The 112,740-nt window shown below is 64.5% G+C and carries 104 protein-coding genes, 2 tRNA genes and 1 other RNA gene (2 of these 107 cut by a window edge); 51 read left to right on the top strand and 56 right to left on the bottom strand.

The window, feature by feature from the left end; translation table 11 throughout:
• Positions 1-457, top strand: partial view of a DNA-3-methyladenine glycosylase family protein gene (locus ACFSQR_RS08195; RefSeq protein WP_377729210.1) — the 3' portion only. It extends 413 nt beyond the left edge of the window; only the last 457 of its 870 coding nucleotides appear in the window; its start codon lies off the left edge, out of view; its stop codon occupies positions 455-457.
• A 174-nt stretch (positions 458-631) separates the two neighbouring features.
• Here ACFSQR_RS08195 and ACFSQR_RS08200 read toward each other — a convergent pair.
• Positions 632-708 (bottom strand) — tRNA-Met (locus ACFSQR_RS08200).
• Positions 709-870: 162 nt separating this feature from the next.
• On the opposite strand from ACFSQR_RS08200, the gene ACFSQR_RS08205 reads away from it, so the two are divergent.
• The 5 genes from ACFSQR_RS08205 to ACFSQR_RS08225 all read left to right on the top strand — a co-directional run bounded on the left by ACFSQR_RS08205 (position 871) and on the right by ACFSQR_RS08225 (position 5,219).
• Complete coding sequence (locus ACFSQR_RS08205) at positions 871-1,446, top strand: NUDIX hydrolase (protein WP_377729212.1); 576 nt, start codon at positions 871-873, stop codon at positions 1,444-1,446.
• Between the two features lie 9 nt (positions 1,447-1,455).
• The gene (gene aat / locus ACFSQR_RS08210; RefSeq protein ID WP_377729213.1) at positions 1,456-2,265 is read left to right on the top strand and encodes a leucyl/phenylalanyl-tRNA--protein transferase; all 810 of its coding nucleotides are present in this window, start codon (positions 1,456-1,458) and stop codon (positions 2,263-2,265) included.
• A 90-nt stretch (positions 2,266-2,355) separates the two neighbouring features.
• Positions 2,356-3,090, top strand: a complete 735-nt coding sequence (locus ACFSQR_RS08215; protein ID WP_377729214.1) for an arginyltransferase — start codon at positions 2,356-2,358, stop codon at positions 3,088-3,090.
• 30 nt (positions 3,091-3,120) lie between these two features.
• On the top strand, positions 3,121-4,155 hold the full coding sequence (locus ACFSQR_RS08220; RefSeq protein ID WP_377729215.1) for a quinone-dependent dihydroorotate dehydrogenase: 1,035 nt from the start codon (positions 3,121-3,123) through the stop codon (positions 4,153-4,155).
• A gap of 17 nt (positions 4,156-4,172) precedes the next feature.
• Positions 4,173-5,219, top strand: a complete 1,047-nt coding sequence (locus ACFSQR_RS08225) for an aldo/keto reductase (RefSeq protein ID WP_377729216.1) — start codon at positions 4,173-4,175, stop codon at positions 5,217-5,219.
• Positions 5,220-5,238: 19 nt separating this feature from the next.
• On the opposite strand, the gene ACFSQR_RS08230 is transcribed toward ACFSQR_RS08225, so the two are convergent.
• The 3 genes from ACFSQR_RS08230 to nhaA are packed head-to-tail and all read right to left on the bottom strand — an operon-like array spanning position 5,239 to position 8,484.
• The gene (locus tag ACFSQR_RS08230; RefSeq protein ID WP_377729218.1) at positions 5,239-5,940 is read right to left on the bottom strand and encodes a potassium channel family protein; all 702 of its coding nucleotides are present in this window, start codon (positions 5,938-5,940) and stop codon (positions 5,239-5,241) included.
• A complete protein-coding gene (locus tag ACFSQR_RS08235) occupies positions 5,930-7,261 on the bottom strand; it encodes a TrkH family potassium uptake protein (protein WP_377729219.1) in 1,332 nt (443 codons plus the stop codon). Before ACFSQR_RS08235 ends, ACFSQR_RS08230 begins: the two co-directional genes overlap by 11 nt.
• Positions 7,258-8,484, bottom strand: coding sequence for a Na+/H+ antiporter NhaA (gene nhaA / locus ACFSQR_RS08240; protein WP_377729220.1), 1,227 nt, complete (start codon positions 8,482-8,484; stop codon positions 7,258-7,260). The genes ACFSQR_RS08235 and nhaA overlap by 4 nt, the downstream gene beginning before the upstream one ends.
• 341 nt (positions 8,485-8,825) lie before the next feature.
• Here nhaA and ACFSQR_RS08245 point away from each other — a divergent pair, with 341 nt between their 5' ends.
• Both ACFSQR_RS08245 and ACFSQR_RS08250 read left to right on the top strand, forming a co-directional pair.
• Positions 8,826-10,028 carry a family 1 glycosylhydrolase gene (locus ACFSQR_RS08245; RefSeq protein WP_377729221.1) on the top strand — a complete coding sequence of 401 codons (1,203 nt, stop codon included), beginning with the start codon at positions 8,826-8,828 and terminating at the stop codon, positions 10,026-10,028.
• Positions 10,029-10,038: 10 nt separating this feature from the next.
• Positions 10,039-10,791, top strand: a complete 753-nt coding sequence (locus ACFSQR_RS08250; protein WP_377729222.1) for an SDR family NAD(P)-dependent oxidoreductase — start codon at positions 10,039-10,041, stop codon at positions 10,789-10,791.
• A 32-nt stretch (positions 10,792-10,823) separates the two neighbouring features.
• Here the strand turns inward: ACFSQR_RS08250 and ACFSQR_RS08255 are convergent, their stop codons facing one another.
• From ACFSQR_RS08255 to ACFSQR_RS08265, 3 genes are all read right to left on the bottom strand, one after another.
• Positions 10,824-11,597 (bottom strand): sulfite exporter TauE/SafE family protein, encoded by a 774-nt coding sequence (locus ACFSQR_RS08255; protein ID WP_377729223.1) that lies wholly within the window; start codon positions 11,595-11,597, stop codon positions 10,824-10,826.
• 155 nt (positions 11,598-11,752) lie between these two features.
• Complete coding sequence (locus ACFSQR_RS08260) at positions 11,753-12,391, bottom strand: peroxiredoxin (protein WP_377729224.1); 639 nt, start codon at positions 12,389-12,391, stop codon at positions 11,753-11,755.
• Between the two features lie 151 nt (positions 12,392-12,542).
• Positions 12,543-12,929 (bottom strand): diacylglycerol kinase, encoded by a 387-nt coding sequence (locus tag ACFSQR_RS08265; protein ID WP_377729225.1) that lies wholly within the window; start codon positions 12,927-12,929, stop codon positions 12,543-12,545.
• A gap of 153 nt (positions 12,930-13,082) precedes the next feature.
• Here ACFSQR_RS08265 and ACFSQR_RS08270 point away from each other — a divergent pair, with 153 nt between their 5' ends.
• A complete protein-coding gene (locus ACFSQR_RS08270) occupies positions 13,083-13,859 on the top strand; it encodes an IclR family transcriptional regulator (RefSeq protein ID WP_377729226.1) in 777 nt (258 codons plus the stop codon).
• A 20-nt stretch (positions 13,860-13,879) separates the two neighbouring features.
• Positions 13,880-14,284, top strand: coding sequence for a hypothetical protein (locus tag ACFSQR_RS08275; RefSeq protein WP_377729227.1), 405 nt, complete (start codon positions 13,880-13,882; stop codon positions 14,282-14,284).
• A 107-nt stretch (positions 14,285-14,391) separates the two neighbouring features.
• Here the strand turns inward: ACFSQR_RS08275 and pbpG are convergent, their stop codons facing one another.
• A complete protein-coding gene (gene pbpG / locus ACFSQR_RS08280; RefSeq protein ID WP_377729228.1) occupies positions 14,392-15,516 on the bottom strand; it encodes a D-alanyl-D-alanine endopeptidase in 1,125 nt (374 codons plus the stop codon).
• A gap of 128 nt (positions 15,517-15,644) precedes the next feature.
• On the bottom strand, positions 15,645-16,340 hold the full coding sequence (locus ACFSQR_RS08285; protein ID WP_377729229.1) for a nitroreductase: 696 nt from the start codon (positions 16,338-16,340) through the stop codon (positions 15,645-15,647).
• 305 nt (positions 16,341-16,645) lie between these two features.
• Between ACFSQR_RS08285 and ACFSQR_RS08290 the strand changes: the two genes are divergently transcribed.
• On the top strand, positions 16,646-17,215 hold the full coding sequence (locus ACFSQR_RS08290) for a phasin family protein (RefSeq protein WP_377729230.1): 570 nt from the start codon (positions 16,646-16,648) through the stop codon (positions 17,213-17,215).
• Positions 17,216-17,323: 108 nt separating this feature from the next.
• A complete protein-coding gene (gene chrA, locus ACFSQR_RS08295) occupies positions 17,324-18,511 on the top strand; it encodes a chromate efflux transporter (RefSeq protein ID WP_377729231.1) in 1,188 nt (395 codons plus the stop codon).
• A gap of 15 nt (positions 18,512-18,526) precedes the next feature.
• Here the strand turns inward: chrA and ACFSQR_RS08300 are convergent, their stop codons facing one another.
• From ACFSQR_RS08300 to ACFSQR_RS08325, 6 genes are all read right to left on the bottom strand, one after another.
• Positions 18,527-19,249: an ABC transporter ATP-binding protein gene (locus tag ACFSQR_RS08300; protein WP_377729232.1), complete on the bottom strand. Its 723-nt coding sequence runs from the start codon at positions 19,247-19,249 to the stop codon at positions 18,527-18,529.
• Complete coding sequence (locus ACFSQR_RS08305; protein WP_377729233.1) at positions 19,246-20,019, bottom strand: ABC transporter ATP-binding protein; 774 nt, start codon at positions 20,017-20,019, stop codon at positions 19,246-19,248. The genes ACFSQR_RS08300 and ACFSQR_RS08305 overlap by 4 nt, the downstream gene beginning before the upstream one ends.
• A 9-nt stretch (positions 20,020-20,028) precedes the next feature.
• Positions 20,029-21,246 carry an ABC transporter ATP-binding protein gene (locus ACFSQR_RS08310; RefSeq protein ID WP_377729234.1) on the bottom strand — a complete coding sequence of 406 codons (1,218 nt, stop codon included), beginning with the start codon at positions 21,244-21,246 and terminating at the stop codon, positions 20,029-20,031.
• 12 nt (positions 21,247-21,258) lie between these two features.
• Positions 21,259-22,188, bottom strand: a complete 930-nt coding sequence (locus ACFSQR_RS08315; RefSeq protein WP_377729235.1) for a branched-chain amino acid ABC transporter permease — start codon at positions 22,186-22,188, stop codon at positions 21,259-21,261.
• A gap of 200 nt (positions 22,189-22,388) precedes the next feature.
• Positions 22,389-23,330, bottom strand: coding sequence for a 4-hydroxy-3-methylbut-2-enyl diphosphate reductase (gene ispH / locus ACFSQR_RS08320; RefSeq protein ID WP_377729236.1), 942 nt, complete (start codon positions 23,328-23,330; stop codon positions 22,389-22,391).
• A 17-nt stretch (positions 23,331-23,347) separates the two neighbouring features.
• On the bottom strand, positions 23,348-23,803 hold the full coding sequence (locus ACFSQR_RS08325; protein WP_377729237.1) for a peptidylprolyl isomerase: 456 nt from the start codon (positions 23,801-23,803) through the stop codon (positions 23,348-23,350).
• Between ACFSQR_RS08325 and ACFSQR_RS08330 the strand changes: the two genes are divergently transcribed.
• The 6 genes from ACFSQR_RS08330 (at position 23,795) to ACFSQR_RS08355 (ending at position 29,355) form a co-directional block, all read left to right on the top strand.
• On the top strand, positions 23,795-24,325 hold the full coding sequence (locus tag ACFSQR_RS08330; RefSeq protein WP_377729238.1) for a hypothetical protein: 531 nt from the start codon (positions 23,795-23,797) through the stop codon (positions 24,323-24,325). The genes ACFSQR_RS08325 and ACFSQR_RS08330 overlap by 9 nt on opposite strands.
• Positions 24,326-24,440: 115 nt before the next feature.
• On the top strand, positions 24,441-25,115 hold the full coding sequence (gene radC, locus ACFSQR_RS08335) for a DNA repair protein RadC (protein ID WP_377729239.1): 675 nt from the start codon (positions 24,441-24,443) through the stop codon (positions 25,113-25,115).
• A gap of 184 nt (positions 25,116-25,299) precedes the next feature.
• The gene (gene rpmB, locus ACFSQR_RS08340) at positions 25,300-25,536 is read left to right on the top strand and encodes a 50S ribosomal protein L28 (protein WP_312548065.1); all 237 of its coding nucleotides are present in this window, start codon (positions 25,300-25,302) and stop codon (positions 25,534-25,536) included.
• A 16-nt stretch (positions 25,537-25,552) separates the two neighbouring features.
• Complete coding sequence (gene rpmG, locus ACFSQR_RS08345) at positions 25,553-25,720, top strand: 50S ribosomal protein L33 (protein ID WP_005665735.1); 168 nt, start codon at positions 25,553-25,555, stop codon at positions 25,718-25,720.
• A gap of 162 nt (positions 25,721-25,882) precedes the next feature.
• Positions 25,883-27,514, top strand: a complete 1,632-nt coding sequence (locus ACFSQR_RS08350) for a DUF418 domain-containing protein (protein WP_377729240.1) — start codon at positions 25,883-25,885, stop codon at positions 27,512-27,514.
• 173 nt (positions 27,515-27,687) lie between these two features.
• Positions 27,688-29,355, top strand: coding sequence for a DUF418 domain-containing protein (locus tag ACFSQR_RS08355; protein ID WP_377729241.1), 1,668 nt, complete (start codon positions 27,688-27,690; stop codon positions 29,353-29,355).
• Positions 29,356-29,479: 124 nt separating this feature from the next.
• On the opposite strand, the gene ACFSQR_RS08360 is transcribed toward ACFSQR_RS08355, so the two are convergent.
• The 5 genes from ACFSQR_RS08360 to ACFSQR_RS08380 all read right to left on the bottom strand — a co-directional run bounded on the left by ACFSQR_RS08360 (position 29,480) and on the right by ACFSQR_RS08380 (position 34,701).
• Positions 29,480-30,730: a fatty acid desaturase gene (locus ACFSQR_RS08360; RefSeq protein ID WP_377729950.1), complete on the bottom strand. Its 1,251-nt coding sequence runs from the start codon at positions 30,728-30,730 to the stop codon at positions 29,480-29,482.
• Between the two features lie 77 nt (positions 30,731-30,807).
• Complete coding sequence (locus tag ACFSQR_RS08365; protein WP_377729243.1) at positions 30,808-32,133, bottom strand: mechanosensitive ion channel family protein; 1,326 nt, start codon at positions 32,131-32,133, stop codon at positions 30,808-30,810.
• 141 nt (positions 32,134-32,274) lie between these two features.
• Entirely contained in the window at positions 32,275-33,564 is a 1,290-nt protein-coding gene (locus ACFSQR_RS08370; RefSeq protein ID WP_377729244.1) for an RsmB/NOP family class I SAM-dependent RNA methyltransferase, read from the bottom strand.
• Between the two features lie 8 nt (positions 33,565-33,572).
• Positions 33,573-34,181 carry a phosphoribosylglycinamide formyltransferase gene (gene purN, locus ACFSQR_RS08375; protein ID WP_377729245.1) on the bottom strand — a complete coding sequence of 203 codons (609 nt, stop codon included), beginning with the start codon at positions 34,179-34,181 and terminating at the stop codon, positions 33,573-33,575.
• 121 nt (positions 34,182-34,302) lie between these two features.
• Positions 34,303-34,701, bottom strand: coding sequence for a barstar family protein (locus tag ACFSQR_RS08380; RefSeq protein ID WP_377729246.1), 399 nt, complete (start codon positions 34,699-34,701; stop codon positions 34,303-34,305).
• A gap of 326 nt (positions 34,702-35,027) precedes the next feature.
• Between ACFSQR_RS08380 and ACFSQR_RS08385 the strand changes: the two genes are divergently transcribed.
• The 7 genes from ACFSQR_RS08385 to ACFSQR_RS08415 all read left to right on the top strand — a co-directional run bounded on the left by ACFSQR_RS08385 (position 35,028) and on the right by ACFSQR_RS08415 (position 40,318).
• On the top strand, positions 35,028-35,537 hold the full coding sequence (locus ACFSQR_RS08385; protein WP_377729248.1) for a glycine zipper 2TM domain-containing protein: 510 nt from the start codon (positions 35,028-35,030) through the stop codon (positions 35,535-35,537).
• A 126-nt stretch (positions 35,538-35,663) separates the two neighbouring features.
• Positions 35,664-36,443 (top strand): spermidine synthase, encoded by a 780-nt coding sequence (locus tag ACFSQR_RS08390; protein WP_377729250.1) that lies wholly within the window; start codon positions 35,664-35,666, stop codon positions 36,441-36,443.
• A gap of 15 nt (positions 36,444-36,458) precedes the next feature.
• A complete protein-coding gene (locus tag ACFSQR_RS08395) occupies positions 36,459-38,273 on the top strand; it encodes a GspE/PulE family protein (RefSeq protein ID WP_377729251.1) in 1,815 nt (604 codons plus the stop codon).
• A 74-nt stretch (positions 38,274-38,347) separates the two neighbouring features.
• On the top strand, positions 38,348-38,794 hold the full coding sequence (locus ACFSQR_RS08400) for a hypothetical protein (protein WP_377729252.1): 447 nt from the start codon (positions 38,348-38,350) through the stop codon (positions 38,792-38,794).
• A 127-nt stretch (positions 38,795-38,921) separates the two neighbouring features.
• Positions 38,922-38,997, top strand: a tRNA-Lys gene (locus tag ACFSQR_RS08405).
• Between the two features lie 410 nt (positions 38,998-39,407).
• On the top strand, positions 39,408-39,908 hold the full coding sequence (locus ACFSQR_RS08410) for a type VI secretion system amidase effector protein Tae4 (protein ID WP_377729253.1): 501 nt from the start codon (positions 39,408-39,410) through the stop codon (positions 39,906-39,908).
• Complete coding sequence (locus ACFSQR_RS08415; protein WP_377729254.1) at positions 39,905-40,318, top strand: T6SS amidase immunity protein Tai4 family protein; 414 nt, start codon at positions 39,905-39,907, stop codon at positions 40,316-40,318. Before ACFSQR_RS08410 ends, ACFSQR_RS08415 begins: the two co-directional genes overlap by 4 nt.
• Before the next feature lie 221 nt (positions 40,319-40,539).
• On the opposite strand, the gene ACFSQR_RS08420 is transcribed toward ACFSQR_RS08415, so the two are convergent.
• From ACFSQR_RS08420 to ACFSQR_RS08430, 3 genes are all read right to left on the bottom strand, one after another.
• Positions 40,540-41,403 (bottom strand): neutral zinc metallopeptidase, encoded by an 864-nt coding sequence (locus ACFSQR_RS08420; protein WP_377729256.1) that lies wholly within the window; start codon positions 41,401-41,403, stop codon positions 40,540-40,542.
• A 159-nt stretch (positions 41,404-41,562) separates the two neighbouring features.
• The gene (locus ACFSQR_RS08425) at positions 41,563-42,687 is read right to left on the bottom strand and encodes a permease (protein ID WP_377729257.1); all 1,125 of its coding nucleotides are present in this window, start codon (positions 42,685-42,687) and stop codon (positions 41,563-41,565) included.
• A 70-nt stretch (positions 42,688-42,757) separates the two neighbouring features.
• Positions 42,758-43,072 carry an ArsR/SmtB family transcription factor gene (locus tag ACFSQR_RS08430; protein WP_377729258.1) on the bottom strand — a complete coding sequence of 105 codons (315 nt, stop codon included), beginning with the start codon at positions 43,070-43,072 and terminating at the stop codon, positions 42,758-42,760.
• Positions 43,073-43,543: 471 nt separating this feature from the next.
• Here ACFSQR_RS08430 and ACFSQR_RS08435 point away from each other — a divergent pair, with 471 nt between their 5' ends.
• Entirely contained in the window at positions 43,544-45,307 is a 1,764-nt protein-coding gene (locus tag ACFSQR_RS08435) for an FKBP-type peptidyl-prolyl cis-trans isomerase (protein WP_377729259.1), read from the top strand.
• A gap of 146 nt (positions 45,308-45,453) precedes the next feature.
• Here ACFSQR_RS08435 and ACFSQR_RS08440 read toward each other — a convergent pair whose 3' ends face one another.
• The 4 genes from ACFSQR_RS08440 to ACFSQR_RS08455 all read right to left on the bottom strand — a co-directional run bounded on the left by ACFSQR_RS08440 (position 45,454) and on the right by ACFSQR_RS08455 (position 50,308).
• Positions 45,454-46,290, bottom strand: coding sequence for an HDOD domain-containing protein (locus ACFSQR_RS08440; RefSeq protein ID WP_377729260.1), 837 nt, complete (start codon positions 46,288-46,290; stop codon positions 45,454-45,456).
• Positions 46,291-46,496: 206 nt separating this feature from the next.
• Positions 46,497-47,543, bottom strand: a complete 1,047-nt coding sequence (locus ACFSQR_RS08445) for a BON domain-containing protein (protein WP_377729261.1) — start codon at positions 47,541-47,543, stop codon at positions 46,497-46,499.
• A gap of 157 nt (positions 47,544-47,700) precedes the next feature.
• Complete coding sequence (locus ACFSQR_RS08450) at positions 47,701-48,384, bottom strand: hypothetical protein (protein ID WP_377729262.1); 684 nt, start codon at positions 48,382-48,384, stop codon at positions 47,701-47,703.
• 214 nt (positions 48,385-48,598) lie between these two features.
• Complete coding sequence (locus ACFSQR_RS08455; protein WP_377729263.1) at positions 48,599-50,308, bottom strand: hypothetical protein; 1,710 nt, start codon at positions 50,306-50,308, stop codon at positions 48,599-48,601.
• Positions 50,309-50,552: 244 nt separating this feature from the next.
• Between ACFSQR_RS08455 and ACFSQR_RS08460 the strand changes: the two genes are divergently transcribed.
• The gene (locus tag ACFSQR_RS08460) at positions 50,553-50,738 is read left to right on the top strand and encodes a hypothetical protein (RefSeq protein WP_377729265.1); all 186 of its coding nucleotides are present in this window, start codon (positions 50,553-50,555) and stop codon (positions 50,736-50,738) included.
• Positions 50,739-50,817: 79 nt separating this feature from the next.
• On the opposite strand, the gene ACFSQR_RS08465 is transcribed toward ACFSQR_RS08460, so the two are convergent.
• The 6 genes from ACFSQR_RS08465 to aceE form a co-directional block, all read right to left on the bottom strand.
• Positions 50,818-52,419, bottom strand: a complete 1,602-nt coding sequence (locus ACFSQR_RS08465; RefSeq protein WP_377729266.1) for a hypothetical protein — start codon at positions 52,417-52,419, stop codon at positions 50,818-50,820.
• A 66-nt stretch (positions 52,420-52,485) separates the two neighbouring features.
• Positions 52,486-53,055 (bottom strand): hypothetical protein, encoded by a 570-nt coding sequence (locus tag ACFSQR_RS08470; RefSeq protein ID WP_377729267.1) that lies wholly within the window; start codon positions 53,053-53,055, stop codon positions 52,486-52,488.
• Between the two features lie 2 nt (positions 53,056-53,057).
• On the bottom strand, positions 53,058-53,840 hold the full coding sequence (gene xth / locus ACFSQR_RS08475; protein WP_377729269.1) for an exodeoxyribonuclease III: 783 nt from the start codon (positions 53,838-53,840) through the stop codon (positions 53,058-53,060).
• A 114-nt stretch (positions 53,841-53,954) separates the two neighbouring features.
• Positions 53,955-55,739 (bottom strand): dihydrolipoyl dehydrogenase, encoded by a 1,785-nt coding sequence (lpdA, locus tag ACFSQR_RS08480; protein WP_377729270.1) that lies wholly within the window; start codon positions 55,737-55,739, stop codon positions 53,955-53,957.
• Positions 55,740-55,754: 15 nt separating this feature from the next.
• Entirely contained in the window at positions 55,755-57,104 is a 1,350-nt protein-coding gene (gene aceF / locus ACFSQR_RS08485) for a dihydrolipoyllysine-residue acetyltransferase (protein ID WP_377729271.1), read from the bottom strand.
• Positions 57,105-57,193: 89 nt separating this feature from the next.
• On the bottom strand, positions 57,194-59,887 hold the full coding sequence (gene aceE / locus ACFSQR_RS08490) for a pyruvate dehydrogenase (acetyl-transferring), homodimeric type (protein WP_377729272.1): 2,694 nt from the start codon (positions 59,885-59,887) through the stop codon (positions 57,194-57,196).
• Between the two features lie 265 nt (positions 59,888-60,152).
• Between aceE and folD the strand changes: the two genes are divergently transcribed.
• The 6 genes from folD (at position 60,153) to ACFSQR_RS08520 (ending at position 65,060) form a co-directional block, all read left to right on the top strand.
• Positions 60,153-60,998, top strand: coding sequence for a bifunctional methylenetetrahydrofolate dehydrogenase/methenyltetrahydrofolate cyclohydrolase FolD (folD, locus tag ACFSQR_RS08495; RefSeq protein ID WP_377729273.1), 846 nt, complete (start codon positions 60,153-60,155; stop codon positions 60,996-60,998).
• A 115-nt stretch (positions 60,999-61,113) separates the two neighbouring features.
• Entirely contained in the window at positions 61,114-63,195 is a 2,082-nt protein-coding gene (locus ACFSQR_RS08500) for a M3 family metallopeptidase (RefSeq protein WP_377729274.1), read from the top strand.
• A 67-nt stretch (positions 63,196-63,262) separates the two neighbouring features.
• The gene (locus tag ACFSQR_RS08505; RefSeq protein WP_377729275.1) at positions 63,263-63,871 is read left to right on the top strand and encodes a DUF4124 domain-containing protein; all 609 of its coding nucleotides are present in this window, start codon (positions 63,263-63,265) and stop codon (positions 63,869-63,871) included.
• A gap of 1 nt (position 63,872) precedes the next feature.
• Positions 63,873-64,298 carry a DNA polymerase III subunit chi gene (locus tag ACFSQR_RS08510; RefSeq protein WP_377729276.1) on the top strand — a complete coding sequence of 142 codons (426 nt, stop codon included), beginning with the start codon at positions 63,873-63,875 and terminating at the stop codon, positions 64,296-64,298.
• Complete coding sequence (locus ACFSQR_RS08515) at positions 64,295-64,678, top strand: hypothetical protein (RefSeq protein WP_377729277.1); 384 nt, start codon at positions 64,295-64,297, stop codon at positions 64,676-64,678. Before ACFSQR_RS08510 ends, ACFSQR_RS08515 begins: the two co-directional genes overlap by 4 nt.
• Before the next feature lie 13 nt (positions 64,679-64,691).
• A complete protein-coding gene (locus tag ACFSQR_RS08520) occupies positions 64,692-65,060 on the top strand; it encodes a hypothetical protein (protein ID WP_377729278.1) in 369 nt (122 codons plus the stop codon).
• A gap of 112 nt (positions 65,061-65,172) precedes the next feature.
• Here ACFSQR_RS08520 and ACFSQR_RS08525 read toward each other — a convergent pair whose 3' ends face one another.
• Complete coding sequence (locus ACFSQR_RS08525; protein WP_377729279.1) at positions 65,173-66,387, bottom strand: DUF4382 domain-containing protein; 1,215 nt, start codon at positions 66,385-66,387, stop codon at positions 65,173-65,175.
• A 361-nt stretch (positions 66,388-66,748) separates the two neighbouring features.
• A complete protein-coding gene (locus ACFSQR_RS08530; RefSeq protein WP_377729280.1) occupies positions 66,749-67,057 on the bottom strand; it encodes a c-type cytochrome in 309 nt (102 codons plus the stop codon).
• 122 nt (positions 67,058-67,179) lie between these two features.
• On the opposite strand from ACFSQR_RS08530, the gene ACFSQR_RS08535 reads away from it, so the two are divergent.
• Both ACFSQR_RS08535 and ACFSQR_RS08540 read left to right on the top strand, forming a co-directional pair.
• Positions 67,180-67,404 (top strand): TIGR04438 family Trp-rich protein, encoded by a 225-nt coding sequence (locus tag ACFSQR_RS08535; RefSeq protein ID WP_377729281.1) that lies wholly within the window; start codon positions 67,180-67,182, stop codon positions 67,402-67,404.
• 8 nt (positions 67,405-67,412) lie between these two features.
• Positions 67,413-68,213, top strand: coding sequence for a YdiY family protein (locus ACFSQR_RS08540; protein WP_377729282.1), 801 nt, complete (start codon positions 67,413-67,415; stop codon positions 68,211-68,213).
• 15 nt (positions 68,214-68,228) lie between these two features.
• Here ACFSQR_RS08540 and ACFSQR_RS08545 read toward each other — a convergent pair whose 3' ends face one another.
• The 3 genes from ACFSQR_RS08545 to ilvD form a co-directional block, all read right to left on the bottom strand.
• Positions 68,229-68,627 (bottom strand): GFA family protein, encoded by a 399-nt coding sequence (locus ACFSQR_RS08545; protein ID WP_377729284.1) that lies wholly within the window; start codon positions 68,625-68,627, stop codon positions 68,229-68,231.
• A 71-nt stretch (positions 68,628-68,698) separates the two neighbouring features.
• A complete protein-coding gene (locus tag ACFSQR_RS08550; RefSeq protein WP_377729285.1) occupies positions 68,699-69,187 on the bottom strand; it encodes a GNAT family N-acetyltransferase in 489 nt (162 codons plus the stop codon).
• A gap of 92 nt (positions 69,188-69,279) precedes the next feature.
• On the bottom strand, positions 69,280-70,965 hold the full coding sequence (gene ilvD, locus ACFSQR_RS08555) for a dihydroxy-acid dehydratase (RefSeq protein WP_377729286.1): 1,686 nt from the start codon (positions 70,963-70,965) through the stop codon (positions 69,280-69,282).
• A gap of 163 nt (positions 70,966-71,128) precedes the next feature.
• Here ilvD and ACFSQR_RS08560 point away from each other — a divergent pair, with 163 nt between their 5' ends.
• On the top strand, positions 71,129-72,019 hold the full coding sequence (locus ACFSQR_RS08560; RefSeq protein WP_377729287.1) for a LysR family transcriptional regulator: 891 nt from the start codon (positions 71,129-71,131) through the stop codon (positions 72,017-72,019).
• A complete protein-coding gene (gene lgt / locus ACFSQR_RS08565; RefSeq protein WP_377729289.1) occupies positions 72,020-72,877 on the top strand; it encodes a prolipoprotein diacylglyceryl transferase in 858 nt (285 codons plus the stop codon). It abuts the gene before it with no gap.
• A gap of 26 nt (positions 72,878-72,903) precedes the next feature.
• Here the strand turns inward: lgt and ACFSQR_RS08570 are convergent, their stop codons facing one another.
• The 8 genes from ACFSQR_RS08570 to ACFSQR_RS08605 form a co-directional block, all read right to left on the bottom strand.
• Entirely contained in the window at positions 72,904-73,716 is an 813-nt protein-coding gene (locus tag ACFSQR_RS08570) for a sulfite exporter TauE/SafE family protein (protein WP_377729951.1), read from the bottom strand.
• Positions 73,716-74,183 carry an EVE domain-containing protein gene (locus ACFSQR_RS08575; RefSeq protein WP_377729291.1) on the bottom strand — a complete coding sequence of 156 codons (468 nt, stop codon included), beginning with the start codon at positions 74,181-74,183 and terminating at the stop codon, positions 73,716-73,718. Before ACFSQR_RS08575 ends, ACFSQR_RS08570 begins: the two co-directional genes overlap by 1 nt.
• A 192-nt stretch (positions 74,184-74,375) precedes the next feature.
• A non-coding RNA gene (ssrS, locus tag ACFSQR_RS08580) (6S RNA) lies at positions 74,376-74,557 on the bottom strand.
• A 46-nt stretch (positions 74,558-74,603) separates the two neighbouring features.
• Positions 74,604-74,915: a cell division protein ZapA gene (locus ACFSQR_RS08585; protein ID WP_377729293.1), complete on the bottom strand. Its 312-nt coding sequence runs from the start codon at positions 74,913-74,915 to the stop codon at positions 74,604-74,606.
• Complete coding sequence (locus ACFSQR_RS08590) at positions 74,912-75,166, bottom strand: hypothetical protein (protein ID WP_377729295.1); 255 nt, start codon at positions 75,164-75,166, stop codon at positions 74,912-74,914. Before ACFSQR_RS08590 ends, ACFSQR_RS08585 begins: the two co-directional genes overlap by 4 nt.
• A gap of 57 nt (positions 75,167-75,223) precedes the next feature.
• Positions 75,224-75,487, bottom strand: a complete 264-nt coding sequence (locus ACFSQR_RS08595) for a DUF5985 family protein (protein WP_377729296.1) — start codon at positions 75,485-75,487, stop codon at positions 75,224-75,226.
• Between the two features lie 4 nt (positions 75,488-75,491).
• A complete protein-coding gene (locus tag ACFSQR_RS08600; protein WP_377729298.1) occupies positions 75,492-75,749 on the bottom strand; it encodes a DUF5985 family protein in 258 nt (85 codons plus the stop codon).
• A 1-nt stretch (position 75,750) separates the two neighbouring features.
• A complete protein-coding gene (locus ACFSQR_RS08605; RefSeq protein ID WP_377729299.1) occupies positions 75,751-76,128 on the bottom strand; it encodes a hypothetical protein in 378 nt (125 codons plus the stop codon).
• A 345-nt stretch (positions 76,129-76,473) separates the two neighbouring features.
• On the opposite strand from ACFSQR_RS08605, the gene groES reads away from it, so the two are divergent.
• The 4 genes from groES (at position 76,474) to map (ending at position 79,590) form a co-directional block, all read left to right on the top strand.
• Positions 76,474-76,764 (top strand): co-chaperone GroES, encoded by a 291-nt coding sequence (gene groES / locus ACFSQR_RS08610; RefSeq protein WP_377729300.1) that lies wholly within the window; start codon positions 76,474-76,476, stop codon positions 76,762-76,764.
• A gap of 45 nt (positions 76,765-76,809) precedes the next feature.
• Positions 76,810-78,459, top strand: coding sequence for a chaperonin GroEL (groL, locus tag ACFSQR_RS08615; RefSeq protein ID WP_377729302.1), 1,650 nt, complete (start codon positions 76,810-76,812; stop codon positions 78,457-78,459).
• A gap of 154 nt (positions 78,460-78,613) precedes the next feature.
• Positions 78,614-78,826, top strand: a complete 213-nt coding sequence (locus ACFSQR_RS08620; protein ID WP_377729303.1) for a ParD-like family protein — start codon at positions 78,614-78,616, stop codon at positions 78,824-78,826.
• The gene (gene map / locus ACFSQR_RS08625) at positions 78,823-79,590 is read left to right on the top strand and encodes a type I methionyl aminopeptidase (protein WP_377729305.1); all 768 of its coding nucleotides are present in this window, start codon (positions 78,823-78,825) and stop codon (positions 79,588-79,590) included. Before ACFSQR_RS08620 ends, map begins: the two co-directional genes overlap by 4 nt.
• Positions 79,591-79,631: 41 nt before the next feature.
• Here the strand turns inward: map and ACFSQR_RS08630 are convergent, their stop codons facing one another.
• Positions 79,632-80,729, bottom strand: a complete 1,098-nt coding sequence (locus ACFSQR_RS08630) for an alkene reductase (RefSeq protein ID WP_377729307.1) — start codon at positions 80,727-80,729, stop codon at positions 79,632-79,634.
• Between the two features lie 250 nt (positions 80,730-80,979).
• On the opposite strand from ACFSQR_RS08630, the gene ACFSQR_RS08635 reads away from it, so the two are divergent.
• The 5 genes from ACFSQR_RS08635 to ACFSQR_RS08655 all read left to right on the top strand — a co-directional run bounded on the left by ACFSQR_RS08635 (position 80,980) and on the right by ACFSQR_RS08655 (position 86,737).
• Positions 80,980-81,387, top strand: coding sequence for a GntR family transcriptional regulator (locus ACFSQR_RS08635; protein ID WP_377729309.1), 408 nt, complete (start codon positions 80,980-80,982; stop codon positions 81,385-81,387).
• The gene (locus ACFSQR_RS08640; RefSeq protein ID WP_377729311.1) at positions 81,384-82,292 is read left to right on the top strand and encodes an ABC transporter ATP-binding protein; all 909 of its coding nucleotides are present in this window, start codon (positions 81,384-81,386) and stop codon (positions 82,290-82,292) included. The genes ACFSQR_RS08635 and ACFSQR_RS08640 overlap by 4 nt, the downstream gene beginning before the upstream one ends.
• 11 nt (positions 82,293-82,303) lie before the next feature.
• Entirely contained in the window at positions 82,304-84,133 is a 1,830-nt protein-coding gene (locus ACFSQR_RS08645; RefSeq protein WP_377729313.1) for a hypothetical protein, read from the top strand.
• Positions 84,134-84,252: 119 nt separating this feature from the next.
• Positions 84,253-86,247, top strand: a complete 1,995-nt coding sequence (locus ACFSQR_RS08650; RefSeq protein ID WP_377729315.1) for an alpha/beta hydrolase family protein — start codon at positions 84,253-84,255, stop codon at positions 86,245-86,247.
• Between the two features lie 34 nt (positions 86,248-86,281).
• Positions 86,282-86,737: a hypothetical protein gene (locus ACFSQR_RS08655; RefSeq protein ID WP_377729317.1), complete on the top strand. Its 456-nt coding sequence runs from the start codon at positions 86,282-86,284 to the stop codon at positions 86,735-86,737.
• Between the two features lie 66 nt (positions 86,738-86,803).
• Here the strand turns inward: ACFSQR_RS08655 and ACFSQR_RS08660 are convergent, their stop codons facing one another.
• Positions 86,804-88,420 carry an alpha-glucosidase family protein gene (locus tag ACFSQR_RS08660; protein ID WP_377729318.1) on the bottom strand — a complete coding sequence of 539 codons (1,617 nt, stop codon included), beginning with the start codon at positions 88,418-88,420 and terminating at the stop codon, positions 86,804-86,806.
• 252 nt (positions 88,421-88,672) lie between these two features.
• Between ACFSQR_RS08660 and ACFSQR_RS08665 the strand changes: the two genes are divergently transcribed.
• Entirely contained in the window at positions 88,673-90,265 is a 1,593-nt protein-coding gene (locus ACFSQR_RS08665) for an oligopeptide:H+ symporter (protein ID WP_377729319.1), read from the top strand.
• A 15-nt stretch (positions 90,266-90,280) separates the two neighbouring features.
• Positions 90,281-92,977 carry an alpha-1,6-glucosidase domain-containing protein gene (locus ACFSQR_RS08670; RefSeq protein WP_377729320.1) on the top strand — a complete coding sequence of 899 codons (2,697 nt, stop codon included), beginning with the start codon at positions 90,281-90,283 and terminating at the stop codon, positions 92,975-92,977.
• 41 nt (positions 92,978-93,018) lie between these two features.
• On the opposite strand, the gene ACFSQR_RS08675 is transcribed toward ACFSQR_RS08670, so the two are convergent.
• The 5 genes from ACFSQR_RS08675 to ACFSQR_RS08695 form a co-directional block, all read right to left on the bottom strand.
• Positions 93,019-94,878, bottom strand: coding sequence for a glucokinase (locus ACFSQR_RS08675; RefSeq protein WP_377729321.1), 1,860 nt, complete (start codon positions 94,876-94,878; stop codon positions 93,019-93,021).
• A gap of 107 nt (positions 94,879-94,985) precedes the next feature.
• Positions 94,986-96,629: an alpha-amylase family glycosyl hydrolase gene (locus tag ACFSQR_RS08680; RefSeq protein WP_377729322.1), complete on the bottom strand. Its 1,644-nt coding sequence runs from the start codon at positions 96,627-96,629 to the stop codon at positions 94,986-94,988.
• 9 nt (positions 96,630-96,638) lie between these two features.
• Positions 96,639-98,276 carry an alpha-D-glucose phosphate-specific phosphoglucomutase gene (locus ACFSQR_RS08685; protein ID WP_377729324.1) on the bottom strand — a complete coding sequence of 546 codons (1,638 nt, stop codon included), beginning with the start codon at positions 98,274-98,276 and terminating at the stop codon, positions 96,639-96,641.
• Between the two features lie 83 nt (positions 98,277-98,359).
• A complete protein-coding gene (locus ACFSQR_RS08690) occupies positions 98,360-99,679 on the bottom strand; it encodes an MFS transporter (RefSeq protein WP_377729325.1) in 1,320 nt (439 codons plus the stop codon).
• A 16-nt stretch (positions 99,680-99,695) separates the two neighbouring features.
• Complete coding sequence (locus ACFSQR_RS08695) at positions 99,696-101,978, bottom strand: glycoside hydrolase family 31 protein (RefSeq protein WP_377729326.1); 2,283 nt, start codon at positions 101,976-101,978, stop codon at positions 99,696-99,698.
• A 275-nt stretch (positions 101,979-102,253) separates the two neighbouring features.
• Here ACFSQR_RS08695 and ACFSQR_RS08700 point away from each other — a divergent pair, with 275 nt between their 5' ends.
• Positions 102,254-103,474, top strand: a complete 1,221-nt coding sequence (locus ACFSQR_RS08700; RefSeq protein ID WP_377729328.1) for an MFS transporter — start codon at positions 102,254-102,256, stop codon at positions 103,472-103,474.
• Between the two features lie 131 nt (positions 103,475-103,605).
• On the opposite strand, the gene ACFSQR_RS08705 is transcribed toward ACFSQR_RS08700, so the two are convergent.
• The 3 genes from ACFSQR_RS08705 to ACFSQR_RS08715 form a co-directional block, all read right to left on the bottom strand.
• Entirely contained in the window at positions 103,606-105,771 is a 2,166-nt protein-coding gene (locus ACFSQR_RS08705; protein ID WP_377729330.1) for a DEAD/DEAH box helicase, read from the bottom strand.
• 180 nt (positions 105,772-105,951) lie between these two features.
• Positions 105,952-107,463 (bottom strand): tryptophan halogenase family protein, encoded by a 1,512-nt coding sequence (locus ACFSQR_RS08710; RefSeq protein ID WP_377729331.1) that lies wholly within the window; start codon positions 107,461-107,463, stop codon positions 105,952-105,954.
• An 85-nt stretch (positions 107,464-107,548) separates the two neighbouring features.
• A complete protein-coding gene (locus tag ACFSQR_RS08715) occupies positions 107,549-110,461 on the bottom strand; it encodes a TonB-dependent receptor (protein ID WP_377729332.1) in 2,913 nt (970 codons plus the stop codon).
• A 447-nt stretch (positions 110,462-110,908) separates the two neighbouring features.
• Here ACFSQR_RS08715 and ACFSQR_RS08720 point away from each other — a divergent pair, with 447 nt between their 5' ends.
• Positions 110,909-112,147, top strand: coding sequence for an ABC transporter substrate-binding protein (locus ACFSQR_RS08720; protein WP_377729333.1), 1,239 nt, complete (start codon positions 110,909-110,911; stop codon positions 112,145-112,147).
• Positions 112,148-112,740, top strand: the 5' portion of a protein-coding gene (locus ACFSQR_RS08725; RefSeq protein ID WP_377729334.1) for a carbohydrate ABC transporter permease. Its footprint extends 292 nt past the window's final position; only the first 593 of its 885 coding nucleotides appear in the window; its start codon is at positions 112,148-112,150; its stop codon lies beyond the right edge, outside the window. It abuts the gene before it with no gap.

Genomic DNA, 112,740 nt, shown 5'->3' on the forward strand with positions numbered 1-112,740 from the left:
CTTCGCGATCGCGCTGCGGCGCACCTTCATCCAGCAGGCCGGCCGTGCGCACAGCGGCGGGCTGCTCTGCTATCCGGAGGCCGCCGACGTCGCGAGGCTGGACGTGGAGGACCTCACCACCCGCAAGTTCTCGCGCTCGAAAGCGGAAACGCTGATCAGGCTTGCCACGCTGGTCGCCGAAGGCGGGCTGTCGCTGGAGCGCACGGGCGACGTCGAGCGCACCAGCGCGGCACTGCTGGCGGTGAAGGGCATCGGGCCGTGGACGGTCAACTATGCGCTGCTGCGCGGGTTCGGCTACGGGGATTGCTCGCTGCATGGGGATGTGGCGGTGCGCAGCGCGCTGCAGAAGCTGCTGGGAACGGCGGAGAAGCCGTCGATTGCGGAGGCGGAACGCTGGCTGGCGGGCTATGCGCCGCATCGCACCATGGTGGCGGCCCATCTGTGGGCGAGCCTCTGAGCCGCAGGGGACTGTCCCTGAAAGCCGCTGAGCGGGCAGTACCGTCCCCAGCTTTTTAATAAGCTCAGAGGCTAAGCACGCTAAAAAGCTGGGGACAGTCCCCTGCGGGGACAGTCCCCAAACCCCAAACGAAAAAGCCGCTGGCCTCGTTTGAGAGCCAGCGGCTTTGGAATCTGGTTGCGGGGACAGGATTTGAACCTGTGACCTTCGGGTTATGAGCCCGACGAGCTGCCAGACTGCTCCACCCCGCGTCTGATACGAAGTATTATACGCAGCTTTCCCGCTTTAGGCAAACTTAATCCCATTTACTTGTGCGATTGCAGCAGGCCATGCACGATAACGCGGCCGTGGCGGTGCGTCATCGCAGTGCGGAAACGGTGTAAAGTGAAGTCCTCATTCCACAAAGCCGATTTATGAAATTCTGTTCCGAGTGTGCCCACCCTGTCGCCCTGGCCATCCCCGAAGGCGACAACCGGCCACGCTACGTGTGCGCGCAATGCAGCGCGATCCACTACCAGAACCCCAAGCTGGTGGTCGGCTCGGTTCCGGTATGGGAGCAGGACGGGCCGCTGAAGGTGCTGCTGTGCCGCCGCGCGATCGAACCGCGCTATGGCTACTGGACGCTGCCCGCCGGCTTCATGGAAAACGAGGAAACCACCGGGCAGGCCGCCGTGCGCGAGACGGAAGAAGAAGCCGGCGCGCGCATCGAGCTCGGCAGCCTGTTTACGCTGCTGAACGTGGCGCAGGTCCACCAGGTGCACCTGTTCTACCTCGCGCGCCTGCTGGACCTGGACTTCGAGGCGGGCGTCGAGTCGCTGGAAGTGCGCCTCTTCGCCGAGTCCGAGATCCCGTGGGACGAGCTGGCCTTCCCCACCATCCGCAAGACGCTCGAGCTGTTCTTCGAAGACCGCACCCGCATGCGCGAAGGCGGCGTGCACGGCTTCTACAGCCACGACATCGTGCGCCCCATGCGCTCCGCGGGCGCCTGATCACGCATCATGATCCCCTGGCTCGAATCCAACACCCCGTTCCCGGACGTGTCGCAGGCGCTGACCGTCGACGCGCCCGGGCTGCTGGCGGCGGGCGCGGACCTGTCCCCGCAGCGGCTGCTGGCCGCCTACCGCCAGGGCATCTTCCCGTGGTTCTCCGAGGGCCAGCCGATCCTCTGGTGGAGCACCGATCCGCGCATGGTGCTCAAGACCGGTGACTTCCACGTTTCGTCCAGCCTGCGCAAGACGCTGCGCAAGGTCGAGCGCAGCATGCGCGAAGGCGGCCCGTGGCAGCTGAAGTTCGACAGCGCCTTCGAGCAGGTGATGCGCGCCTGCGCCGAACCGCGCCGCGACGGGCCGGGCACCTGGATCTCCGAGGAGATCGTGGCCGGCTACACCGCCTTGCACCGGATGGGCTACGCGCACTCGTCCGAGCTGTGGCACGAGGGCGAACTGGTGGGCGGCGCCTATGGCGTGTCGATCGGCGCCATGTTCTACGGCGAGTCGATGTTCGCGCGCGTGCCGGACGGCTCCAAGGTGGCGCTGGCGCACCTGGTCGGCTTCCTGCGCATGCACGGCGTGATGATGATCGACTGTCAACAGGAGACCGCACACCTCGCCTCGCTGGGCGCCGCGCCGATCCCGCGCCGCGAATTCCTGGCGCACCTGCGGCAGGCCATCGCCGCGCCCCAGATCGTCGACTGGGACAGCCCGCCTTCCCTGCTCCCCGCGCACGCGGCGGTCCAGGCCGGGTTGAGCGAAGCCCAGGACCGGGGCGCTGCGCAGGCTCAGTATGGATCCCCGCCCGCGCGGGGATGATGCGGCGCCACGGATGAGTGCGCGCGCACCATCGACATCCCAAACTTTGGCTACAATGGACTCCAGCCAGTCAGCCCTGGGGACGCACGCATGACGCACCTGAACGACCTGCCCTTCTCGACGCTGCAGTTCTACATCACGGCACCTTATGCGTGCAGTTACCTCGACACGCGCCAGGCGCGTTCGCAAGTCGCCACGCCCTCGCACCTGATCAACGCGGACGTCTATTCCGAACTGGTGCGCAACGGCTTTCGCCGCAGCGGCATCTTTACCTACCGCCCCAACTGCGACGGCTGCCACGCCTGCATCCCGGTGCGCGTGTGCGCGCTCCAGTACCAGCCCAACCGCGCCCAAAAGCGGGCCTGGACGCGCCACGAAAAGCTGCGCCCAATGATCGCCACGCTTGGATTTTCCGACGAGCACTACGCCCTGTACCTGCGTTACCAGACCACCCGCCATATCGGCGGCGGCATGGACCAGGACAGCCGCGACCAGTATGCGCAGTTCCTGCTCCAGAGCCGCGTCAACACGCGCCTGGTCGAGTTCCGCGAGCCGGACGGCACCTTGCGCATGGTCTCGATCATCGACGTGCTGTCGGACGGCCTGTCGTCCGTGTACACCTTCTTCGACCCCGACGTGCCGGGCGCCTCGTTCGGCACCTACAACGTGATGTGGCAGATCGCGCAGGCGCGCGAACTGGGCCTGCCCTACGTCTACCTGGGCTACTGGATCGAACACAGCCAGAAGATGTCCTACAAGATCAACTTCCGCCCGCTCGAAGCGCGGCAGGACGGGCGCTGGAGCGTGGTGTCGGCCGCACGGTAAAATAGCGGGATTCCATCATCCCGCCCCGCCATGTCCGACAAGCTCCTGTACGCCCTCGCCCGCCCGCTGCTGTTCTCGCTCGACGCCGAAACCGCGCACAACCTCACGCTTCCTGCCCTGCGCCGCGCCGCGTCGCTCGGCCTCACGCGCGCCTGCAGCAAGCCGGCGCCCGATCCGCGCACCGTGATGGGCATCGTGTTCCCGAACCCGGTGGGCCTGGCCGCCGGCCTGGACAAGGATGGCGCCTACATCGACGGCCTGGCCGCGCTGGGCTTCGGCTTCATCGAAGTGGGCACGGTCACCCCGCGCGCCCAACCGGGCAACGCCAAACCGCGCATGTTCCGCCTGCCTGCCGCCAACGCCATCATCAACCGCATGGGCTTCAATAACGGCGGCGTGGACGCCTTCGTCGCCAACGTGCAGCGCTCGCGCTACTACCAGGAAGGCGGCGTGCTGGGCCTGAACATCGGCAAGAACGCCGACACGCCGATCGAGCGCGCGGCGGACGACTACCTGGCCTGCCTGGAAAAGGTCTACCCGTACGCAACCTACGTCACGGTCAACATCTCCTCGCCCAACACCAAGAACCTGCGCCAGCTGCAGGGCGCCTCCGAGCTGGATGCGCTGCTGTCGCAGCTCAAGGACGCGCAATCGCGCCTCGCGGACAGGCACAAGCGCTACGTGCCGATCACGCTGAAGATCGCACCGGACATCGACGGCGACCAGATCAGGGAAATCGCGGGCGCGCTGCTGCGCCACAAGATCGACGGCGTCATCGCCACCAACACGACCCTCTCGCGCACCGCCGTGCAGGGCATGCCGCATGGCGAGGAAGCGGGCGGCTTGTCGGGCGCGCCCGTGTTCGAACTGTCGAACGCGGTCGTGGCAGGCCTCAAGCGCGAACTGGGCGACGCCATTCCGATCATCGGCGTGGGCGGCATCATGAAGGGCGAGGATGCGCGCGCGAAGATGGACGCGGGCGCGCAGCTGGTGCAGCTGTACAGCGGCCTGATTTACCGCGGCCCGGCGCTGGTGCGCGAGTGCGCCAGCGCGATCCGCCGCTAACGCAAAGGGAGCACGCGATGCAGCGCAACCGGCTTGGCGACACCGACCTTCACGTATCGAAGGTCTGCCTCGGCACGATGACCTTCGGCGAGCAGAATACCGAAGCGGACGCGCACAGCCAGCTCGACTTCGCGCTGGAGCGGGGCGTCAATTTCATCGATACCGCCGAAATGTATCCGGTGATGCCGCGCGCCGAAACGCAGGGATCGACCGAGCGCTTCATCGGCAGCTGGCTGAAGAAAAGCGGCCGCCGCGCCGACGTGGTGCTGGCCACCAAAGTCGCGGGACCGAATCCGTCCATGCACTGGATCCGCGGCGGCCGCAACAACCTGGACGAGGCGAATATCCGCGCCGCCGTCGAAGCGAGCCTGCAGCGCCTGCAGACCGACTACATCGACCTGTACCAGCTGCACTGGCCGAGCCGCAACGCGCCGATCTTCGGCAACAACATGTTCGACCCGTCGAAGGAACGCGACAGCGTGCCGGTCGAAGCGACGCTGGAGGTGCTGGGCAAGCTGGTCGAAGAAGGAAAGATCCGCCACATCGGCGTATCGAACGAGACCTCATGGGGCGTGAGCGAATTCATCAAGCAGTCGGAGTCCAGGGGCCTGCCCCGCATTGCCACCATCCAGAACCTGTACAACCTGACCGCACGCGGCTTTGAGACCAGCCTGCTGGATGAGACCTGCTACCGCGAGCGCGTCAGCCTGCTGGCCTACAGCCCGCTCGCGTTCGGCCAGCTATCGGCAAAGTATCTCGACAACCCGAAGGCGCATGGCCGCCTGACGATCTTCCCGCCCGGCTGGAGCCCGCGCTACCTGCGCCCGGCTGTGCTGGCCGCCGCCGCCGAGTATGCGGCGCTGGCGCGCGCCAACGGCATGACGCCGGCCGCGATGGCGCTGGCGTGGTGCTACAGCCGCTGGTTCGTGGCCTCCACCATCATCGGCGCGACCACGCTGGCCCAGCTGGAAGAGAACATCGGCGCCGCGGACATCACGCTGGCGCCGGACCTCATCGGCGCCATCGACGCCATCCACGCCCGCCTGACCAACCCCGGCCAGTAGCTCGCCGCAGTCAGCTGCCCTACTTGCGTTTGCGCTCGCCGGCCGCGAACTCTTCGATTTTCTTGGTCGGGCCGGACACGATCAGCAGGTCCGCCGGCAGGATGCGCGTCTCCGGCAAGGCGTGCTGGAAGTCCTCGTTCATGCGCTTGACCCCGACCACCGTGACGCCAAAGCGCGAGCGCACGTGCGAGTCGGCCAGCGTCAGGTTGTGGGTCTCGGCCGGCGCATTGATCTTGGCGATCGCGAAGCCGTCCTCGAATTCGATGAAGTCCATCATGCGCCCGGTGATCAGGTGCGCCACGCGCGCCCCCATGTCCGCCTCCGGATAGACGACGTGGTGCGCACCGATGCGCTGTGCGATCTGGCCGTGGTCGGGCGTCATCGCCTTGACCCAGATATCCTTGATGCCCAGCTCCGTTAATACCATGAGCGTCATCAGGCTGGCCGACAGATCGGAACCGATGGCGACGATGGCATGCGAGAAGTCGCCCACACCCAGCTGCAGCATGACATTTTCGTTGGTCGAATCAGCCTGCACGGCGTGCGTCAGCCGATCACCCCAGACTTGCACCAGCTCTTCCCTGCGGTCGATCCCCATCACGTCGTGGCCGAGGCGCATCAGGGATTGCGCCACCGCGCCGCCAAAACGGCCCAGGCCGATCACGACCACGCTGTCGCCGGCTGCAAAAGAGAACTGCTCTGAAAAAATTCTACCCAACAATTGGATGCTCCTCCGGATAGCGATAAGGCATGCGCCGTTCACCCAGCACCAGCGAGGTGGCGAGCGTGATCGTGCCTACCCTGCCAAAAAACATTAACAGCGCCAGCATCATCTGCCCGGACACCGGCAGCTGCGCAGTGATGCCGGTCGACAGCCCGACCGTGCCGAACGCGGAAATCACTTCGAAGATGACCTGGTCCGTCGGGAAGTCGGACACACGCAGCAGGAAAACGGTCCCGACCGAGACGAGGATACTCCCAAGTACCAGCACCGTAATCGCCTGGCGCTGCGCGGACGCGCCCACGCGCCGCCCGAACGCCTCGGTATCGGTGTGGCCCTTCGCCTCCGCCCACACCAGCAGGAACAGCACCGCAACGGTGCCCACCTTGACCCCGCCCGCCGTGCCCGCGCTGCCGCCGCCGATGAACATCAGCAGGTAGTGCAGCGACCAGGTCTCCTGCGTCAGCGCGCCAATATCGACGGCGTTGAAGCCGGCCGTCCTGGCCGACACGGAAATGAACAGGCTGTTCAGCAGCTTGTCGCCGAAGTCGAAGGCCCCCAGCGTCCTGGCGTTGCCCCATTCGAACAGCAGCACCGCGGCAAACCCGCCCAGCAGCAGCACCGCGGTGCCCGCCAGCGTGAGCTTGGTGTGCAGCGACCAGTGGCGCGGATCGCGCAAGCGCACCCGCAGGTCGTGCAGTACCGGGAAGCCGATGCCGCCAACCACGATCGCCAGCATGATCGGCACCAGCACCAGCCCATCGCCGGCGTAGCGCATCAGGCCATCGGCGTGGATGGAAAAGCCCGCGTTGTTGAAGGCCGAGATGGAATGGAACAGCCCGGACCAGCCGGCTTCCAGCCAGTCCAGGCCGTGGCTGAAATGCAGGCGCAGGACCAGCACCGCGGCCACCGCCGCCTCCATCAGCAGGGTCACCAGGATGACGACTTTCGCAATGCTGGTGACGTCGCCCAGCCCGACCGACCGCGTCTCGGTCTGCGTCATCAGGCGCGTGCGCAGGCGCGGCGAACGGTTCGCCATCAGTCCCAGCAGGGTTGCGGCCGTCATCATGCCGAATCCGCCCAACTGGAACATGGCCATGATGGCGGACTGCCCGAAGGTGGACCAGTAGGTGCCGGTATCGACCACCACCAGGCCGGTCACGCACACCGCCGATACGGCCGTAAAGAAGGCCACGCTGAACGGCGCCACCCCGCCGCCTACGTGGGCGGCGGGCAGCATCAGGACTGCGGTGCCGAGCAGGATCGTGACCAGGAAGGCCAACGGAACGGCCCGGGCCGGATGGATGACAACCTTGTTCATCCGCCGGCGCTCCCGGGCGGGCGGCGGTCGTCGAAGTCCATCGTGTCAGGGTCGGGGTCGGACGCCAGCGGTGCGCCCATGCGGCTGAGCCAGGCAAAGCCGAGCAGGCCCGCCATGAGCGAGGCCAGCAGGATTGCCATCTTCGACGCATTGATCACCTCCGGCTGTCCCGCGTACGCCAGGTTGGTAATGAAGATCGACATGGTGAAGCCGATCCCGCCCAGCAGGCCGGCGCCGAGGATGTGGCGCCACGCCAGGTCGAGCGGCAGGCGGCAGACGCCGAGCATGACGGCGACCAGGCTGAACAGGACGATGCCCGCCGGCTTGCCGGCCACCAGCCCCAGCAGGATGCCGACGCTGTTCGCCGACAGGAGCTCCTGGGCCCAGCCGGCGCCGATCACGATGCCCGTGTTGGCCAGCGCAAAGACCGGCAGGATCAGGAAGGCGACAGGCTTGTGCAGCGCGTTCTCCAGCCGGTGCGAGGGCGAGGCGGCATCGTCTTGCGCCGCCGAATACGGGATCGCGAACGCCAGCAGCACGCCGGCAATGGTCGCGTGCACGCCGGATTTGAGCATCAGGAACCACATCAGCACGCCGCCCAGCAGGTACAGCCACAAGGCCATGATGCGCCAGATGCGGTTCATCGCCAGCAGGACGGCAAACACGCCGAGCGCCGCCAGCAGGTAGGCGAACGACACCTCGGCCGTGTAGAACACGGCGATCACGATGATGGCGCCCAGGTCGTCCATCACGGCCAGCGCGGTCAGGAAAATTTTCAGCGATGCCGGCACGCGCTTGCCGAGCAGCGCCAGCACGCCCAGCGCGAAGGCGATGTCGGTGGCCATGGGAATGCCGATGCCCGCCTGGGTCGGGCTGCCGCCGTTCAGCGTAAAGTGGATCAGCGAAGGAATGGCGATGCCGCCAGCGGCAGCCACGATCGGCAGCATTGCGTTGCGCAGGTCGGACAGCTCGCCGTTTTGCAGTTCCCGTTCCAGTTCCAGCCCGATCAGCAGGAAGAACACTGCCATCAGGGCGTCGTTGACCCAGTGTTCGATGCTCAGGCCGGCGACGACCTGGCGCCAGAAGCCGAGGTAGTCCTCGCCCAGCGGCGAATTGGCGATGCCCAGCGATAGCAGCGTGCACAGGATCAGCAGCACGCCGCCGGCCTTGCCGGACTGGGCGAATTTCCTGAATGTTTGTGACAGCGGGATCTCGATGCGCATCAGCCCCTCCGCTCGCGGCTGGCAGTGCAGCGCCGGCAGGCGGCGGGTGGAGAAGGCGGGTCGGCGCGGCGCGCAGGCGCCTGGGAGATCAGGTCGGAGTTTTGCATGGTCGATGGATGTCGGAGAGCGCGTGGCGGCCCGACCAGCGCGATTCCTGTCATGCCGGCATGGCATCGACACCCTTGCCAAATTATACCCGAGTTGTCATGCAGCCAATTTCAGCCATGCTGCCGCGGTAAATGTGAGCCGTCTAACAGACGGGCGGGGATGACCCGTCCAAGCTGTTCCTATACGGTGCGCGGGTCCGCAAGGAACGTGTGCGACCGGAACCGGATGGACACATGCGTCAGTTTCTGTTTGCCACAGGTATCGAGAACAGCTACCCCGTCATCAAGCTGAGTGACGGGCGCCCTCACCGTGTCGACGAGCTGGAAAAGACCGACCACTACCGCCGCTGGAAGGAAGACCTGCAACTGGTGCACGACCTCGGCATCCGCGTGCTGCGCTACGGGCCGCCCTACTACAAGGTGCACCTCGGCCCCGGCCGCTATGACTGGTCGTTTACCGACGAGGTATTTGCCGAACTCAAGCGCCTGCGCATCTCGCCGATCGTGGACCTGTGCCACTTTGGCGTGCCGGACTGGATCGAGAACTTCCAGAATCCCGAGTTCCCCCACATGTTCGGCAACTACGCGGCGGCGTTCGCGCGGCGCTACCCGTGGGTGGATTACTACACGCCGGTCAACGAGATGTACGTGACGGCGAACTTCTCGGCGCGCAAGGGGATGTGGAACGAGCGCCTGTCGTCCGACCTCGCCTTCGTCACCGCCACCAAGCACATCGTCAAGGCCAACATCCTCGCCACCGAAGCGATCTGCGCGTTCCGCAAGGACGCCGTATTCATCCAGAGCGAGTCGTCGGAATACTTCCATCCGATCGATCCCGGCGCGATGCGCATCGCCAGCCACCTCAACGAGCTGCGTTTCCTCGCACTCGACCTGAACTACGGCTACGACGTGCGCGGCACCATGCTCGAATACCTGCTCGACCATGGCATGACGCGCGAGGAATACCATTTCTTCCTTGACCGCAACGTGAAGGCGGTGTGCGTCATGGGCAACGACTACTACGCCACCAACGAGCACATCGTGTATCCGGACGGCCAGACCTACGCCTGCGAAATGTTCGGCTACTACGTGATCACGCGCCAGTACTACGACCGCTACCGCCTGCCCGTCATGCACACCGAGACCAACAACCGCGAGGACGGCGGCTTCGAAAAGGATGCGCGCACCTGGCTGCAGCAGCAATGGGCCAACCTGGTCCGCCTCAAGCTCGATGGCGTGCCGATTGTCGGGTTCACCTGGTACAGCCTGCTCGACCAGGTGGACTGGGACAGCCTGCTGATCGCCAACAACGGCAAGGTCAACCACTTCGGACTGTACGGCCTGGATCGCCAGATCCGACCTGTGGGAGAGGCATACCGCGAGCTGATCAAGACGTGGGACAAGGAAACCAAGACCGGCATGCTGTGCCTTAACTGAAGGAGCGTGGATGGAATTGCAGGATCGGGTAGCGATTGTCACGGGCGCAACTTCCGGAATCGGCGAAGCGATTGCGCGGCGCTTCATGCAGGAAGGAGCCAAGGTGGCGCTGGTCGGCCATTCCGACGACCAGGGCCGCAAGGTCGAAACCGAACTGCGCCGGCTGGGCGCCGGGGAATGCTTCTACGTGCATGCCGATGTCAGCGACAGCGCACAGGTGCGCGCCGCGGTGGCGGCGGTGACGCAGCGCTGGCAGCGCGTCGATGTGCTCGTCAATAACGCCGCCGTCATGAAGGGCGTGCGCCTGGTGGACATGGACGAAGCCGACTGGGACCTGACGCTGTCGGTCAACCTGAAGGGGCCGTTCCTGTTTGCCAAATACACGCTGCCGGCGATGCCGCATGGCGGCGCGATCGTGAACATCTCGTCGGTGCACGCGGTGGCGACGGACGTCGCCACCTCGGCCTATTCGGCCAGCAAGGGCGGGCTGGAAGCGCTGACGCGCGCGCTGGCGCTCGAATGCTATCGCATGCACATCCGCGTGAATGCGCTGCGCGTCGGCGCGGTCGACACGGGCATGCTCTGGAATAATCCGCGCATCATGTCCGGCAAGGAGAAAGTCGATCCGCGCGACGTGGCGCAGCCGGTGGAGATTGCCGAGGCGGCCCTGTTCCTGGCCAGCCAGCGCTCCCGCTTCGTGTCCGGCGCAGTGCTGACGATCGACGGCGGCCGCCTGCCCATCCTCGGCAGCCACGCGCCCTGACCTGTCATGCCAGCGCAGGCAACGTCACGCCATCAGTAAATGATCTTGACCGCGACGCCGGTCAGCGTGGCCGCCAGCAGCCCGCGCAGGAAGTGCTCCGGCACCGAGCGCGCGAACCACGACCCCAGTGTAATGCCGGGCACCGACCCGATCAGCAACGCCCCCAGCAGCGCCCAGTTGATGGACCCGAGCCACCAGTGTCCCACCGCCGCAATTGCGGTCAGCGGAACGGCATACGCGATATCGGTCCCCGCCACCTGTGCAGGCGACAGGCGCGGATACAGCAGCACCAGCAGCGTCGCGCCAATCGCGCCGGCGCCGATGGACGACACCGTCACCAGCAGTCCCAGCGTGGCGCCCGCGATCACGGTGGCCCGGTCCAGCGCGCGCCCCTGCAGCTGGCGCTCCGGATGCGCGCTGATCCACGCCAGCATGCGCTTGCGGAACAGGATCGCGCCCACGGTCAGCAGCACCGACACGGCAATGGTGTAACGGATGAATTGCGCCACCTCTTCTTCCAGCGCGCCCAGCTGCTTGAGCGCCAGCGTGGCGAGCACGGCGGCGGGCAGCGCACCCACGCACAGCAGGCGCACGATGCGCCAGTCCACAGTGCCGCGCACGCGGTGCGCGATCGTGCCGACGCTCTTGGTGATCGATGCGAATGCGAGGTCGGTGCCGACCGCGACGGACGGCGCGACGCCGAACATCAGCGTCAGGAGCGGCGTCATCAGCGAGCCGCCGCCCACGCCGGTCATCCCGACCAGGACGCCGACCGCAAAACCCGAAATAATGAAATTGAAATCCAACAGAATGCTCCTGCGCCACTATGGCGAGGATGCATGATCGCATTGCCGGGGCGGATACCCAACAACGGTATGCTTATTAGCATAGACACACCGGGCATATAGGATGGGGACTGTCCGCGGCTACGCGTCACGCGGCGGGACAGTCCCCTTCGCGCTTACTTGTTCGGCGCGGGGGTGATGCGCAGGTACGGACGCGGGGCCTCGTAGCCTTTGGGGAACTTTTTCTTAATCTCTTCGGGATTCTGGATCGACAGCGGGATGATCACGTCGTCGCCCGGCTTCCAGTTGCCCGGGGTGGCAACAGAGTAGCCGTCGGTCAGCTGCAGCGCGTCGATCACGCGCAGGATTTCATCGAAGTTGCGGCCGGTGCTCATCGGGTAGGTGAGCATCATGCGGATCTTCTTGTTCGGGTCGATCAGGAACACCGAGCGCACGGTGGCGGTGGTCGATTGTTCCGGGTGGATCATGTCGTACAGGTTGGCGACCTTCTTGTCCGCGTCGGCGATGATCGGGAAGCCGACCACGCAGTCCTGCGTCGTCTCGATGTCGTTGATCCATTTCTTGTGCGATTCGGCCGGGTCGACCGACAGTGCGATCGCCTTGACGTTGCGCTTGTCGAAGTCGTCCTTGAGCTTGGCCGTCAGCCCCAGCTCGGTGGTGCAGACCGGGGTGAAGTCGGCGGGGTGCGAGAACAGGACCACCCACGAGTTGCCTGCCCATTCATGGAACCGGATGCGGCCAATCGACGTGTCCTGTTCGAAATCCGGTGCGGTGTCGCCCAAACGTAGTGTCATGTTCCAGTTCTCCTTAGCTAGTGGAAAAACGAAATCCGCGCCGATGAGGCCGGCCTCATCGCACGGCGGAGGAACATGTTAGCGCACTATGATCGAACGCGCTGTGCGGTATTCACATATCGATATGTGAACTTTGCATGCCGGCCAGCGCTCAATAGAAGCGGGTGAACAGGATCGTGCCCCAGGTCAGCGCGGCGATGATAATCGCCATCGCCACGGCTGCACTGCCGAGGTCCTTGGCGCGCTTGGAGAGCGGATGGCGCTCCAGCGACACGCGGTCGACCACGGCTTCGATCGCCGAATTGACAAGCTCGACCATCAATACCAGCAACAGCACCACGATCATCATGAGCTTCTGGAAGGCCGAGACCGGCAGCGCCAGCGCCACCAGCGTCGCGAACACGACCACCACGATCTCCTGCCGGAACGCGAACTCGTGCCGCCAGGCGGCCTTTACCCCTTCCACCGAATAGCCAAACGCATCCAACACGCGGCGCAGGCCGCTCTTGCTCTTGAACTCGCTCACCGGTTCATCCATCTGCTCAATTCCTTGCTGAAAACAAATAAGGGTTTCCCCCACTCACGCCGTCCGGGCATCCTGCGATTATCGCCTCGATCGTGTGCAGATTGCCAAACTTTTTCACATTGTGGTATAACGAATCGAACGATACTGCACCGCACCAACCACATCATGAAAATGGAAACGATCGAACCGCAAAAGACGTCGATTCAGGTCATCGAGCGCATGGTGGCATTGCTGGACGCGCTGGCCACCTATACGGACCCGGTCAGCCTCAAGGAATTGGCGAAGGTCTCCGGGCTGCACCCCTCAACGGCGCACCGTATCCTGAATGACATGGTGACGACGCGCTTCGTGGACCGGGTCGAACCGGGCACCTACCGCCTCGGCATGCGCCTGCTGGAACTGGGTAACGTGGTCAAGAGCCGCCTGTCGGTGCGCGAGGCTGCGCTGGACGCCATGCGTGCACTGCACAAAAAGACGCAGCAAACCGTCAACCTGTCGGTCCGGCAGGGTGACGAGATCGTGTATATCGACCGCGCCTTTTCCGAGCGCTCGGGAATGCAGGTGGTGCGCGCCATCGGCGGACGCGGCCCGCTGCACCTCACCTCGACCGGCAAGCTGTTCCTCTCGGTCGACGACCCCAAGGCCATCCGCGCCTATGCCACCCGCACCGGGCTGGCGGGCCACAACAAGAATTCGATAACCGACCTGTCCAAGCTGGAGCGCGAGCTGTCGCTGGTGCGCGCGCGCGGCTATGCGCGCGACAACGAGGAGCTGGAACTGGGCGTGCGCTGCATGGCGGCCGGCATCTACGACGACAGCGGCAAGCTGGTAGCGGGCCTGTCGATTTCCGCGCCTGCGGACCGGCTGCAGGAAGAATGGCTGGATGACCTGGTCGGCACCGCGATGCACATCTCCACGACGCTGGGTTTTCGCCGCGCCTGACCGGGCAGCACGGATAGCATATGCAGGACAAACAGCTCTGGATCGAACCGCTCGGCACCACCGTCGTTGCGCGCCTGCGCGGGGAGCTCACCGAGGCAATGCTGAACGAAACGCACGAGCGCGTGGTCCGGCTGCTGCGGGAAACGGGCTTTACGCGGGTGCTCTACGACGGCCTGGAAATGGAAGAACCGCACATCGATCTGGCGCTGGTCCAGGAACAGCTCGACCGGCAGGCCCGGCAACAGTTCCCTGACCGGACGCTGCGCAAGGCCATCCTGGTGCCGAATACCCGGCTGGCGTACCTGGCCCGGATCGCGTTCGGGCAGTACGGCGAAGGCGAGTACCGCGTGTTCTACAAGGACCTTAGCCAGGCATTGCGCTGGCTGGAGGCAGGATCCGCGGACTTGGCCGCAATTGATGGGTAATCGCTGCAGATAGGCGCAGTTGGGCGGCGATCGCACCAGCAAGGTGCCGCTCGCCGGCGTTCGCCACAATTGATGGGAGATCGGTGCAGATCGGCGCAGTTAGCCGCTCATGGCGCTGCCGTCAGGCTCGCGTCCACGCTGCCGCCCTGCTCTGGCAATGCGCTGACGGTGACAGGACCCGCGCGCAGCGTTTCGAGCCATTTGCGCATGCGGTTGGCGTCGCCCGTCCTCGACTGCTTGCCCTTGGAATCGAGGAATACCATCACCACGTTGCGGCCCGCGACGACCGCCTGCATCACCAGGCAGCGCCCCGCTTCGTTAATGAAGCCGGTCTTCTGCACGCCGATCTGCCATTCCGGACGCGTCACCAGGTAGTTGGTGGTGCCGAACTGCATGCGGCTGCGGCCCGCCTGCACGATGGCTTTCTCGGCGGTCGAATACTCGCGCAGGATCGGCTGGTGCGATGCGGCCTTGACCAGCTTGGCCAGGTCGCGCGCGGACGCCACATTGCGGCTGGATAGCCCGCTCGAGTCCACATAATGGGTGTCGTTCATGCCCAGCGCCCTCGCCTTCGCGTTCATGGCGTTGACGAACGCGGGCAGGCCGCCTGGATAATGGCGGCCCAGCGCGGATGCCGCGCGGTTCTCGGAACTCATCAGCGCAATGTGCAGCATGTTCGCCCGCGTCATGCGCGTGCCGACCTTGAGGCGCGAGGTCGAATGCTTTTCGCGGTCCACGTCTTCGTCGGTGATGGTGAGGATCTCGTCCATGTCCTGCTTGGCTTCGACCACGACCAGGCCCGTCATCAGCTTGGTGATCGACGCGATCGGCAGCGCAACGTTGGCGTTTTTTTCGAACAGGACTTCGGAGCTGTTTTCGTCGAGGACGAACGCGACGCTGGACTTGAGGTCGAGCGGGTCGCGCGTGCGGTGCAGGCCCGCCAGGTCGCCCATCGTGACGATCGGTGCGAACACGCGCGCCTTGCGCGCCACGCGTTCGTAAATGACCTTGCGCTTGCCGTTGGCGGTGACGACGCGCCGCTCCAGCCGCTCGCGGCTGGCTCGCCGCTTGGTCTTGTTGAGCACGATCTTGGAGCGCTTGCGGATCTGGGCCTTCTTGGCCGTCTCGCCATAGTGGCGCGCACCCTGGCCTTCGCCGGCTGCTAAGACTTCGGGCGACGGCGCCATCGAAAGAAACGCGCACACAAGTGCGCTCAGCGCGAATTTGAACATCGTACGATCCTCGAACCGGTACCGCTTCCCGTGCGCTGACGCAACAGGAGTTATGAGCATCGAGTCCTACGCAGGCGCGGCGTGGAGGCCGCTACCACTGCTGAGACTCATCAGTTCTCAATATATACCTATTTCAAAAATTTGACGAAACTGTCCAATCGTTCGCGTTGCGTAATGAGCGTATTTTCGATTTTTGTGTGGTCGGCGTAGCCGAGCGCCATGCCGCACACCACCATCTCCGTCTCCGGCAAGCCCAGCTGCTCTTCGATGATGCGGTGGAAGGGGGTGAACGCCGCTTGCGGACAGGTGTCCAGGCCGCGTCCGCGCGCGGCGACCATGATGTTCTCCAGGAACATGCCGTAGTCGAGCCACGAGCCCTGCTCCAGGATGCGGTCGATGGTAAAGATCATGCCGACCGGCGCGTCGAAAAAGCGGTAGTTGCGCCCGTGCTGGCGGTGCATGCCTTCCTTGTCCTCGCGCGTGATGCCCAGCAGCGTGTACAGGTCCCAGCCGACCTTGCGGCGCCGCTCGATGTAGGGCGACTCCCAGCGGCGCGGATAATAGGCGTACTCCTCGGTGTGGCGGCGGCATTCTCCCGGATCGTCGTGCGCGGCCATGATCGCGCTGGACAGGCGCTCCTTGGACTCGCCGGTCAGCACGTACACCTTCCACGGCTGGATATTGGTGCCGGAAGGCGCGCGCGAGGCCACTTCCAGGATGCGCTCGATGTCTTCGCGTTCCACCGGCGTGTCCAGGAAGGCGCGGATCGAGCGGCGCGAGGTGATGGCCGCGTCCACCGTTTCCTGCTGGCTGTTACTGATCATGCAATCTCCATCGTTGTTTTTTGAGCACAGGGCGGTACTGGCGCGGCGCAGCATAGCGGCGCCTGTTTGCTTTGACTTGTGTCAACTTATCGTGCGCCCTGTCATAGGCAGCTCAGTCTATCATGCTCATCTGTTTGCCGGAAAAATCGACACTCCATAGGGCATACATACAGAGAGTAACGGCAGCAAGTCATTTGTGCAGTGCACAAAAAACGCTTGACTTGACGAACAGTCGGGCTAAAATGCACTTTGTTGCGACGCACAATAACCAGCGATAAACCCACATCACCATTTGGAGAAACACCATGTTTGCAATCCCCGAGCAGTTTTCGAATGCGACCAAAGCCAATTTCGAATCGCAGTTCGCGATTTTCTCCTCCCTGGCGAGCAAGGCATTCGAAGGCGTTGAAAAAATCGTCGACCTGAACATCCACGCCGTCAAGGCAACGCTGGAAGACTCGGCCGCCACCGCGCGCCAGCTGCTGGCAGTGAAAGACCCACAGGAATTCTTCACCGTGACCGCGGCCCAGGCGCAGCCGACCGCTGAAAAAGCGATGTCCTACACCCGCCAGCTGGCCACGATCGCCGCGACCACCCAGGCCGAGTTCAACAAGGCCGCCGAAACCCAGATCGCCGAAACCAACCGCAAGGTGGTGGCACTGGTGGACGAAGTGACCCGCAACGCGCCTGCCGGCACCGAGAACTTCGTCAACGCGTTCAAGACCTCGATCGGCAACGCACAGGCTGGCTACGAGCAGCTGAGCAAGACCACCAAGCAGGCAGCCGAGACGTTCGAGAACAACGTCAACGCAGCGGTTGGCCAGTTCAACCAGGCTGCGCAGGCAGCAGCACCGAAGGCAGCCGGCAAGAAGTAATCTTCGCCGCCAGCGCAAGGAGGCCGGAGACGCAAGTCCCGGCCTTTTTTGTTTTTGGGGTCCGCCCCGCGCCGCCGTGGGCAATCCCCCTCCCCCTATAATGCCGGCATGTCCGCCCCCACGCCCGGCACCGTCGCCGAAGTATTCACCGCCTTCCTCAAGCTCGGCCTGACCTCGTTCGGCGGGCCTGCATCGCACCTGGCGCACTTCCGCACCGAATTCGTCGAGCGCCGCGCCTGGGTCGACGACAAGCAGTTCTCCGACCTGGTGGCGCTGTGCCAGTTCCTGCCCGGCCCCGCGACCAGCCAGATCGGCTTCGTGCTGGGCCTTGGCCGCGCGCGCCTTGGCGGCGCGTTCGCTGCGTGGACCGCGTTCACGCTGCCGTCCGCCCTGCTCCTGGTCCTGTTCGCGCTCGGCATCGGCGCCGGCGCGACCGTCGCGGCCTCGGGCGCCGTGCATGGCCTGAAGCTGGCGGCGGTCGCCATCGTCGCGTATGCGGTGCTCGGCATGGCGCGCACGCTGTGCCCGGACCTGCCGCGCGCCGCCATCGCGGTCGCCGCCACGCTCATCGTCGCCGCGATGCCATCGACCGCCGGACAATTCGCCGCGATCCTGTCCGGCTGCGTGCTCGCCATCGCCTTCCTCAAGCTCCACCACCTGCCGGCCGGCGCGCCGCTCGAATACGGGATCGGCAAGCGCACCGGGGCCATCCTGCTGCTGGTGTTCGCGGCGCTGCTGGCCGTGCTGCCCGCGCTGGGCGCGGCGACCGGCAACGGCATGCTCAAGCTGGTCGGCGAGTTCTATCAATCAGGCGCGATCATCTTCGGCGGCGGGCACGTGATGCTGCCGGCCCTGCACGCAAGCGTCGTCGCCCCCGGATGGGTCAGCGAAGAAGCGTTCCTCGCCGGGTATGGCGCGACGCAGGCGGTGCCGGGGCCGATGTTCGCGTTCTCGGCCTACCTGGGCGCGGTGATGCAGGGATGGATTGGAGGCGTGGCGGGGCTGCTCGCCATCTTCGCGCCGGGGATCCTGCTGGTGGCGGGCGTGCTGCCGTTCTGGCAGTCGGTGCAGCAGCGCGACGCGATCCGCAAGGCGATGGCGGGGGCGAGTGCTGCGGTGGTCGGGATCCTGGCGGCGGCGCTCTACGATCCGCTGTGGACGGGGGCGATCAGGTCGGGAACCGATATCGCGATTGCGATGGCGGGATTTGCGCTGCTGCTGACGGGGCGGGTGCCGCCTCTGGCGGTCGTCATCGCCTGCGCGCTCGCAGGATGGGGAATGTCCGCGGTAACGTAGGGACAGCCCCCTCCTTTATTCGCCGAGGTAGGCGGCCTTGACGCGCGGGTCGTGCAGCATGTCCTGCGCGGCGCCGGTCATGATCAGCGAGCCCGAATCCATCACATAGCCGCGGTGCGCCGCTTCCAGCGCCAGCTTGGCGTTCTGCTCCACCAGCAGGATCGTGATGCCCTGCGCCGACACGTTGCGGATCACCTCGAAGATCTTCTCCACCATGATCGGCGACAGGCCCATCGACGGCTCGTCCAGCAACAGCAGCTCCGGGTGGCACATCAGCGCGCGCGCCATCGCCAGCATCTGCTGCTCGCCGCCGGACAGGGTGCCGGCCAGCTGCGCGCTGCGTTCCTTCAGGCGCGGGAACACGCCGTACCACTTCTCGATATCGGCATCGATGCCCGCCTTGTCCTTGCGCGTGAACGCGCCCATCAGCATGTTCTCGTGGATCGACATGCGGGTGAACACGCCGCGCCCTTCCGGCACCATGGCCAGCTTGCGCTCGACCAGCTGGAACGACTTCACGTTCTTCAGCGGCGAACCCATATAGGTGATCTCGCCCTCGACCCGGCAGGCGGGCAGCGTGTTGGTGATGGCCTTGAGCGTGGTGGTCTTGCCCGCGCCGTTCGCGCCGATCAGCGTCACCAGCTCGCCCTTGTTCACTTCCAGGTCGATGCCCTTGACGGCCTTGATGCCGCCGTACGCGACCTTGAGGCCGGATACCTTGAGGATGTTCTCGCTCATGCGTGTGCGCCTCCCAGGTACGCTTCGATCACTGCAGGGTTCTTCTGGATCTCGGCCGGCAGGCCCTCGGCGATCGGCTTGCCGTATTCGAGTACGGTGATGCGGTCGCACAGGCCCATCATCAGCTTGACGTCGTGCTCGATCAGCAGCACGGTGCGCCCTTCCGCCTTGATCTTGACCAGCAGTTCGCGCAGCGCGAGCTTTTCGGTGGCGTTCATGCCGGCCGCCGGTTCGTCCAGCGCCAGCAGTTGCGGATCGGTGGCGAGCGCGCGCGCGATCTCGAGGCGGCGCTGGTCGCCGTAGGACAGAAATTTGGCGGTGCGCTTGGCGTAGGCGCCGATGCCGACGAAGTCGAGCAGCTCCTGCGCGCGCACGCGGATCGCCTTCTCTTCCTCGCGAGCGGCCTTGTGGCGGAAGATCGCGCCGAACACGCCCTGGTGCGTGCGCACATGACGCCCGACCATCACGTTCTCGAGCGCGGTCATCTCGCCGAACAGGCGGATGTTCTGGAAGGTGCGCGCGATGCCGGCCTTGGCCACTTCATGCGGCGCCGACGGCGAGTACGGCTTGCCGGCCAGCTCGAAGGTGCCGCTGTCGGGCTGGTACAGGCCGGTGATCACGTTGAAAAAGGTGGTCTTGCCCGCGCCGTTCGGACCGATCAGGCCGTAGATCTGGCCCTTCATGATCGTGATGCCGACATCGGTCAGCGCCTGCAGGCCGCCGAAGCGCTTGTTCACGCCGGCGATGTTCAGTAGTACCTGGTCACTCATGTTCGTTCCTCACGCTGCCTTGACGCCGGACGCATGCTCGGGCTTGTCGATGTCCGGGTCGGGACGGTCCTCGTGGCGCGGCGCCGGCCACAGGCCCGCCGGGCGGTACAGCATGATGCACACCATCGCCAGGCCGTACAGCAGCTGGCGCAGCACTTCCGCCTCGATGACGACCTTGCCGAAGATGGCGTTCTGCAGCGGTTCGACCACGTGGCGCAGCACTTCCGGCAGCGCCGCAAGCAGCACGCCGCCCAGCACCACGCCGGGAATGTGGCCGATGCCGCCCAGGACCACCATCGCCAGCACGGCGATCGATTCCATCAGCGAGAACGATTCCGGCGACACGAAGCCCTGGAACGCGCCGAACATCGCGCCCGCCACGCCGCCGAACGAGGCGCCCATGGTGAAAGCGAGCAGCTTGACGTTGCGGGTGTTGATGCCCATGGCCTTGGCCGCGATCTCGTCCTCGCGGATCGCCACCCAGGCGCGGCCCAGGCGCGAGTGCTGCAGGCGCGCCGTGACGAAGATGATGGCGATGCACAGGAACAGGAACAGGAAGTAGTACGCGTTCACCGACGGCATCTGGTAGCCGAACACGTTGACGATGCCGCCCGAGCCTTCCTCGCCGGCCAGCGACACGCCGAAGATGCGGATCGGGTCGATCATGTTGATGCCCTGCGGCCCGTTGGTGAAGTTGATCGGGTCGTTCAGGTTGTTCATGAAGATGCGGATGATCTCGCCGAAACCGAGCGTGACGATCGCCAGGTAGTCGCCGCGCAGCTTGAGCGTCGGCGCGCCCAGCAGCGCGCCCATGAAGCCCGCCACCAGCGCTGCGAACGGCACGATCATCCACACTGACAGGTGGATGCCGTTGGCCTGGATCTCCTCGCCGAACACGGACACCAGCCATTCGCCCAGCGCGGGGTAGTTGTAAAGGACGGATTCAAGCAGCATCGCGAACTGCGGTGAGCAGAACAGGCCGGCCATATAGGCGCCCACCGCGAAGAACGCGATGTAGCCCAGGTCCAGCAGGCCGGCCAGGCCGACCACGATGTTCAGCCCCAGCGCCAGCATGATGTACAGCAGCGCCATGTCGATGATGCGCACCCAGGAATTGCCGAACTGGGAAGCAAAGAACGGGAAGATCAGCAGCAGCACGAGCGTGACGCCCATGCTGACGTACGCCTTGCGCGGATTGTGGTCGGTGTCGAAACTGAGCAGAGCCATGATGTATTCCCCTTACGCGCGGTCCGCCACGCGCTCGCCCATGATGCCGGACGGGCGGATCGTCAGAACGACGATCAGCACGATGAACGCGAAGATGTCCTGGTAGTGGCTGCCGAGGAAGCCGCCGGTCAGGTCGCCGATGTAGCCGGCGCCCAGCGCCTCGATGATGCCGAGCGCGAGCCCGCCGATCATCGCGCCGTAGATGTTGCCGATCCCGCCCAGCACCGCGGCGCAGAACGCCTTCAGTCCCGGCATGAAGCCCATCGCGAACTGGATCGAGGAATAGTTGGCGCCCCACATCACGCCGGCGACGGCGGCCAGCGCCGCGCCGATCACGAAGGTCATCACGATCACTTTATTTGAATCGATGCCCATCAGGCCGGCCACGCGCGGGTTCTCGGCGGTGGCGCGCATGGCGCGGCCGATCTTCGTGCGCTCGACCAGCCAGGCCAGGCCCATCATCGAGAAGGCGGCCAGCGCCAGCAGCAGCACCTGGGTCTGCGAGATCACCGCGCCGCCGATCTCGATCGGTTCGGACGACAGCAGCTGCGGGAAGGCCAGCGGGCTGCGGCCCCAGATCATCATCGCGAAAGTCTGCAGCAGGATCGACACGCCGATCGCCGTGATCAGCGGGGCCAGGCGCGGCGCGTTGCGCAGGCGGCGGTACGCCACCCGCTCGATGACCACGTTGACCAGCATGGTCACCGGAATCGCGCCGAGTATCGCGATCAGCAGCATCGCGTAGCCGGGCAGGCCGGGGAAGTATTGGTTGAGCAGGTTGACGATGGTCAGGCCGACCATCGCCCCGATCATCAGGACCTCGCCATGCGCGAAGTTGATCAGGTTGAGCACACCGTAGACCATGGTGTAGCCGAGTGCGACCAGTGCGTACATGCTGCCTAGCACCAGCCCATTCAAAATCTGCTGGATAAATGTATCCATCGTCTCTTCTTGTTATGTGGGGGTTGGGGACTGTCCCCGCAGGGGACCGTCCCCAGCTTTTGTGTTGGGGGACTGTCCCCGCAGGCGCCAAGGCGGCAGTACCGTCCCCAGCTTTTTAGTGTCCGTTATCGGTATCGCAGGCTAAAAATCGGGGGACGATACTGCCGCCTTGGCGCCGGCGGGGACAGTCCCCTGCCCTTTCAAGCTGCGTCTTTGTCGAGGCCTTTCGGCAGCGGGAACGTGACGTTTTCCTCGACGCCTTCCAGCGTGCGCACGCTGCGCGCACCCAGCTCCTTCAGGCGGTCGATGACGGCATTGACCAGCACCTCCGGCGCCGACGCGCCCGCAGTGACGCCGATGCGCGCCGTCCCTTCCAGCCACACCGGATCGATTTGTCCCGCGTTATCGACCATGAACGCGCGCGTGCCCATCTTTTCGGCCACTTCGCGCAGGCGGTTGGAGTTGGAGCTGTTCGGGCTGCCCACCACGATCACCAGGTCCACCTGCGGCGCCATGAACTTGACGGCCTGCTGGCGGTTGGTGGTGGCGTAGCAGATGTCGCCCTTCTTCGGTTCGATGATGTTCGGGAAGCGGTGCTTGAGCGCGGCGATGATGTCGGCCGTGTCGTCCACCGACAGCGTGGTCTGCGACACGTACGCCACCATATCGGGATTTGCGACCAGCAGCTTCTCCACGTCCTGCACGGTTTCCACCAGGTGGATGCCGCCGCCTTCTGCCTGGCCCATGGTGCCCTCGACCTCGGGGTGGCCCTGGTGGCCGATCATAATGATCTCCGCGCCCAGCTTCATCATCTTGGCGACTTCGACGTGCACCTTGGTGACCAGCGGGCAGGTCGCGTCGAACACGGACAGGCCGCGCTGCTCCGCTTCCGCGCGCACCGCCTTGGACACGCCGTGCGCGGAGAACACCACGGTGTTCCCGGGCGGGACATCTTCCAGCTCGTCGATGAAAATCGCGCCCTTGGCGCGCAGGTCGGCGACCACGTAGGCGTTGTGCACGATCTCGTGGCGCACGTAGATCGGCGCGCCGAACTGCTTGAGCGCGCGCTCGACGATTTCGATCGCGCGGTCCACGCCGGCGCAAAAGCCGCGCGGCTGGGCCAGGAGGATTTCGTTTTCCATGTTCTGACAGGTTCCGGTTACAGGACGGAGATGAGCTTCACCTCGAAGACCAGCGGCTGGCCGGCGAGGGGGTGGTTGAAATCGAAGACGGCATCGTGCTCCCGCAGTTCGCGAAGCACGCCGGCGAAGCGCCCGCCTTTCGGCGCCGCGAATTCGACCAGGTCGCCGATCTGGTAGTCCGCGTCCGGCGCCGAGTTCTCGTCCAGCGTCGCGCGCGACACGGCCTGCACCAGCTCCGGGTTGCGGTCGCCGAAACCTTCGCCCGGCGCCAGCTCGAAGGTGCGATGCGTGCCCTCTTCCATGCCGATCAGCTTCGCTTCCAGGAACGGGGCGAGCTGGCCCTGGCCCATCATCAAGGTGGCCGGATTGTCGTTGAAGGTCGTGACGATGTCTTTACCGTCGCTGGAAGCGAGGCGGTAGTGCAGCGTCAGGTAGGATGATTCGTTGACAACGGATGGAGTAGCGTGGGACATGGCGATGCCTGGAACGGACAAACCGCCATTGTAATGCACCCCGCAAACCACTGTCATTCCACCACGATCCGCCGCACCAACGGATTAGGAATCGCGTCCACCCGTGGAGTGGCGTATATTGAAATGCACCCCGAAATGACTTCCCCAACTTTTTTTGCCACATACCAAGGCGACAAGGGAGATGAAGGAATGGACGTTCGGCATGAAGAGTTCGTGGCGATGACAGAAGCGTTTCTCGGCCCGGACTACGATGAAGAAAAGCTTGCCCAGGTAGAGTCCGAACAGCTGGTGCTGCAACAGACCCAGGCCAGGCTCGCAGACGACCTGGCAAAGCAACGCATAGGGCCTTCGGAATACCTGAACCAGGTGAACAAGGTCCACGCAGAAACTGCGCAACGCTGCGAGTCGATCCTCGGAGCAGAGGATTTCGAGAAGCTTTTTGGGTTGCCGATGTCTGAAATCGGCCCCTACATCGATCAGGAAGTGTTCTTGCAGACCGTGGAAATGTACCAGTCCACGTAACCCCCCAATCCCTTTTGTATGAATGAGTGAGCGGGCGCAGGACGCCCTGCGCCGAAAGCCCGCACACTCGCCCGATCAGTCCCGCCTTTCGCCGGGACGTTCGGGAGACGTTGCAATGGGGATCGGAGACTGGCCGGCGCACCTGCGCCCCCGCGAACGCTTGATCGCCAATGGCGCGCACTCGCTATCGGATGCTGAACTGCTGGCGATTTTCTTGCGTACTGGCCTGCCCGGAAAAAGCGCGGTCGAACTGGCGCGCGCGATGCTGGAACATTTTGGCACGCTCAACCGGCTGTTCTGCGCCTCGCTGGACGAGTTCTGCGCGGTGCCAGGACTGGGACCTGCCAAGTACGCCCAACTGCACGCGGTGCTGGAGCTCGCACGGCGCACCACGGCGGAGGAACTGAAAGCCGGCGTCTCCCTCGGCTCGCCCGACACGGTCAAGCACTACCTCAAGCTGCAACTGGCCCGCCAGCGGCAGGAGTCCTTCTATGTGTTGTTCCTGGACGTCAAGAACCGGCTGATCGCGTGCGAGGAGATGTTTCGCGGCACCCTCACCCATACGAGCGTCTATCCGCGCGAAGTGGTCAAGACGGCACTGGGCCACAACGCGGCGGGCGTGATGCTGGCGCATAATCATCCATCCGGCTCGCCCGAGCCGAGCGAGGCCGACCTGGTGCTGACCCGTTCGCTGATGCAGGCGCTGGCGCTCGTCGACGTGCGCATCCTCGACCATTTCGTTGTAGCGGGGTCACACGTTCATTCCTTTGCCGAGCACGGCCAGATGTAGTGATCCGTGCCGGTTCGCTGGCCAAAGACCGGGCCGAACTCGCCGGTGGCGCACGTCCCCGGCAAATGTTAAACTTCCGAGATAACGCAAGACACAATTGTTTTTCGCAAGTGATTGATATTTCGTCGGTTTTCGCGCTATACTCTCGTTTTTCCAAATTCTGGATTTAACTAAGGAGTGCGCTATGGCACGTGTTTGCCAAGTAACTGGCAAGGGTCCGATGGTTGGCAACAACGTCTCCCACGCTAACAACAAAACGAAACGCCGTTTCCTGCCAAACCTGCAGAACCGTCGTATCTTCGTCGAATCTGAAAACCGCTGGGTCTCCCTGCGTCTGTCCAACGCTGGCCTGCGCGTCATCGACAAGCTCGGCATCGACGCCGTGCTCGCCGACATGCGTGCCCGTGGCGAAAAAGTTTAATTAGGGAGCTATTACCATGGCAAAAACTGGCCGCGACAAAATCAAGCTGGAATCGACCGCTGGTACGGGTCACTTCTACACCACGACCAAGAACAAGCGCACGATGCCTGCGAAGATGGAAATCACCAAATTCGACCCGAAGGCACGTAAGCACGTGATCTACAAAGAAACCAAGATCAAGTAATCCGGTCTTCGTTCTTCCGAAAAAGCCGCCCACGAAAGTGCGCGGCTTTTTTGTTGCCTGCGGCGGCGGAGGACAGTCCCCGGGTCTTACGACTTTGCGACAATTGGCGTGTTTTTTTGCGATAACATCCCGGTACTTACAATAAAACCAAGGGAGACCTGCATGAGTATCGCTCACACCGGGGACGCACACGCCCCCGCTTCGCCCCTGGCCGGACCGCGCATCGAGACGCTCGACGTCATCCGCGGTTTCGCCCTGCTGGGCATCTGCCTGATGAACGTCATGTTCTTCAACCGCTCGATCCACGAGGTGCAGACCGGCTTTCCGCCCGGGCTGACGGGTATCGACCTGGCGGCCGCGGTGTTTGTCGGCTACTTCGTCACCGGAAAGTTCTGGACCATGTTCTCGCTGCTGTTCGGCATGGGCTTCGCAGTGATGCTGACGCGCGCGGAAAAGACGGGCCGTCCGTTCGCCGGTCCTTATGTGCGCAGGATTCTCGGCCTGGCCGCGTTCGGCGCGTTCCACCATATCCTCATCTGGGGCGGCGACATCCTCCTGACCTATGCGCTGACCGCCACCTTCCTGCTGCTGGCGCTGCGTGCGCACTGGATGGTGTTCGCGGTGCTGCTGGCCGGCCTGTTCGGCGCGCTGTTCTTCGTGCACGGCGCCGCGCCGCTGGTCAAGCCGACCGCGAGCACCCTCGCCTACTGCGCATTCACCGCGATGTTCCTGCGCGACGATAAGCGCATCGCCGGCCTGCCGCGCGTGGCGTTGGTCCTCTGGGCCGGCGCCGCGCTGTCGCTGCTCGCCGTCGTGCTGATGGCCACCGGCGTGCTGGCAGCCGATCTGCGCACCCCGGTCACCATTTACGGTATTCAGATGCTGCTGGGTGCGATCGTCACGAGCCGCAACCAGCCTGCCTCCTCGCGACCATGGCGCGCGGGCGCCCTGCTGTGGACGCTGATGTTCGGCACCATGGTGATTACCGGCGCCATGACGTACATGGAAGAGCGAAAGGCCGCGGCCGAAACTGCCGCAGGGGCGCCGCCGGCTGCGCTTCCTGCGCCGCTGGCCGCCGCGCTGCAAAAGCGCGCCGAACGCATCGAGAAGGATGCCGCCGCGGTGAGTACCGGCACCTACGCTGACGCGATCGCCGTGCGCACCGAGCATTTCGTGTCGCGTCCGCTTCGCGAGACCGGCTTCGCGCTGGGTATCTTTGCCACCTTCATGATTGGCGTCTGGTTCATCCGTTCCGGCGTGATGGAAAACTCGAAGGCCCACCTGCCGCTGTTCCGCCGCCTCGCGATGACCTGCATTCCGCTCGGCCTGCTGACCGGCCTGGCCGGCAGCCCGATCGCCACATCCCTCATCCCGGGCGTCAACCACGGCGCCTGGCAGTTCGCCAACGGCCTGATCCTGCTGAGCAGCCTGCCGACCTCGATCGGCTACACCAGCCTGATCGTCCTCATGTACCACAGCCGCTCGTCGCTGCTGTCCAAAGTGCGCCTGCTGGCCCCGTTCGGACGCATGGCACTGACCAACTACGTCATGCAGTCGCTGGTGATGTCGCTGATCTTCTACGGCTACGGCCTGGGCCAGTGGGGCATGGGACGCGCCGCGCAGCTCGCGGTGGCGCTGTCGGTCAGCCTGTCGCTGGTGGCGTTGAGCCATGTGTGGCTGTCGTACTTCCGTTATGGCCCGCTCGAATGGCTGTGGCGCGCCGTGACTTACCTGAAGCTGCCCGCCATGCGCGCCGAACGCGCGCCCGCCGCCGGGGCGCTGGCCGCCGGCTGAGCGGTCACCTGCTTCCACGAAAGCCGCGCACGCAAGTGCGCGGCTTTTTTTCATATTCCCATCGACGCAGTTCGAACCCCGAAACAGGTCATTCATCACATTTTTCACCCAGTCCGTCCCGCTCGCGCTAGTATTGACACTTCCATAACAAGATCGATAAACGGGAGACTGGAATGCAAGACACTGCAACACTCACCTCGCCTGCTTCGCTCGCGCCCCTCCCCCCGGGCCAGCGGATCGAGGCGCTCGACGTCGTGCGGGGCTTCGCCCTGATCGGCATCTGCCTGATGAACCTCGACTTCTTCAACCGCTCGGTGCTATCGGTCGGCACCGGTCTGCCGCCGGGCCTGACCGGCATCGACTATGTGGCCGCGTTCTTCACCGGCTACTTCGTCACCGGTAAATTCTGGACCATGTTCTCGCTGCTGTTCGGCATGGGCTTCGCCGTGATGCTGACCCGCGCGGAGGAAGCGGGACGCGCCTTCATCCAGCCTTATCTGCGGCGCATCTTTGCGCTGGCGGTATTCGGCGCCGCGCACCACATCCTGCTATGGGGCGGCGACATCCTGTTCAGCTACGCGGTCGCGGCCCTGTTCCTGCTCATCGCGATGTACGGCGGCTGGAAGACGATCGTGGGCGGCGTCATCCTGCTCGGCTGCATCGCCGCGATCCCTGGCATGAACGACTACGGCTCCGGGGTGCCAAGCCTGCTGGTGACCGGACTGGTGGCCCTCTACCTGCGCAACGACACGCGCCGTTTCGGCCTGCCGGCGGTATCGCTGGTGGCCTTCGTTGTGGCTTTCCTGCTCGTGGTAGCCGCGGTCGTGATGCTGGCGCTGAAGGTCGGTCCGCAAGGCGCCGCCGTGCCGATGCTCGGTGGCGCAGGTGTGCTGTCCCTGCTCGGCTGGCTGGCCAAGCGCTACCAGGACCCGGCATCCAGGCGTCCATTGCGCGCAGGCGCAGTGCTGTGGGTGCTGGTGTTCGGCCTGATGTCGGTCGGCACCGGCATACAGTACTTCCTGTCGCAGCCGGAAGGACAGCCGGCGGCCCAGGTGAAGGCGCCCCAAACCGCCGCGGAGAAGGAAGCCGCGGCCGCGCAAGCCAAACAGAAGGAAGAGCAGGCCAAGCACCGCAAGCAGCGCGCCGATAGCATCGCCCGCGACACCGTTGTCGTGAGCACCGGCACTTATGCGGAAGGCGTCGCACTGCGCGCCAGCCAGTTCCTGAAGCGGCCGCCGCGCGAACTCGGCTTCGGCATGGTGCTCATGGGCGTGTTCCTGATCGGGACCTGGTTCGTGCGTTCGGGGGTCATGGCCAACACCGGCTCGCACCTGCCGCTGTTCCGCAAGCTGGCGATGGTGGGCATCCCGCTCGGCATCGGGCTAGGCTTGCTGGGCAGCCTGGTGGCGAAGTCGCACATCGCGGGCGTCAACGACACCGGCTTCCAGTTCGCGTTCGGACTGCTGATGCTGGGCAGCCTGCCGGCGTCGATCGGCTATGCCAGCCTGGTCATCCTCGCGCTGCACAGCAATTCGTGGTTCTCGAAGGTGCGCGTGCTGGCGCCGTTCGGCCGCATGGCGCTGACCAACTACCTGACGCAGTCGCTGGTCTGCGCGGTGATCTTCTATGGCTGGGGCTTCGGCAATTTCGGCATGGGCCGCGCCGCGCAGCTTGGCGTTGCGCTGTCGATCTGCGCGGTGCAGGTGGTGCTGTGCCACTGGTGGCTGTCGCACTTCCGCTATGGTCCGCTGGAGTGGCTGTGGCGTGCCGTCACCTACATGAAGCTGCCGGCGATGCGCATCGACCGCACGCCCGCTGCCGCGGTTCCGTTGCCAAACTGAGGTTCGGAGACAGTCCGGAGTGGGCAGGAACCAGAAGCAGCCCTTCCACTCCCCCCAAAAAAAACGGCTCCGAATGGAGCCATTTTCTATGCGAGCTACAGATCGGGGACCAGTCCCCGGCTGCTTATGCGTAGGTGCGCAGGCGCAGCGAGAACTCTTGCAGCGATTTGATGCCGGAGGCTTCGGCGCGGGCGCACCAGTCCTGCAGCTTGTGCAGCAGCTGGTCGCGGGTCAGCGTGGAGCGCTCCCACATCACGGACAGTTCGACGCGCATGTGGTGCATCGTTTCCAGCGCCTTGGAGTGCTGGAACAGTTCGGACAGCTGTTCGTGGTGCGGCTTTTCCAGCTTGGCCGGCTCGCGCTGCAGCAGCTTGCGGCTGCTCTTCAGGAAGCGCGACTCCAGCTTGGCCTTTTCCTTCAGGTGCTCGACTTCGTCGTGCCATGCCAGCTTGACCGACTTGGCGTACTTGGCCATCACGTCGTAGCGGTTGGCGATCACGGACTGCAGGGTGCTGAGGTCCGGCACCGACTTGGCTTCGGCGAAGGTCGGCTTTGGCGCGACTTTCTTCACCTTGGCCAGGCCCACGATCTCCATCGCGCGGATGTAGCCCCAGCCGATATCGAACTCGTACCATTTGTTCGACAGCTTGGCCGACGTCGCGTAGGTGTGGTGGTTGTTATGCAGTTCTTCGCCGCCGATCAGGATGCCCCAAGGGACGATGTTGGTCGCCGCGTCGGCGCAATCGTAGTTGCGGTAGCCCCAGAAGTGGCCGATGCCGTTGATGATGCCGGCCGCGGTGATCGGGATCCACAGCATCTGGACGGCCCAGACGGTGACGCCCTTGGCGCCAAACAGCAGCACGTCGAGGATCAGCATGACGGCGACGCCCTGCCAGCTGTATTTGGTGTAGAGGTTGCGCTCGATCCAGTCGTCAGGCGTGCCGTGACCGTACTTTTCCAGCGTTTCCTTGTTCTTCGATTCGGCGCGATACAGTTCGGCGCCTTCCAGCAGCACTTTCTTGATGCCGCGGGTGACCGGGCTATGCGGGTCTTCTTCGGTTTCGCACTTGGCGTGGTGCTTGCGGTGGATCGCGGCCCATTCCTTGGTGACCTGGCCGGTGGTCAGCCACAGCCAGAAGCGGAAGAAGTGGCTCGGGATGGCGTGCAGCTCCAGCGCACGGTGCGCCTGGTGGCGGTGCAGGTAAATGGTGACACTGGCAATGGTGATGTGCGTCAGGACGAGCGTCACCGCTACCGTTTGCCAGGCGGAGAGGTTGGTAAGACCGGTGTTGAGGAAGTCGAGGACTGCGTTTAACAAAGTTTTGCTCCGGAGTTGTGAAGGGCCGGACGCGATTCTTTCGCCAACCGACACCATCATTTTACTTTGTTCCGGACCGGCCCGCTCGGATTCTCACCTAAATGTACATATGTTACATGCCCGTTGTCGGACCATTATTGGGTTGCCAAATGCCCTGTTTCGCTGGCTGGACGCTGGTCCTGGACGATGCGGATGTCGCGGGTCGGGTAAGGCAGGCTGACGCCCTGCTCCTGCAGCACGCGCCAGATGCGCACGTTCGCTTCCGACAGGATGCCGCCGGAACCTGCCTCCGGGTCGGCGATGAACATGCCCACCTCCAGGTCGAAGCCGTCCGGGCCGAAGCGCAGCACCAGCGCGCCGGGCGCCGGGTCGGCCAGCACGCGCTCGATGCCGACGCAGGCTTCACCCAGCGCGGGCAGCAGCTTGTCGATGTCGGTGTCGTAGGCCACCGTCAGCTGGGTGGCGACGCGCACGCGGCGCGCGGGCAGCGAGAAGTTCTGGACCGCGTTCGCGATCAGCATTTCGTTCGGGACCACGGTCTCCGAGCCGTCCAGCGCCGCCAGCACGGTGTAGCGGGTGTTGATCTGCGCCACGCGGCCGTCGAACTTGTCGACCTTGATCATGTCGCCCATCGACAGGCGGCGTTCGAGCAGGACCACGAAGCCGGACACGTAGTTGCTGGCGATCTTCTGCAGGCCCAGGCCCAGGCCCACGCCCAGCGCGCCGCCGAAAACAGACAGCACGGTCAGGTCGATCCCGACCAGGGTCAGGCTCATGAGCACAGACACCACCACAAGCACCGCGCGGCTCACGCGCGCCACCGCCGCGCGCAGGGACAGGTGCACGCCCTCGACGTTCATCAGGCGGTCTTCCAGCGCTGCGCCGGCCCACAGCGACAACATCAGGAGCACCACCACCGAGACGATCGCCTTGAAGATCGCGGCCAGCGAGGCCTCGTTCTTCCCGAGCGGGACGGTGGTCGATTCGAGGAAGTGGAAGATGTCGGGCCACGCGCCCAATATGTACAGTGCGACCGCGATCCACACCAGCAGCGCGAACACGCGCTCGAACGTGACCAGCGCGCCGCCGATGCGGCCATGGCGCGCGAATACGCGGCGCAGCATGTAGAAGGCGAAGCGGATGATCGCCAGCGAGGACGCGAGCGGCATGGCGATGCGCAGCAGGCTCACGTTCATCATCCCGGCCAGCGAGAAGCGGGCGATGGCCAGCATGGTGAGCACCATCACCGGCGTGAGTACGCGCTCGAAGCTTTCCGTGCCGACGATCCTGACCACGGGATGGCCGGTCAGGCGTTCTTCACGCTCCTGCCAGGCGCGGCGCAGCAGGTGGGCCAGGCCCCAGCCGACGATCACGCAGGCGGCGATGACGGCGGCTTGCCACAGGACGGCGGGGTCTCTCAGGTCGTTGAGCAGGTCGGTCAGCAGGCTGGAAATCGGCATGTGTCTGTTTTCAGGGGGACTGTCCCCGGAGGGGACCGTCCCCAGCTCTTTAGTTTGAGTTGGCGGAATTGGTCAGGAATTAGGCGAATCCGCCAAAAAAGCAGGGGACGGTCCCCGTTGGGGACAGTCCCCTTCCCTTGCTTACTCTTCCTCCGGGGTTTCTACCTTGGCGGGCTTGGCCATCTTCTTGCGCTCGAGGACCGCGGCGAAGAAGCCGTCCGTCTGGTGCTTGTGCGGCAGCAGCTTGAGGTAGTCGCCCATCTCGAGGTCGATCTTTTGCTCGGCCAGCACCTTGTGCATCGGCACCAGCTCGAAATCGGCATGCGAGGCCAGGAACTCCTGCACCACGGCGTCGTTCTCTTCTTCCAGCAGCGAGCAGGTGGCGTACACCAGGCGGCCGCCGCCCTTGAGCAGGCGCGCGGCGCCGTCGAGGATTGCGACCTGCTTCTCATGCATCTCGGCGATCGCTTCGGGCGGCTGGCGCCACTTCACGTCCGGGTTGCGGCGCAGCGTGCCCATGCCGCTGCAAGGCGCGTCGACCAGCACGCGGTCGATCTTGCCGGCCAGGCGCTTGATCTTGGCGTCTTTCTCGTGCGCGATCTGCACCGGATGCACGTTCGACAGGCCGCTCCGCGCGAGGCGCGGCTTGAGCTTGGCGAGGCGCTTCTCGGACACGTCGAACGCATACAGGCGGCCGGTGTTGCGCATCGCGGCGCCCAGCGCCAGCGTCTTGCCGCCCGCGCCCGCGCAGAAATCGACCACCATCTCGCCGCGGCGCGCGCCGAGGATCTGCGACAGCACCTGGCTGCCTTCGTCCTGCACCTCGATCGCGCCTTCCTTGAACAGCGGGAGGTTCTGCAGCGCGGGCTTCTTCAGCACGCGCAGGCCGAGCGGCGAATACGGGGTCGGCTCGGCGGCGATCGGCGCCTGCGCCAGCTGCGCGATCACATCGTCGCGGTCCGCCTTGAGCGCGTTCACGCGCAGGTCCAGCGGGGCCGGCTTGTTCAGCGAGTCGGCCAGGATGTCGGCTTCTTCCTGTCCGAACTGCTTGACCAGCTTTTCGTACAGCCATTCCGGCATATTGGAGCGCTTCTGCGCCGGCAGCAGGGTGCGGTCGATGTCCTTGATCCGTCCCAGGAACTCGCGCTCCTCGTCCGAGATGCCGGCGATCGCTTCCGCGCCGACCGCCTCGGCAAGGCCCAGCAGCGCAAGGCGACGCATGCTCGCGTTGCTGCCCGCGAAATCGGTAAAGAAGGTCTTGTTGCGCAGGACCGCGTAGACCGCTTCCGCAACGGCGCCGCGTTCGCGGCCGCCCAGGCGCGGGTGGTCCTTGAAATAGCGCGACAGGGTGGTGTCGGCAGGCGCGGTAAAGCGCAGTACCTCGCGCAGTACCTCTTCGGTATTGGCGAGTATCGCTGGTGGCAATCGCATGGTGTTCCTTAGTGTTCGTTAATCCGCACGACGCCCTCGTTGATGCCCACATGGCCTTCAACGAACTGGCGCACGACGCGCGGGTACAGCTTGTGTTCTTCGACCAGCACGCGCGCGGCGAGCGAGTCGGGCGTATCGCCGGGCAGTACCGGCACCGCTACCTGCCCCAGCACGGGGCCGTGGTCCAGTTGCGCGGTGACGAAATGAACCGTCGCCCCGTGTTCCGTCTCGCCCGCTTCGAGGGCCTGCTCGTGCGTGTGCAGGCCGGGGAATTTCGGCAGCAGCGAGGGGTGGATATTCAGCATCCGCCCCGCGTAGTGTTCCACAAATCCGGCCGTGAGGATGCGCATGAAGCCGGCCAGCACCACCAGGTCCGGTGCGAACTTGTCGATGGTCTTTTGCAGCTCGGCGTCGAACGCCTCGCGGGTCGAGAATTCCTTGTTCGACACGACCGCGGTAGGGATGCCGTGCTGCGCCGCGAAGGCCAGGCCGCCAGCGTCAGGCTTGTTGGCGATGACTGCTGCGATGCGTGCCGGCCATTTCTCTGCCTGGGCGGCGCGCACGATGGCTTCCATATTGCTGCCCCGCCCGGAAATCAGGATGACGATATTTTTCATAGGCCGACATTGTACCGGAGGGGACTGTCCCGACGGGACTGTCGCCGGCCTTTGTTGTACTGACAAATGGATTCAGACGAAAGCCGGCGGACGGACCGCAGAGGAACAGTCCCTGCCCGGCTTACTCGAACGAGTAGAAGACGCGGAACGGGACTTTCTTGTCGGCCCAGTAGTCGGCCGCGTCGCGAAACACGTCGAGCAGCGTCTCGCGTGCTTCCTTGTCGAACTTCTGGGTGTTGGGCAGCTGCTCGATCACGACGATGAAACCGGGTTGCGGACCAGCCTTGTAGACGGTGTCCGTGATGGTTTGCTTGAGCGCGTCGAAATTCTTGCTGGCCGGCTTGGTAAAATGGAACGATTCACCGATGCACTGGCATACCTGCTGCTTGGTCAGCGCCTTGGCGCAGTGGGCATACAGGAAGTGCTGTCCAAGGCGCGCTGCTTCCTCCTGCAGTTCCGCAACGCGGAAAGCACGGATGGATTGCACCACGTTAGGCGGCACAGTGAAAAACAGACTCATTTTTGCCTCGGTGACCTGATCAGCTTCGATTTTCCGTACCCTTCCCGGTAAGCGTTGCTAAGCGCCAATATTGCATTCCAATGTAGTAGGGTAACGGTTTGTGGTATGGGAATCAACCCGAATGTGATTTTCCACGCAGGATTTATGGAAATATCTACTAAAAGCTGGCATATCGAATCTTTTGCCGTGCGTTTGGGAGGTCAAGGGGCGTCGCGCTGCTGTTACATTTTGTTGCCATGAGAAGGGCTTGGCGGAGTGATGACAGTATTACTATTGGCTGGAAGATGTCGCGCCCGGCGCCACCACCATCAAACATGAGGCTTTATATGAACCTGCCAGCAAAACTGATTGCATCCGCCCTCGCCCTTGCCGCCCTGCCGGCGGCCCAGGCGGTCGAGTTCGAAGACACCGCGCGCGTCACGCGCGTGCAGCCACGCATGGAACAGATCAGCCGTCCCCGCGAGGAGTGCCGCACCGAGTACGTCCAGGTGCCTGTGCAGCCGCAGCGTTCGCCGGCCGGTTCGATCATTGGCGGTATCGCAGGCGCCGTGTTGGGCAACCAGGTGGGCGACGGCAGCGGCCGCGTGGCGGCGACGGCCGCCGGCGCGATTGCCGGCACCGTGATCGGCGACCGCGTGTCGAACCAGAATGCGCCGCGGGGCGGTGTGCAGGAGCAGGCAGTGCGCCAGTGCCGCATGGTCGACGCGTACGAAACCCGCACCGTGGGCTACGACGTCACCTACGACTACCGTGGCCAGAGCTACACCAGCACCATGTCGTACGATCCGGGCCAGCGCCTGCGCGTGCGCGTCTCCGTCGAACCGGTCGACCGCTAACGTCGTCCCCGCGAAAGCGGGGACCATACTGAGCGCGCCCCAAGTCAGCCCAGCACGCCCCCGCTTCCGCGGGGGGTGTCCGCATTAGCGCTTGCCTCCGGCGATTTCCGCAACGGATAATGCGCCATGCTAATCAAACGTAAATCCATCGAAAAAGAAGAATCCTCGCGCGCCCCCACGCGCAAGGCCAAATTCGCCCCGGTCACCTTGTCCGAACAGGACGGCGTGCGCTACCTCCACTTCGGCACCGAATGGGTGCAAGGCGCCATGCGCATCCGCAAGCCCGACTGGCTGGAGCTCGAGTACGCGCAGCAGATGATGGCCTGGATGCTGTTCATCAGCGAGCCCCGGCAGATCGCCCAGCTGGGCCTCGGCACCGCCGCGCTCACCAAGTTTTGTTACAAGACGTTTCCTGAAGCCACTGTCACCGCCGTCGAACTGAACGAGTCGGTGATCAACATCTGCTACGCGATGTTCAAGCTGCCGCCGAACGACGCGCGCCTGCAGGTGCTGGAAATGGATGCGCTCGAATTCGTCAACGACGCGGCCAACCACGGGCGCTTCGACGTGCTGCAGTGCGACCTGTACGACGCCACCGCGCGCGGCCCCGTGCTCGACACCGCCGAGTTCTACGCGGCCTGCAATGCCTGCCTGACGGACAACGGCATCATGACCGTCAACCTGTTTGGCGACCACCCTTCGTACTCCAAGAACATCAAGGCAATGAAGCATGCCTTTGACCACGTCATTTGCCTGCCCGAAGTGCATGATGGTAATGTTGTCGCGATTTGCTTCAAGACCCGCCCCACGCTGGACTACCCAAGCCTGAAGGAACGGGCGGCGGCGATCCAGACCGCCACCAAGCTTCCCGCCAAGTCGTGGGTGCGCGGCATGCAGGCCAGCTAGCGACAGGAGAACGCATTGAGGACCGACCCGGCAACGCCCACCCGCACCTCGCGCAGCGCGCGCCCCGCGCTCGACCTGCAGACCATCTTTTCGTGGCTGCTGGCCGACGGCATCGTCGAGAAGGCCAACGTCAAGGCCAACTTCGCGCAGGCCCAGGGCATCCTGCGCAACGCGGTCGGCTCCATGCATCCGCTCACCGCGGTCGCCCAGTGCAAGCTCACCTCCGCCCTCGCCCCGCACCGCCTGCTCACGCTCGACGTGCTGAGCGAGTGGTTCGCGGCGAAGGTCTCGCTGCCCTTCGTGCGCATCGACCCGCTGCGCATCGACTTCACCAAGGTGGCCGACGTGATGTCGGCCGGGTACGCGGCACGCTTTAACATCCTCCCGCTCGACCTGACCTCGTCCACGCTGACGGTGGCGACGGCTGACCCGTTTGCGACCGAATGGGTGGGCGAAATCGAGAAGGTCTCGCGCCGCAAGGTGGAGATGACGATCGCGAACCCGCTCGACATCTCCCAATACATCTCGCAGTTCTTCAGCCTCGCCAAGTCCATCAAAAGCGCCAACAAGTCGAGCGGCCAGGACCTCGCCCTGCGCAACAACTTCGAACAGCTGGTCGAACTGGGCAAGACCAACAAGCAGCTCGACGCCAACGACCAGCACATCGTCAACATCGTCGACTGGCTGTGGCAGTACGCGTTCGAGCAGCGCGCCTCCGACATCCACCTGGAACCGAAGCGCGAGATCGCCGCGATCCGCTTCCGCATCGATGGCGTGCTGCACCAGGTCTACCAGGTTCCCGCGGTGGTGATGATCGCGATGACCGCGCGCATCAAGCTGCTGGGCCGCATGGACGTGATCGAAAAGCGCCGCCCGCAGGATGGCCGCATCAAGACCCGCACCAACTCCGGCCAGGAAGTCGAACTGCGCCTGTCGACCATGCCGACTGCGTTCGGCGAAAAGCTCGTGATGCGCATCTTCGACCCCGAAGTCGTGGTCAAGACCCTGCCGGAACTGGGCTTCCCGCCCGACGACGCGGCGCGCTGGGACAGCCTGACCTCGCGCCCGCACGGCATCATCCTCGTCACCGGCCCGACCGGCTCGGGCAAGACCACCACGCTCTACACCACGCTCAAGGCGCTGGCGACGTCCGAAGTGAACGTGTGCACGGTCGAGGACCCGATCGAAATGGTGGAGGCCTCGTTCAACCAGATGCAGGTCCATCCGGGCATCGACCTCTCGTTCGCCGACGGCGTCAAGGCGCTGATGCGGCAGGACCCGGACATCATCATGGTCGGCGAGATCCGCGACCTGGCCACCGCCGAAATGGCCATCCAGGCTGCGCTGACCGGCCACCTCGTGCTCTCCACGCTGCACACCAACGATTCGCCATCGGCGATCATGCGCCTGCTGGAGCTGGGCGTGCCGTACTACCTGCTCGAATCGACCATCATCGGCATCATGGCCCAGCGCCTCGTGCGCACCTTGTGCGTGCACTGCAAATCGCCGGACGGCACCGTGAGCGACGAAGTGTGGGCCGGCATCGGCGGCGCGTGGAAGCTCCCGAAGCCCGCATCCGTCTACCGCCCGATCGGCTGCCCCGAGTGCCGCCAGACCGGCTACCGCGGCCGCACCGGCATCTACGAACTGCTCGCGCTGAGCGAAGACTTCATCAAACTGATCGACGAGGAGACCGACATCCAGGCGCTGCGCCAGCAGGCAGTGGCCGACGGCATGAAGCCGCTGCGCATCGCCGGCGCCCTCAAGATCATCGAAGGCACGACCACCTGCGACGAAGTCCTCAAAGTCACCGCCGCCCTTTCTAACTGAGATGTCGTTCCTGCGAACGCAGTCTCACACCAAAGTAAGCAACTGCAACGGATGATCGAACACAGGACTCCCTTATGCTCCCTGGCATCGCCATCCTCTTGTTCTACACGGTCATCTGGGTTGTCCTGCGTGCGTTACGACGCAACCCCAACTCGACCGCTGCACGTATTGCCTTCGCTTGGCAGGGGCCTTTTCCCCAGGACGGGGAACGGCTGAGCTCATACTACCGCCGCAAGACATGGTTCGCACTGGGATGGTTGCTCAAACTCGTTGTTGTGAGCGCGATTCTCGCTACAGCGGTATGGATGGTGCCGGCGATCCAAAATGCCGAGACCTTTCTCCTTTGTTCAATGTTTGTGCTGGCCATCGGTATGGGGATGGCGGCGCTTGGAGCACTTCTCGTCTATGCGGCGTCGCTGAAGGCAAGACTCGTTGGCCCAGACCCGATTTTTTCTTCAGCGGCCGAGTTCGAGCAACAGCGTCCCCGGGATCCAATGGATAATCAGCGAGAGACTCCTTGAACGTCACCCGTGGACGTACCGGCGCGTTGAAGTGAAGTTGTCTCGACTGCAAGTTCGCGCGATGCGTGATCTGCGGACATTGCCTCTAGCGCAAAACAAAATCCCACGCTATAATGCTGCCTCTTTCGGGTCGTTAGCTCAGCTGGTAGAGCAGCGGACTTTTAATCCGTTGGTCGCAGGTTCGAATCCCGCACGGCCTACCACGAATAAGCAGAGAAGGAGTCACGAGCAATCGTGACTCCTTTTTTGTTTCTGCACTATTGTTTGGCACTAGCTCCTGTGCCGGCCATGGATCGCAGGTTGCTGAGTTGGCAGCGTTTCAGTGATCGCCAAGAACGGACTGGAAAACTCGATGTGGCCCCGTCGCGGGCGCGCCACTCAACGCAACGTCAGGCTTTGTCGCTAAACGGCACCAACCCTAAGCAAGCGCACTCGCCTAAGATTTGATCGTGCTCATTCGCCGCTGAATCTCATTTTGACGAAAACGGGCGCGGAAGCGTCATCTGGTGACATAGGCACTCTCTCAAATAGAAATTCAGAGTGGCATTGTGCTTCGCCAAATCTTCCTACGCCGGATTCGATAGGCTTTCAACTTCCGACACGGGGAGTCGAAATGAATCGTCCTACTTTTCAATCCGCATGGACTGCGGCCCGACGCATCGTCGCGCCCATCAATCAAAGTCAAAAAGTCGCCAATCTGATCGGCGGATCGGTCGCGAAGAACATCAACCTCACCCCACCGCATGGATGGACCAACACCTGTGCACTTCGGTTGAGCTACGCGCTGAATTACTCTGGGGTCGTGATCCCAAAAATCCGAGGCAAGACGGTTTCAGGCGCCGACAAGCGAGCCTACTTCTTCCGGGTGCGGGATGTCATCGACTTCCTTAACCACGCATGGGGAAAGCCGGACCTTGTGTTGCCGTTCCCAGAATCAAAAGAATCTAAGCTCGATAAAAGACAAGGAATTATCTTATTTGAAGTAAAAGGATGGCAGGACGCAAACGGGCACGCCACCCTATGGAATGGGGCCACTTGCTACGATCACTGCTACTTCAATGAGCCGGGTGCCAACTATCGCACTGAACGTGCCAGTTTTTGGGCTCTCCCATGAAGTCTCTACTTGCCCTGCTTGGCCACTCACTTTTTTTAACCGCTGCGGCTGCCTCGGCCGATCCATTAACGCCGACCGCCGCCGTGAGGCGCAACGATTCCAACTTCAAGGACATGGTACTGGCGGTCTGTATTTCCCGAGTCTACGCGCACCAGGACCACGCCGCAGCGGACGCTGCGGGCACCGCGCGTGCGCTGGTCGAATGGACCAGCTATGACGCTGACTCAGCGCCAGACCAGATTAACCGGCTGATCAACACCTACACAAAGCGCAGCTATCGTAATCCGATTGGCGATAACAACGGAACGAAGTTCGACTTGCTGAAATGCCTTGACCTTTACCACAGCAAGGAACTGAACATGCTAGCGAGCCGCGTTGTGGTTGCTCCCTCTTCGGTTCAAAGAAAATGATTCCCCACGGAGACTGGCAAGGACCAGGCGGACTTTCGCTTCTTGCGCCAGATCTTCGCGCCACACCGGACCTGGCGCAGCGCCATCGATCTCAAGTTGAGGGATTTAGCGACCGACGACGTGGACGAGGACGCGCCCGAGCATTAAGCGATACGAGCTACCGCGACGTCGACAAATATCTCAAACAGGCCAATCTGCTGTAGCGCGAAAACAGGCTGCCTTCAGAGCTGGCGGGCGTTGAAGGTGTCGCAGGCTTCGACCGTGCCCGATTCGATGCCACGCTTGAACCAGCGCGCGCGCTGCTCGGAGGTGCCGTGGGTGAACGAGTCCGGGACTACGTGGCCCTGCTGGCGGCGCTGCAGCGCGTCGTCGCCGATGGCGGTCGCTGCGGCCAGCGCTTCGTCGACGTCGCCCTGCTCCAGGATGCTGCGCGCGCGGTCGGCGTGATTGGCCCAGATGCCGGCAAAGCAGTCGGCCTGCAGCTCCATGCGCACCGAGACTGCATTGGCCTGCGCTTCGGTCATGGAGCGGCGCGCCTCCTCGAATTTGCCGGCGATGCCGGTCAGGTGCTGGACGTGGTGGCCGACTTCGTGCGCGATCACATACGCCTGCGCGAAGTCGCCATTGATGTTGAAACGCTGCTGCATGACCTTGTAGAAGTCGAGGTCGATGTAGACCTTCTGGTCCGCCGGGCAGTAGAACGGGCCGCTGGCACTCTGTCCGGTACCGCAGGCGGTCGGCGTACGCGATGAGAACAGCACCAGCTTGGGTGGTACGTAGTTGCCGCCCTTTTCGGCGAAGATCGGCGTCCACGTGTCTTCGGTGTCGGCCAGGACGGTGGAAACGAAGGCGGCTTCGCGATCGCTGGCAGGGGGCGCCGGCGCCGGGCCCTGCTGCGTGGACGCGGTGCCCCCATCCATCATGCCGAGCAGCGTGAGCGGATTGACGCCGAAGATCATCGAGCCGATCAGCGCGATGATGATCGTGCCGAAGCTCAGTCCCTTGCCGCCGATGCGGAAGCCTCCGCCGCCTGCGCCGCGGCGGTCCTCGACGTTATCGCTCTGCCGGTTGCCTTCCCATTTCATAGTGTGTGCTTGTGTGTGTTGAACATGGCACAACTGTAGGCATAAGCAGGAAATATTGGCGCGAGGTAGCTGCGGCGTAACAATCGTTGCGCCAGCGCCGCGGGAAACGCATGCCTGGCGGGACTCTGCACCAGGCGCTGTGCGTTCCCGCGCCGTTGATCAGGCCAGGTGGCGGTACAGGCTGTACGCGTAGCCGGCCAGCAGGCTGCCGGTAATCGCCAGGCCGATGTACAGCGCGAACACGCGCGGCTTGACGAGCGCCCACACGGCGGTCGCGGCCGGGATGCTGCTGACGCCGCCGCTGATCAGGAAGGACAACGCCACCGCCGGGTCCATGCCCAGGTCCATCAGGCCGCGCATCAGCGGCAGCGCCGCATAACCATTGATATAGGCTGGCACGCCGATCAGGACTGCCAGCGGGATCGCCCCGGCGCCGTCACCCAGCAGGGCAGCCACCTTCGCCGCCGGGAGGTAGGCGATCATCAGGCTCTCGAGCATGAAGGCGATGACCATCCAGCGCAGCAGGAAAGCGCCGTTCGAGATGGCGCCGGCGGCGAACGCGCTGCGCGCTTCGCTGTCGCCGAACACGTTCCAGCGGATCGGCTGCGCGGTGCGGCGCTTGGCGCCGCAGCCGGTCGGGATGTTGCGCAGCGCTGCCAGCAGGTAGCCGCGCGATACCAGCAGGTGCGTGACCACGCCGCCGGACACGCCGATCACGACCGCGGCAATCGTTTTCACGACGGCGAACTCGAACCCGAGGCTGGCCGCGATGAGAACAAACATCTCCGGATCGACCAGCGGTGAACTCATCCAGAACGCCATGACCGGCGCAAGCGGTACGCCTGCGCCCAGCAGGCCGGCGATCACCGGCACCACGCCGCACGAACAGAATGGAGAAAAGGCGCCGAACAGCGCGCCGAGCGCGATCATGCGCACCGGGCTGCCGGTGAACGCGTTGGCGATGAGCGTGTCGGCGCGGCTCGCTTTGGCATACGCGGCCAGCGCGACCGACAGCGCCAGCCACGGCAGGATGCTGACCACGGATTCGACCGTGAACGCCATCGACGTGCCGAGCTGCTGCGGGGCGAACAGCGCAATGCCCAGCGCGATCAACGCCGCGGCGACGGCAGGCTTGTCGATGCCGTCCGCCAGTTCGGACAGGCGCGTGGCAAAACGCCCTGCAAACGATGGCGCCGGCCGGGCGCAGCACGAGGCGGCTGCCGCGGCAGCGGCGGTAACGGGAGACGGGCAGCATCCAGCGGCAGTTTGAGTCATCGTATTCATTTTTATATCCCTAAAGATATGGTTATATCAGACTAAAGAAATGGCGGAGCCGGTCCATGCCGGGTCCGCCCTACTTGGCGCCGAATACTGGCAGCGCGATACCTTTGCAGCAATCCTGTTTGACGAACTGGAGCATGTCGTCGAGCGCCTTGAAGTTGACGCGGCAATGCACGCTGCGGCCTTCCTTCTCTTGCGTCACCAGGCCGGCATTTACCAGCTCACGCAGGTGGAACGCGAGCGTGGATGCGGGCCGCCCAAGCACCGACTGCAATTCGCCCACCGTCATGCCCTGGTCGCCGGCCTTGACGAGCGCGCGGAACAGTTCGAGGCGGTGTTCATGTCCTAGCGCGGCGAAACGCTGCGCGGTGCTAATCAGTTTGTCCATGATCGAAACTATAAAACTACGAATATAGTTTTGTAAAGAGATATTTTTTGTAAGCGATTTTGTCCTGTCGCACGTTCGCAACAAAAAACAGGAAAACAACACGCTTTCGCAGGTTTGCCGGTCGCGTGCGGAACCATCTTGCGGTGCTGGCTGACTAATCAAAAAAAAGCGGCTCCAGGCCGGATTGCCATGTTATCTGAATGATACTGATGAGCTGCCGATACCGTTATTCCCGAGCTAACTATTTTTTATCATAGGAGAATTTCGAGGCGCGCTCCGACGCGGGCGTGGGACGTGTCCTACAGGAAACCTTCTACGACGGCAAAGGTTACTGACGCATAGCACATTTTTTTAAAGAAATGTGCAATCGTGCACGCGCGCACAGTAGAAAGTAGCAAAAAAGCATCTTTGCTTTAGCTGATCTACACTCGCTCGGCAAACTGATCACTGGAACTTTACTTGAGGGCCGACATGAACAAATTTTCAAAAACCGCGCTCGCTTGCGCTATTACCGTACTGCTCGCTGCTTGCGGCGAGGGCACGAGCAACCAACAAGCACGCTCGCCTGCATTCGCGGGCGTCACGGGCACGCAGACTGCCGCGGCAGTTGCAGCCGACTATAAGCAAGCTGTCCAACACATCTACCTGGCGTACTTTGGCCGTCCAGCAGACCCTGCTGGCCTGGAATTCTTCGCAGGCCGCTTCGCGGCTTTCGGTGCGCCGACCAATATCATTGAACTGAACTCCGCACTGTCGTCGAACGCCAGCATCAAGGCGATCGTCGATGTGTTCAGCACCAGCCAGGAATCGCAAGACCTGTACGGTGGCGACAACAGCGCCTTCATCGACGCTGTCTATCAGAGTCTGTTCAGCCGCGCGCCGGACAGCGCCGGCAAGGACTACTGGGTTGCAGCGCTGAACAACGGCGCGATGACCCGTGCGGCCGCCGCGCTGAACATCATGGTGTCCGCGCAAGGCACCGACATCGACATCATCGCCAAGAAGGCCCAGGTTGCCGCCAACTTCACCGCGGCCCTGGACCTGGGCGTGGAGCAGCGTGGCTACTCCGGCCTGGATGCGAACGTGGTGGTGCGTAACCTGCTGTCCCAAGTGAACCTGGGCACCGATGTCGCGGCCTTCCAGCCGAACATCAACAGCACCGTGGCGGCACTGGCCGAAGACGCGCCTCCGGGTGCGGAAGGCGCGTACCGCTCGCCTCTGCCAGGCAGCGGCAACACCGACATCGACACCGTCGTGCTGGAAAACGACGAGTACTTCGCCGTCTACGGCCGTACCTCGCCAAGCCAGTTCATCGTGTCGAACTTCATCCACGGCACCGGCATCTCGGGCGCGACCGCGTTCACCTCGACCAACATGCTGGACTTCGGACCGAAGCCGCCAGCCGTGCCGACCGCAGGTACGCTCAGCGCAGCCTACGTTCCGGGCGTGAGCATGACTGGTTCGATCACGATCCCGGCCGGCACCATCCCGCTGACCAGCACCAAGTCCGCGCTGGCGCCGTTCTATAGCTACGCCGCACCGGCCAACCTGTCCGACCTGGACGGCACCTGGCGCATGAATGAGCGCACCGGCAACCTGTCGACCGTGGTGGTCAACAACGGTAGCTTCACCGGTACCAACACCCTGGGCTGCTCGTTCACCGGCACGCTGGCGCCACGCGCAAGCAACAAGAACGTGTTCAACGCAACCATCACCTACGGCGCCGCGCCTTGCGCACTGGCTGGCCAGACCGTGAACGGTATTGCGCTGTCCTACCTGTTCAACACCGGCGCAACCCGCCAGCTGATCGTGCTGGGCAAGAACGCAGCGCGCACCGGCGCGGAATACCTGTCCGGTTCGGCCGCAACGCCGCTGGGCATGGTCGCTTCGCTGCAAACCACCGACCTGCAGGCTGGCACCGGCGCGACCGCAGCAGCCAACGACCAGGTGGTCGTGCACTACACCGGCTGGATCTACAGCGCCAACGCGCCGGAAGGCAAAGGCGCCCAGTTCGACACGTCCCGCACCACCAACCAGCCGCTCAACTTCAAGCTGGGCACTGGCGTCGTGATCGCGGGCTGGGACCAGGGCCTGGTCGGCATGCAGGCAGGCGGCAAGCGTCGCCTGGTCATCCCGGCAAGCATGGCGTACGGCGTCAACGGTTCGGGCACCAAGATCCCTGGCAACGCCTCGCTGGTGTTCGATGTGGAGATGGTGTCGGTCACCAAGCCGTAAGATGGCGGTCGTGGCGCTAAGGCGCCACCCCAACGAAGAACGGGACCCTCGGGTCCCGTTTTTTTATTCTGGAGGGCGATCTGCGCAGGCCGCAGGGGTGTGAGTACCGTCGCCTGGACTTAATGGGGATAGGAGGCGCTGGACGTCTACACCAGCAGTGCCGCGCTCATCGAGCGCACTTCGGCCGCCGATTCGTCGAGGATCCGGCACAGCGTCTCCTTGTCGATGGCGAAGTCCAGTACCGAGTCGCTATGATCGGGCATCGGTTGTTCCGGCCGCGCGAGCGGCGATGGCACCGGCGAGAACTGGTTCGCCAGCAGCAGCGTATCGAGCAAGGTGCTGGGCGGGATGTTCACCCATCCATCGCGCAGGCCTTCGATCGCGGTGCGCACCACTTCCGGAATCTTCAGCTTCTTCATCACTTCGCGGCTGACGACTTCTTCGCACAGCTCCGCCCACTTCTCGGGATCGTCCTCGAGCAGGCCGGGGAATTCGTCGGCGCGCGACAGCAGGTAGAAGGCGCCGACTTCGTGCACGATGGCGGCGAACATGGCGGTATCGGGATTGACGAAGGTGACGCGGCGCGCCAGCACCTGCGACAGGGCCGCGACGTTGGCGGTGTGTTCCCACAGCTGTTCGGCCTTTGCGCGCAGCACCGGGTCTTCGATGCGCGAGCCGAACTGGCGCACCACCAGGCTGGCGACCAGCGTTTGCAGGCTTGCGTACCCGATGCGCATCACGGCTGCGCGCGCATTGGTGACAGGCTCGCCGCCGCGGTTGAAGGCGGCGGAATTTGCCAGCGCGACGGTACGCGCGGCCAGTTGCGGTTCGGAGAGGACCAGCTTGATCGCGTCTTCGATGTGGCAGTCAGGGTCGTCCAGCGCGAGTTGCAGGCGGAGGGCCGCATTCACGCTGGTAGGGAAGGAAATTTCACCCCGGGCGGCCTGTGCAGCGATGTAACCAAAAGCTTCTACTTTGTCCATTTCAAAAATTATACGCTGACCGAACAGAGATCGCTTGAATGGCCGCGATTGCGGCGCAGCGAGTGTGGCGCAAAGATACGGAAAACGCCTGCCGGGAACATCATTGGTTGCAACACGCGCCCTTTGCCGGCATGGCCGGGCGTTGCATTCGTCCACTGCAAAAAAAAAGGGGCCCGAAGGCCCCGTTCTCCATGTGGGAACTGCGCTTACTTGACTTTGATGGCGCTCTTCACGCTCTTCACGCCTTCCACGGACTTCGCCACCTGCACTGCGCGGTCCGCTTCCTGCTTGCTGTTGACGAAGCCCGACAGCATCACCACGCCCTGCTCGGTCTCGACGTGGATGCCCAGCGACTTGAGGGCTTCTTCCTTCAGCAGCACGCCCTTGACCTTGGTGGTGACGGTCGCATCGGCGATCACACGCCCGGTCTTTTCCGCGGCGCGCTCGGTCTTTTCGGCGGCGGTGGCAGCGGCTTCGCGGGTCTCCTGCGCCACGTTGGCGGTGGCTGCGCGGGTATTGTCGGCTGCGCGCTCCGTGGCGTGCTCGGTACGCTGCGCTGCGTTCTCGGCTACGTCGTCGGTGCGGCGGGCAGCACGCTCGGTGGCATCGCCTGCGCGGTCCGCCGTGCGTTCGGCTGCATTTTCGGTGCGCTGCGCCACGCCTGCCACAGCATCCTTGGTGCGGTCGATGGCACGTGCCGCGTCGGCGCGTGCTTCGGTCGCGGTCGGGCTGGTCTTGTGATCGATCAGGCAGGCTGCCTTGGAGTCGCCCGTCATTTTTTCGCACTGGCTGATCGCCTTGGCGTCGCGTACCTCGCCCGCGCCGGTAGCGGTGGTGCCGCTGGCGGAACGGCCCATGGTCGAGGACCATTCGCGGCCCGCACGCACGTCAGCGATCGAGCTGGCGTGCGCCTTGCGTGCCGCATCCAGGCAGCTGTCCTTCTCGGAGCCGGACTTCTCCGCGCAGCGCGCACGCGCCACGCCGTAGTCGGCTTCCACTGCCGAGATGCGCGCCTTGTTGATTTCGGACTTCGATTTGTTTCCTTCGGCTGCGGCCGTTGCCACCGCGTGCGCGCGCGCGGCGCGGGCCTCTTCGGTACAGACCGTCCTTGCACTGCCCTTCATGCTGTTGCACTTCGCGACGGCGGACTTGTAGTCGCTCGCAGCAGAGCTCTGTTCGTTCATGCCTGCGCCGGCGGCAAAACTTGCGCTTGCAGCTCCGGCGAGCAGCATCGCAATAATGTTCTTGGTCATGGTGAGTCCCTCGCGTGTCGTTGTACGTATCGAGAGTAAACACCTGTTGAGATGGGATATCTGTGCGTCAGCGAACGGAGCGCCCCAATGCAGCGGGAAGAAAGCCACATGCGCTCTGACGAGGCTGCGGCGTGCTGGACGGCATGTCCGCCTGCGCTCACTCCTCGCTGACGAGGCCCTCGTTCCACGGTCCGCGCGCCGCGTCGAACGGCGTCGCAGCCTGCCGGAACACGTTGCCATCCTTGGCCAGTTTCACCCAGGCACGGGTATCGTGGTGGCTGCGCGGCACCATCGGGTCGGCACGCATGCGCTCGAGCCAGGCAAAAACACGGCCGTAGTGTTCGGGGTGGGCGCGGCGCGTCCACGCCAGTGCGACCAGGTCGGCGAAGCCTTCCTCCCGCCGGGTCTCGCGCATCTCGCGCGAGGCTGCCAGCAGCTCGGCCCTGCCGCGTTCCTCGCCGCTTTCGACGAAGCCTGCCGGCAGCGAGTGCCAGGTGCCGTTCGCATAGCGCCAGCAGTGGCCGATCTCATGCGCCGTCATCGCCTCGATCATCAGGGCGTGGTCGGCCTCCGGGACGTCCTTCAGGGTGGTTTCGGCATCGTCGTTGCCGCGCATCGAGAACACCAGCTTGCAGCGGCCGTTCTCGAACCCAAGGGCAAGCGGGACCTGGCCGGGGGCCTGCTGCGGCTGGACGATGATATCGAGCGGCAGCTTGATGGCGCGGGCGTATTCCAGCACCGGCTTGCCGGCACTGAGCCATTTGATCTCCAGCTCGGTGAGCGAGGAAGCCTGGGCAGCGAGCGACAACGGTAACAGCGACAGCAAAATCAGCTTCTTCATGACACTACTCCTTGCAAATGATTGTAGTGCCTGCTGGAAACGATAGGATGGCTGTTACAAAATATTTGATTGGAATATTGGCATGCTGCCAAACAAACAATGCCAGTCAGTCCATACTTGCAAATTTTGTATTGCAAGGGTGATATGCGGGAACGCGGAGGCGCGCAAAAAAGGGACGGTCCCTTGCCGGGACCGTCCCCCTCTTCATGCGGCGTTATTTGGTCAGGGCTGCAGCGGTGGTGAAGGAAGGACGGATGTCGTTCGGCACCGATTGCGTGAGCTTGTCGAGCGCCCGCTTGACCTCGGGGCGGATGACCGCGTACTTGTCCATCATCGCCTTGGCGCGCGCATAATCGCCGGTCGCCTCGATGGTGAGGAATTCGCGGTCGAGGTCGAGCACGGCCTGGCGGATCTTGCCGTAGTCGACCGAGAAGGTGCCGTCGGCGTTGGCCACGAAGGCGCCCTTGTCCAGCAGGTAGTTCACCTGGATCGCCATGCCGCGCGCGTGCGAGTCGGTCAGCCCGAAGTGCAGCGTGCGGAACGCGGACGCGAGGAAAGTGGTGTGCAGCTTGCGTTCGGCCGCGGTGCCCTGCCCCAGCGTGTCCTTCAGCTGGCCCTTCTCCATCATGTACATCAGCGCCCACAGGCCCGTCACGTCGGCTTTCGCTTCTTCGATGGTCGAGTAGGTGTCCTTGAGATCCTGGCGCGGGGTCGAATCGGCATTGCCCTGCCGGGTCTTGTGCGGACCGAGGCCGTGCGTGATCTCGTGCGCGAGGATGTGGGTGAAGAACGAGTCGAAGTCCAGGTATTTCTGGTCGGCCGGACGCAGGACGATCTTCGCGATCGGCGTCAGTGTCGATTTGAACTTGGCTTCCTGGATGTTCTTCAGCATCACGCGCTTGGACCCGCGCTTGCTGATCACGCGCTCGTCGTTCGGCAGGTTGTACGCGGCCGTCTGCACGCCCATGTTGCCGTCGCCGGCGCCGTACACTTCGTTCACCACCACCATCGGCGCCACCGCGCCCACCTTCGGGTTGCGGTACTTCGCGTCCAGCGGCAGGTTGTCTTCCAGCTCCTGCATGTGCTTGGCGAAGAACTTGAGCTTGTCGGTTTCCTTCTGGTCGCGGATGCTGACATAGGCCTCGAACGCGGCCTTGTAGCCGAACAGTTCATCGTTATAGGTCTCGTACGGCCCGATCGTCACGTCCACCGGCGAATCGAGGTCCATCCAGGCGAAATCCGACTCGAGGTAGTCGTTGCTGAGGAAGGCGTCGGCGCGCAGCGTGAGGAATTTCTTGAGCGAGGCGTTGTCGGTGGCGGCGGCCGCCTCGCGCAGCAGGGCGGCAAGCTTTTCCAACTCCGGCTTGTACTCGTCCGAGTACTTCACGGTCTTGAACTTGCCGTCGGGGCCGGTGCGGATGGTGGTAAAGAACCATTGCGCTTCCTGCTTCTGGTCGGCAGGCAGGCTGTTCATCCACGCTTCCAGCGACTCCTTGCTGGCCGACTCAGGGTAGAAGTTGGCGCCGGCCGGTTTCTGTGCCGGGATACGGATGCCCGCCACTTCGGCGGGGAGGAAGGATTTGTTTTCGTCCAGGTGGGACCACGGGCCCTTGTTCAGCCAGAAGTATTCCTGGCGTGCCTTGCCGAGCGCCGAGTTGTCTTTCTTCAGCGCCGCCCACAGCGCTTCGTTCTGCGACCAGCGCTGGCGCAATTGCAGGGTGTCGACGATCTTGGCGGCTTCGATCAGCCTGGCGATGGCCTTGCGGTCGCCCGCGGAGAGTTTCGAGGCATCCGCCTTCAGCTGGACCGGGGCGTAGCGCTGGGTCATCTTCTTGAGCTGCGCAGCGTCCGGGGTGGACGGGGCGGCGGCGAGTGCGGGCACCATGGCGCCGGCGAGCAGGAATGGAACGAGCAGGTTTTTCATACGTCTCCACATGCATATGTTGGGACGCGCCGGGAGGTGGCGCGCGGCGAACAATTGTACCCACCATTCATCTACAACAACCACTGGGCCGCAACACCCTACGCCCGCGCAGGCCGTACAGTCAGTAAAAAATTGACAATGGAAGCACGGTTAAGTTGTTTCCAAAATTTAACGCATATGTGCGTCATCGCACGGAGCAGCCGGGACCGGTTTGGCATCCTGTAATCTTTCTAGGGGAGGTTATATGAGCAAAGTATCTCGCTATGCGTGGCGCGATCAACAAGCGGTCCTGAACGAGCGCATGAAGGGTTTTTTGCAGAACCCTGGCAACGAACAGCTCGAAGCAGTGCTTGCCGAAATGCGCGCCTATGCGGATGCAGCCAGGTCGGGAGCGATCGAGATCCCGCAGCAGTTCACCACTTACAACTAAACAACAAAATCCACACCTTGCGCACGACGCAAAAACAAACCGGGCATATGCCCGGTTTTTCTTTGGCTCCCTGTTTTGCTCAGCGGATCTCGGCGTTGTCGAACTTGCTCATCGCTACGACGCGCGTGCCGCTGTCCGCATACGACAGCGCCACCTTGTCACCCGGCCGCGTGAGCACCAGTTCCACGGACAGGTCCGAGCTGCCGGTAAAGATCGTGCCCAGCACGCCGTCCGCCGCCTGCAGCGTCACGTAGTACATGGTTTGGTTGTTGCGAAACTCGGCAGCGATGCGCACCACGGTCCCCTCCTGCGCGCGCATCAGCGCATCCGTGCCCACTTCCGCGCTCACCTTGTTGGTCGAACGCAGCGCCTGGTAGCTGCGTAGCGTCGCACCCAGCGTGTCGGCCACGCCGATCACCTGGTTGTTGCGCATGTCGACCATGCCGAACGAGCGCGCCACGCCCTGCGAATCGCGCAGCGCCATCACGTAGGTCGGCGCGCCATTGACGAGGAAGGGCAGCGGATTGGTCGCGCGGTAGCGCTTTTCCGGATTGACGTTTTCCACCGCATGCGCGGCCGTTTCCTGCGACACGGACGGCAGCTTGAACCAGCGCACCGCCTTGGTCTTCGAATCGACGAAATAGAAGCCGGAGACGCCGTTGTTGGTGCCTTTCGACGTCATGCCGCCGACCCAATAGGGACGCCCGTCGGAGCCGTACACCAGGTCCAGCGTGCCATCGACACGCATGCGGTCCTCGTCGTTCAGGTTGATGAAACCGTGCACGTACTTGCCGCGGTGCGCCATCTGCTTGAGCACGAATTCCTCCGGCTGGATGCGGTCGACCCATGCCGGTTCCGTGCCCAGCTTGTAGAACTTCGCGGCGCCGGAGATGGCGTCCACCACCGCGATGCCGGTCGCCTCGCCGCCCGAGAAGCCGACCCGGTGGTCGTAGGTGGTGCCGATGTAGAACGGGTGGCCGTTATCGTCGATCTCGGGCTCGAAGTCGGTCAGTCCCATCGTGTGCATGCCCGACATGTAGGCTCGGCGTTCGACGCGATCGCCAAAGTAGGACGACAGCAGGTAGCGCATCTTGAGCGGCGCGCCGTTCAGTTCCATGACCAGGCTGACGTCCGCCGGATCGTGCGCGGAGACCACCAGGTAGCCCGGCGTCGATGCGTCCGCATACCATTTGAAGAAGCTGCCGTGCTCCAGGAAGCTCACCCACACCAGCTTGTCGCGCACCAGCTGCTTGACCGGCGTGCCGACCTTGACTTGCGAGCCGAGCGAGGAAATCTCCGAGAGGCGCTTCTGCATCGCCTGCAGCGCCATGTCCTGCGACACCAGCGGCGCCTGCTCGATATCGATCGGCGGCAGCGCGTCGTTGAACCTGGCCTGCTTTTCCGTGCCGAGCATCGCGTAGTAGCTGTCGGCGCGGAACATGGGCGCAGTGCTGAACGCAGCGACCAGGCCGAGGACGGTCAGCGCAAGGCCAAGGAGGCCGAGCGCAGTCCAGCGAAACCGGAACGACAGCAGCGCCGGAACCAGCGCCAGCGCGGCGATCAGGTAGACGGCGAAGAAGTCATAGGCGACCGTGGGCATCCAGAAGTAGATGCAGATCCAGGCGATGAGAGCGGTGAAGGCGATGCCGATGATGGGGACGACGGAGAACCGGTTGTTCATGGACGATGCATCGTTATAGTTAATATCGTCCAAGTATATCCGCCCGCGAGGCGGTCCGGTCCCTTCCTACTCCTGGTGCCGGCGCTGTACTTCTTCCGGCGTGGTGCCGGGATCGGAGCGCTGCAGGTTCGACTTCTGCAGGTCCTGGATCGCTTTCAGGTACTGGCGCGACGATTTCAGCCGGTCCAGGTAGCGGATCGGCATGCGCCGGGACATCGGTATCGTGTACGAGGCGAGGCTGCCATTGACGCCGCAGTACGCGCTGCAGGTCGACTCGCCGCCGACGCGGTCGGTCAGCGTGAGCCGGTCGCCGACGGAGGCGACCCGCAGTGTGCATTGGCCACCGGTCGTCAAGTCTTCGGGGTCACGAAAGACGAAACCGTCCGCCTCCCTGGCGGCAATGCCGGAAATCCCGCACACGTGCCCGTTGTAGAACCAGAGACGCGCCCGCACGTACACGTGCGCGTCGTCATACCGCACGATCTCGATAATGTCCTCGGTCTTGACGTAGCCGTTCGGCTCCCCGAACGCGACAACGTCATGGCGGTCCTTGTACACGCCTTCGATCCTGGAGATCGGATCCGCATGCGCGGAACTGGCCAGCAGCGCAGCCAGTATCAGCGCGACTGCGCGCATGCTTATGCGCCCTTCCAATCCAGTTCGATCCAGGTCGGTGCGTGGTCGCTCGGCTTTTCGCGTGCGCGCACGTTGGTGTGCACGCCCGCGCCGCGCAGCGACGGCGCCAGCGAAGGGCTGAGCAGCAGGTGGTCGATGCGTATGCCCGCGTTGCGGCCGAACGCGTTGCGGAAGTAGTCCCAGAAGGTGTAGATCACTTCATCCGGATGCATCGCGCGCACCGAGTCGGTCCAGCCCTGCGCCACCAGGCGGTGGAAGGCTTCGCGCGATTCGGGGCGGAACAGCGCATCGGTCAGCCAGCGCTCCGGCTTGTACACGTCGATATCATGCGGCATGACGTTAAAGTCGCCCGCCAGCACGGCAGGCACGCCGCTGTCGATCAGCTCCTGGCCGCGGATGATCAAGCGCTCCATCCATTTGAGCTTGTAGTCGAACTTGGGACCGGGCGCGGGATTGCCGTTCGGGAGATACAGGCACGCCACCACCACGCCGTCGACCAGCGCTTCGATATAGCGGCTTTGCAGGTCCTCCTCGTCGCCGGGCAGGCCGACCTTGAGTTCCTGCGGCTTCGCGCCGCGCTGCAGGATGGCGACGCCGTTCCAGCTCTTCTGGCCGTGCCAGATGGCGCCGTAGCCGGCCGCTTCGATCGCCAGCTCGGGGAATTTCTCGTGCGGGGTCTTGAGCTCCTGCAGGCAGGCGACGTCGGGCTGCTCTTCTTCCAGCCACTGCAGCAGGGCTGGCAGCCGGGCGTTCATTCCGTTGATGTTGAAAGTGGCGATCCGCATCTGTTCCTCGGGGTTGGGGACTGCCCCCCTGGGGACTGTCCCCTGATCTTTTGTTGGGAGGCTCGCTAATTAAAGATCAAGGGACGGTCCCCGTTGGGGACAGTCCCTCGAACCTTAGCGCTTGCGCTGCGGCGGCAGGTCGGTGCAGACGCCTTTGTAGACTTCCGCAGCCATGCCGATCGATTCGCCCAGCGTCGGGTGCGGGTGGATGGTCTTGCCGATATCCACGCCATCCGCGCCCATCTCGATCGCCAGCGCGACTTCGCCGATCATGTCGCCGGCGCCGGTGCCTACGATACCACCACCGACGATGCGGCCGGTTTCGGCGTCGAACAGCAGCTTGGTGAAGCCTTCGTCGCGCGCATTGGCGACCGCACGGCCGCTGGCAGCCCACGGGAAGTGGCCCTTCTTCAGTTCAATGCCCTTTGCCTTGGCTTCGTCCTCGGTGATGCCGACCCACGCCACTTCAGGGTTGGTGTAGGCCACCGACGGGATGACCTTGGCGTCGAAGAAGGCCTTCTCGCCGTGCGCCGCTTCCGCCGCTACGTGCGCCTCGTGCACCGCCTTGTGCGCCAGCATCGGCTGGCCGACGATGTCGCCGATCGCGAAGATGTGCGGCACGTTGGTGCGCATCTGGCCGTCGACCGGGATGAAGCCGCGCTCGTTGACGATCACGCCGGCCTTGTCGGCGGCGATCTTCTTGCCGTTCGGGCTGCGGCCCACGGCCACCAGCACCATGTCGTACAGCTGCGGTTCCGGCGCGGTGGCGCCGGCTTCCGCCGCTTCGAACGTGACCTTGATGCCTTCGGCCAGCGCTTCCACGCCCACCGTCTTCGTCTTGGTCATGACCTTGTCGAAGCGCTTCTCGTTGTACTTCTGCCAGACCTTGACCATGTCGCGGTCCGCTCCCTGCATCAGGCCGTCCATCATTTCGACGACGTCGATGCGCGCGCCCAGCGTGGAGTACACGGTCGCCATTTCCAGGCCGATGATGCCGCCGCCGATGACCAGCATCTTCTTCGGCACCTGGCGCAGTTCCAGCGCGCCGGTCGAATCGACGATGCGCGGATCTTCAGGAATGAACGGCAGCTTCACGACGGCCGAACCGGCGGCAATGATCGCCTGTTTGAACTGCACCACCTGCTTGCTGCCGTCGGCCGCGGTCACCTCGATGTGGTTCGGGCTGACGAAGTTGCCGACGCCCTGCACCACCTTCACTTTGCGGGCCTTGGCCATGCCGGCCAGGCCGCCGGTCATCTTGGTAATGACCTTGTCCTTGTAGGCGCGCAGTTCGTCGATGTTCACTTCCGGCTTGGCGAATTTGACGCCGTGCGAACCCATTTCGGCCGTTTCGTCGATGACGGCGGCGACGTGCAGCAGCGCCTTCGACGGGATGCAGCCGACGTTCAGGCATACGCCGCCCAGGGCTGCGTACTTTTCGACCAGGACCACGTTCATGCCCAGGTCGGCGGAGCGGAAGGCGGCGGAGTAGCCGCCAGGGCCTGCGCCGAGGACCATCATGTCGCATTCGATGTCGACCTTGCCGCTGTAGGCGCTGCCGGCTGGAGCCGGCGCCGGTGCAGCAGCAGATGCAGGTGCAGGTGCGGCAGCAGGCGAAGCTGCCGGTGCTGCTGCCGGTGCTGCTGCAGGCGCCGCGGCGCCGGCTGCCTCGTCGATGACCAGCATCAGCGTACCTTCATTGACCTTGTCGCCGACCTTGATCTTCAGTTCCTTGACGACGCCGGCGTGCGTGGATGGGATCTCCATGCTGGCCTTGTCCGATTCGACGGTGGCGACCGACTGGTCGACCTTGATGGTGTCGCCCGGCTTGACCATCAGTTCGATGACTTCGACGTCCTTGAAGTCGCCGATGTTGGGGACTTTTACTTCAGTGCTCATATCCGCTCTCCCCTGTTACAGCAAGGTCTTGCGCAGGTCGGCCAGGACCTCCGCCAGGTAAGCCGTGAAGCGTGCGGCCATGGCGCCGTCGATCACGCGGTGGTCGTACGACAGCGACAGCGGCAGCATCAGGCGCGGCTGGAAGGCCGAGCCGTCCCACACCGGCTTCATGCTGGACTTGGACAGGCCAAGGATCGCCACTTCCGGCGCATTGATGATCGGCGTGAACGCGGTGCCGCCAATGCCGCCCAGCGACGAGATCGTGAAGGTCGCACCCTGCATGTCGGTCGGCTTGAGCTTGCCCTCGCGCGCCTGTGCGGACATCTCGCCCATTTCGGTGGCGATCTGCGAGACCGACTTCTTGTCGGCGTCCTTGATGACCGGGACCACCAGGCCGTTCGGGGTGTCGGCCGCGAAGCCGATGTTGTAGTACTGCTTGAGGATCAGGTTCTCCCCCTTCTCGTCGAGCGACGAGTTGAAGGCCGGGTACTTCTTCAGCGCGGCGACCGAAGCCTTGATCACGAACGCCAGCATGGTCAGCTTGACGGTCGACTTGGCCTTGGCCAGCGCCGCGTTGGAGTCGACGCGGAACTGTTCCAGGTCGGTCACGTCGGATTCGTCGAACTGCGTCACGTGCGGGATCATCACCCAGTTACGGTGCAGGTTCGGGCCGCTGATCTTCTTGATACGCGACAGCGGCAGCAGTTCGGTCGGGCCGAACTTGGAGAAGTCCAGCGATGGCCATGGCAGCAGCGACAGGCCGCCGATGCCGGCGCCGGCTGCGCCACCGGCCGCAGGCGCGGTTGCGCCGGACATGACGCCCTTGACGAAGTTCTGCACGTCGACGTGCAGGATGCGGCCTTTCGGGCCGGTGCCTGGGACGCGCGACAGGTCGACGCCGAGTTCGCGCGCGAACTTGCGGATCGATGGGGATGCGTGGGCCAGCTTGCCGGTTTCAACCGAGCCGGGGCCTTGCGACGCGGCTGGTGCAGGGGCAGGGGCAGCTGCAGGTGCCGCCGGTGCTGGTGCTGGTGCTGGCGCAGCCGCTGGTGCTGCCGCCTGCGCTGGCGCAGCGGCTTCCGCTGGCGCGGCTGGCTTGCTTTCGGCGGCAGGTGCTGCTGCGCCGGCCGTTTCTTCCAGCATCAGGACCAGCGAGCCTTCTTTGACCTTGTCGCCTACCTTGACGCGCAGTTCCTTCACGACGCCCGCGTGCGAGGACGGGATTTCCATGCTCGCCTTGTCCGACTCCACCGTGATCAGCGACTGATCGACCTTGATCGTGTCGCCCGGCTTGACCATCAGTTCAATGACTTCGACTTCCTTGAAGTCGCCGATGTCCGGGACTTTGACTTCTACCATGCTCATATATTCGCTCCGTATTCTTTTTCGGCTTTGGACGCTAAAGATCTGGGGACGGTCCCCTTTTGGGGACAGTCCCCGCCGTAGCGGTCTTTTTACTGGGTCACCGGATTTGGCTTGTTCGGGTTCAGGCCGTACTTCGTGATGGCCTGCTCCACGATCGCGTTTTCGATCACGCCGTCTTCGGCCAGGGCCTTCAGCGCGGACACGGTCACGTAGTAGCGGTTCACTTCGAAGAACTCGCGCAGCTTCTCGCGCGAGTCGGAGCGGCCGAAGCCGTCCGTGCCGAGGACCTTGTAGTTGCGGCCTGCCGGCATGAACGCGCGGATCTGCTCGGCGAACATGCGCATGTAGTCGGTGGTCGCGACGATCGGGCCGGAGGTCGGCGCCAGCAGCGAGGTCACGTACGGCACCTTCTGCTCGCCGGCCGGGTTGACCAGGTTCCAGCGCTCGGCGTCCTGGCCGTCGCGCGCCAGCAGCGTGAGCGACGGTGCGGACCAGACGTCGGCGGCGATGCCCCAGTCGTCCTTGAGCAGCTGCGCGGCCTGCAGCGACTGGTGCAGGATCGTGCCGGAGCCGATCAGCTGCACGCGCGCCTTGGCGTTGGCGTCGCCTTCCTGGAGCAGGTACATGCCCTTCAGGATGCCCTCTTCGCTGCCTGGCTTCATGCCCGGGTGTGCGTAGTTCTCGTTCATCAGCGTGATGTAGTAGAACACGTCTTCCTGGTCCTGCATCATGCGGCGCATACCGTCCTGCATGATGACCGCGACTTCGTGCGCGAAGGTCGGGTCGTACGGCATGCAGTTCGGGATGGTCGCGGCCATGATGTGGCTGTGGCCATCTTCGTGCTGCAGGCCTTCGCCGTTCAGCGTGGTGCGTCCCGCGGTGCCGCCCAGCAGGAAGCCTCGTGCGCGCATGTCGCCCGCCGCCCATGCCAGGTCGCCAACGCGCTGCATGCCGAACATCGAGTAGAAGATGTAGAACGGGATCATGATGCGGTTGTTCGTCGAGTACGAGGTCGACGCCGCAATCCACGAGCACATGCCGCCCGCTTCGTTAATGCCTTCCTGGAGCACCTGGCCGGCCTTGTCTTCACGGTAGTACATCACCTGGTCGCGGTCGACCGGCTCGTACAACTGGCCTTGCTGGCTGAAGATGCCGATCTGGCGGAACAGGCCTTCCATGCCGAAGGTACGCGACTCGTCGACCACGATCGGGACCACGCGCTCCTTGGTGTTCTCGTCGCGCAGCAGCACGGCCAGCAGGCGCACGAAGGCCTGGGTGGTCGAAATCTCGCGGCCTTCCGGGGTTGGCTCGAGCAGGTTCTGGAACGCCGACAGCGGCGGGATCTGCAGGCCCTGGTCGGCCTTCTCGCGGCGCTGCGGCAGGTAGCCGCCGAGGGCCTTGCGGCGCTCGTGCAGGTACTGCATTTCCGGCGCGTCGTCGGATGGCTTGTAGAACGGGATCTGCGGCAGCTGCTCGTCGGAGATCGGGATGCCGTAGCGGTCGCGCATCTCGCGGATCGCCTGGTCGTCCAGCTTCTTGGTCTGGTGCGCGGTATTGCGCGCCTCGCCGTACTTGCCCATGCCGTAGCCCTTGATGGTCTTGACCAGCAGGACCGTCGGCTTGCCCTGCGCTTCATTCGCCTTCTTGAAGGCGGCGTAGATCTTGTGCGGGTCGTGGCCGCCGCGGGTCAGGCGCCAGATGTCGTCGTCGGTCATGTTGGCAACCATCTCCAGCAGCTTCGGATGCTTGCCGAAGAAGTGCTTGCGCACGTACGCGCCATCGCGCGCCTTGTAGGTCTGGTATTCGCCGTCGACGGTGTCCATCATCACCTGCTGCAGGATGCCGTCCTTGTCGCGCGCCAGCAGCTCGTCCCAGCCCGGGCCCCAGATCACCTTGATCACGGTCCAGCCGGCGCCGCGGAAGTCCGCTTCCAGTTCCTGGATGATCTTGCCGTTGCCGCGCACAGGACCGTCCAGGCGCTGCAGGTTGCAGTTGACGACCATGACCAGGTTGTCGAGGCGTTCGCGCGCGGCCATGCCGATCGCGCCCATCGATTCCGGCTCGTCCATCTCGCCGTCGCCGCAGAAGACCCAGACCTTGCGGCCTTCGGTCTGCGCGATCGAGCGCGCGTGCAGGTACTTGAGGAAGCGCGCCTGGTAGATCGCCATGAGCGGGCCGAGGCCCATCGACACGGTCGGGAACTGCCAGAACTTCGGCATCAGCTTCGGGTGCGGATAGGACGACAGGCCCTGGCCATCGACTTCGCGGCGGAAGTTGATCAGCTGGTCTTCGGTGATGCGGCCTTCGAGGAAGGCGCGCGCGTAGATGCCAGGCGAGGAGTGGCCCTGGATGTACAGCAGGTCGCCGGCGTGGTCGTCGGTCGGGCCGCGCCAGAAGTGGTTGAAGCCGATGCCCAGCATGTTGGCGAGCGATGCGAACGAAGCCAGGTGGCCGCCCAGGTCGCCGTCGGCGCGGTTGGCGCGCACGACCATGGCCATGGCGTTCCAGCGCATCCACGAGCGCAGGCGCTCTTCGTATTCGAGGTTGCCCGGGCAGCGCTCTTCGAGGTGGGCCGGGATCGTGTTGACGTAGGCGGTGTTGGCCGAGAACGGGACATCGGCGCCGCGGCGGCGCGCGAGGTCGACCAGGCGCTCCATCAGGTAGTGGGCGCGTTCCGGACCCTCGTTTTCAATGACGGCTTCGAGCGCTTCCAGCCATTCTTTCGTTTCCAGCGAATCCGGGTCATTTGCTTGCGCGTTCACCTGGTCGAGTTGAGCTGACATCGATGCGTCTCCTTATAAGTGCGTCAATTATTCACGAGTGCCAAAGTACTAAGTGGGAAGATTCTAACAGTGTTCGCACCCGTTTCCAAATTGCGATACGCCATTTCACATCATGAAATTCCCCCAAAATGGGGACAGACCCCATTTCCGAAATGGGGACAGACCCCATTTTTGGGCGGTGGCTCGAAAATGGGGTCTGTCCCCATTTTTGGGTTGGCGGGCCAGCGTTCTATAATGCTGTTTTCCTTCTAACTTTTGCCCGCCCATGCCAGCCCAACTGATCGACGGAGTCCAACTTTCCAAACAATTGCGCGGCGAGATCGCCGAGCGCGCCGCTGACCTCACCGCTAAAGGCCGCCAACCCGGCCTGGCCGTGATCCTGGTCGGCGAGGACCCGGCCAGCCAGGTCTATGTGCGCAATAAGATCAAGGCCTGCGGCGACGTCGGCATCCGCTCGGTGTTCGACCGCTACGACGCCGACCTGTCCGAGGCCGCCCTGCTCGACCGTATCGCCGCGCTGAACGCCGACCCGTCGATCCACGGAATCCTCGTGCAGATGCCGCTCCCGAAACACATCAACCCGCACAAGGTGATCGAGGCGATCGACGCGTCCAAGGACGTGGACGGCTATTCGGTGCTGTCCGCCGGCGAACTGATGACGGGGCTGGAAGGTTTCCGCCCGTGCACGCCGTACGGCTGCATGAAGCTGATCGAGTCCACCGGTTTCGACCTGCGCGGCAAGCACGCGGTCGTGATCGGCCGCAGCAACACGGTCGGCAAGCCGATGGGCCTGCTGCTCTTGCAAGCCAACGCCACCGTCACCATCTGCCATAGCGCGACCGCGGACCTGGGCTACCACACCCGCCAGGCGGACGTGGTGGTGGCAGCAGTCGGGCGACGCAACACGCTGACGGCTGATATGGTCAAGCCTGGCGCGATCGTGATCGATGTCGGCATGAACCGCGACGATGAAGGCAAGCTGTGTGGCGATGTGGATTTTGCGGGCGTGAAGGAAGTCGCGTCGCACATTACGCCGGTGCCGGGCGGCGTGGGGCCGATGACGATTACGATGCTGCTGATGAATACGATCGAGTCCGCCGAGCGCGTTTGATGCGTTAGGGGGAGTGTCCCCAATGGGGACCGTCCCCAGCTTTTTAGCACGCACTGCCGCCGGCCCGGCGAAAAAGCTGGGGACGGTCCCCCGGCCCAACAGAGGATGAATTGAGATGAACGCTGAGAACAACCCCCTCCTCGACTTTTCCGGTTTGCCGCGCTTCGACGCGTTCCGGCCCGAGCACGTCACCCCCGCCATCGAGCAGCTGATCGCGCACGCGCGCGAGGTCGTCAAACAGCTCGAAGCGCCATCGGACGACGTGACCTGGGACAACTTCGTGACCCCGCTCGAGGAAGCCACCGAGCGCCTGGGCCGCGCCTGGGGCGTGGTCAACCACCTCAACAACGTGGCCGACACGCCCGAGCTGCGCGCCGCCTACAACGAAAACCAGCCCAAGGTCACCGAGTTCTGGACCGAGCTGTCGCAGAACGAGAACCTGTTCGCCAAGTACAAGGCGCTGCGCCACGGCGCCGGCTACGAGCAGCTGTCCCCGGCCCGCAAGCGGATCGTCGAAAACGCGCTGCGCGACTTCCGCCTGGGCGGCGCCGAACTGCCGCCGGAGAAGAAGAAGCGCTTTGCCGAGATCCAGGAGCAGCATGCCGCCATCTCGACGCGCTTTTCCGAGAACGTGCTGGACGCCACCAACGACTACAAGCTGCTGGTGGCCGACGTGGCCGACCTGGCCGGCGTGCCGCAGGACGTGATCGACGCCGCGCGCGCCTCCGCCGAGAAGGACGGCAAGCAGGGTTACCAGTTCACGCTGCACTTCCCGTCCTACTTCCCGCTGCTGCAGTTCGCCCACAAGCGCGAGCTGCGCGAGACCATCTACCGCGCCAACGCCACCAAGGCATCCGAAATCGGCGTGGTGTTCTCGGAACTGGAGAAGTGGGATAACACCGGCAACATCGCCCAGCTGCTCAAGCTGCGCGACGAGGAAGCCAAGCTGCTCGACTACCGCAATTTCGCCGAAGTTTCGCTGGTGCCGAAGATGGCGCAGAGCCCCGAGCATGTGATCGAGTTCCTGGAAGACCTGGCGCGCCGCGCGCGTCCCTATGCCGAGAAGGACCTGGCCGAGCTGCGCGAATTCGCCCGCGCCGAGCTGGGACTGGAGGAGCTGCACGCCTGGGACATCGCCTACGCGTCCGAGAAGCTGCGCGAGAAGCGCTACGCCTTCTCCGCGCAGGAAGTGAAAGAATACTTCCCGGAGCCGAAAGTCATCGAAGGCCTGTTCAAGCTGATCTCCGGCCTGTTCAGCGTCGAGATCAAGCCCGACCAGGCCAGCGTGTGGCACCCGGACGTGCGCTTCTTCCGCATCGAGCGCGCCGGCCAGCTGATCGGCCAGTTCTACCTCGACCTGTATGCGCGCGAGGGCAAGGGCGGCGGCGCCTGGATGGACGATGCGCGCGGACGCCGCATGGTGTCGGGCGGCGAGGTGCAGACCCCGATCGCCTACCTGACCTGCAACTTCACGCCGCCTGCGACCGTCGACGGCGTGACCAAGCCGTCGCTGTTCACGCATGACGAAGTGATCACCCTGTTCCACGAGTTCGGCCACGGCCTGCACCACATGCTCACGCAAGTGGAAGAGCTGGGCGTGTCCGGCATTTCCGGCGTGGAGTGGGATGCGGTGGAGCTGCCGTCCCAGTTCATGGAGAACTTCTGCTGGGAGTGGGACGTGGTGCGCAACATGACCTCGCACGCGACCACCGGCGAGCCGCTGCCGCGCGAACTGTTCGACAAGATGGTCGCGGCCAAGAACTTCCAGTCCGGGATGCAGACTCTGCGCCAGGTCGAGTTCTCGCTGATCGACATGCACCTGCACTACGACTTCGACCCGGGCTCGGAGCGCACGGTGCAGCAGCTGGTGGACGAAGTGCGCGAAAAATTCGCGGTGATGGTGCCGCCGGCGTTCAACCGCTTCCAGCATTCGTTCGGCCATATCTTTGCCGGCGGCTATGCCGCAGGTTACTATAGCTACAAATGGGCCGAGGTACTGTCGGCCGACGCGTATGCCGCTTTCGAGGAAGCGGTGGAAGCGGGCGGCGGCGACCTGTCGGTGGAAACGGGCAAGCGCTTCCAGGAAGAGATCCTGGCGGTGGGCGGCTCGCGTCCGGCGCTCGAATCGTTCATGGCCTTCCGCGGCCGCGAGCCGAACATCGACGCCCTGCTGCGCCACAGCGGCATGAAGCAGTAGGTACACCGTGGGACTGTCCCCGAACAGGGACCGTCCCCGCTTTTTAGCCTGATCTCGCAGGAGACGCATGAAACGCACGACCTTGATCCTGACCGCTACCGGCGCCGCGCTGTTGGCCACCGCGGCCGGCCATGCGTTCGCCCAGCAGGTGTACAAATGGAAGGACTCGAAGGGAGTCACCCATTACAGCGATACCCCGCCACCCGCCCGCGAACAGGGCAAGGTGCAGGTCAAGCAGTTCACCTCCGGCGGCGGCTCGGTCAACGTGCCCTACTCGCTCGCGCAGGCGATGCGCGCGGCGCCCGTCACCATCTACACCACCGTGGGCTGCGCCGCCTGCGACGCGGCACGCGCCGCGCTGGCCGCACGCGGCATCCCGTACACTGAAAAAACCGTCACCAGCGCCGAAGACCATGAACAGCTGAAGGCCGCCGGCGGCGCCAACCAGCTCCCGTTCATCGTTGTCGGCCGCACCCGCATGACCGGCTTCGAATCCGAATCGCTGACCGCCGCCCTGAATGCGGCCGCGTATCCGAAGCAGCGCGTGGTCGGCCCCGAGTTCCGCCTGGCCACCGTGGAGCCGGCCGCGCCGCCTCCGCCCGCGCCGGTGGAGCAAAAACCGGTTCCCGAAGAGACAGCCCCCAAGGTGCCGCCCGCGCCCGACTTCCAGTTCTGACATGACGCGCGTCGACTTCCATACCAATATCCCCGACAAGGTGGCGTATGCGTGCCGCCTTGCGCGCAAGGCCTACGGCGCCAGCGGCAAGGTGGTGCTGCTTGCCGCCGACGAGGCGCAGGCCGCGCAGCTCGACGAAGCGCTGTGGACCTTTTCCGATACCGACTTCCTGCCGCACGTGATGGCCGGCGACGCGCTGGCGGCGCAGACGCCGATCATCGTGACCGCGTCGATGTCCGCTCCGCTGCCGCACACCGACATCCTCGTCAACCTCGGGCAGTCGATCCCGGATGGCGTGGACCGCTTCTCGCGCGTGTTCGAAATCGTTTCGACCGACGAGCAGGATGCGCAGGAAGGCCGCAAACGCTACGTCGCCTACAAGAAGCAGTCCTATCCCTTGACCCATTTCGTGGCAGGCCAGTCATGAGCAACCAGAATCCGGCATTCGATCCCAGCATTCCCGTCCTGACCGAAGTGCTGGACGAAGCGGCGGCGCCCGCGCCTGCCGCTGCGGACACGCCGGCCGCATCGTCGCAGGGCCTGGCCCAGCGCGAAGTGCAAAGCTGGACGGACGCGGACTGGGAAGCGCTGGAGCTGCGCCTGTCCGAACGCATCCTCACGCAGCTGCAGAGCCGCACGGACTTCGTGCTGGAGCAGCGCGTGCGCGACGCGATGTCCGACGTGCTGCAGCACGCGCTCAAGAGCCTGACCTCGGAGATCCGCGAAGGCCTGCACGACACCCTCGAGAAGATCGTCGCCCGCGCGGTGACGCAGGAACTCACCCACCTCAAAGCGCTTCGCAAATAAGAAAGCCCACACGATGAACAACCGCAGTGCAATGATCAAGATCGTCCCGCTGGTCGCGCTGGTGATCGGCGCCTTCCTGTACGTGCGGCCGAACCAGGCCAAGTTCTACAACGAAGAGACGCTGATGACCAAGGCGACCGAGGCGCGCGACAAGGCGCTGCGCGGCGCGCAATGCGATGAGATGAAACTGGCGGAGCAGGTGCAATCGCCGCCGGGCGCGGTGCGGCTGTACGTGTGGGAGTGCCTGTCGCGCAGCACCGAGAGCCGCGAAGTGATCGTCAAGATCCTGAATGACGGCGACACGCAGACCGTCACCAATCCGCTCGCCTGCCGCAACGATGCGGCTGCCGCCGACAAAGGCTACCTCTGCACCTCTGCCTGAATGAGAAAGGGGACCGTCCCTAAGGGACTGTCCCCAGCCTTGTTTGACACCTAAAAGACATAATGGGGACGGTACTGCCCGCTCAGCGGCGTAGGGACCGTCCCCTTCCTTTTTACGGGGTCAGTGCGAAGTTGACGGCGCTTTGCGCTTGCGTCGTGATGTCAACGGCATCGACCGACTTGGTCGCGTAGCCGGTGGCGGAAGCGTCGACGCGGTACTTGCCGGCGCCCGGGGTCACATTGGCCGCAGGGGCGAACGCGAGCGGCAGCGTCGCGCTGTACGCGGCGTACTGCGGCGCGGCGACCGGCAGCTTGTCGATGGTGTACGCGCCCGTGGCCAGGTCGGCGCCCTTGTAGCGGATGGTCACCAGCGGGCCGGAGGCAAAGCTTTGGCGCGCGGCCACGTAAGCCGCTTCGGTGGTGCTGGCCGGGGTCAGCGTCACGACGCCGCCGATCGACGATTGCGCGCTGTCCGCCATGGCGATTGGCGCGGCGCTGGTCGACAGCGCGGTATTGCTGCTTTCCGATGCTACCGGCACGGCGCCGATCACGGTGGCCGACTTGCCGTCCGCGGTGATGACCACGTCGTAGTTGCCCGGTGCCAGGCGCGCCAGCATGAATTCGCCGGTCGTCTTCGGCGCCGTCGCGGCGATCACGTTGCCGTTCTGCTGCGCGGTGATGGTGACATTGCTGGCCACGAGCGCCGGGGCGATGTAGCCGGAGATGCCGTTGATCGCGGTCGGGATGACCTTGACGACCGGCTTGAGCGCGTAGCGGTTGCTGCCGCCCTTGGTGACGACCGATTTGCACGCGTCAAAGTCGAGCACGAGGTCGACCCGCTGGCCGCCCTTGACTTCGAATTCGTTGACCAGCTTGATGCCGCTCTGGACCGCGCTCGGCGTGTCCAGGCTGACTTCCGCGCCGCCGGTCGGCACCACGGAGTTGGCCAGGCCGTTGCCGGTGTTGGCGTCGAGGACGAGGCGCAGCTGGGTGTACTTTCCCGCTTCCAGCGAAGTCTGTCCCAGCGATTCGAGCACGCCGTTGGTCAGGTTCAGCAGGTTGATCTTCTTGGCGGGGCTGAGGGTGATGTCGGTCCAGCCGGCTTCGGACTCGCCGGCGCTCGCGCTCTTGTGCACTCGCACTTTGTTGACGGTGACGTTGACGGCATCGAAGCCGCAGGCCGGCGCATCCGTCAGCGACACGCCGAGCGTGCCGTGGGTCAGGACGGGTGCCGGCGCGCCGGCGTCGCCGCCGCCGCCGCAAGCGGCCAGGGTTGCTGCCAGGGCGGCGGTGGCCGCGAGGCCGAGGTGGGTGCTGGATCGTTTCATGGGCTGCCTCATTAGTAGTTGTACATACCGAAGTTGCGTACTTCGTATATGCATAATAAGTACTCCACAGCAACAAATGGGCCACGCACGATTGCCGGAAACATTTGCTTACCTCCATTACACTTGCGCGCCAGGTTCCGTTGTAAATCCGCCCGCCGCCAAAATGGAGACCGAAAATGGGGACAGACCCCATTTCGAAAATGGGGACAGACCCCATTTCGGGAGGCCTCCGCCGGAGCACGCTCGGGGCAAAAAATGGGGTCTGTCCCCATTATTCGAGAAAAATGGGGTCTGTCCCCATTATTCGGGGCGTAAAAAAACGCGCCACGGGGGCGCGTTTTTGGCTGGTGCTAGGAGGCGATTACTTCTGGACCATGATCCACTTGACCAGGGCCTTCGCTTCCGCGTCGGAGACTTGCGGGTTGGCCGGCATCGGGATCGCGCCCCAGGAACCCGATCCACCCTTGATGACCTTGGCCACCAGCTTGTCCTCGATACCCTTCTGGCCTGCGTACTTCGACGCCACATCCTTGAAGGCAGGGCCGACCAGTTTCGTCTGGACCGCGTGGCAAGCCATGCAGTTCTTGGCCTTGGCCAGGTCTGCACTCGCCATCGCGCTGCCCGACACGAGCACCGAAGCGGCCGCCAATACCATCATTACGTGTTTCATTGCATCTCTCCTTAGAAATCCACTGAATACATTGTACCTCGTTACGACTTTGCCGGACGGCGTTGTTTCTCCACAGCTACACAGATTTGTAATATGCTGTGACAGCAAAAAGGAGTCTTGCCATGTTTTTGATCATTCTCATCGTCGCCCTCGTCGGCCTGCGCTACTTCGAAGTGTGGCGCTTCGCCGAGCTGTCGTGGTGGTACATTGTCGGGCTGATGGTGTTTGCCTTCGTATGGTTCGAGTTCATCGAGAAAGCGCTCGGCCTGGACAAGAAGAAGCAGCACAACGTGGACGAGCAGCGCCGCAAGGAACGCGTCAAGAAGGCGTTCGACAAGAAAAGGTAGTTGATTTAATGAACACACGACCGATCCTGGCGCTGGCCCTGGCTGTCGCCGCCGCCCCTGCCGCTCTGGCCGCCGACCTGCCCGCACTGGGCAATGTACACGCCGGGCTGAGCGTCGCCCGCCCCGCCATCATTCCGGACGGCGGCTGGTTCACTTCCGCCGAACTGGGCGCGATCAGCACCTCGGGCAATACCACCGGCACCTCGGTCTCGGGCAAGATCGACGCGCGCCAGGAGCTGCCGCACTGGAGCAACGAGTACGTGCTGAGCGGCTTCTTCAAGCAGGACGAGGTGATGGACGAGGAAGGCAACCGCCATCGCCAGACCTCGGCCGAGCGCTACGCCATGTCGGCCAAGACTGCGCTCAAGCTGCTGGGCGAAGGCAAGCGCGCGTTCGCGCTGGCCACGCACGTCAACGACAAGTTCGGCGCCTACACGCGCTACACCACCTTCGCGATCGGACACGGCTCGCAGTGGTACAACACCGACCACAAGACGCTCGACGTGGAGATCGGCCCGGGCTACTTCAATGGCAAGCGCGAAGACGGCGAATCCGAAAGCGGCGTCACCGTGCGCGGCGCGGCGCGCTTCCGCTGGGAGATGAGCGAATCGGCGCTGTTCGCGCAGACCGTAAGCGTGGAGCGCGGCACCTCCAACATGCGCTCGGTGGCCGAAACTTCGCTCAGCACGCGCATCAACAGCACGATGCAGATGAAGGCCGCCTTCAGCGCGCGCAACGACACCAACGTCCCGCCCGAGAAAAAGAACACGGATACGCAGACCTCGCTGACGCTGGTCTACTCGTTCTGATCGGGACTGACGGCCCTAATCCCTGCGCGTGCGGGCGAAACGCGGCAAGTCGTCGCACACATGCAGCCATGGCACGCGGCTCGCATAGAAGGTGTGGTCCTCCGGCGCGGCGATCGCTGGATCATCGAGGCTGCACGTGACGACATCCACGAAGCCGGCTTCGCGCTCGTCCTTGTACGCGATGGGCGTGCCGCATGCGGCGCAGAACGCGCGCAGCACATGCTCGCTCGACCGGAACCACCTGGGCTGCGCGTCAGTAAACTGCAGCCGTTCCTCCGCTACCGTGACCCACGCCACCGCCGGCGCACCGGCCACGCGCCGGCAATCCGCGCAATGGCACATTGTCGCGTGCGTGAGTTCTCCCCTGACCTCATAGCGGACCGCGCCGCAATAGCAGCCTCCTTGCGCCAGCATGGCTTCCTCCTGCCAGGTTCACCAGTCCAAGTAGCTTAGCGCGCTGCGATAACGCGCTGCGCGCGCTTGCGTCAACGCTCGGGCGGCGTCCAGCACATCTGCTCCGCAATCTCGTCGGCGGCAATCACGACGAAGCCAAGGTCGGCATACAGGGCGCGCGCTCCCGCGTTGTCCCTGCGGACGCGCAGCGTCACCGGTATGCCGGTCCCGTCCCCGCGCTCCTGCAGCGCGCGCAGCACGGTGGCCGCGTATCCGCGCCGCCGCGCTTCGGGCGCGATCGAGATATCGACCAGGCGGATCCCCGACGCACTTGTGTCGATCACCGCGCGGCCGACCGCCACGCCATCGCTCTCCAGCACCAGGTATTCGGCATGCGGAAAGTCCGCCGCATAGCCGATCGCCTGCAGCTGCTGCTGGTGGCGGATGATGGCGCGCGCCACCTCGGCAGGCACCGGCAGGTGCAGCAGGTCGGCGCGCGTGGAAGCGTAGAGGCGCGCCAGGAAATCGTCGTCGCTGGCGACGGGTGGACGCGTAGTCAAGGTACCGAAGCAAGTGCTCATGTCGGATCGCCAGGTCGTTTTCGCAATCCACATTCTACCGCCCCGAAAATGGGGTCTGTCCCCATTTTCGAAATGGGGACAGACCCCATTTTTTAGCAGGTGCCGGCGCCTTTGCTGGCGGGGAGCGCGAGCGCGGCGTACTTGGCGAGCACGCCGCGGGTGTAGCGCGGCGCGGGGCGCTGCCAGTTCGCACGGCGCCGCGCCAGTTCGTCGTCGGGGACGGCAAGTTCGATCAGCAGGCGGTTGGCGTCGATGGTGATGGTGTCGCCCTCTTCCACCAGGGCGATCGGGCCGCCCTCGATGGCTTCCGGCGAGACGTGGCCGACCACCATGCCCCAGGTGCCACCGGAGAAGCGGCCGTCGGTGATCAGGCCGACCGATTCGCCCAGCCCCTTGCCGATCAGGGCGGCGGTGGGCGCGAGCATCTCGGGCATGCCGGGACCGCCGCGCGGGCCGAGGTAGCGCAGCACCAGCACGTCGCCGGCACGGATGCGGTCCGCGAGGATGGCGTCCATGGCGCTGTATTCGTCGTCGAACACGCGCGCCGGTCCGGTGATCGCAGGGTTTTTCAGGCCGGTGATCTTGGCGACGCAGCCCTCGGGCGACAGGTTGCCCTTGAGGATGGCGAGGTGTCCCTGCGTGTACAGCGGCCGATCGAGCGGGAGGATCACGTCCTGGCCGGCCGGCGGCGCGGACGGCACGTGCTCCAGTTCCTGCGCGAGCGTGCGGCCGGTAATGGTGATGCAGTCGCCGTGCAGCAGGCCGGCGTCGAGCAGCAGGCGCAGCACCTGCGGCACGCCGCCCGCGCGGTGCAGGTCGGTGGCGACGTACTGGCCGGAGGGCTTGAGGTTGCAGATCACGGGCACGCGCCGGCGCACGCGCTCGAAGTCGTCAATGGTCCACTCCACCTCCGCCGCGTGGGCGATGGCGAGGTAGTGCAGCACGGCGTTGGTCGAGCCGCCGGTCGCCATGATCAGCGCGACCGCGTTTTCGATCGATGCGCGCGTGACGATATCGCGCGGCTTGAGGTCGCGCTTGACCGCTTCCACCAGCACGCGGGCCGACTCGGCGGCCGAGCCGACCTTTTCGTCGTCCGGATTGGCCATGGTGGACGAGTACATCAGGGCCATGCCAAGCGCCTCGAACGAGGATGCCATGGTGTTGGCCGTGTACATGCCGCCGCACGAGCCGGTCGAGGGGCAGGCGTTGCGCTCGATGCCTTCGAAATCCTCGCGCGTCATGCGGCCGGCGGTGAATTCGCCCACCGCTTCGAATGCGGACACGATGGTGAGCGCCTTGCCCTTCCAGTGCCCCGGTCGGATGGTGCCGCCGTAGACGTAGATCGAGGGGACGTTGGTGCGCAGCATGGCGATCAGGCCGCCGGGCATGTTCTTGTCGCAGCCGCCCACCGCGATCACGCCGTCCATCCACTGGCCGTTGACGCAGGTTTCGATGGCGTCGGCGATCACCTCGCGCGAGATCAGCGAGTACTTCATGCCCTCGGTGCCCATCGACATGCCGTCCGAGATGGTCGGGGTGCCGAACACCTGCGGGTTGGCGCCGGACTCGCGCACTGTGGCCACCGCGATGTCGGCCAGCTTCTGCAGCCCCGAGTTGCATGGGGTGATCGTGGAGTGCGCGTTGGCGATGCCGATCATCGGCTTGTCGAAGTCTTCCTTCTGGTAGCCCATCGCGTAGTACATCGAGCGGTTCGGGCTGCGCGCGACGCCTTCGGTGACGTTGCGCGAGCGGCGGTTGTATTTGGGGGTGTCTGCCATGGCATCGGCTCCTGTTTGGATCAAATCAGGATGCCGCCGGGACGGGGGCATGTCAAATACATCATGCAGGGGGCTGTGATACTCTGCGTGTATCACAGAGGCCGTTTCGAGTCGCAAAAAGTATCACGGCGCACCACGACGCACCAGCAACCCCTACGCAAACATGAGCCCAGACCTGCGCCAGCTCCGCTATTTCGTCACCGTCGCCGAGGAGCTGCACTTCGGCCGCGCCGCCGAGCGCCTGCACATGACGCAGCCGCCGCTGTCGCACGCGATCGCCGCGCTGGAGGAGCTGCTCGGCGTGGCGCTGTTCGTGCGCGACCGCCGCGGCGTGGCGCTGACGGCGCCCGGCGCGGTGCTGCTGCCGGAAGCGCGCCGCCTGCTGGCCGCCGCCGCCGACCTGCCCGCGCTGGCGCGCCGCGCGGCGGAAGGCGAAAAGGGCCGCCTGTCCCTGTCCTTCGTCTCGTCCGCCGACTACAGCATCCTTCCCGATTTCCTGCGCAAGTACCGCGCCCGCTATCCGGAGGTGGAGCTGACGCTGCGCGAGTCGACCTCCGACGTGCAGGTCGACGACCTGCAGCACGGGCGCATCGACTGCGGCATGCTGATCCCTCCCCTGCCCGCGAGCGCGCGGGATGTACTGGACTACCTGCCGCTGCTGTCGGAGCCGCTGATCCTGGCCACGCCGGCCGGCACGCCGGGCGATACGCGGCCGGTGTGGCTGAAGAACGCGCCGCGCCTGCCGCTCATCATCTTCCCGCGCGAGGCCTCGCCGGCGCTGCACGATGCGATCCTGTCGTGCTTTGCGGCGGCGGGCATCACGCCTACCATCGGCCAGCAGGCGCTGCAGATGCAGACCATCGTCAGCCTGGTCTCGAGCGGCATGGGGCTGGCACTGGTGCCGCACTCCGTGTCCAATCTCATGCGCCGCGGCGTAGAATACCGTCCATTGCGCGACCCGGTGCCGCACGTCGAAACCGGGATCAGCTGGCGCCGCGATAACGATTCGCCCGTACTCAAGGGCTTTCTGGACCTGTTAAGGAAGAAAAGATAAATGCTGACCCACCCGATGCCCGATCCCGTTGCCTTCAGCCTCGGACCCGTCGATATCCACTGGTATGGCCTGATGTACGTGATCGCGTTCGCGCTGTTCCTGCTGATGGGACGCCTGCGCCTGCGCCTGCCGCACGTGGCCGCGCAGGGCTGGAAGTTCGAGGACCTGGACGACATGCTGTTCTACGGCGTGCTCGGGGTGATCATCGGCGGGCGCTTGGGCGAAGTGCTGTTCTACCGGCCCGACTACTTCTTTGCCAACCCGCTCCATATCTTCAAGGTGTGGGAAGGCGGCATGTCCTATCACGGCGGCTTTATCGGCGTGCTGGTGGCGATGGCGCTGTGGGCCCGCAAGCGCAAGCGCAACCTGCTCGACGTGCTGGACTTCATTGCGCCGCTGGTGCCGCTGGGGTATGCGGTGGGACGCATCGGTAACTTCATCAATGCGGAACTGCCGGGACGCGTGGCGGATGCTTCGCTGCCATGGGCGATGCGCTGGCCGGACATCTCGTATCCGCTGCATCCGGTGCCGGTGTTCCTGGAGGGGCTGCGCCATCCGTCGCCGCTGTACCAGGCGTTGGTCGACGGGGTGATCGTGTTCGTGATCGTGTGGCTGTATGCGCGCAAGGCGCGGCCACGCCTGGCCGTGGGCGCGCTGTACATGACCCTGTACGGGTGCGCGCGCTTCTTCACCGAGTACTTCCGCACGCCGGACTGGCAGGTCAGCGTGGCCGGCGTGCCGGTGACGTCCGGGCAGATGCTGTCGCTGCCGATGATCGTGCTGGGCATCGCGCTGCTGGTGTGGGCATACCGCCAGCCGAAGCCGGGGCTGCTCGAGCGCAGCCGCATGCACCGCTAGCGGCCGCGCGAAGATCCCCCTGCACGCTACACACCGGCGGACAGTCCCCGCCACGCCATGTACGCGGCGAGCGCGTACAGCAGCATGGCGAAGATGCGCTTGAGCTTCTGCACCGGCATGCGGTGCGCCGCGCGTGCGCCCAGCGGTGCGAACGTCACGCTGGCCAGCGCGATCACGAACAGCGCCGGCAGGTAGATGAAGCCCAGCGAATACGCCGGCAGCCCAGGCTCGTTCCAGCCGTAGGCGATGTTGGCCAGCGTGCCGGATAGCGCAATCGGGAAGCCGAGCGCCGCGCTGGTCGCGACCGCATTGTGGATGCGCACGTTACACCAGCTCATGAACGGCACCGACAGGAAGCCGCCGCCCGCCCCCACGATCCCCGACACGGTGCCGATCACGGCGCCCGCCCCGAACATGCCCGCCTTGCCCGGCAGCTCGCGCGAGGCGTGCGGCTTCTTATTCAGCAGCATCTGCGTGGCCGAGAAGGCGACGAACAGCGCGAACACCAGCGCCAGCAGCTGCGTGTCCATCTGCTTGCCGATCCACGGGCCGATCCACGAGCCCACGACGATCCCCGGCGCCATCAGCGCGACCACCCGCCACAGCACGGCGCCGTGCGCGTGGTGCGCGCGCACCGACGACAACGAAGTGAAGGCGATGGTCGCCAGCGCGGTGGCGATCGCCATGTGCACCACCACTTCGGGCGGGAAGCCGCGCGCGGTGAAGATCATCGTGATGAACGGGACCAGCACCATGCCGCCGCCGATGCCCAGCAACCCCGCCGCGAAGCCGCCCGCGCTGCCCATCGCCAGCAGCGCCAGGATCAGCATCCAGTCCATCAGGAAGCGGCTTTCGCGCGTTTGAGGATGGCCTTCCATTCGCCCGCGGTGACGGGCGAAATCGACAGGCGCGAGCCTTTGCGCAGCAGTTCCATGCCTTCCAGCTCCGGCATGGTGCGCAGCTCGGTCAGCGGGATGAAGCCGATCTCCTTCGTCGCGCGCACGTCGATCGAGATCCAGCGCGGCTGTTCTTGCGTCGCTTTCGGGTCGAAGTACTTGTTCCTGCTGTCGAACTGGGTCGCGTCGGGATACGGGCCGCTGGCGACTTCCGCGATGCCGGCGATGCCGGGGACGGCGCAGCTGGAGTGGTAGAACAGCACGCCGTCGCCGGGCTGCATGGCGTCGCGCATGAAGTTGCGGGCCTGATAGTTACGCACGCCGTACCACGAAGTCGTCTGGTCCGGCGACGCCAGCACGTCCTCGAAACTCACATCGTCCGGTTCGGACTTCATCAGCCAGTAGCGCATCGGCGTTCTCGTGTATCTGGAAAAGCCCACAGTGTAACCGCCACCAAAAAATGGGGACAGACCAAAAAATGGGGACAGACCCCATTTCGCATTGTCGAAATGGGGTCTGTCCCCATTTTTTAGTCCCCATTTTTTGGCCCCCATTTTTTGGGCGAAAAAAAACGGTTGCTAGTCATAGCAACCGTTTCCGAATAGTGCCCCGCCTGTGCCGTTAAGCCGGCATCCCGAACCTATGAGGCTCAAGGTGGTCGCAGTTAGTCCAGTTTCGGGTTCATCGGGCTAGCGACGCTCACGCCCACCGAACAAATTTCCGCGACCTATGCTGAAGAATGGTTCAAGGAATATATGGCTAATCCCGAACACCGCAGGGTAGACCGAATCTTACTCCCTCCGCGCTGCAACATCAAACAGTTTCGCCCGTCAGAACAAAGTTTCTTGCGGCGTCAGCGCGGCGTCCAACGCGGTGTGCATCGCCTGCAGTTTTTGCTTGACTTCGAGGATCGATGTCTCGGCAAACGGGCCTTCCGGCGACTTCACCGACAGGAATTCGGCCGCGATCGAGAGCGCGGCCATGACGGCGATGCGGTCGTTGCCCTTGACCTTGCCCGAGTCGCGCAACGCGGTCATTTTGCTGTCCAAATAGTTGACCGCTTCCTGCAGCGTGTTCTCCTCGCCGGCCTTGCACGCCAGGCGGTAGGGCTGGCCCATGATGGTCACGTCGAGCTGGATCATGATGCGGTTTCCTCGTCGCCGGCAGGGATCGCCGCGAGCAGCGCTTCGACGCGCTGCTGGGCCTGGCCCAGGCGTTCCATATAAGTGGTGTTTTCGTTGGCGAGCAGTTCGTTGGACTGGCGCAGCTGGCCGATCTCGTTGCCCAGCGCGACATTGGCCTGGCGCAGTTGCGCGTTCTCGCGGCGCAGCGACAAAGTCAACTCGGCGAGGCGGTCGATCTTGTCGGATAAATCTTTGAATTCGGAAATCATCCTGAACTATAGAACCCGGTAGGAAATGGAGTCAAGCCGTAAAGACGGGCCAGGCGCTTATTGCTTTCGGTGCGGCAGGTTTTTCTCCCAGATCGCCCACAGGATCAGGCCATACGACAGCAGGCGGATCAGGTAGTGATAGGGAGAGTCTTCGCGTCCACCGATGTCCCAGTAGAACCAGGCCCGGTGCGCCGCCTCGACAAAGAAGGACAGCGAAAAATACAGGAAAAATCGGTCGCGCGTGGTGCTCCAGAAGCGCAGGAAGAACAGCCCGATGAGGGCCGACCCCATGCAAATCGCGCCGGAAATGAACTGGTTCATGCGCTTACTCCTTCTCGTAGATCAGGCCGTACAACAGCAGCAGCAGCGACACCAGCGCGGCCACCAGGCGCGGCGTCGACAGATCGACGTGGTGGAACACCAGCTTGTCGCACACCAGCAGGATGTTGTTGACAGTCAGGCCGATGAAGCACCAGCCGCTCCACAGCAGCAGGCGGTGCCCGGTGCGGTGGTAGCTGGCCAGCAGCAGCCAGGCGCAGGCCAGCGAGGTGAGCGTACACAATGTATAGATGAGGTGTGCCATGTCAGGGCTTCTTTCGCAGGTTGAACGCGTCCGCAAACTGGTGCGCTTTGCGTTCGACTGTGGAATGAATGAGATTGGTCATGGCGACCAGGTTCTGCGAGTACGCGCGCGCCACGTTGTCGATGGTATCGGCCATCAAGGTCGATTCCGGCGCATAGCGGTAGGTGTCGTCGTCGCAGTGCAGCATGGCGGATGCGCACAGGTCGGCCAGCAGTTTCTCGGCCGCCTTGTCGCTGATGTACAGCCGCTCTGCCACCCTGGCGGACGGCCACTCTCCCGGCGTCGCGCGCAATAGCAGCAGCGCTTCCAGGTGCGGCACCGAAGGGATGCTCGTCAGCACGAAGCGGCGTACGTCGTCAGGGATGATATCTGGAACCATCAAGATGCCGGCCCGCCGATGCGGCATGCCGGTTGGACCGTTTTACAAAGAAGCGGGGATTATATGCCAAGAAAAAAATTGACCTCGCGAATTCTATTAAAAGTACGACAACACGGCGATGCCACAGCCTGTCCATGCCGGCGATACCCCCGCCTGGCTCCCCGGCAGAAGTCCTCCATACCACGGTTTCGCCCCGGCTGTTTGATCCGCACCGCACATTGATGTCTTGAAAAGCCTGAGGGTCGTCCCTATAATTAGCACTCGCTAAGGGAGAGTGCTAACAAGCACCCCCGACATAACGAATACGAAACACCATCAACCCACTGTTAGAACAAGGAGTCTTGTATGAACCTTCGCCCGTTGCACGATCGCGTGATCGTCAAGCGCCTGGACCAGGAAACCAAAACCGCATCCGGCCTGATCATCCCGGACGCAGCCGCCGAGAAGCCAGACCAGGGCCAGGTGCTGGCCGTCGGTAACGGCAAAGTCCTCGAAGACGGCAAAGTGCGTCCGCTGGAAGTCAAAGTCGGCGACCGCGTACTGTTCGGCAAATACTCGGGCCAGTCGGTCAAGGTGGATGGCGAAGAGCTGCTGGTGATGCGCGAAGAAGACATCATGGCAGTCGTCAACCAGTAATCGAACGCCACTCCCCTACAACACGAATTTACGGAGCATAAAAACATGGCAGCTAAAGATGTAGTGTTCGGCGACGCAGCGCGCCACAAGATGGTCGAAGGCGTGAACATCCTGGCCAACGCGGTCAAGGTCACCCTGGGTCCTAAGGGCCGCAACGTGGTGCTGGAGCGCTCGTTCGGTTCCCCAACCGTCACCAAGGACGGCGTGTCGGTCGCGAAAGAGATCGAACTCAAGGACAAGCTCATGAACATGGGCGCGCAGATGGTCAAGGAAGTCGCATCCAAGACCTCCGACAACGCCGGCGACGGCACCACCACCGCGACCGTGCTGGCACAAGCCATCGTCCGCGAAGGCATGAAGTACGTTGCCGCAGGCATGAACCCGATGGACCTGAAGCGCGGCATCGACAAGGCAGTCGCTGCCACCGTCGAACAACTGCGCACCATCGCCAAGCCATGCACCACGTCGAAGGAAATCGCCCAGGTTGGCGCGATCTCCGCGAACTCGGACGTGTCGATCGGCGAGCGCATCGCTGAAGCGATGGACAAGGTCGGCAAGGAAGGCGTCATCACCGTGGAAGACGGCAAGTCGCTGAACGACGAGCTGGAAATCGTGGAAGGCATGCAGTTCGACCGCGGCTACCTGTCCCCGTACTTCATCAACAACCCGGAGAAGCAAGTCGCGATCCTGGAAAACCCGTTCATCCTGCTGTTCGACAAGAAGATCGCCAACATCCGCGACCTGCTGCCAGTGCTGGAGCAAGTGGCCAAGGCCGGCCGTCCGCTGCTGATCATCGCCGAAGACATCGAAGGCGAAGCGCTGGCGACCCTGGTGGTCAACAACATCCGCGGCATCCTGAAGACCTGCGCAGTCAAGGCGCCAGGCTTCGGCGACCGTCGCAAGGCCATGCTGGAGGACATCGCTGTCCTGACCGGCGGCCAGGTGATCGCTGAAGAAGTCGGCCTGACGCTGGAAAAGGCAACCCTGCAGGAACTGGGCCAGGCCAAGCGCGTCGAGATCGGCAAGGAAAACACCATCATCATCGACGGCGCAGGCGCGGCTGAATCGATCGAAGCGCGCGTCAAGCAGGTGCGTGCACAGATCGAAGAGTCGACCTCCGACTACGACCGCGAGAAGCTGCAGGAACGCGTGGCCAAGCTGGCCGGCGGCGTTGCAGTGATCAAGGTTGGCGCGGCTACCGAAGTCGAGATGAAAGAGAAGAAGGCACGTGTCGAAGACGCACTGCACGCAACCCGCGCAGCTGTGGAAGAAGGCATCGTTCCTGGCGGCGGCGTGGCACTGCTGCGCGCCCGCGCGACCCTCGACATCAAGGGCGACAACGTCGACCAGGAAGCCGGCATCAAGATCGTGCTGCGCGCGATGGAAGAGCCGCTGCGCATGATCGTGCAGAACGCCGGCGAAGAGCCATCGGTGGTGGTTGCAGCTGTCCTGGCAGGTTCGGGCAACTACGGCTACAACGCATCGAACGGCACCTACGGCGACATGGTCGAAATGGGCGTGCTGGATCCAGCCAAGGTCACCCGCTCGGCACTGCAGAACGCAGCGTCGATCGCAGGCCTGATGCTGACCACCGAGTGCATGGTGTCCGAGTCGGCTGAAGAGAAGCCAGCCGGCGGCGGCATGGGCGGCATGGGTGGCATGGGCGGCATGGGCGGCATGGACGGCATGATGTAATGCAGTCCGGGGATTGTCCCTTCCAGGGATAGTCCCCAGCGCTTGGCAAAAAGGGCAGCTACGGCTGCCCTTTTTCATTTGGCAGCCGGATCAACGTAGCGTGATCTTGCCAGATCGCATATAATTCATATACGAAACGTATATGGAGCATAGTGTGGGAATTGTAAACATCGACGATGAGCTGCACGACCAGCTCCGCAAAGCCAGCGCGGTCTCCTGCCGCTCGATCAACGCGCAAGCCGCCTTCTGGATCAAGGTCGGCATGATGTGCGAAATGAATCCCACCCTAAGCTTCAACGAGATCGTTGCAGCGGAATTGCGCACGGCCGGCGTCACCACGCATGCGCTGAGGATCGCGACGACATGATCAAGCGCCCTGAAGAAATCGCACTGATGGCCGCAGCGGGCAAGTTATTGGCCAGCGTGTTTGCCCACCTGGATCAGCTGGACCTGGCCGGCATGACCACCATGCAGGTCAATGACCTGGTCGACCGATTCATCGTGGACGAGCTGCATTCGCGCCCAGCCAGCAAAGGGCAGTACGGCTACGCTTACGCGCTGAACGCATCGCGCAACAACGTGGTCTGCCACGGCGTCCCCTCCCCCGAGGATGTCTTGCAGAGCGGGGATATCGTGAACTTCGATATCACGCTGGAGAAGGACGGCTACATCGCGGACTCCAGCAAGACCTACCTCGTGGGCGACGTCTCGACGCTGGCCAGACGCCTGGTGCAGGTGACGTATGAAGCGATGTGGAAGGGGATCAAGGCGGTCCGCCCAGGGGCACGGCTCGGCGATGTCGGCCACGCGATCGAGCAGCACGCGAACCGGCACGGCTATACGGTGGTCAGGGATTACTGCGGGCACGGCATCGGGCGCGAAATGCACGAGCTGCCGCAGGTGCTCCATTGGGGGAAGCCGCGCACCGGCTTGGTGCTACGCGAAGGGATGGTGTTCACCATCGAACCCATGATCAACCAGGGCGACGACGAAGTCGATACGCTGGACGATGGCTGGACGGTCGTCACGTGCGACGGAAAACTGTCCGCGCAGTTCGAGCACACCGTCGCGGTTACTGCGAACGGCGTGCGTGTGCTGACCCTACGGCCCGGCGAAAAACCGCTGAACTGACGTGCAGGGGAGTGCCCGCATCGGGAACACTCCCCGCGCGTTCAAGCGGCTTTGGCCTGCAGGGTTGGATAGTCGATGTAGCCGGCAGGACCCGGCGTATAGAAGGTCTTCGGGTTCGGAGCATTCAGCTCCGCATCCATCGCGAGGCGGTCGACCAGGTCAGGGTTCGCGATGAACGGACGGCCGAACGCCACCGCATCCGCCCTGCCCGATTCCACCGTGTCGAGCGCCATCTCGCGCGTGTAGCCATTGTTGGCGATGTAGGCGCCGCGGAACGCCTTGCGCGCCCACGCGAAATCGAAGCCCGGCACATCGCGCGCGCCACCGGTCGCGCCTTCGACAAAGTGGATGAAGGCGATGCCGCGCTTGTCGAGTTGCTCGACCAGGTGGCCGAACACGGCTTGCGGATCGCTGTCGCTGATCGCGTTCGATGGCGTCACCGGCGACAGGCGAATGCCAACGCGGCCCGCGCCGATCTCCGCTGCCACCGCATCGACCACTTCCAGCGCGAAGCGCACGCGGTTCTCCACCGGGCCGCCGTATTCGTCGGTGCGCTTGTTCGCGCCGTCGCGCAGGAACTGGTCCACCAGATAGCCGTTCGCACCGTGGATCTCCACGCCGTCGAAGCCCGCGCGGATCGCGTTCGCTGCGCCACGGCGGTACTGGTCCACCACTTCCCTGATCTCGTCCACCGTCAGTTCATGCGGCACCGGCAGGTCCACCTTGCCCTCGTGGGTGTATGCGAAAGTCGCCGCAGCCACTGCGGAAGGAGCGACCGGCTGCGCGCCGCCGGTGAGCAGCGGGTGGCTCACGCGTCCCACGTGCCAGATCTGCGCGATGATCTTGCCGCCCTCTTCGTGCACCGCTTGCGTGATCTTCTTCCAGCCTTCCACCTGTTCGTCCGAATAGATGCCGGGCGTCGCCATGTAGCCTTTGCCGACCGGCGAAACCTGCGTGCCTTCGCTGATGATCAGGCCCGCGCCGCTGCGCTGGCGGTAGTACTCGATGTTCATCTCGCTGCCGGGGATGTCGCCTGCCGCTTCGTCGGCGCGGCTGCGCGTGAGCGGCGCCATGAAGATGCGGTTGGAGACTTCGATATCGCCGATGCGGCCAGGCTGGAAGAGTGCGGGTGCTGTCATATGCTGTCCTAATAGTGCCGGGTTTGAAGAAAGCGGCCACCATGCAGACCGCCAAAGAACTAGGTTCCTAGCTATATAGGAGCGATGGCGAACTTATCAATACCCTCTTTCGTTTTTTTTTGCGCCACCGCCTGCAACGCCGTGGGTCCGCCGACCCCGCCCCAGAAACTGCTTGACCTGATTATTGCGCAAGTGCTACTGTACTACGCGTAATAGTACAGTGAGACAGAAAGCAGTACAGTCACCAACGATGAGCACACGCACCCCCTTGATGCTGGAAATCGCCACCGGCGACCCGCGCCCGATCAACCGCCAGATCGTGGACGGCGTGCGCCGCCACATCGCCAGCGGCGAGCTCGCGGTCGGCGCGGCCCTGCCCAGCGTGCGCGGCCTCGCGCTGCAGCTGTCGATCAACCCGAACACGGTCGCCAAGGCGTATTCCGAGCTGACCGCCGAAGGCTGGCTCGAATCGCGCCCCGGCCTGGGCGTGTTCGTCGCGCCGCCGCGCCAGCGCCTGTCCGACGAAGAGCGCGAACGCCGCCTGGACGACGCGATCCAGCGCTTCGTCAGCGACGTGATCGGCCTCGACTACCCCGCTGCGGCCATCGCCGCGCGGCTTGAGAAAGAACTCGAACAATTACGGAGGACCCAGGCATGACAGACCATGCGATCGACACGGACGACCTGTCCCTGCACTACGGCCGCAAGAGCGCGCTGAACCACCTGACACTGCGCCTGGCGCGCGGCGGCATCCACGCAGTGGTCGGCGCCAACGGCGCCGGCAAGTCCTCGCTGTTCCGCGTGCTGCTCGGCTTCGAGACGCAAAGCGCTGGTACCGCGCGCGTGCTGGGCTGCGACAGCCGCGCCCTCACTCCGGCCATGCGCGCCCGCATCGGCTTCGTCAACGAGGAACACACGCTGCCCGTATGGCTGCGCGTGGACGAAGTGGCGGCCATGCAGCGCCGCCAGTACGAGCGCTGGAACGAGGACCGCTACGTGTCGGTGGTCCAGAACTTCAACGTGCTGCCGGACCAGAAGATCGCAGAACTCTCGCGCGGCGAACGCGCAGGCGTCAACCTGGCGATGGCGCTGGCGCAAAGCCCCGAGCTGCTGATCCTCGACGAGCCCACCCTCGGCCTGGACGTGGTGGCCAAGCGCGCCTTCCTGGAAGCGCTGTCGCAGACCAGCTTCGACGACGGCTCCACCGTGGTGTACTGCTCGCATCACATGGAAGAAGTCGAGCGCCTCGCCGACAACCTGGTGATCCTGGAGCGCGGCACGCTGCGCCACATGTCCTCGCCGTTCGAGTTCTGCGAACGCGTGACGATGTGGGTGGCCGAATTCCCGTTCAGGGACCCGGACCTGAAGCAGCTGCCCGGCGTGCTGGAAAGCCGCCGCATCGAAGGCCTGACGCACCTGATGGTGTTCGACCAGGACGCCAGCTTCGGCGAACGGCTCAAGCAGCTCGGCGCACGCTCCGCCCAATCGATGCCGGTCGGCCTCGACCGCGCCGTCAACGGCTTCCTCGCCCGCGGACACATTTCCACCGCGCGCGCAGCCTGAAAGGAATCAAGATGAAAGAACTGTTCTTCAGCGAGCTGCGGCGCTTCCGCACCATCGGCCTGATCGCCGCGCTTGTGCACCTGATGGCGATCGTATTCCTCAACCAGCTACTCGACTTGCCGCAGCAGGGCCGCAACGTCCATGTGGTCGTTGCCGTGTTCTACATGCTGTCCGCGCTCGGCTTTTCGATGTACCAGTTCGGTTCCTACCGCACGCCCGGCCGCTGGACCTGGCTCATGCACCGCCCGCTTGCGCCGCGCCGGATTTTCGCTGCGATCGTTGGCGCCTCGTTCGCGCTGGTGCTCCTCATCGTCGCGGTTCCGCTCCTGCTGGTGCTCGGCGCGACCGACCTGATGGGCGAGCGCGTCGTGGACGTGCGCCACTACCTCGCGGTAGCGCACATTGCCCTGCTCTGCCTGGCCAGCGGACTGGCCGGGGGCTACGTCATCCTGAACCACCGCCGCAGCGCCGCGGTAATCCTGGTGCTGCCGATCCTGGCGTTCTTCCGCCTCGGCTCGGCCGTCGACATGCTGGCGCCGGCGCTGCTGTGCGTCGCGCTGCTGGCCTACATCCTGTCCGGCGTGTTCAAGCCGAACCATCACGCGCCGCCGGAATCCGCGCCGCACATCGCCGCGGCGGCCCTGCCCCTGTTGGCCGGCTTCTACATCGTCGCGCTGTGGGGCGGCTCGACCGTGTACCAGTGGGGCCAGATGCTGGCGGGCGTCCATCCGCTCGGCGCCAACAGTGCGCCGGCAGGCGGCTACGCCGAAGCGAGCCGCATGACCGCGCCCGAGCGCCTGCGCGCCGGCCTCGCCGCAGCCAACACCGCCGAATCGCGCGCGCTGTCCGCACAGGTCGGAATGGCGACCGCCTATGCGCCGGATGTGGACCAATACCCGGTGCGCCACCAGGCCAGCAACGCCGGCCCGATGCTGTGGCCGGACGCATCGAGCCGGATCATCTGGTCCTTCTCGCATGACGACATGCGCTACAGCGGACGCGACATGCTGACCCGCCGGCCGGCCGGACATTTCGGCGCGGGCGGCAGGAACTCGGCCGAGCGCTTCACCGAAGTGCCGGCGGACGCCCACGGCTACCTGCTGACGCCGCACACGCTCTACCGCGTGACCGGCGGCGCCAACCCGCTGGAAAGGACGTTCGGGACGCGCGGCGCGGAACAGATCGTGATGGCGCCGGACGACGTGCAGAATGCCCGCGCGGCAGTGCCGCCGCGCTACCGCTACGTGCTCACCAATGCACGCCTGGTCGCGCTGGACAAGCAGACCAATGCCGAGCAGTTCTCCATCATCCTGCCGGACGCCTACTCCAACCTTGGCGCCGTGGACGTGGCCGAACTTGCGGACGGCAGCCTGGTATCGATCCTGTTCGGGAGAAAAATGAACAAGGGCAGCGGCGAGGCCAACCAGCATGTGATGTTCGTGCCGATGGCGGGCGCGGTCCGCGAGGTGGCGCGCCGCCCTTTGCAGCACGACTTCGGCGTGCTGTTCGAGCATAAGGATTTCTGGCTGTCGCCCGTCCTGGGCGCAGTGATCGACGCGCCGGACGCGCTGATCGCCGACGGCACGATTCCCGACGTGGTCGCGTCGCCGCCTGAACGCAGCGCCACGGTATGGACGGCGGCACTGGCGGCCGCGCTGCTCTCGGCCCTTGCCAGCGCCGCATGGCTGGCGCGCACCGACGCGCCGCCCCGGCGCAAGCTTGGGTGGATCGCCGCCGCGCTGCTGCTTGGCCTGCCCGCGCTGCTGACGCTGATGGCGCTGCAACCGCGCACCCGCCGCGTCGCGCCCGCAGCCTGGCCCGCCCCCGCCCCCGCCACTTAAGCATCCCGCAACCCGTCGTCCCAGCGCCAAAGGGGCACTTGGCTGGGACCCATACGCCTACGCCGCGCGCGTACTGGCAACGCACGTCCGTACAAAAGCAGCTCCAAAGGAGAACACCCATGCGTACCACGATCATCCTAACCCTGCTCGCCTGTGCCCTCGTCCCGGCCGGCGCGCTGGCCGAACCGGCGCTGGCGCGACAGGCAGCCGCCAACGCCGCCCTTCCCGCCGCGACCATGCTGAGTCCCGCGGACCTTAGCGCCAGGGCCCGCCTGCGCCACGTGCGCATCGCCCCGCAAGGACACCTGACCGCATTCGTGGAACAGGACGGCGCCACGCTCAACATCAAGCTGCTCGACCACGCCACCGGCCAGCGCCGCCAGCTGCTCGCGCTGCAAGGCGCCGTGGCGGAGGTCAACTGGGCGCGCGACGGCGAGGTACTGTTCGTCGATACCGGCGCATCGCTCACCTCGGTTTCGCTCAAGGATGGCGCGACGGTGGAGGCGGCGAAGTTCGAGCGCAAGCTGCGCCAGGGTTTCGTGGCCATCGACCAGAGCCGCCCGCACCACGCGCTGGTGGAAGAGAACGACAGCGACAGCAAGGACTACCGCGTAGTGCGTGTCGGGCCGGGCGGCGCGCGCGAAGTGCTGTACCAGGGCCGCAAGATCGACCAGTTGGTGGTGGGCGCCGACGCGAAGGCGAGCTTCATCCGCTTCACCGACGACAAGGGCGCGCGCGTGATCTCGCAGCGCCGCGCCGGCGAATGGGCCGAAGTCGCGCGCTGCTCGCCAAAGCAGGAGGACTGCGCCATCGCGGGCGCATTGGCGGACGGCAAGCTGCTGCGCATGCTGGATGGCGACGACCGCCTCACGCTGATCGAAGTCGATACCGCCACCGGCAAGCGCCGCACGCTCGTCGACGAGACCGGGAATATCGGCGACATCCGCAGCGTGGTCGAGATGCCCTCCACGCGCGAGCCGGTGCTGGCCGTGTACGCTGCCCCGACGCGCCACATAAAGGGCCTGACCGCGCAGGGCGTGCGCGCCGCCGCCGATATCGCGGCGCGCTTCACCGAGAACAACGTCACCGTACAGCCTTCGCTCGGCAAGACCTGGCTGGTCGAGGAAAGCGGGCCACGCCAGCCGCACGCGCGCTACTGGCTGTACGACACCGCCAGGCGCGGGTTCACCGAAATCCTGGCCGAGGAACGCGCCGCCGGCAAACCGCTGGCGCCCGAACGGCTGGCGCGCACCTTCCCGCTGTCCTACCGCGCCTCCGATGGCGCCACCGTGTACGGCTACGTCACCATCCCCGCCGGCAAGCCTGCGTCCTCGCTGCCGCTGCTGACGATGGTGCATGGCGGACCGTGGGGCCGCTTCGACTACGGCTTCCACACGCTCACGCAGACCATCGCCAACCGCGGCGTCGCCGTGTTCCAGCCGAACTTCCGTTCCTCGACAGGACACGGCGAGCGCTACATGAGCGCGCCGAAGTCAGATTTCGGCAACGGCCGCGTGCAGGCCGACATCATCGAAGGCGTGCAATACCTGCTCGCCAACGGGATCGGAGACAGCCGCCGCCTCGGCATCATGGGCGACTCGTTCGGCGGCTATTCGACCCTGCTCGCGCTGACCCACAACCCGGACATGTTCCAGTTCGGGATGGCGCTGTCGCCGCCGCCGGAGTTCTCGTCCGTCCTCAGGACGGTGGCAGGCATGATGCCGAAAGAAGCGCAGCGCCTCGTCAACGTGGGCCTCGACCTCAACGACGAACGCGCGATGGCCGCCATCGCCGCATCGTCGCCCGCCGCCAATCCGGCCCGCCTGGCCCGTCCCCTGCTGATCATCGCCGGCGGCAAGGACCCGTTGGTGCCGGTCGCGGACGTGAACGCCTACGTCGCCAGGCTGCAGGCCGAAGGTAAGGCGGTCAGCTACCTGCTCGACCCGGACGAAGGCCACATCCCGCGCAAGCCGGTGGTGCGCCAGGCCTACGCCTACCTGCTGGAGTCGCTGCTGCACCGCTACCTCGGCGCCGACGCGCCGGCCGCGCCATCGGCGGAACTGGCGGCCTACCTGGCCAGCAGCGCCATGCGGCACAACGGCGCGCTGCGCTGAGGCTGTGTTGCCCGGCACCGGTCTTTGGTTTAGTATGATCCGACCAACATTCAAGGGATGGGCCGGCATGAAGAAATGGGGAAAACATAATGCGATCGCAGCGGTGGTGCTCGGCGCGGCGGTCGTATTCGGCGTCCTCGCAACCAAGCGGACGGCGGAAGACACCACGCCGCCCGCGGCCGGCGCCGCAGTCGACCAGCGCGCGGTGAACGCCGTGCTTGCCCTGCCCGAGATCAAGTCGTGGGCTGCTGAAATCGAGCAGCGTTCGGGCGGCCGCGTGCGCGGCGCCGTCATCGGCGGCGATGCCGAGCCGAAGACCGTCGACGGCATCACCTACCACGCCTACAGCTTCATGGAGAACGACCCCGAGCAGGCGCGCCGGCTGCAGGGCTTCTATGTGACGCAGGACGGCTCGCGCATCCTGGTCGAGGACGCGCTCAGCGGCGACCTCATCTCGCTCGAGGAATGGCGCGCAGCGAACGCCAGGTGATGGACTCAGGGGACTGATCCCGCAGGGGACCGTCGCCCGAGTTTTTACTGTGCGCTGCCAGCCCGTTTACAGCTTGCCGAACCAGGCGCCGTAAGGCGGCAGCGTCACGCGCCCGGCAGACGCGCTGCCCGGCAGGCCGTGACCCTGCATCGCGGCGGCGCCTGCAGTCTCCGCCCAATCGAAGCTCACTTCACGGTTCGACAGGTTGAAGGCCGCCAGTACCGCCGGCTCGCCCTCGAGCGTGCGGCGCAGCGCCAGCACCGGCTCCGGCGCGTCGAAGAAGGAGATATCCCCGCGCGTCAGCTGCGGCACGCCCTTGCGCCACGCGATTACGCGGCGCGCGAAGTTGAGCGGAGAGTCTTCGAGCGGTTCCTGCACCGACACCGCCGCGACGCGGTGCGGCTCGGCCACCGGCAGCCACGGCTTGCCGGTCGTGAAACCGGCATTCGGCTGCTCGTCGGTCCACGGCATCGGCGTGCGGCAGCCATCGCGGCCCTTGAACTCCGGCCAGAACGTGATCCCGTACGGGTCCTGCAGCAGTTCGTACGGCACGTCCGCTTCGGTCAGCGCCAGCTCGTCGCCCTGGTACAGGCATGGGGTGCCCTTGAGCGAAAGCTGCATCGCCAGCGCCAGCTTGCCCAGCGCGACCGGCGGATTGTCGCCGCCCCAGCGCGTCATCACGCGGATCGCATCGTGGTTGCCGACTGACCAGGAAGCCCAGCCGCCCTTCACGCGCGCTTCGAATTCTTCCACCTGCTTGCGGATGTAGGCGGCAGTGAACACGGGCGTGAGCAGGTTGAAGCTGTAGGCGATGTGCAGCTTGTCGCCGCCCGCGGTGTAGTCGGCCATCACGGCCAGCGAATCGTCCGCGCCCACCTCGCCGATCGCGATCGCGCCGTACTCGTCCAGCAGCGAGCGGATGCGCTTGAGGTACTCGATGTTCTCGGGCTGCGTCTTGTCGTAGATGTGCTGCTGCATGCCGTACGGGTTCACGTCCGTCACGGTCGCGGTATCGCGCTTGGTGGCGGCGGGATTGCTGCGCAGCTGGCGGTCGTGGAAGTGGAAATTGCACGCATCCATGCGCACGCCGTCGACGCCGCGTTCGAGCCAGAAGCGCATCGCATCCAGGTGCGCCTGCTGCACTTCCGGATTGTGGAAGTTCATGTCCGGCTGGCTGGTGAGGAAGTTGTGCAGGTAGTACTGCTTGCGGCGCGCGTCGAACTGCCACGACGATCCGCCGAACACGGACAGCCAGTTGTTGGGCGGGTTACCGTCCGGGAGCGGGTCGGCCCACACGTACCAGTCGGCCTTCGGGTTGTCGCGGCTCTTGCGGCTCTCGACGAACCATTCGTGCTGGTCGGACGAGTGCGACGGCACCTGGTCGATCATGATCTTCAGGCCCAGCGAATGCGCCTTCGCGATCAGCGCGTCGAAGTCGGCCAGGGTGCCGAACAGCGGATCGACATCGCAGTAGTCCGACACGTCGTAGCCGAAATCCTTCATCGGCGACTTGAAGAACGGCGAGATCCACACGATGTCCACGCCCAGCGATGCGATGTAGTCGAGCTTGCGCGTGATGCCCGGCAGGTCGCCGACGCCATCGCCGTTCGTATCGAGGTAGCTGCGCGGGTAAACCTGGTAGATGACGGCTTCGCGCCACCATGGATTTTGTTGGGAGTTCATGGTACTGTCCGGTTGATATGTGTAGATAATATACAGGAGCGCCAGGTTTTCGACAATCGACGAAGATGGTGCACAATAGGCGCAAAAACCAGTGAATACAAGGAGTTAGGCAAAGATCCCGCAAGATCGCCGGAGTTAACTAGTAGTCAAACTACAGCCCTCCATGGCGGTGCAATAAAGGCGAAACAATTGCCGGGTTGCCAGTAGGCAGCCTGTGCCTTAGGATCGCGGGATCTATTCGAGGGGACACCCATGTCACAAGCACAAACCGCCCAGGTAGCGCAGGCCGACGGCAACGGCCCGCTGCCGCGCCAGATCCCGTACATCATCGTCAACGAGGGCGCCGAGCGCTTCAGCTTCTACGGGATGCGCAACATCCTGACGCCCTTCCTGATCACCACGCTGCTGATGTACCTGCCGGAAGCCGACCGCACAGGCGAGGCCAAGCACGTGTTCCATACCTTCGTGATCGGGGTGTACTTCTTCCCGCTGCTGGGCGGCTGGCTGGCCGACCGCTTCTTCGGCAAATACAATACCGTGTTCTGGCTCAGCCTCGTGTACTGCGCCGGCCACGCCATGCTCGCCGCGTTCGACGACAACGTCACCGGATTCTACGCCGGCCTCGGATTGATCGCGCTCGGGTCAGGCGGCATCAAACCGCTTGTCGCGTCCTTCATGGGCGACCAGTTCGACCAGACCAACAAGAACCGCGCCAAGGCGGTATTCGACGCGTTCTACTGGATCATCAACTTCGGCTCCTTCTTCGCCTCCCTGCTGATGCCGCTGTTCCTGCGCGAGTACGGCCCCTCGGTCGCATTCGGCATCCCCGGCATCCTGATGGGCGTGGCGACGCTGGCATTCTGGATGGGCCGCAAGAAGTACGTGCACGTGCCGCCTGCGCCGCCCAACCCGCATTCGTTCATGCGCGTTGCGCGCACCGCGCTGACCACTGCCGCGGCCGGCCAGTCGCGTCCCGGCCTGACGGTGGCCATGGTCGGCGTCCTGGGCGCCATCGGTTCGCTGGCCATGACCGGCTCGTGGGGCTTCGTGATCGCGGCCTGCCTGGCGGTCGTGCTGCTGCTGGCCTTCGGCGGCATCGGCGTGTCGATGCAGCTGGAGCGCGCCCGCGGCTTCCACCCTGACGACGCGGTCGATGGCGTGCGCGCGGTGCTGCGCATCCTGATCGTGTTCGCGCTGGTCACGCCGTTCTGGTCCCTGTTCGACCAGAAGGCATCGACCTGGATCGTGCAGGCAAACGAGATGGAAACCGCGGTCTCGGTATTCGGCGCCACCTTCGAGGTGCTGCCGGCCCAGATGCAGGCGCTCAACCCGCTGCTGGTGATGCTGCTGATCCCGTTTAATAACATGGTGGTGTTCCCGATCTTCCGCAGCCTCGGCATCGAGCCGACCGCGCTGCGCCGCATGGGCGCCGGCATCGCCCTGTCCGCGCTGGCGTGGGTGGCGATCGGCATGATCCAGGTCTCGATGGACGCCGGCACGCCGACCTCGATCGCATGGCAGATCCTTCCCTACGCGCTTCTGACCGCCGGCGAAGTGCTGGTGTCGGCCACCGGCCTGGAGTTCGCGTATTCGCAGGCACCGGCGTCGATGAAGGGCGTGATCATGGCGCTCTGGTACCTCGCCGTCACCATCGGCAACCTGTGGGTGATCATCGTGAACGCCAGCGTGAAGAACCCTTCCGTCATCGCGTGGATCGAGTCGAGCGGATTCGGACTCATGGCGTTCCAGATGTTCTTCTTCGCCGCGTTCGCCGCACTCGCCGCAGTGGTGTTCGCCTGGTACGCCCGCCACTACAAGATGGTCAACTACTACCGCACCGCATAAATCACAGGAGAGCAAATGCCCCGCAGTCACATCGCCATCCTCGCCGCCAGCGCCGCACTGGCAAACGGGGCATTTGCCCACACCATCGAAGAATGCAACAGCACGGACTTCGCGACCGTGCTGAAGGCCGCGCCGGCCCGCATGGACGCGCGCGCGGTCTGGCTGGACCAGCGCAGCATCCTGTGGCCCGGCGGCCGCGCCGACGCCTTCTACAAGCTGTATCACTCTCCTGACGCGGCGATCTCCGCGCCGGTTGGCGGCAAGGTCACGGGTGCGGCGGGCGTTTTTGCGCTCCCCACGCCGCGCGCGTCCATCACACCTCCCCGCTTCAGCTACCTGGGCAGCGGCATGATGCTGCAGCTGGACGGGCACGCCGATAGCGCCGCCCTGATGCGCGGGCAGCTGGTCGTCGTCGCCGAAACGGCCGACGGCACCGTGCTCGACGCCACGGGTGTGCAGATGGCGCCCGCCATCGACCAGCGCTTCGCGGACGCCGCGCAGGTGCCGGACCTGGGCGTGTCGGTGTCGCCCAACGGGACCGGCTTCAAGCTGTGGGCGCCGACGGCGCAGCGCGTCTCGCTCTGCACCTACCCGGGCGGCTCGGCGAAGGCCGCCGCGATCGTGCCGATGACCCGCAACGACGCGGACGGCGTGTGGACAGCCGCCAGCCCGTCCGACCTGTCCGGCGCCTATTACAAATACATCGTCGACGTGGTGGTCCCGAACGCCGGCGTGGTGCGCAACCGCGTGACCGACCCGTACTCGGTCAGCCACTCCGCCGACTCCAGGCGCAGCTATGTGGCGGACCTGGACAGCCCGAGACTGAAGCCTGCGGGCTGGGACGCGCACCGCGCGCCGGCCACGGTGAAGTCGTCGACCGACATGGTCATCTACGAACTGCACGTGCGCGACTTCTCGCTCAACGACGCCACCGTCCCGGCCGCCCACCGCGGCAAGTACGCGGCGTTTGGCGCGACCAACTCGAACGGCATGAAGCACCTGCGCGCGCTGGCGAAGGCGGGCATGACGGACATTCACTTGCTCCCGGTCTTCGACATCGGCAGCGTGCCGGAAGTCGGCTGCGCCGTCCCCTCCCCGTCCGGCGCGCCCGATTCGCCCGACCAGCAGGCGCTGATCGAAAAGACCAAGGAAGTCGACTGCTTCAACTGGGGCTACGATCCCTACCACTTCAACGCGCCTGAAGGCAGCTACGCCACCCAGCCTGGCGACGGCGCGGCGCGCGTGCGCGAACTGCGCAAGATGGTGATGGACCTGCACCGGGCCGGCCTGCGGGTCGGCATGGACGTCGTCTACAACCACACCTTCATCGGCGGACAGGAAGAGAAATCGGTGCTCGACCGCGTCGTGCCGGGCTACTACCACCGCCTGAACGCGACCGGCGCCATCGAGCGCTCGACCTGCTGCGACAACACGGCCACCGAGAACCTCATGATGGGCAAGCTGATGATCGAATCGGCTGTCCTGTGGACCAGGCACTACAAGATGGATTCGTTCCGCTTCGACCTGATGGGGCACCAGCCGCGCGCGGCGATGGAGGAACTGCAGCGGCGCGTCAACGCTGCCGCAGGCCACCCCGTGCAGCTGATCGGCGAAGGCTGGAACTTTGGCGAAGTCGCGGATGGCAAGCGCTTCGTGCAGGCCTCGCAGCTGTCCCTGAACGGCACCGGCATCGGCACCTTCAGCGACCGCACCCGCGACGCCGTCCGTGGCGGCTCGGCCGGCGACTCCGGCAAGGACATGCTGGCGCGCCAGGGCTACGTCAACGGCCTGGTGTACGACGCCAATGCGCATGCGCCGCAGCGCAGCCGCGAAGACCTGATGCGCACCGCCGACATGGTCCGCGTCGGACTGGCGGGCTCGCAGCGCACCTACCCGCTGCAAACCTACAGCGGCGAGGTCAGGCAGCTGCAGCACATCGACTACAACGGCCAGCCGGCGGGCTACGCGAGCATGCCGTCGGAAGCAGTGAACTACGTCGAGAACCACGATAACCACACGCTGTACGACATCAACGTGTTCCGCCTGCCGGTCGGCACCAGCACCGCCGACCGTGCGCGCGTGCAGATGCTCGCCGCTGCCATCAATGCCTTCAGCCAGGGCGTCGCCTACTACCACGCCGGGATCGACACGCTGCGCTCCAAATCACTCGACCGCAACAGCTTCAATTCCGGCGACTGGTTCAACCGCATCGACTGGACCTATCGCGACAACTACTTCGGCACCGGACTGCCGCCGGCGGAAGACAACGGCAAGGACTACCCGCTGCTGCAGCCGCTGCTGGCGAATCCGGCGCTCAAGCCGGCGCCTGCCGATATCTCGTTCGCGCGCGATGCGTTCCGCGACCTGCTGGCGATCCGCGCCAGCACCACGCTGTTCCGCATGGCGAACACCAGGGATATCGAGCAGCGCCTGAAGTTCTGGAATACGGGGACGGCGCAGGAGCCGACCGTGCTGGCGGCGCACATCGACGGCAAGGGCTATCCGGGCGCGCGCTTCGGCGGCCTTGCCTACTTCGTCAACGTGGACAAGAAGGCGCACGTCATCCCGGTGGCTGAAGCGAAGGGCCGCAACCTGCGCCTGCATCCGGTGCATGCGCGCGGCGCCGACCAGCGCGCCAGGGAAGCGCGCTACGATGCCGCGACCGGGACCTTCACCATCCCGGCGCGTACCGCAGTCGTCTTCGTGGAATAAGGCAGAGGGGACAGTCCCGTGCAGGGACAGTCCCCTTCCCCTCAGATGTCGAGGTGGGAGATGAGGAGGCGGCGGGACTCGGCCTCGCCTTCGGACAGCTCGGACTGCGCGCCGACCGAAATGCCGACCGAGATGATGTCGATCAGCAGCAGCTGCAGCACGCGCGAAATCATCGACAGGAAGGTGGTGCTGTCCTCGGTGTGATCGACCGACAGGCACACCGTCGCCTTTTTTGCCAGCGCGGACTTGCTGCTGGTGATCGCGATGACATCCGCCCCCGCAGCGCGCGCCGCATCGACGGCGGCCAGCAGCTCCGGCAACTGCCCGGAGTTCGAAATCGCCACCACCACGTCGCCCGGCTTGAGCAGCTCGGCCGCCAGCTTGAACAAGTGCGAGTCGCCATACATCGAGGTCGGGATGCGGAAGCGGAAGAACTTGTGCTGCCCGTCCAGCGCCACCACGCGCGAATTCCCCATTGCATAGAACTCGACGCGGTTGGCCTTGCGCAGCAGCGCGATCGCGCGGTCGATCGAGGTCACGTCCAGCTGGTCGCGGAATTTCAGGATCGCGGACACCGTGTTGTCGATCACCTTGGCCGACAGGTCGTGCGTGCTGTCGGACATGCGCACCTGGCTGTGGCGCACGGGGATCGTGCCGGTCAGGCTGCTCGCGAACTTGAGCTTGAAGTCGGCCAGCCCGAGGAAGCCGAGCGAACGGCAGAAGCGAATCACGGTCGGCTGGCTCACGTCGGCCAGGCGCGCGATCTCGGCGATCGGCTCGCCCAGCACCTTGCGCGGATGCTCCAGCACCAGGGTCGCAACGCGCTGCTCGGCCGGCGACAACTCGGGACGCAGCTGCACCACGCGGTCCATCAGCGTGTTCGCGCCGCTGCGGCCGCGCAGGTGCTCGGACAGGATCGTCGCGACACCGGTAAAGGCCGGATTGGGCGCAGTGATCACATAGGTCGGTATGGCCGCGACGTAGTCGGAGAAACGGCCCTTGGCTTCGAAGCGCGCGCGGAAGGCCGACTGCGTGAACCACTCGCCCATGCGCGGCACGATGCCGCCGCCGATGAAGATGCCGCCGATCGCGCCCAGCGTCACCGCCAGGTTGGCGCTGACGGTGCCCAGCATCGCGCAGAACACGTCCAGCACCTCCAGGCACAGCGGATCGCGTGCGCCCAGCGCGCCTTCGACGATCTCCTGGGCGGTCTTTTCGCCGGCGCCCTGCACGCCGTTGCGTTCGGCCAGCGCGCGGTAGACCAGCTCCATGCCCGGTCCGGATACCAGCCGCTCGCACGAGACGTGCGGGTGCTGGCGCCATGCGTACTGGAGCACGAAGTATTCGCGCTCGTCGCTCGGCGCGAAGCTGGCGTGGCCGCCCTCGCTGCCCAGCGTGACGAAACCGTCGGCGGTCGGGATCAGGCCCGATACGCCAAGGCCGGTGCCCGGCCCGAGCACGCCGATGACCGCGTTCGGCACCGGTTCGCCGCCACCCACCTTCATCAGTTCATTCGGACCCAGCGCCGGCAACGACATCGCCAGCGCGGTAAAGTCGTTCACGATCAGCAGCGTGTTCAGCCCCAGTTCGCGGCGCACTTCCTCGGTCGAGAACTGCCAGTCGCGGTTGGTCATGCGGATCATGTCGCCGCTGATCGGATTGGCCAGCGCGAACGCGGCGTGCGAAATGCGCAGGCCGCCGTGCTCGAGCAGGTAGGCGCGCAGCAGCGGCAGGATTCCCGGGTAGTCGTCGCACTTCAGGATGCGCACCGCGCCGAGGACGCCGGGCGCCATCTCGAGCGCCAGGCGGGCGTGCGTGGCGCCGATATCGGCCAGCAGCCGCGGGCCGTCGGCATAGGCGCTGCGCGAGAGTTTCAGTTCTGCTTCAGGTTCTTTGGTCATCGCAAATCAGGTGTGGCAGGGTCGCGTAAGCATACCGTATATGCTTGCCCAAGCGATAATTTTCAGGGGGGGCTGGGGACGCCCCCCTGCGGGGACGGTCCCCCTCCTTATTCCGCGATGAGGGTGACGCGGCCGGTAGCCGGGAACCTCACTTTGCCGTCGGCGACAACGGCCGTCGCGCCCGTGTAGTGGTCGGTCACGCGCGCGCCATTCGCGAACACGCCACCGACGTCGATGGCGGCGCCCTTCGCCGCATCGATCGCGACGACCACCTTGTCGGTGACACCACCCTTGGCATACGTGCGCTTGAAGGTGTACGGCTTGTCCGCGATTTTCTCGTGCACGCCAGCGCCCACCGCCACATGCGCCTTGCGGAACAGGCCAAGCTTGCTCCAGTGCTGGCGCACCTCGGCGATGCGGTAGCCGTTGCGCGCGATGTTCTTTGCCAGCTCGTCCCAGTTCATGAAGGAGCGCAGGTGCGCGTCGCCCTCCGCGCCCTCGATCTGCAGGATGCGCGCGGTCTCGTCGCCGTAGTAGATCTGCGCAGCGCCCGGGGCGAGCAGCAGCTTGTTGGCGGTCTCGAACGGCTTGGTGCGCAGCTTGTCGAACGGCCCGCCGTCGTCGTGCGAGCTGACGTAGTTGAGCACCGAATAGCCCTTCAGCGGACCGTGCAGCTTGTCCGAGTAATCCGAGAACAGGTCCTCGTAGTCTTTGGCCGCATCGGACTTCATGGCGAAGTTGATCATGCTGTCGAAGCCCTGGTCGAAGTAATCGACCACCCTGCCGCCGTTGTCGTAGCGGCGGGCGTGACCGATGGCGTAACCGTACACTTCCGCCGTCATGTAGAACTTGTCGTCGCCGAGCTTTTTGGACGGATTGGCGCGCTTCCAGTCTTCGTACGCCTCGCTCGCCACCACCTTGAGTTCCTTCCACACGCCTTCTTCGGTGTGCTTGACGGTGTCGGCGCGGAAGCCATCGAAGCCGAACTTGCGCACCCAGTCGGCGTGCCACTTCATCAGGTAGTAGCGCGGCGCGCGCGGGTAGCCGGTCCGCTTGAAGAAGTCGTCGAGTTCCGCCACTTCGCGTTCGTAGCGGCCTTCCTTCTTCCATTTGGCGACGAGGTGAGGCGGCAGCGCGCTCGCGGCGTCGCGCTCGGTGAGGATGTCGGGCAGGTTGGCGACCAGCGTGCATTCGATGATCGTTTTGGCGGTCTTGAACGTGCATTTCGGCGACGTGCGCACCCAGTCCTGCGGCCACACCGGGTCGGCCGCGGTCACGGGGCCGGTGTGGTTCATCACCACGTCGAGCAGCACCCGCATGCCGTGGGCGTGCGCGGTATCGACCAGCTTGCGCAAATCCGCTTCGGTGCCGAGGTTGGCGTCGACCGCGGTGAAGTCCTTTGCCCAGTAGCCGTGGAATCCGTACGAATTACCGGTGCCCTCGTCCACGCTGCCATGGATCTGCTCGACCGGCGGCGTGATCCACAGCGCCGTGACGCCCAGGTCCTTGAAATATCCCGACTCGATCTTTTCCGTGATGCCCGCCAGGTCGCCGCCGGCATAGCCGCGCGCCACCGCTGCGTCGGCGCGCCTGCCGTAGGCCAGGTCGTTGCGCGGGTCGCCGTTGTGGAAGCGGTCCGTCAGCATGAAGTAGACGGTGGCGTTCTCCCAGGTGAACGGGGCGGCGGGCCTGGCAAAGGCCGGGCCGGCGGCGGCGAGGGCGAGCGATGCGGCGAGCACGGAAAATTTCATGCGTGGTCCTTATGTGATGACAGTCGGTTTGTCGCGCCCGGTCCTGGCCTGGAATTCGGCAAGGTCGTACGCGAGGATGATCAGTCCGGCCAAAGCTTCCTGCGTCGGCTGGTTATGGCGGGATGGGTCGGGCTCGTACAGCTCGTGATAGACGCGGATCGTGGCGCCTTCCGTTCCCGTGCCCGAGAGGCGGAACACGATGCGGGCGCCGTCGCGCATGACGATGCGGATGCCCTGGCTGCGCGAGACGCCGCCGTCGACCGGGTCGGTGTATTCGAAGTCGTCGGCCAGTTCGACCACGTGGCCCGAGATCGGCACCGGCGATTCGCGCAGTCCCGGCAGCTTGCTGCGCAGGTGATCCATCAGTTCCACTGCCGCCTTGGCGTCCACGGCTTCGTAGTCGTGGCGCGAATAGAAATTGCGGCCGTATTCGGCCCAATGGCCGGCTACCACCTGGCCGACCGTCTTGCCGGTCGCGGCCAGGATATTCAGCCAGAACAGCACCGCCCACACGCCGTCCTTTTCGCGGATGTGGTCGGAGCCGGTCCCGTAGCTCTCCTCGCCGCACAGCGTGGCCACGCCGGCGTCGAGCAGGTTGCCGAAGTACTTCCAGCCGGTCGGCGTTTCGTACAGCGGAATGCCGAGGGCCTTGGCCACGCGGTCGGCCGCGCACGACGTCGGCATCGAGCGCGCGATGCCTTTCAGGCCGTTGCGGTAGCCGGGCACCAGGTGGGCGTTGGCGGCAATGATGGCAAGGCTGTCGGAAGGCGTGACCGCGATGTTGCGACCGACGATCAGGTTGCGGTCCGCGTCGCCGTCGGAGGCCGCGCCGAAGTCCGGTGCGTCGTCGGAGTCCATCAGCGTGATCAGTTCGGCCGCGTTGACGGGGTTCGGATCGGGATGGTGGCCGCCAAAGTCCTCCAGCGGCACGGCATTGACGACCGTGCCCTCGGGGGCGCCAAGCGCACCTTCCAGGATCGCCTTGGCGTAAGGGCCGGAGACGGCGCTCATCGCATCGAAGCGCATGCGGAAGCCCGACTGGAACATGGCGCGGATGGCGTCGAAGTCGAACAGCCTGCCCATCAACTCCGCGTAGTCGGCCACCGGGTCGATGACTTCGATGGCGGTCGATTCGATACGCTGCGCGCCCAAGGTGTCCAGATCGATCTCGCCTGCGTCGGCGATGCGGTACGCGGCGATCGCCTGGGTGTTCGCGTAGATCGCCTCGGTGAATTTCTCGGGAGCCGGTCCGCCATTGGCGATGTTGTACTTGATACCAAAGTCGCCGTCGGGACCGCCGGGGTTATGGCTGGCGGAGAGGACGATGCCGCCCAGCGCGCCGTACTTGCGGATCACGCAGCTGACGGCGGGAGTGGAAAGGATGCCGCCCTGCCCGACCAGCACGCGCGCAAAACCGTGCGCGGCGGCCATGCGCAGGATCACCTGCACCGCATGCCGGTTCAGGTAGCGTCCATCGCCGCCCACGACCAGGGTCTGGCCCGTGGCGTCGCCGATGGTGTCGAACAAAGCCTGGACAAAATTCTCGATATAGCCTGGCCGGCTGAACTCGGCTACTTTCTTGCGCAACCCGGAGGTACCGGGGCGCTGTCCCGCAAAAGGCTGCGTGACGATGGTCTGAATGCTCATGCGTGCTCCTGTCTGCGCCACGTGTTGACTGTGCCGAAACGATACGACAGAGTCGGATTTCGTGGCGCAGCGTCGCCGCCGTGTCAGGCGTCGGCCTTGTCGGTCACGGCCAGCGTGAGCAGGCCGGCGACGATCATGCAGCCGCCACCGAGCACCAGCGTATTGACCGAGTGACCGCCGAACAGGTGCTTGGTCACGCTGCCCAGCAGGATGCCGCTGACAATCTGCGGAATCACGATGAAGAAGTTGAAGAGCCCCATGTAGTAGCCCATGCGGTGCGCGGGCAGCGAACCTGCCAGGATCGCATACGGCATGGTCAGGATGCTCGCCCATGCGATGCCCACGCCGACCATCGGCACCAGCAGCATGTCCTTGTCGTGGATGAAGAACAGCGACGCCAGCGACATGCCGCCGATCAGCAGGCACAGGGTGTGCACGAATTTGCGGCTGGTCGCGCGCGCCAGCACCGGCAGCAGGAACGCGGCCAGCGCGGACACGCCGCTGTACACGGCAAACATGACGCCGACCCAGTTGCCGGCGTCCTGGTAGGCAGCCGATTGCGCGTCGGTGGTGCCGAACGCCGTCTCGGCAATGCTGCCGGTGGTGTAGATCCACATCGCGAACAGCGCGATCCAGGTGAAGAACTGCACGAACGCCAGCTGCACCATGGTCTTGGGCATGGTCATGAAGCCCTGCAGGATCTCCCTGACCGCCTTGCCGAAGCCGCGGTTGGCCCGCTGCTCTGCGCGGAACTTCTCCAGGTCCGCCGGAGGCGCTTCATCCGCCGTGAACACGGTCCACAGCACGGACACCAGGTAGACCAGGCCGCCCGCATAGAAAGCGTAGCGCACGCTGTCCGGCACGCCGCCATCGAGGGCGACGTTCGACACGCCGAAACCGTCCGAGAAGATCTTCGGTAGCAGCGATGCGATCACCGCGCCGCAGCCGATGAAGAAGGTCTGCATCGCAAATCCAGCAGTGCGCTGGGAGGAATCGAGCTTGTCGCCGACGAAGGCGCGGAACGGTTCCATCGACACGTTGATGGCCGCGTCCATCAGCCACAGGACGGCGACTGCCATCCACAGGGCGCTGGAATTCGGCATCAGGAACAGCGACAGCGCCGCGAGCACGGCGCCGATGAAGAAGAACGGACGGCGGCGGCCCCAGCGCGGGTGCCAGGTGTTGTCGCTCATGTAGCCGATGATCGGCTGCACCACCAGGCCGGTGACGGGAGCGGCCAGCCAGAACAGCGCGAGCTGGTCCGGATCGGCGCCGAGAGTCGAGAAGATGCGGCTGGTATTGGCGTTTTGCAGCGCGAAGCCGAACTGGATTCCGAAGAAGCCGAAGCTCATGTTCCACAGCTGCCAGAACGACAGGCGTGGCTTGCTAGTTGACGTGTACATCCGTGTCCCCACTCTTTTAGTATGCGATCGCGATCTCGCCGCGTTCGTTGTTGATAACTGCTTTTAAAACGCCGGCCGTGCCGGAGAATTCCGTGGTGCCTCTCGCCAGCGCCACCTGCGTGCCGTTGACGGTCACCGTCTTTTGGTCGCCGAAGCCGTGCAGCACCAGTTCGAGCTTGCCGAACTTCGACGCCAGCGATCCTGCCGCCGCGCCAACGGTGATCCGGCGGGCTGCGCCATCGTACCCGATCATGCGCCGGTAGTAGCCGCCTTTTTCGTAAGCGTAGCTTTCGCCGTCGTCTTCGTAATACGTGGCCGAGCTGTTCCCCTCGCCTTTCCAGATGTGAAGCGACAGGGTGCCGTCCGGCTTTTCGGACGTGGACTGCACCAGCGACTGCATCGGCACGATGCTGCCCTCCTTCACCCATACCGGCAGCACGGGCAGCGACAGCGGCACCACGCGTTCGCGGCCGCCCTCGTCCACTTCGTCCGTGTGCAGGTCGTACCACTTCCCGGGCGGGAAGTACACTTTGCCGTACTCCTTGGTGCTCTCGAACGGCGCGACCAGGAAGGCCTTGCCGAACAGGTACTGGTGCTGGAAGGCCGACAGGTACACCCTGGGGTCGTGCGTGTAGTCGATGGCGAGCGTGCGCATGACGGGTTCGCCCGTTGCGGACGCGTCGTGGAAGGCCGAGTACAGGTAGGGCATCAGGCGGTAGCGCAGGCCGATGTACTTGCGCGAGATGTCGAGCACCTGGTCGCCGTAGGTCCACGGCTCGCTGGAGCGCGTGCCGAATTCCGCGTGGTTGCGGAAATATGGGGTGAAGGCGCCGAGCGCCATCCAGCGCGCGTACAGCGACGCGGTGGGCGAGCCGGAGAACCCGCCGACATCCATCCCGGCGAACGGCACGCCGGACACGCCCAGGCTGTTCAGCAGGCGCACGCCGAGCAGCATGTGCTCTTCGGTCGCGGTGTTATCGCCGGTCCAGATGGCGGTGTAGCGCTGCAGGCCGGCGAAACCGGCGCGCGTCAGCATGAACGGGCGCTTGCCGGTGGCCTGCTTCATGCCCTCGTAGCTGGCGCGCGTCATTTGCAGCGCGTAGACGTTGCGGCCTTCCTTGTGCGTGGTTGCCGCGCCGTCGAAGCCGAACAGCACGTTGTTCGGCATCGCCTGGCCCCAGGTGGAAATCTCGTTCATGTCGTTCCACAGGCCGGCCACGCCCGCATCGGCGAAGGTGCGCACTTCCTTGCGCCACCAGGCGCGCCCCGCTTCGGCCGTAAAGTCCGGGAAGTGGCACCAGCCCGGCCACACTTCGCCGCTGTAGTTGCTGCCATCGGCGTACTTGAGGAAGATGTCGTCCTTCAGCCCGCGCTCGTAGGCGCCGTAGCCTTTTTCGATCTTGATGCCCGGGTCGACGATGACGGTGGTCCTGAAGCCCATCGCGGCCAGCCGCCTGGTCATCGCGGACGGGTCGGGGAAGCGCGATTTGTCCCACGTGAACAGCTTGTAGGCGTCCATGTAGTGCACGTCGAGCGTGATGCCGTCGGCCGGGATCTTCTTTTCGCGCAGGGTCTGGGCGATCCGCATCACTTCCGCCTCGGGGTAGTAGCTGTAGCGGTTCTGCTGGTAGCCCAGGCTCCACAGCGGCGGCAGCGGCATGCGGCCGGTCAGCGCGGTGTACTCGCGCACGATGCCGGCGGTCTGCGGATGGTGGATGAAGTAGTAGTCCATCTCGCCGCCCTGCGCGCCAAAGGACGAGAAGCGGTCGTTGCTGGCCCCGAAATTGAAATCAGTGCGGTAGCTGTTGTCGAAGAAGATGCCGTAGCTCAGGCCATTGTGCACCCCGATGTAGAACGGGATCGACGCGTACAGCGGGTCAGTGCTCTTGGTGTACGCGTAGGCGTCGGTGTTCCAGTTGGTGTAGGCGCTGCCGCGGCGGTCCAGGTTACCGCCTTTTTCGCCCAGGCCGATGAAGCGTTCGCCCGCCTGCAGCTTCTTGTAGGTAGTGACTTCTTCCCCGATCCAGCTGGTGCCCAGTCCCGGCTCGTCCTGGTTGATCACCTTGCCGTCGATGGTGGTGAACGTGATGGCGAACGGCTGCTTGCTGACGCGCGCGGTCACCAGCCCGGTCGACAGCGTCAGCTGCGTCGCGTCCTGCGTGATGGTCGCCGCCACCACTTGCGGCTTGCCGGTGACGGCGTAGCTGAAGTCGCGGCCGAGCGCGCCCTTCGCGATCCGGACGCGCACGACGGACGGCGAATACGCGGTCAGTTCCACTTCGGCGTTCTGCGTGCGCATGCGCACCGATTGCGTACCAGGCTCGACAGCAGTTACATTGCCAACAGGAAGCACGGGAGACGCCCAAGCCGCAGACGCCATGGCGACAGCCAGGACAAGGGTAAGTGCGACTTTCATGGGTTGGGCGGAAGTGGAGTTGTAGCAAAATAACACGGCAGTTTATACGTGTCAATTCAGGCATCGCCATAGTAGAATCGACCGGCTCGCTACGCCATTTGTAGTCAAATAACAGCGTCGGGCACACATAATAATTACCGGGGACAAAAATGCGGGACATGCAGAAGCGCCTGACCAATACCTTTTACGCGATCATCAGCCTGCCGGCGACGGCGATGGGATTTGCGCTGTCGATCCAGATCTCGGCGCTCAGCTGGCTGCTCACGACGCGCTTCAACCTCGACATCCACGAGATCGGCATCGTCTGGGCGGCGGGGCCGCTGGCCGGCATTCTCGGACAGGTCATCATTGGCCTCATCAGCGACAAGGTGTGGTTCTGGGGCGGGCGCCGGCGGCCGTTCGTGCTGATCGGCGGGACGCTCGCGGCCCTGTCCCTGTTCCTGCTGCCCCGTATCGACGTGGTGGGCGAGGCGCTCGGCGTCGCGGACCTGGTGATCGTCGCGGTCATCGTCGCGCTCACGCTGGACCTGTCGATCAATATCAGCTTCAACCCTACCCGCTCGATCATCGCGGACGTGACGCCCGATGGCATCCCGCGCACCAAGGGCTACACCTGGATGCAGACCATCTCCGGCTTCTGGGGCGTGATGGCGTACCTGATCGGCGCATTCGCGGGCAACTACGTGCTGATCTCGATCGGCGTGGTGATCGTCTTCCTGTTCTCGGTGGTGCCGATGTTCTTCGTCACCGAAGAACGCGACCTGGAAGTGCGGGCGGAGGCGGAAGCGGCGACGACGACGGAATGGGGCCAGCTGTGGCGCATCTACTTTGCGCACGGGTTCTCGTGGCTGGGCGTGCAGTCGATGTTCGTCTTTATCATCGCGTTCATTTCGCAGCACATCGTGACGCAGGGCGCGGGCGCGGCGGACGAATCGGGACATGTGATCGCAATTGCGTTCGCGGTCATGAACACCGTCGGCTTCCTGCTGCCGGCGCTGGTGCTGGAGCCGGTATCGGAGCGCATCGGCCGCGTCAAGACGCAGATGCTGTGCATCGCCATCATGGCGGCGGGCTACTTCATGATTGCGTTCTGGGCGCGCACGCCGATGGCGCTGTACGTGCTGATGGCGGTGGTCGGCATCGGCTGGAGCGCCGTTGTCAGCCTGCCGTTCGCGATCATGAGCGAAAAAGTGGACAAGAGCCGCATGGGCTTCTTCATGGGGATCTTCAACCTGTCGGTCGTGCTGCCGCAGCTGATGACCACCGGCGTTGGCTATGTGCTCAAGGACGCGGTCGACAAGAGCATCCTGTTCGTCATCTGCGGAAGCTGCCTGGCCATTTCCGCCGTGCTCTGGACCCTGGTCCGCGAGAAGCGCTGACGCAGGGGACCGCCCCGGCTATGTAACCCGCGGGGCGAAATTGGCGGAATCCGCCATGTTTTAGGCGATTCCGCCACTCCCCGCCGTCCCCGTTTCGCGGGTGCGACGAGGTGGCGGGAGTCCCCCGTCCCTTATTGCTTGCGCTTTTTTGGTGGAGCGGAGCCGGCGTCCTTGCCGGCGACGCGGCGCGCTGCGCCGGCCTTGCGTTCGCCGAACATCGGCTTGGCGCTACCGCTGCTCTCCTTCGGCGATTCGCCTGAACGCGAGATCTTGAGCTGCTGGCCAGCCACCCACACCGTTTTCAGGTGCTCCATCACCTCTTTCGGCATGCCGGCCGGGAGGTCGATGATGCTGTGGTCTTCGTTGATCTCGATGCGGCCGATGAATTTGGCTTCCAGCCCCGCTTCGTTGGCGATGGCGCCGACGATGTTGGCAGGCTTGGCGCCGTGCGCGTTGCCCACCTCGATGCGGTACGGCTCCATCGGGAATTCTTCCTTGCCCTTCTTCTTGCGTGGCGCTTCGTCTTCCGGCAGCGGACGCGTGAACTTCTCGAGCTGCATCGGCGAGTCGCCTTCACGCGGCTTCGACGGCGCTTTCGATTTCGCGGGCGCGGCCTGCTGCGGCGCTTGTTCGCCGTCGCGGCGGATGCGCAGGTTCTGGCCCGCGACGCGCACGCCCTGCAGTTTTTCGATCACGTCGCGCGACAGGTCGGCAGGCATGTCCAGCGTGGAGAAATCGTCGTAGATTTCAATGCGGCCGATTTTCTTGGCGTCGACACCGGCTTCGTTGGCGATGGCGCCGACGATGTTACCCGGCTTGACGCCGTGGAAGTGGCCGACTTCAATGCGCCAGGTCGCCATGCCAGGTTCCGGCTCGCGCTCGATGCGTTCCTTGCGCATGCGCGGCGCGGCAGGTTCTTCCCACTCGCGCTGCGGACGCGCTGGACGCTCTTCGAAAGCCGCAGGGGCCTTGGCCGAGCGGTCCGGCTTTTCAATCAGCAGCGGTTCGCCGCCGCGCGAGAGCTTGGCCAGCGCCGCGGCGATCTCGATCGCCGGCACGTTCTGTTCGCGCTCGTAGTCTTCGATAATGCCGCGGAAGACGTCCAGGCCGCCCTCGGCCAGCGTCGCGCTGATCTGGTCCTTGAACTTGGCCATGCGCACTTCGTTAATCGCCTTCACGGTCGGCAGCGCCATTGGCGACACCGGCTGGCGCGTGGCGCGCTCGATCGCTTTCAGCAGGCCCTGCTCGCGCGGGGTGATGAACAGGATCGCCTCGCCGCTGCGTCCCGCGCGGCCCGTACGGCCGATGCGGTGGGTGTAGCTCTCCGGGTCCGACGGCACGTCGTAGTTGACCACGTGGCTGATGCGCTCCACGTCCAGGCCGCGCGCGGCGACGTCGGTAGCGACCAGGATGTCGATCTTGCCGTCCTTGAGCTGGCCGATGGTGCGTTCGCGCTGCGCCTGCGCCAGGTCACCGTTGATCGCTGCGGCGGCAAAGCCGCGCGCCTGCAGCTTGGTGGCCAGTTCCTCGGTGCCCAGCTTGGTGCGCGCGAAGATGATCATGCCGTCGAACGGCTCGGCCTCGAGGATGCGGGTCAGCGCGTCCAGCTTCTGCATGCCGCTCACCATCCAGAAGCGCTGGCGGATGTTCTCGGCGGTGCCGGTCTTGGCCGCGACGGTGATCTCGGCCGGTTCGTTCAGGTAGGTCTTGGCGATGCGCTTGATCGGCGCGGGCATGGTGGCCGAGAACAGCGCGGTCTGGCGCGATTCCGGGGTGCGCTGCAGGATCGTTTCGACGTCCTCGATGAAGCCCATGCGCAGCATCTCGTCGGCCTCGTCCAGCACCAGGTACTTGATCTGGGAGAGGTCGAGCGAGCCTTTTTCGATATGGTCGATCACGCGGCCGGGCGTGCCGACGACGACGTGGACGCCGCGGCGCAATGCCGACAGCTGGGTGCCGTAGGCCTGGCCGCCGTAGATCGGCAGCACGTGGAACTTGGGGATGTGGGCGGCGTAGGACTGGAAGGCCTCGGCCACCTGGATCGCCAGCTCGCGGGTCGGCGCCAGCACCAGCGCTTGCGGCGAATGCTGCTTGATGTCGATGCGCGACAGGATCGGCAGCGCGAACGCGGCGGTCTTGCCGGTGCCGGTCTGGGCCTGGCCCAGCACGTCGCGGTGCTCCAGCAACAGCGGGATGGTCTGCGCCTGGATCGGCGACGGGACTTCGTAGCCGACGTCCTTCAGCGCTTTCAGGATGGGCGCGGAAAGCTGGAGGTCGGCAAAGGTGGGCTGGGACATGGAGTACTCGCGAATCGTAATAAAGCGACAGTTTACTCTCTGCCGCGCAATCGCGTCGTACTTACTTTAACGGGGGGACCGCCTCCGCAGGGGACGGTCCCCGGATCTTTGGCATGCGTTGGGGCAATGCAAGTGAAGATCGGGGGACGGTCCCCGTGCGGGGACAGTACCCTTCCTATACTACTTGTTGCGGTAGTTGCAGAAGCGGTCGAGGTAGGCGGTGTGCTTCGGCATGACGTCGACGCACTTGCGGATCACGTCGCGCACGCTCTCCAGATACTCGTGGATGTCGGCCTCGGACTGCAGGTCCACCAGCGGGTTGTAGGCGTCGACCGGCATGTTCTGCCCTTCGAATACCTGTACCCAGCCCACTTCGGAGAACAGCTCGTTATCGACGCGCACCACGCGCCCGCGCGCCTTGTACAGGTCCATCTTGTGCTGCAGCGTGTCGGGGATGGCCATGTTGGCGCAGGCTTTCCAGAACTCGGAGTCGTCGCGCTGGTTCAGCTTGTAGTGCAGGATGATGAAGTCGCGGATGCGCTCGTACTCGAAGCGCGACTGGCGGTTGAACTCCGCGATCTCCACCGGATTGAAGCCGCTGTCCGGGAAGAAGTCGACCAGCCGCGAGATGGTCGACTGGATCAGGTGGATACTGGTAGATTCGATCGGCTCCAGGAAGCCGCTGGCCAGGCCGATGGCAACCACGTTGCGGTTCCAGCACTGCTTGCGCATGCCGGTCTGGAAGCGGATCAGGCGCGGCTCGGCCTGCGCCTTGCCGTCCAGGTTCGACAGCAGCACGTTGGCCGCTTCGTCCTCGCTGATGAAGGAGCTGCAGAACACGTGGCCGTTGCCGATGCGGTGCTGCAGCGGGATGCGCCACTGCCAGCCGGCGTTGTGCGCGGTGGCGCGGGTGTATGGGGTGATGTCGTCGACGGAATCGCACGGCACGGCCAGCGCGCGGTCGCACGGCAGCCAGTGGGTCCAGTCCTCGTAGCCGGTCTTGAGGGTCTGTTCGATCAGCAGGCCGCGGAAGCCCGAGCAGTCGATGAACAGGTCGCCTTCGACCCGGGTGCCATCCTTGAGCACCACCGCCTCGATGAAGCCGTCGGTGGCGCGCTGCTTGACCTCATTGATCATGCCTTCGATGCGCTTGACGCCGCGCTTCTCGGACAGCTTGCGCAGGTAGCGCGCGTACATCGACGCGTCGAACTGGTAGGCGTAGACGATGTCGGCCAGCGGCGAGTTGCCATGCTCGCGCGTGGCGGGCATGAACTTGTTATGTTTCGCAGCCATGCGCGTGATCGAGTACTCCTCCAGCGGCGCGGCCTTGCCCAGCTTGCGCATCTTCTGCCAGTACTGGTCGAAGTTGACGGTCGCGAGGTCCTGGCCCAGCCGGCCGAAGCCGTGCATGTAGCGGTCGCCGCGCTTGCCCCAGTTGACGAATTCCACGCCGAGCTTGAACGTGCCGTTCGTCTCGCGCATGAATTCGTTTTCGTCGATGCCGACCACCTGGTTGAAGCGCTGGATCATCGGGATGGTCGCCTCGCCTACGCCCACGATGCCGATTTCATCGGACTCCACCAGCTGGATGTTGTAGTGGCGGCCGTCCATGATGGTCGACAGCGCGGTGGCGGTCATCCAGCCGGCGGTGCCGCCGCCCACGATGACGATGTTCTTGATCGGGTTCTGCATGTGCTGCCTTGTCGTGTCAGATAAAAAAACAACCCCTGGGGCGCGAGCCGGCAGGGGTTGTTACTGTACCGCGTTTCTCTTCGGTTTAGAACTTGTAGTTCGCGCCGAAGTGGTAGGTGCGGCCGTAGTCGACGCGGTTGGTGACCTTGTTACGGTCGACGGTGTATTCCTGGAACGGTGCATTGTTCCAGTTCTGCGCCTGCGCAAACACCGACAGGCCCTTCAGCCAGCCGCGCTGGAACTCGTACGACGCCTGCAGGTCAACGATGGTCTCGCCTTTGATGAAGATGAGCTGCTGGTTGTCCTGGTAGTCCGACACGGTGCCGAGGAAGTCGGAACGCTTGCGCGCCGCTGCCGCGATCTGGAAACCATGCGCTTCGTAGTACAGGCGCATGTTGGTCACCTTGCGCGACAGGCCCGGCAGCGGGATGCTGACCTTATCACCGGCTTCCACGTTTGCAAAACCGATTTCCGGCAGTTCGATGCCGCTGCGGGTATCCGAGTGGTTCACCATCACGCCGAAGCCGTCCAGCATCGGGGTAAGCATCGAGAACGGCACGTTGACCGCCAGTTCGATGCCGTACAGCTTGCCGCCATTACCATTGCGCGGCACGGTCAGCAGACCCTGGGTCGAGCCGTCGAACGGACCGCCGTCATCCGGCAGGACCGTAGTCGGGGTCACGTACGGCGCGAAGTCGAACGCCTGCGGCGAGCGGTAGATGTAGGTGTCCAGGTGCTTGTAGAAGCCTGCCACGCTCACATAGCCCTTGTTGCCGAAGTACTTTTCGTACGACAGATCGAATGCCTTGGCACGGAACGGCTTCAGGTGCGGGTTGCCGCCGGTGCCGCCAAGGAGCTCGAACTCGCCGGTGGACACGGTCGAGAAGTTCAGGCCGCCGCGCATATCATCGAGGTTTGCGCGCGACAGGACCTTGGCCAGGCCGAGGCGCAGGACCTGGTCGTTCTTCAGGTCGAACGACATGTTCAGGCTAGGCAGCACGTCCCAGTACTTGTCGCCTTCTTCGACGCGCAGCGCCGGGCAGGTCGCTGCGGTGTTGCCGGTGCAGCGGCTGCGGTCCACGGTGTAGCCGCCGCCTGTCTGGTCGGTGTGAACGACTTGTACGCCGACGTTACCGCGGTACGACAGGCCGAACATCTCGCCATCCAGGTCACCCATGAAGTAACCGGTCGAGACGCGCTCTTCCACGTCCCAGAACTTGTTGAAGATGTCTGCGTCAACCTTGTTGGCCAGCTCATAGATGGTGCCGAGCGAACCGCGCGGATCCCAGGAAGCCACCACGAACGGCGAGTTACCCGCGCGCATGGTTTCGCTGCCTGGCATCGTGACTGCACCGTAAGGGTCGCCGCCCTTGATCATCAGGCGGCCTTCGTCGCCGGTGCGCGCCTTGTCGCGCGCGGTGTAGTTGAAGCCGTAGGTGCTTGCCACGACCGGGCCCCACTGGACATCCTTCTTCGCGGTCAGGCGGACGGACTTGACCTCGTCCCGGATTTCCGGCTTGGCCAGGTAGCCTGCCTGCGGCGAGCTGGTGCCGCCGGACCAGCCCATCACGTCGGTCAGCTTGGCCACGTTACGATCGGCGTAGTTCAGGCCGGAGGTGTACTTCACGTCAGCGAAGTTGGCGCCATCAAAGCCGCTGTAGGTGATGGTGTCCTTGGCCGCATTGCCAGGCACGCCTGCATAGGTCTCGTAGCGCGAAGCCAGCTTGGTCGCCTTCGAATACGTCAGGTCCGCAGCGGTGGTCCAATCGCCGATCTTCAGCTCGTTGTTCCAGCCGATGGTCTTGAAATCGTCTTCCGCCGCTTCCATGTGGTTACGCACCACCGCGGTCCAGTTGGTGATGGTGCCGCTGGTCGCTACATTGCCCGCGTAGGTGGCATTGATCAGCTCACCGGCCGGATCGTAGTTGCCGGCGCTGTTGCCGCCGACAGCCGCTTCGATACCGGTTTTCTTCAGGCCGGTGTCGCCGGCGGAGTAGAACAGGTCGAGGGTGGACTTGAAGTTGCGGTTTGGACGGAACTGCAGCGAAGCGAAGGCGCCGTCACGGTTGTGGAAGCCCTGCTCGGTGTCGAAGCCGAAGCCGCCCGGCGTCTTGACCTTGACATTCGGATCGCTCGAGCGCGGATCGTCGAAGTCGGCAGCCCAGCCGCCCCACGAGTTGAACTTGGACTGGCCGCCGCCCATTTCTTCGTAGCGGGTCAGGCCGATTGCCACACCGATGGTGCGGTTCGCGAACTGGTCGACGTAGGACAGCGAGTAGCGGTCGCCGTCGCCTTCCGGCAGGCCGGCTGCCTGCTTCACGCCGAGGCGGCTCTTCTTGTAGTTGACTGCGATGGTGCGCTTGGCAAAGTCCAGCGGCTGCACGGTGCGCAGGTCGATGGTCGCAGCCAGGCCCTGGCCGACAACCGATGCGTCCGGGGTCTTGTAGATCACCACGGAGCCCATCAGCTCGGACGGGAACAGGTCGAATTCAGGCGAACGTGCGTTGCCGGTCGATGCCGTCTCGCGACCGTTCAGCAGGGTGCCGTTGAAGCTTGGCGACAGGCCGCGCACCGATACTTCGGACGCTTTGCCGGAGCTGCGGCCGCGCTGGACGGTCACGCCAGGCAGGCGCGAGATCGACTCGGCGACCGACTGGTCCGGCAGCTTGCCGATGTCTTCGGCCGAGATGGCTTCGACGATGGAGGTGGAATTCTTCTTGATCGAGATCGCCGCTTCGATACCGCGGCGGATACCGGTGACGACCACGGTCGATGGCTGGCTTGCCGCAGGCGCCTGCTCGGTAGCTGCAGCTGCAGTCTCCTGCGGTGCTGGTGCTTGCGCTTCCTGGGTTTGCGGTGCTGGCTGGGCAGCATCCTGTGCGTAGACGTTACCGCCAAGTGCCGACAGCAGCAGTGCGCATCCGGCAGCAACCGGATTCAGCGCGAATGCCCGGCGCGATGCAGTGCTCGTCTCGCTTTTTTTAGCGAAATTCTTCATGTATCCCCTCATTCTCTCAGTACCACAATTTAATCCCGCCGCAAGCACACGCGACACTACCGGGACCCGAAAAGCAAACGTGACTAGACGTTCTCATCGAGGATTCTGTACTAAAACTAGATCGACTGTCAACGGAACTTCAATACCACTACTTCGGGCGTTGCTAATCCGCCCTCTCTGAGGCGCACTCTCATAGTGCGTTGTATTTCGGCTACAAGCTCGTCGGTACAGGGCTGTAGTACGACTACATTTCTTTCCGATTCTCATGAATTCCCGCATTTGGTGCGTTCGTGCACCCGCGGCTCCCCATACCGGACGGGGCGGGGCGACCGGACCACTTTTTGTACCAAAACTAGCAACAATTGTCGTTGAGTCAGCAGATCATTCGCGGTATTCTCATCGTATGAGCCCGAACGAGGCTGTAGTGGAACTACGGAGATAACCATCATGAAGAGAACCCTTGCCGCGGCCCTTGCCGCATTTGCCTGCATGGCGCCATCCCACGCAGCCGATGTGGAAGTCCTGCACTACTGGACGTCCGGCGGCGAGGCACGCTCGGCCGCGGAACTGAAAAAGGCGCTGGCGGCGCGCGGCATCGGCTGGAAGGACTTCGCCGTCGCCGGCGGTGCGGGCGACAATGCGGCCACCGCGCTGAAGGCGCGGGTCATGTCCGGCAGCCCGCCGTCCGCTGCGCAGGTCAAGGGCCCTGCGATCCAGGAATGGGGCGACGAAGGCGTGCTGGCCAGTATCGACGCGGTGGCGCGCGCGGAAAAATGGGACGCGCTGCTGCCGCCGGCCGTCGCCGCCATCATGAAATACAAGGGCCGCTACGTCGCCGCGCCGGTCAATGTGCACCGCGTGAACTGGCTGTGGGTGAACCCGGCAGTGCTGAAGAAGGCCGGCGCCACCGCGCCCGCGACGTTCGACGAATTCTTCGCCGCCGCCGACAAGATCAAGGCCGCCGGTCTGGTCGCGGTCGCGCACGGCGGCCAGCCATGGCAGGACGCCACCCTGTTCGAATCGGTGGCGCTGGGCGTCGGCGGGCCGGAGTTCTACCGCAAAGCCCTGGTGCAGCTGGACCAGGCCACCCTCACCTCGCCGACCATGGTGAAAACGTTCGATACGCTCGCCCGCATCAAGACCTATATCGACCGCGGCGCGGCAGGCCGCGACTGGAACCTCGCCACCGCGATGGTCATCAACGGCAAGGCCGGCATGCAGTTCATGGGCGATTGGGCCAAGGGCGAATTCACCGCGGCGGGCCGCAAGCCGGGCGTGGACTTCCTGTGCGTCCCGGCGCCGGGCACCGCGAATGCCTTCACCTACAACATCGATTCCATGCTGATGTTCGAGACCGGCAAGTCGGACCAGCCCAAGGCCCAGCAGGCGTTGGCGAGCGCGATCATGAGCCCGGCGTTCCAGGAAAGCTTCAACCTGAACAAGGGATCGATTCCGGTGCGCGCGGGCGTGCCGCGCACGCGCTTCGACGCCTGCGCGATCAAGTCGATGGACGACATGACCGCCAGCGGCAAGCGCGGCGCCTTCGTGCCGAGCATGGCGCACAACATGGCCGTCGCGCCGGCAGCGCAAGGCGCGATGATGGACGTGATCGCGCGCTTCATGAATTCGAAGATGGCATCGAAGGACGCGGCGGCGGCGCTGGCCAAAGCTGCCAAGACCCGCTAGATGCAGGCGTCCCGCTTCGCCGACCGCTGGCTGCCGCGGCTGGTGCTCTCGCCCACGCTGGCGGCATCGGCGGTGTTCGTGTACGGCTTCATCGCGCTGACCGGCTACCTGTCGCTCACGCCAAGCCGCATGATGCCGCGCTTCGAGTACGCAGGACTGGTCAACTACACCGCCTTGTTCGAACTGGACCGCTGGTGGACCGCCGCCTATAACCTGGGCGTGTTCGGCGCGCTGTTCATCGCGATCAGCCTGGCCATCGGCCTGGCGCTGGCGGTGCTGCTGGACCAGCGCATCCGCGCCGAGGGCGCGCTGCGCGCGGTCTACCTGTATCCGATGGCCCTGTCCTTCATCGTCACCGGCGCCGCCTGGAAGTGGATCCTCAACCCCGAGCTGGGGCTGGAGAACGCCGTGCGGCAGTGGGGCTTCGCGGACTTTACCTTCGACTGGCTGGTCGACCCCGACATGGCGATCTACACGGTGGTCGTCGCCGGCGTATGGCAGTCGTCCGGCTTCGTGATGGCGCTGTTCCTGGCCGGGCTGCGCGGCATCGACGACAGCATCATCAAGGCCGCCCAGGTGGACGGCGCCAGCCT

Source organism: Pseudoduganella sp. GCM10020061 (assembly GCF_042683405.1).
GTDB lineage: Bacteria > Pseudomonadota > Gammaproteobacteria > Burkholderiales > Burkholderiaceae_D > Telluria.

Coding starts and splice junctions, on each gene's coding strand:
- ACFSQR_RS08205 (WP_377729212.1), top strand. CDS start 871: ATGAAATTCTGTTCCGAGTGTGCCCACCCTGTCGCCCTGGCCATCCCC.
- aat (WP_377729213.1), top strand. CDS start 1,456: ATGATCCCCTGGCTCGAATCCAACACCCCGTTCCCGGACGTGTCGCAG.
- ACFSQR_RS08215 (WP_377729214.1), top strand. CDS start 2,356: ATGACGCACCTGAACGACCTGCCCTTCTCGACGCTGCAGTTCTACATC.
- ACFSQR_RS08220 (WP_377729215.1), top strand. CDS start 3,121: ATGTCCGACAAGCTCCTGTACGCCCTCGCCCGCCCGCTGCTGTTCTCG.
- ACFSQR_RS08225 (WP_377729216.1), top strand. CDS start 4,173: ATGCAGCGCAACCGGCTTGGCGACACCGACCTTCACGTATCGAAGGTC.
- ACFSQR_RS08235 (WP_377729219.1), bottom strand. CDS start 7,261: ATGAACAAGGTTGTCATCCATCCGGCCCGGGCCGTTCCGTTGGCCTTC.
- nhaA (WP_377729220.1), bottom strand. CDS start 8,484: ATGCGCATCGAGATCCCGCTGTCACAAACATTCAGGAAATTCGCCCAG.
- ACFSQR_RS08245 (WP_377729221.1), top strand. CDS start 8,826: ATGCGTCAGTTTCTGTTTGCCACAGGTATCGAGAACAGCTACCCCGTC.
- ACFSQR_RS08250 (WP_377729222.1), top strand. CDS start 10,039: ATGGAATTGCAGGATCGGGTAGCGATTGTCACGGGCGCAACTTCCGGA.
- ACFSQR_RS08260 (WP_377729224.1), bottom strand. CDS start 12,391: ATGACACTACGTTTGGGCGACACCGCACCGGATTTCGAACAGGACACG.
- ACFSQR_RS08265 (WP_377729225.1), bottom strand. CDS start 12,929: ATGGATGAACCGGTGAGCGAGTTCAAGAGCAAGAGCGGCCTGCGCCGC.
- ACFSQR_RS08270 (WP_377729226.1), top strand. CDS start 13,083: ATGAAAATGGAAACGATCGAACCGCAAAAGACGTCGATTCAGGTCATC.
- ACFSQR_RS08275 (WP_377729227.1), top strand. CDS start 13,880: ATGCAGGACAAACAGCTCTGGATCGAACCGCTCGGCACCACCGTCGTT.
- pbpG (WP_377729228.1), bottom strand. CDS start 15,516: ATGTTCAAATTCGCGCTGAGCGCACTTGTGTGCGCGTTTCTTTCGATG.
- ACFSQR_RS08285 (WP_377729229.1), bottom strand. CDS start 16,340: ATGATCAGTAACAGCCAGCAGGAAACGGTGGACGCGGCCATCACCTCG.
- ACFSQR_RS08290 (WP_377729230.1), top strand. CDS start 16,646: ATGTTTGCAATCCCCGAGCAGTTTTCGAATGCGACCAAAGCCAATTTC.
- chrA (WP_377729231.1), top strand. CDS start 17,324: ATGTCCGCCCCCACGCCCGGCACCGTCGCCGAAGTATTCACCGCCTTC.
- ACFSQR_RS08300 (WP_377729232.1), bottom strand. CDS start 19,249: ATGAGCGAGAACATCCTCAAGGTATCCGGCCTCAAGGTCGCGTACGGC.
- ACFSQR_RS08305 (WP_377729233.1), bottom strand. CDS start 20,019: ATGAGTGACCAGGTACTACTGAACATCGCCGGCGTGAACAAGCGCTTC.
- ACFSQR_RS08310 (WP_377729234.1), bottom strand. CDS start 21,246: ATGGCTCTGCTCAGTTTCGACACCGACCACAATCCGCGCAAGGCGTAC.
- ACFSQR_RS08315 (WP_377729235.1), bottom strand. CDS start 22,188: ATGGATACATTTATCCAGCAGATTTTGAATGGGCTGGTGCTAGGCAGC.
- ispH (WP_377729236.1), bottom strand. CDS start 23,330: ATGGAAAACGAAATCCTCCTGGCCCAGCCGCGCGGCTTTTGCGCCGGC.
- ACFSQR_RS08325 (WP_377729237.1), bottom strand. CDS start 23,803: ATGTCCCACGCTACTCCATCCGTTGTCAACGAATCATCCTACCTGACG.
- radC (WP_377729239.1), top strand. CDS start 24,441: ATGGGGATCGGAGACTGGCCGGCGCACCTGCGCCCCCGCGAACGCTTG.
- rpmB (WP_312548065.1), top strand. CDS start 25,300: ATGGCACGTGTTTGCCAAGTAACTGGCAAGGGTCCGATGGTTGGCAAC.
- rpmG (WP_005665735.1), top strand. CDS start 25,553: ATGGCAAAAACTGGCCGCGACAAAATCAAGCTGGAATCGACCGCTGGT.
- ACFSQR_RS08350 (WP_377729240.1), top strand. CDS start 25,883: ATGAGTATCGCTCACACCGGGGACGCACACGCCCCCGCTTCGCCCCTG.
- ACFSQR_RS08355 (WP_377729241.1), top strand. CDS start 27,688: ATGCAAGACACTGCAACACTCACCTCGCCTGCTTCGCTCGCGCCCCTC.
- ACFSQR_RS08360 (WP_377729950.1), bottom strand. CDS start 30,730: ATGGTGTCGGTTGGCGAAAGAATCGCGTCCGGCCCTTCACAACTCCGG.
- ACFSQR_RS08365 (WP_377729243.1), bottom strand. CDS start 32,133: ATGCCGATTTCCAGCCTGCTGACCGACCTGCTCAACGACCTGAGAGAC.
- ACFSQR_RS08370 (WP_377729244.1), bottom strand. CDS start 33,564: ATGCGATTGCCACCAGCGATACTCGCCAATACCGAAGAGGTACTGCGC.
- purN (WP_377729245.1), bottom strand. CDS start 34,181: ATGAAAAATATCGTCATCCTGATTTCCGGGCGGGGCAGCAATATGGAA.
- ACFSQR_RS08380 (WP_377729246.1), bottom strand. CDS start 34,701: ATGAGTCTGTTTTTCACTGTGCCGCCTAACGTGGTGCAATCCATCCGT.
- ACFSQR_RS08385 (WP_377729248.1), top strand. CDS start 35,028: ATGAACCTGCCAGCAAAACTGATTGCATCCGCCCTCGCCCTTGCCGCC.
- ACFSQR_RS08390 (WP_377729250.1), top strand. CDS start 35,664: ATGCTAATCAAACGTAAATCCATCGAAAAAGAAGAATCCTCGCGCGCC.
- ACFSQR_RS08400 (WP_377729252.1), top strand. CDS start 38,348: ATGCTCCCTGGCATCGCCATCCTCTTGTTCTACACGGTCATCTGGGTT.
- ACFSQR_RS08410 (WP_377729253.1), top strand. CDS start 39,408: ATGAATCGTCCTACTTTTCAATCCGCATGGACTGCGGCCCGACGCATC.
- ACFSQR_RS08415 (WP_377729254.1), top strand. CDS start 39,905: ATGAAGTCTCTACTTGCCCTGCTTGGCCACTCACTTTTTTTAACCGCT.
- ACFSQR_RS08420 (WP_377729256.1), bottom strand. CDS start 41,403: ATGAAATGGGAAGGCAACCGGCAGAGCGATAACGTCGAGGACCGCCGC.
- ACFSQR_RS08425 (WP_377729257.1), bottom strand. CDS start 42,687: ATGAATACGATGACTCAAACTGCCGCTGGATGCTGCCCGTCTCCCGTT.
- ACFSQR_RS08430 (WP_377729258.1), bottom strand. CDS start 43,072: ATGGACAAACTGATTAGCACCGCGCAGCGTTTCGCCGCGCTAGGACAT.
- ACFSQR_RS08435 (WP_377729259.1), top strand. CDS start 43,544: ATGAACAAATTTTCAAAAACCGCGCTCGCTTGCGCTATTACCGTACTG.
- ACFSQR_RS08440 (WP_377729260.1), bottom strand. CDS start 46,290: ATGGACAAAGTAGAAGCTTTTGGTTACATCGCTGCACAGGCCGCCCGG.
- ACFSQR_RS08445 (WP_377729261.1), bottom strand. CDS start 47,543: ATGACCAAGAACATTATTGCGATGCTGCTCGCCGGAGCTGCAAGCGCA.
- ACFSQR_RS08450 (WP_377729262.1), bottom strand. CDS start 48,384: ATGAAGAAGCTGATTTTGCTGTCGCTGTTACCGTTGTCGCTCGCTGCC.
- ACFSQR_RS08455 (WP_377729263.1), bottom strand. CDS start 50,308: ATGAAAAACCTGCTCGTTCCATTCCTGCTCGCCGGCGCCATGGTGCCC.
- ACFSQR_RS08460 (WP_377729265.1), top strand. CDS start 50,553: ATGAGCAAAGTATCTCGCTATGCGTGGCGCGATCAACAAGCGGTCCTG.
- ACFSQR_RS08465 (WP_377729266.1), bottom strand. CDS start 52,419: ATGAACAACCGGTTCTCCGTCGTCCCCATCATCGGCATCGCCTTCACC.
- ACFSQR_RS08470 (WP_377729267.1), bottom strand. CDS start 53,055: ATGCGCGCAGTCGCGCTGATACTGGCTGCGCTGCTGGCCAGTTCCGCG.
- xth (WP_377729269.1), bottom strand. CDS start 53,840: ATGCGGATCGCCACTTTCAACATCAACGGAATGAACGCCCGGCTGCCA.
- lpdA (WP_377729270.1), bottom strand. CDS start 55,739: ATGAGCACTGAAGTAAAAGTCCCCAACATCGGCGACTTCAAGGACGTC.
- aceF (WP_377729271.1), bottom strand. CDS start 57,104: ATGAGCATGGTAGAAGTCAAAGTCCCGGACATCGGCGACTTCAAGGAA.
- aceE (WP_377729272.1), bottom strand. CDS start 59,887: ATGTCAGCTCAACTCGACCAGGTGAACGCGCAAGCAAATGACCCGGAT.
- folD (WP_377729273.1), top strand. CDS start 60,153: ATGCCAGCCCAACTGATCGACGGAGTCCAACTTTCCAAACAATTGCGC.
- ACFSQR_RS08500 (WP_377729274.1), top strand. CDS start 61,114: ATGAACGCTGAGAACAACCCCCTCCTCGACTTTTCCGGTTTGCCGCGC.
- ACFSQR_RS08505 (WP_377729275.1), top strand. CDS start 63,263: ATGAAACGCACGACCTTGATCCTGACCGCTACCGGCGCCGCGCTGTTG.
- ACFSQR_RS08510 (WP_377729276.1), top strand. CDS start 63,873: ATGACGCGCGTCGACTTCCATACCAATATCCCCGACAAGGTGGCGTAT.
- ACFSQR_RS08515 (WP_377729277.1), top strand. CDS start 64,295: ATGAGCAACCAGAATCCGGCATTCGATCCCAGCATTCCCGTCCTGACC.
- ACFSQR_RS08520 (WP_377729278.1), top strand. CDS start 64,692: ATGAACAACCGCAGTGCAATGATCAAGATCGTCCCGCTGGTCGCGCTG.
- ACFSQR_RS08525 (WP_377729279.1), bottom strand. CDS start 66,387: ATGAAACGATCCAGCACCCACCTCGGCCTCGCGGCCACCGCCGCCCTG.
- ACFSQR_RS08530 (WP_377729280.1), bottom strand. CDS start 67,057: ATGAAACACGTAATGATGGTATTGGCGGCCGCTTCGGTGCTCGTGTCG.
- ACFSQR_RS08535 (WP_377729281.1), top strand. CDS start 67,180: ATGTTTTTGATCATTCTCATCGTCGCCCTCGTCGGCCTGCGCTACTTC.
- ACFSQR_RS08540 (WP_377729282.1), top strand. CDS start 67,413: ATGAACACACGACCGATCCTGGCGCTGGCCCTGGCTGTCGCCGCCGCC.
- ACFSQR_RS08545 (WP_377729284.1), bottom strand. CDS start 68,627: ATGCTGGCGCAAGGAGGCTGCTATTGCGGCGCGGTCCGCTATGAGGTC.
- ACFSQR_RS08550 (WP_377729285.1), bottom strand. CDS start 69,187: ATGAGCACTTGCTTCGGTACCTTGACTACGCGTCCACCCGTCGCCAGC.
- ilvD (WP_377729286.1), bottom strand. CDS start 70,965: ATGGCAGACACCCCCAAATACAACCGCCGCTCGCGCAACGTCACCGAA.
- ACFSQR_RS08560 (WP_377729287.1), top strand. CDS start 71,129: ATGAGCCCAGACCTGCGCCAGCTCCGCTATTTCGTCACCGTCGCCGAG.
- lgt (WP_377729289.1), top strand. CDS start 72,020: ATGCTGACCCACCCGATGCCCGATCCCGTTGCCTTCAGCCTCGGACCC.
- ACFSQR_RS08570 (WP_377729951.1), bottom strand. CDS start 73,716: ATGGACTGGATGCTGATCCTGGCGCTGCTGGCGATGGGCAGCGCGGGC.
- ACFSQR_RS08575 (WP_377729291.1), bottom strand. CDS start 74,183: ATGCGCTACTGGCTGATGAAGTCCGAACCGGACGATGTGAGTTTCGAG.
- ACFSQR_RS08585 (WP_377729293.1), bottom strand. CDS start 74,915: ATGATCCAGCTCGACGTGACCATCATGGGCCAGCCCTACCGCCTGGCG.
- ACFSQR_RS08590 (WP_377729295.1), bottom strand. CDS start 75,166: ATGATTTCCGAATTCAAAGATTTATCCGACAAGATCGACCGCCTCGCC.
- ACFSQR_RS08595 (WP_377729296.1), bottom strand. CDS start 75,487: ATGAACCAGTTCATTTCCGGCGCGATTTGCATGGGGTCGGCCCTCATC.
- ACFSQR_RS08600 (WP_377729298.1), bottom strand. CDS start 75,749: ATGGCACACCTCATCTATACATTGTGTACGCTCACCTCGCTGGCCTGC.
- ACFSQR_RS08605 (WP_377729299.1), bottom strand. CDS start 76,128: ATGGTTCCAGATATCATCCCTGACGACGTACGCCGCTTCGTGCTGACG.
- groES (WP_377729300.1), top strand. CDS start 76,474: ATGAACCTTCGCCCGTTGCACGATCGCGTGATCGTCAAGCGCCTGGAC.
- groL (WP_377729302.1), top strand. CDS start 76,810: ATGGCAGCTAAAGATGTAGTGTTCGGCGACGCAGCGCGCCACAAGATG.
- map (WP_377729305.1), top strand. CDS start 78,823: ATGATCAAGCGCCCTGAAGAAATCGCACTGATGGCCGCAGCGGGCAAG.
- ACFSQR_RS08630 (WP_377729307.1), bottom strand. CDS start 80,729: ATGACAGCACCCGCACTCTTCCAGCCTGGCCGCATCGGCGATATCGAA.
- ACFSQR_RS08635 (WP_377729309.1), top strand. CDS start 80,980: ATGAGCACACGCACCCCCTTGATGCTGGAAATCGCCACCGGCGACCCG.
- ACFSQR_RS08640 (WP_377729311.1), top strand. CDS start 81,384: ATGACAGACCATGCGATCGACACGGACGACCTGTCCCTGCACTACGGC.
- ACFSQR_RS08645 (WP_377729313.1), top strand. CDS start 82,304: ATGAAAGAACTGTTCTTCAGCGAGCTGCGGCGCTTCCGCACCATCGGC.
- ACFSQR_RS08650 (WP_377729315.1), top strand. CDS start 84,253: ATGCGTACCACGATCATCCTAACCCTGCTCGCCTGTGCCCTCGTCCCG.
- ACFSQR_RS08655 (WP_377729317.1), top strand. CDS start 86,282: ATGATCCGACCAACATTCAAGGGATGGGCCGGCATGAAGAAATGGGGA.
- ACFSQR_RS08660 (WP_377729318.1), bottom strand. CDS start 88,420: ATGAACTCCCAACAAAATCCATGGTGGCGCGAAGCCGTCATCTACCAG.
- ACFSQR_RS08665 (WP_377729319.1), top strand. CDS start 88,673: ATGTCACAAGCACAAACCGCCCAGGTAGCGCAGGCCGACGGCAACGGC.
- ACFSQR_RS08670 (WP_377729320.1), top strand. CDS start 90,281: ATGCCCCGCAGTCACATCGCCATCCTCGCCGCCAGCGCCGCACTGGCA.
- ACFSQR_RS08675 (WP_377729321.1), bottom strand. CDS start 94,878: ATGACCAAAGAACCTGAAGCAGAACTGAAACTCTCGCGCAGCGCCTAT.
- ACFSQR_RS08680 (WP_377729322.1), bottom strand. CDS start 96,629: ATGAAATTTTCCGTGCTCGCCGCATCGCTCGCCCTCGCCGCCGCCGGC.
- ACFSQR_RS08685 (WP_377729324.1), bottom strand. CDS start 98,276: ATGAGCATTCAGACCATCGTCACGCAGCCTTTTGCGGGACAGCGCCCC.
- ACFSQR_RS08690 (WP_377729325.1), bottom strand. CDS start 99,679: ATGTACACGTCAACTAGCAAGCCACGCCTGTCGTTCTGGCAGCTGTGG.
- ACFSQR_RS08695 (WP_377729326.1), bottom strand. CDS start 101,978: ATGCGCACGCAGAACGCCGAAGTGGAACTGACCGCGTATTCGCCGTCC.
- ACFSQR_RS08700 (WP_377729328.1), top strand. CDS start 102,254: ATGCAGAAGCGCCTGACCAATACCTTTTACGCGATCATCAGCCTGCCG.
- ACFSQR_RS08705 (WP_377729330.1), bottom strand. CDS start 105,771: ATGTCCCAGCCCACCTTTGCCGACCTCCAGCTTTCCGCGCCCATCCTG.
- ACFSQR_RS08710 (WP_377729331.1), bottom strand. CDS start 107,463: ATGCAGAACCCGATCAAGAACATCGTCATCGTGGGCGGCGGCACCGCC.
- ACFSQR_RS08715 (WP_377729332.1), bottom strand. CDS start 110,461: ATGAAGAATTTCGCTAAAAAAAGCGAGACGAGCACTGCATCGCGCCGG.
- ACFSQR_RS08720 (WP_377729333.1), top strand. CDS start 110,909: ATGAAGAGAACCCTTGCCGCGGCCCTTGCCGCATTTGCCTGCATGGCG.